Origin of the sequence: Streptococcus sp. SG2 (genome assembly GCF_030439925.1) — a bacterium.
Taxonomy (GTDB): domain Bacteria; phylum Bacillota; class Bacilli; order Lactobacillales; family Streptococcaceae; genus Streptococcus; species Streptococcus gordonii.
This window is the reverse complement of record NZ_JAQFJD010000003.1, coordinates 57,672-173,014: the sequence shown is the minus strand read 5'-3', so window position 1 is coordinate 173,014 and position 115,343 is coordinate 57,672. Positions and strand designations below refer to the sequence as shown.

At 40.4% G+C, this 115,343-nt stretch carries 107 protein-coding genes, 2 tRNA genes and 4 pseudogenes (2 of these 113 cut by a window edge); 79 read left to right on the top strand and 34 right to left on the bottom strand.

Annotation, left to right across the window (positions count from 1 at the left end; all coding sequences use genetic code 11):
• Positions 1–979, top strand: the 3' portion of a protein-coding gene (locus tag PCY09_RS07765; RefSeq protein ID WP_125397200.1) for a proline--tRNA ligase. 872 nt of this gene lie to the left of the window's left edge; the window shows 979 of its 1,851 coding nt (coding positions 873–1,851); the start codon falls outside the window, past its left edge; it ends in the stop codon at positions 977–979.
• Between the two features lie 90 nt (positions 980–1,069).
• Positions 1,070–1,450, top strand: a complete 381-nt coding sequence (locus PCY09_RS07760; protein ID WP_012130877.1) for a PH domain-containing protein — start codon at positions 1,070–1,072, stop codon at positions 1,448–1,450.
• Between the two features lie 102 nt (positions 1,451–1,552).
• On the opposite strand, the gene PCY09_RS07755 is transcribed toward PCY09_RS07760, so the two are convergent.
• Both PCY09_RS07755 and PCY09_RS07750 read right to left on the bottom strand, forming a co-directional pair.
• Positions 1,553–2,020, bottom strand: a complete 468-nt coding sequence (locus PCY09_RS07755; RefSeq protein ID WP_061594120.1) for a hypothetical protein — start codon at positions 2,018–2,020, stop codon at positions 1,553–1,555.
• 112 nt (positions 2,021–2,132) lie between these two features.
• A complete protein-coding gene (locus tag PCY09_RS07750) occupies positions 2,133–2,675 on the bottom strand; it encodes a DUF1307 domain-containing protein (RefSeq protein ID WP_125397199.1) in 543 nt (180 codons plus the stop codon).
• A gap of 166 nt (positions 2,676–2,841) precedes the next feature.
• Between PCY09_RS07750 and PCY09_RS07745 the strand changes: the two genes are divergently transcribed.
• From PCY09_RS07745 to PCY09_RS07720, 6 genes are all read left to right on the top strand, one after another.
• A complete protein-coding gene (locus PCY09_RS07745; RefSeq protein WP_125397198.1) occupies positions 2,842–7,230 on the top strand; it encodes a PolC-type DNA polymerase III in 4,389 nt (1,462 codons plus the stop codon).
• Between the two features lie 152 nt (positions 7,231–7,382).
• Positions 7,383–7,532 carry a hypothetical protein gene (locus PCY09_RS07740; protein ID WP_008809826.1) on the top strand — a complete coding sequence of 50 codons (150 nt, stop codon included), beginning with the start codon at positions 7,383–7,385 and terminating at the stop codon, positions 7,530–7,532.
• 173 nt (positions 7,533–7,705) lie between these two features.
• A complete protein-coding gene (locus tag PCY09_RS07735; protein WP_125397197.1) occupies positions 7,706–10,558 on the top strand; it encodes an AAA family ATPase in 2,853 nt (950 codons plus the stop codon).
• A 214-nt stretch (positions 10,559–10,772) separates the two neighbouring features.
• Entirely contained in the window at positions 10,773–12,014 is a 1,242-nt protein-coding gene (locus tag PCY09_RS07730) for an aminopeptidase (RefSeq protein ID WP_125397196.1), read from the top strand.
• Between the two features lies 1 nt (position 12,015).
• The gene (locus PCY09_RS07725; RefSeq protein WP_048809683.1) at positions 12,016–12,264 is read left to right on the top strand and encodes a hypothetical protein; all 249 of its coding nucleotides are present in this window, start codon (positions 12,016–12,018) and stop codon (positions 12,262–12,264) included.
• 3 nt (positions 12,265–12,267) lie between these two features.
• Complete coding sequence (locus tag PCY09_RS07720; RefSeq protein WP_045504405.1) at positions 12,268–12,498, top strand: GlsB/YeaQ/YmgE family stress response membrane protein; 231 nt, start codon at positions 12,268–12,270, stop codon at positions 12,496–12,498.
• Between the two features lie 259 nt (positions 12,499–12,757).
• Here PCY09_RS07720 and PCY09_RS07715 read toward each other — a convergent pair whose 3' ends face one another.
• The gene (locus PCY09_RS07715) at positions 12,758–13,369 is read right to left on the bottom strand and encodes a hypothetical protein (RefSeq protein ID WP_048777210.1); all 612 of its coding nucleotides are present in this window, start codon (positions 13,367–13,369) and stop codon (positions 12,758–12,760) included.
• Between the two features lie 164 nt (positions 13,370–13,533).
• Here PCY09_RS07715 and PCY09_RS07710 point away from each other — a divergent pair, with 164 nt between their 5' ends.
• Positions 13,534–13,782, top strand: coding sequence for a hypothetical protein (locus PCY09_RS07710; RefSeq protein WP_048777208.1), 249 nt, complete (start codon positions 13,534–13,536; stop codon positions 13,780–13,782).
• Positions 13,783–14,677: 895 nt separating this feature from the next.
• Positions 14,678–15,682, top strand: a pseudogene (locus PCY09_RS07705) (TIGR00341 family protein); the annotation flags it as partial.
• 307 nt (positions 15,683–15,989) lie between these two features.
• On the opposite strand, the gene PCY09_RS07700 reads toward PCY09_RS07705, so the two are convergent.
• The 5 genes from PCY09_RS07700 to PCY09_RS07680 form a co-directional block, all read right to left on the bottom strand.
• The gene (locus PCY09_RS07700; protein WP_008809820.1) at positions 15,990–16,193 is read right to left on the bottom strand and encodes a CsbD family protein; all 204 of its coding nucleotides are present in this window, start codon (positions 16,191–16,193) and stop codon (positions 15,990–15,992) included.
• Positions 16,194–16,276: 83 nt separating this feature from the next.
• Complete coding sequence (locus PCY09_RS07695; protein WP_096754980.1) at positions 16,277–16,867, bottom strand: Asp23/Gls24 family envelope stress response protein; 591 nt, start codon at positions 16,865–16,867, stop codon at positions 16,277–16,279.
• A gap of 17 nt (positions 16,868–16,884) precedes the next feature.
• Positions 16,885–17,055 carry a DUF2273 domain-containing protein gene (locus PCY09_RS07690; protein WP_002899156.1) on the bottom strand — a complete coding sequence of 57 codons (171 nt, stop codon included), beginning with the start codon at positions 17,053–17,055 and terminating at the stop codon, positions 16,885–16,887.
• Positions 17,056–17,066: 11 nt separating this feature from the next.
• A complete protein-coding gene (gene amaP / locus PCY09_RS07685) occupies positions 17,067–17,648 on the bottom strand; it encodes an alkaline shock response membrane anchor protein AmaP (protein ID WP_004192493.1) in 582 nt (193 codons plus the stop codon).
• 55 nt (positions 17,649–17,703) lie between these two features.
• On the bottom strand, positions 17,704–17,943 hold the full coding sequence (locus PCY09_RS07680; protein ID WP_045773459.1) for a GlsB/YeaQ/YmgE family stress response membrane protein: 240 nt from the start codon (positions 17,941–17,943) through the stop codon (positions 17,704–17,706).
• A gap of 271 nt (positions 17,944–18,214) precedes the next feature.
• Between PCY09_RS07680 and PCY09_RS07675 the strand changes: the two genes are divergently transcribed.
• Both PCY09_RS07675 and PCY09_RS07670 read left to right on the top strand, forming a co-directional pair.
• Entirely contained in the window at positions 18,215–19,696 is a 1,482-nt protein-coding gene (locus PCY09_RS07675) for a M protein trans-acting positive regulator PRD domain-containing protein (protein ID WP_096754981.1), read from the top strand.
• Between the two features lie 544 nt (positions 19,697–20,240).
• Positions 20,241–20,585, top strand: coding sequence for a lipopolysaccharide assembly protein LapA domain-containing protein (locus PCY09_RS07670; protein ID WP_004250751.1), 345 nt, complete (start codon positions 20,241–20,243; stop codon positions 20,583–20,585).
• 662 nt (positions 20,586–21,247) lie between these two features.
• Here PCY09_RS07670 and PCY09_RS07665 read toward each other — a convergent pair.
• Positions 21,248–22,392: pseudogene (locus tag PCY09_RS07665) on the bottom strand (low temperature requirement protein A).
• Between the two features lie 803 nt (positions 22,393–23,195).
• On the opposite strand from PCY09_RS07665, the gene PCY09_RS07660 reads away from it, so the two are divergent.
• Together PCY09_RS07660 and PCY09_RS07655 are read left to right on the top strand one after the other, a co-directional pair.
• Positions 23,196–24,485: a DUF308 domain-containing protein gene (locus PCY09_RS07660; protein WP_125397195.1), complete on the top strand. Its 1,290-nt coding sequence runs from the start codon at positions 23,196–23,198 to the stop codon at positions 24,483–24,485.
• 9 nt (positions 24,486–24,494) lie between these two features.
• Complete coding sequence (locus tag PCY09_RS07655; RefSeq protein ID WP_001055021.1) at positions 24,495–25,583, top strand: AI-2E family transporter; 1,089 nt, start codon at positions 24,495–24,497, stop codon at positions 25,581–25,583.
• Between the two features lie 140 nt (positions 25,584–25,723).
• Here PCY09_RS07655 and PCY09_RS07650 read toward each other — a convergent pair.
• From PCY09_RS07650 to PCY09_RS07635, 4 genes are all read right to left on the bottom strand, one after another.
• Positions 25,724–25,796, bottom strand: a tRNA-Lys gene (locus PCY09_RS07650).
• A 62-nt stretch (positions 25,797–25,858) separates the two neighbouring features.
• Positions 25,859–26,374, bottom strand: coding sequence for a DUF308 domain-containing protein (locus tag PCY09_RS07645; protein ID WP_000672740.1), 516 nt, complete (start codon positions 26,372–26,374; stop codon positions 25,859–25,861).
• A 352-nt stretch (positions 26,375–26,726) separates the two neighbouring features.
• Positions 26,727–26,799 (bottom strand) — tRNA-Lys (locus tag PCY09_RS07640).
• Positions 26,800–27,063: 264 nt separating this feature from the next.
• Complete coding sequence (locus PCY09_RS07635; RefSeq protein WP_084873430.1) at positions 27,064–28,335, bottom strand: replication-associated recombination protein A; 1,272 nt, start codon at positions 28,333–28,335, stop codon at positions 27,064–27,066.
• A gap of 115 nt (positions 28,336–28,450) precedes the next feature.
• On the opposite strand from PCY09_RS07635, the gene PCY09_RS07630 reads away from it, so the two are divergent.
• From PCY09_RS07630 to dtd, 11 genes are all read left to right on the top strand, one after another.
• Positions 28,451–28,921: a DUF3013 family protein gene (locus PCY09_RS07630; protein ID WP_023935667.1), complete on the top strand. Its 471-nt coding sequence runs from the start codon at positions 28,451–28,453 to the stop codon at positions 28,919–28,921.
• A gap of 18 nt (positions 28,922–28,939) precedes the next feature.
• Entirely contained in the window at positions 28,940–30,013 is a 1,074-nt protein-coding gene (locus PCY09_RS07625) for a site-2 protease family protein (RefSeq protein WP_125397194.1), read from the top strand.
• A 78-nt stretch (positions 30,014–30,091) separates the two neighbouring features.
• Positions 30,092–30,655 carry a hypothetical protein gene (locus PCY09_RS07620; RefSeq protein ID WP_227250316.1) on the top strand — a complete coding sequence of 188 codons (564 nt, stop codon included), beginning with the start codon at positions 30,092–30,094 and terminating at the stop codon, positions 30,653–30,655.
• 53 nt (positions 30,656–30,708) lie between these two features.
• A complete protein-coding gene (locus PCY09_RS07615) occupies positions 30,709–31,143 on the top strand; it encodes an NUDIX hydrolase (RefSeq protein ID WP_125397193.1) in 435 nt (144 codons plus the stop codon).
• A complete protein-coding gene (locus PCY09_RS07610; RefSeq protein ID WP_125397192.1) occupies positions 31,140–31,610 on the top strand; it encodes a GNAT family N-acetyltransferase in 471 nt (156 codons plus the stop codon). Before PCY09_RS07615 ends, PCY09_RS07610 begins: the two co-directional genes overlap by 4 nt.
• 143 nt (positions 31,611–31,753) lie before the next feature.
• Positions 31,754–32,707 (top strand): 50S ribosomal protein L11 methyltransferase, encoded by a 954-nt coding sequence (prmA, locus tag PCY09_RS07605; RefSeq protein WP_301556707.1) that lies wholly within the window; start codon positions 31,754–31,756, stop codon positions 32,705–32,707.
• Complete coding sequence (locus PCY09_RS07600; RefSeq protein WP_125397190.1) at positions 32,708–33,451, top strand: 16S rRNA (uracil(1498)-N(3))-methyltransferase; 744 nt, start codon at positions 32,708–32,710, stop codon at positions 33,449–33,451.
• Positions 33,452–33,498: 47 nt separating this feature from the next.
• On the top strand, positions 33,499–34,371 hold the full coding sequence (locus PCY09_RS07595; RefSeq protein WP_061596727.1) for an Rgg/GadR/MutR family transcriptional regulator: 873 nt from the start codon (positions 33,499–33,501) through the stop codon (positions 34,369–34,371).
• Positions 34,372–34,586: 215 nt separating this feature from the next.
• The gene (locus PCY09_RS07590) at positions 34,587–35,822 is read left to right on the top strand and encodes a hypothetical protein (RefSeq protein ID WP_060970770.1); all 1,236 of its coding nucleotides are present in this window, start codon (positions 34,587–34,589) and stop codon (positions 35,820–35,822) included.
• Positions 35,823–36,150: 328 nt separating this feature from the next.
• Positions 36,151–38,367, top strand: coding sequence for a bifunctional (p)ppGpp synthetase/guanosine-3',5'-bis(diphosphate) 3'-pyrophosphohydrolase (locus tag PCY09_RS07585; protein WP_008809805.1), 2,217 nt, complete (start codon positions 36,151–36,153; stop codon positions 38,365–38,367).
• A 67-nt stretch (positions 38,368–38,434) separates the two neighbouring features.
• A complete protein-coding gene (dtd, locus tag PCY09_RS07580) occupies positions 38,435–38,878 on the top strand; it encodes a D-aminoacyl-tRNA deacylase (protein WP_061601755.1) in 444 nt (147 codons plus the stop codon).
• A 93-nt stretch (positions 38,879–38,971) separates the two neighbouring features.
• On the opposite strand, the gene PCY09_RS07575 is transcribed toward dtd, so the two are convergent.
• Positions 38,972–39,769, bottom strand: coding sequence for a nucleotidyltransferase domain-containing protein (locus PCY09_RS07575; RefSeq protein ID WP_125369791.1), 798 nt, complete (start codon positions 39,767–39,769; stop codon positions 38,972–38,974).
• A 199-nt stretch (positions 39,770–39,968) separates the two neighbouring features.
• On the opposite strand from PCY09_RS07575, the gene PCY09_RS07570 reads away from it, so the two are divergent.
• Complete coding sequence (locus PCY09_RS07570) at positions 39,969–40,583, top strand: CPBP family intramembrane glutamic endopeptidase (RefSeq protein ID WP_125397211.1); 615 nt, start codon at positions 39,969–39,971, stop codon at positions 40,581–40,583.
• A 119-nt stretch (positions 40,584–40,702) separates the two neighbouring features.
• Here PCY09_RS07570 and PCY09_RS07565 read toward each other — a convergent pair whose 3' ends face one another.
• The 3 genes from PCY09_RS07565 to PCY09_RS07555 form a co-directional block, all read right to left on the bottom strand.
• On the bottom strand, positions 40,703–41,128 hold the full coding sequence (locus PCY09_RS07565) for an EVE domain-containing protein (RefSeq protein WP_125397189.1): 426 nt from the start codon (positions 41,126–41,128) through the stop codon (positions 40,703–40,705).
• A complete protein-coding gene (locus PCY09_RS07560) occupies positions 41,121–41,582 on the bottom strand; it encodes a MarR family winged helix-turn-helix transcriptional regulator (protein WP_125397188.1) in 462 nt (153 codons plus the stop codon). Before PCY09_RS07560 ends, PCY09_RS07565 begins: the two co-directional genes overlap by 8 nt.
• A gap of 90 nt (positions 41,583–41,672) precedes the next feature.
• Positions 41,673–42,320, bottom strand: a complete 648-nt coding sequence (locus tag PCY09_RS07555) for a metal-dependent transcriptional regulator (RefSeq protein ID WP_125397187.1) — start codon at positions 42,318–42,320, stop codon at positions 41,673–41,675.
• 191 nt (positions 42,321–42,511) lie between these two features.
• On the opposite strand from PCY09_RS07555, the gene PCY09_RS07550 reads away from it, so the two are divergent.
• Together PCY09_RS07550 and PCY09_RS07545 are read left to right on the top strand one after the other, a co-directional pair.
• A complete protein-coding gene (locus tag PCY09_RS07550) occupies positions 42,512–43,576 on the top strand; it encodes a DUF3114 domain-containing protein (RefSeq protein WP_125397186.1) in 1,065 nt (354 codons plus the stop codon).
• Between the two features lie 233 nt (positions 43,577–43,809).
• Positions 43,810–46,851 carry an AAA family ATPase gene (locus PCY09_RS07545; protein ID WP_125397185.1) on the top strand — a complete coding sequence of 1,014 codons (3,042 nt, stop codon included), beginning with the start codon at positions 43,810–43,812 and terminating at the stop codon, positions 46,849–46,851.
• A 64-nt stretch (positions 46,852–46,915) separates the two neighbouring features.
• On the opposite strand, the gene PCY09_RS07540 is transcribed toward PCY09_RS07545, so the two are convergent.
• From PCY09_RS07540 to PCY09_RS07500, 9 genes are all read right to left on the bottom strand, one after another.
• Positions 46,916–47,905: a formimidoylglutamase gene (locus tag PCY09_RS07540; protein ID WP_301556703.1), complete on the bottom strand. Its 990-nt coding sequence runs from the start codon at positions 47,903–47,905 to the stop codon at positions 46,916–46,918.
• A 107-nt stretch (positions 47,906–48,012) separates the two neighbouring features.
• Positions 48,013–48,516, bottom strand: a complete 504-nt coding sequence (locus tag PCY09_RS07535) for a hypothetical protein (RefSeq protein ID WP_125367540.1) — start codon at positions 48,514–48,516, stop codon at positions 48,013–48,015.
• 294 nt (positions 48,517–48,810) lie between these two features.
• The gene (gene hutH / locus PCY09_RS07530) at positions 48,811–50,352 is read right to left on the bottom strand and encodes a histidine ammonia-lyase (protein ID WP_185760624.1); all 1,542 of its coding nucleotides are present in this window, start codon (positions 50,350–50,352) and stop codon (positions 48,811–48,813) included.
• 5 nt (positions 50,353–50,357) lie between these two features.
• Positions 50,358–51,704: an APC family permease gene (locus PCY09_RS07525; RefSeq protein WP_125367542.1), complete on the bottom strand. Its 1,347-nt coding sequence runs from the start codon at positions 51,702–51,704 to the stop codon at positions 50,358–50,360.
• Positions 51,705–51,791: 87 nt separating this feature from the next.
• Entirely contained in the window at positions 51,792–52,391 is a 600-nt protein-coding gene (locus PCY09_RS07520) for a HutD family protein (RefSeq protein ID WP_125367543.1), read from the bottom strand.
• Between the two features lie 12 nt (positions 52,392–52,403).
• Positions 52,404–54,077, bottom strand: coding sequence for a formate--tetrahydrofolate ligase (locus tag PCY09_RS07515; protein WP_032915390.1), 1,674 nt, complete (start codon positions 54,075–54,077; stop codon positions 52,404–52,406).
• Between the two features lie 66 nt (positions 54,078–54,143).
• The gene (locus PCY09_RS07510; RefSeq protein WP_125367544.1) at positions 54,144–54,770 is read right to left on the bottom strand and encodes a cyclodeaminase/cyclohydrolase family protein; all 627 of its coding nucleotides are present in this window, start codon (positions 54,768–54,770) and stop codon (positions 54,144–54,146) included.
• 14 nt (positions 54,771–54,784) lie between these two features.
• Positions 54,785–55,684: a glutamate formimidoyltransferase gene (ftcD, locus tag PCY09_RS07505; protein WP_002903832.1), complete on the bottom strand. Its 900-nt coding sequence runs from the start codon at positions 55,682–55,684 to the stop codon at positions 54,785–54,787.
• Between the two features lie 114 nt (positions 55,685–55,798).
• Positions 55,799–57,829 (bottom strand): urocanate hydratase, encoded by a 2,031-nt coding sequence (locus PCY09_RS07500; protein ID WP_008809790.1) that lies wholly within the window; start codon positions 57,827–57,829, stop codon positions 55,799–55,801.
• 204 nt (positions 57,830–58,033) lie between these two features.
• On the opposite strand from PCY09_RS07500, the gene hutI reads away from it, so the two are divergent.
• Positions 58,034–59,299 carry an imidazolonepropionase gene (gene hutI / locus PCY09_RS07495; RefSeq protein ID WP_008809789.1) on the top strand — a complete coding sequence of 422 codons (1,266 nt, stop codon included), beginning with the start codon at positions 58,034–58,036 and terminating at the stop codon, positions 59,297–59,299.
• Positions 59,300–59,499: 200 nt separating this feature from the next.
• On the opposite strand, the gene tpx is transcribed toward hutI, so the two are convergent.
• The 4 genes from tpx to PCY09_RS07475 all read right to left on the bottom strand — a co-directional run bounded on the left by tpx (position 59,500) and on the right by PCY09_RS07475 (position 62,652).
• Complete coding sequence (gene tpx / locus PCY09_RS07490; protein ID WP_045773480.1) at positions 59,500–59,991, bottom strand: thiol peroxidase; 492 nt, start codon at positions 59,989–59,991, stop codon at positions 59,500–59,502.
• A 149-nt stretch (positions 59,992–60,140) separates the two neighbouring features.
• Positions 60,141–61,073: a metal ABC transporter substrate-binding lipoprotein/adhesin ScaA gene (gene scaA / locus PCY09_RS07485; RefSeq protein ID WP_045773481.1), complete on the bottom strand. Its 933-nt coding sequence runs from the start codon at positions 61,071–61,073 to the stop codon at positions 60,141–60,143.
• Positions 61,074–61,094: 21 nt separating this feature from the next.
• Positions 61,095–61,931, bottom strand: coding sequence for a metal ABC transporter permease (locus tag PCY09_RS07480; RefSeq protein WP_045504337.1), 837 nt, complete (start codon positions 61,929–61,931; stop codon positions 61,095–61,097).
• A 1-nt stretch (position 61,932) separates the two neighbouring features.
• The gene (locus PCY09_RS07475; RefSeq protein WP_125367545.1) at positions 61,933–62,652 is read right to left on the bottom strand and encodes a metal ABC transporter ATP-binding protein; all 720 of its coding nucleotides are present in this window, start codon (positions 62,650–62,652) and stop codon (positions 61,933–61,935) included.
• Positions 62,653–62,798: 146 nt separating this feature from the next.
• On the opposite strand from PCY09_RS07475, the gene PCY09_RS07470 reads away from it, so the two are divergent.
• From PCY09_RS07470 to PCY09_RS07455, 4 genes are all read left to right on the top strand, one after another.
• Positions 62,799–64,691 (top strand): M13-type metalloendopeptidase, encoded by a 1,893-nt coding sequence (locus tag PCY09_RS07470; RefSeq protein WP_125367546.1) that lies wholly within the window; start codon positions 62,799–62,801, stop codon positions 64,689–64,691.
• Positions 64,692–64,839: 148 nt separating this feature from the next.
• Positions 64,840–65,757 (top strand): XRE family transcriptional regulator, encoded by a 918-nt coding sequence (locus PCY09_RS07465; protein WP_125367547.1) that lies wholly within the window; start codon positions 64,840–64,842, stop codon positions 65,755–65,757.
• Between the two features lie 143 nt (positions 65,758–65,900).
• Positions 65,901–66,830, top strand: coding sequence for an ABC transporter ATP-binding protein (locus PCY09_RS07460; protein WP_125397184.1), 930 nt, complete (start codon positions 65,901–65,903; stop codon positions 66,828–66,830).
• The gene (locus PCY09_RS07455) at positions 66,823–67,701 is read left to right on the top strand and encodes an ABC transporter permease (RefSeq protein WP_061596753.1); all 879 of its coding nucleotides are present in this window, start codon (positions 66,823–66,825) and stop codon (positions 67,699–67,701) included. Before PCY09_RS07460 ends, PCY09_RS07455 begins: the two co-directional genes overlap by 8 nt.
• A gap of 74 nt (positions 67,702–67,775) precedes the next feature.
• On the opposite strand, the gene PCY09_RS07450 is transcribed toward PCY09_RS07455, so the two are convergent.
• A complete protein-coding gene (locus tag PCY09_RS07450) occupies positions 67,776–68,474 on the bottom strand; it encodes an ion transporter (RefSeq protein ID WP_012130830.1) in 699 nt (232 codons plus the stop codon).
• Between the two features lie 306 nt (positions 68,475–68,780).
• Positions 68,781–69,557, bottom strand: a complete 777-nt coding sequence (locus PCY09_RS07445; protein ID WP_061600870.1) for a glycyl-radical enzyme activating protein — start codon at positions 69,555–69,557, stop codon at positions 68,781–68,783.
• A gap of 124 nt (positions 69,558–69,681) precedes the next feature.
• On the opposite strand from PCY09_RS07445, the gene PCY09_RS07440 reads away from it, so the two are divergent.
• The 8 genes from PCY09_RS07440 (at position 69,682) to PCY09_RS07405 (ending at position 78,040) form a co-directional block, all read left to right on the top strand.
• A complete protein-coding gene (locus PCY09_RS07440) occupies positions 69,682–70,425 on the top strand; it encodes a DeoR/GlpR family DNA-binding transcription regulator (RefSeq protein WP_041789904.1) in 744 nt (247 codons plus the stop codon).
• Positions 70,426–70,442: 17 nt separating this feature from the next.
• On the top strand, positions 70,443–71,408 hold the full coding sequence (locus PCY09_RS07435) for a sugar-binding transcriptional regulator (protein ID WP_125397182.1): 966 nt from the start codon (positions 70,443–70,445) through the stop codon (positions 71,406–71,408).
• Between the two features lie 223 nt (positions 71,409–71,631).
• A complete protein-coding gene (locus PCY09_RS07430) occupies positions 71,632–71,955 on the top strand; it encodes a PTS lactose/cellobiose transporter subunit IIA (protein ID WP_061584957.1) in 324 nt (107 codons plus the stop codon).
• A gap of 20 nt (positions 71,956–71,975) precedes the next feature.
• Positions 71,976–72,302 carry a PTS sugar transporter subunit IIB gene (locus tag PCY09_RS07425; protein ID WP_041789902.1) on the top strand — a complete coding sequence of 109 codons (327 nt, stop codon included), beginning with the start codon at positions 71,976–71,978 and terminating at the stop codon, positions 72,300–72,302.
• 2 nt (positions 72,303–72,304) lie between these two features.
• Positions 72,305–73,606, top strand: a complete 1,302-nt coding sequence (locus tag PCY09_RS07420; protein WP_125397181.1) for a PTS sugar transporter subunit IIC — start codon at positions 72,305–72,307, stop codon at positions 73,604–73,606.
• Positions 73,607–73,775: 169 nt separating this feature from the next.
• Positions 73,776–76,217 (top strand): glycyl radical protein, encoded by a 2,442-nt coding sequence (locus PCY09_RS07415; protein ID WP_061582751.1) that lies wholly within the window; start codon positions 73,776–73,778, stop codon positions 76,215–76,217.
• Between the two features lie 14 nt (positions 76,218–76,231).
• Positions 76,232–76,900 carry a fructose-6-phosphate aldolase gene (locus PCY09_RS07410; RefSeq protein ID WP_125397180.1) on the top strand — a complete coding sequence of 223 codons (669 nt, stop codon included), beginning with the start codon at positions 76,232–76,234 and terminating at the stop codon, positions 76,898–76,900.
• Positions 76,901–76,945: 45 nt separating this feature from the next.
• Complete coding sequence (locus tag PCY09_RS07405; protein ID WP_045773489.1) at positions 76,946–78,040, top strand: glycerol dehydrogenase; 1,095 nt, start codon at positions 76,946–76,948, stop codon at positions 78,038–78,040.
• A 67-nt stretch (positions 78,041–78,107) separates the two neighbouring features.
• Here PCY09_RS07405 and PCY09_RS07400 read toward each other — a convergent pair whose 3' ends face one another.
• Complete coding sequence (locus tag PCY09_RS07400; RefSeq protein ID WP_048775486.1) at positions 78,108–78,671, bottom strand: isoprenylcysteine carboxylmethyltransferase family protein; 564 nt, start codon at positions 78,669–78,671, stop codon at positions 78,108–78,110.
• A gap of 164 nt (positions 78,672–78,835) precedes the next feature.
• On the opposite strand from PCY09_RS07400, the gene leuS reads away from it, so the two are divergent.
• The 27 genes and pseudogenes from leuS to PCY09_RS07265 all read left to right on the top strand — a co-directional run bounded on the left by leuS (position 78,836) and on the right by PCY09_RS07265 (position 98,070).
• Complete coding sequence (leuS, locus tag PCY09_RS07395; RefSeq protein ID WP_048775484.1) at positions 78,836–81,337, top strand: leucine--tRNA ligase; 2,502 nt, start codon at positions 78,836–78,838, stop codon at positions 81,335–81,337.
• A gap of 164 nt (positions 81,338–81,501) precedes the next feature.
• A complete protein-coding gene (locus PCY09_RS07390; RefSeq protein WP_045504297.1) occupies positions 81,502–81,774 on the top strand; it encodes a hypothetical protein in 273 nt (90 codons plus the stop codon).
• 1 nt (position 81,775) lies between these two features.
• Entirely contained in the window at positions 81,776–82,135 is a 360-nt protein-coding gene (locus PCY09_RS07385; RefSeq protein ID WP_125397179.1) for a cingulin, read from the top strand.
• Positions 82,126–84,138: an EndoU domain-containing protein gene (locus tag PCY09_RS07380; RefSeq protein WP_125397178.1), complete on the top strand. Its 2,013-nt coding sequence runs from the start codon at positions 82,126–82,128 to the stop codon at positions 84,136–84,138. The genes PCY09_RS07385 and PCY09_RS07380 overlap by 10 nt, the downstream gene beginning before the upstream one ends.
• Positions 84,139–84,162: 24 nt before the next feature.
• Positions 84,163–84,540: a hypothetical protein gene (locus PCY09_RS07375; protein ID WP_061593405.1), complete on the top strand. Its 378-nt coding sequence runs from the start codon at positions 84,163–84,165 to the stop codon at positions 84,538–84,540.
• Between the two features lie 139 nt (positions 84,541–84,679).
• Positions 84,680–84,856 (top strand): hypothetical protein, encoded by a 177-nt coding sequence (locus PCY09_RS07370; RefSeq protein ID WP_155719696.1) that lies wholly within the window; start codon positions 84,680–84,682, stop codon positions 84,854–84,856.
• A 24-nt stretch (positions 84,857–84,880) separates the two neighbouring features.
• Positions 84,881–85,198, top strand: a complete 318-nt coding sequence (locus PCY09_RS07365; RefSeq protein ID WP_002896313.1) for a hypothetical protein — start codon at positions 84,881–84,883, stop codon at positions 85,196–85,198.
• A gap of 139 nt (positions 85,199–85,337) precedes the next feature.
• Positions 85,338–85,715 carry a hypothetical protein gene (locus PCY09_RS07360; RefSeq protein ID WP_125397177.1) on the top strand — a complete coding sequence of 126 codons (378 nt, stop codon included), beginning with the start codon at positions 85,338–85,340 and terminating at the stop codon, positions 85,713–85,715.
• Positions 85,716–85,717: 2 nt separating this feature from the next.
• The gene (locus PCY09_RS07355) at positions 85,718–86,017 is read left to right on the top strand and encodes an ABC transporter (RefSeq protein WP_125397176.1); all 300 of its coding nucleotides are present in this window, start codon (positions 85,718–85,720) and stop codon (positions 86,015–86,017) included.
• Positions 86,018–86,090: 73 nt separating this feature from the next.
• A complete protein-coding gene (locus PCY09_RS07350) occupies positions 86,091–86,312 on the top strand; it encodes an EndoU domain-containing protein (RefSeq protein ID WP_071788383.1) in 222 nt (73 codons plus the stop codon).
• A gap of 12 nt (positions 86,313–86,324) precedes the next feature.
• The gene (locus tag PCY09_RS07345; protein WP_125397175.1) at positions 86,325–86,702 is read left to right on the top strand and encodes a hypothetical protein; all 378 of its coding nucleotides are present in this window, start codon (positions 86,325–86,327) and stop codon (positions 86,700–86,702) included.
• 225 nt (positions 86,703–86,927) lie between these two features.
• A complete protein-coding gene (locus PCY09_RS07340; protein ID WP_125397174.1) occupies positions 86,928–87,299 on the top strand; it encodes a hypothetical protein in 372 nt (123 codons plus the stop codon).
• The gene (locus PCY09_RS07335) at positions 87,292–87,606 is read left to right on the top strand and encodes an RNA 2'-phosphotransferase (protein WP_227250315.1); all 315 of its coding nucleotides are present in this window, start codon (positions 87,292–87,294) and stop codon (positions 87,604–87,606) included. The genes PCY09_RS07340 and PCY09_RS07335 overlap by 8 nt, the downstream gene beginning before the upstream one ends.
• Positions 87,607–87,711: 105 nt before the next feature.
• On the top strand, positions 87,712–88,128 hold the full coding sequence (locus tag PCY09_RS07330) for an immunity 70 family protein (RefSeq protein ID WP_125397173.1): 417 nt from the start codon (positions 87,712–87,714) through the stop codon (positions 88,126–88,128).
• A 204-nt stretch (positions 88,129–88,332) separates the two neighbouring features.
• Positions 88,333–88,737, top strand: a complete 405-nt coding sequence (locus tag PCY09_RS07325) for a barstar family protein (protein WP_125397172.1) — start codon at positions 88,333–88,335, stop codon at positions 88,735–88,737.
• A 49-nt stretch (positions 88,738–88,786) separates the two neighbouring features.
• The gene (locus tag PCY09_RS07320) at positions 88,787–89,365 is read left to right on the top strand and encodes a hypothetical protein (protein WP_227250314.1); all 579 of its coding nucleotides are present in this window, start codon (positions 88,787–88,789) and stop codon (positions 89,363–89,365) included.
• A 146-nt stretch (positions 89,366–89,511) separates the two neighbouring features.
• Positions 89,512–90,141: a hypothetical protein gene (locus tag PCY09_RS07315; protein ID WP_125397171.1), complete on the top strand. Its 630-nt coding sequence runs from the start codon at positions 89,512–89,514 to the stop codon at positions 90,139–90,141.
• Positions 90,138–90,743, top strand: a complete 606-nt coding sequence (locus PCY09_RS07310; protein ID WP_125397170.1) for a hypothetical protein — start codon at positions 90,138–90,140, stop codon at positions 90,741–90,743. The genes PCY09_RS07315 and PCY09_RS07310 overlap by 4 nt, the downstream gene beginning before the upstream one ends.
• Positions 90,740–91,372 (top strand): hypothetical protein, encoded by a 633-nt coding sequence (locus tag PCY09_RS07305; RefSeq protein WP_125397169.1) that lies wholly within the window; start codon positions 90,740–90,742, stop codon positions 91,370–91,372. Before PCY09_RS07310 ends, PCY09_RS07305 begins: the two co-directional genes overlap by 4 nt.
• Positions 91,369–91,998, top strand: a complete 630-nt coding sequence (locus PCY09_RS07300) for a hypothetical protein (protein WP_125397168.1) — start codon at positions 91,369–91,371, stop codon at positions 91,996–91,998. Before PCY09_RS07305 ends, PCY09_RS07300 begins: the two co-directional genes overlap by 4 nt.
• Positions 91,995–92,324: pseudogene (locus PCY09_RS07295) on the top strand (hypothetical protein); the annotation flags it as partial. The gene PCY09_RS07300 and the pseudogene PCY09_RS07295, both read left to right, overlap by 4 nt.
• Positions 92,324–92,722: pseudogene (locus tag PCY09_RS07290) on the top strand (helix-turn-helix domain-containing protein); the annotation flags it as partial. The pseudogenes PCY09_RS07295 and PCY09_RS07290, both read left to right, overlap by 1 nt.
• A 154-nt stretch (positions 92,723–92,876) precedes the next feature.
• Positions 92,877–93,593, top strand: a complete 717-nt coding sequence (locus PCY09_RS07285) for an ABC transporter ATP-binding protein (protein ID WP_002901579.1) — start codon at positions 92,877–92,879, stop codon at positions 93,591–93,593.
• A gap of 1 nt (position 93,594) precedes the next feature.
• Positions 93,595–94,677, top strand: a complete 1,083-nt coding sequence (locus tag PCY09_RS07280) for an ABC transporter permease (RefSeq protein WP_061601906.1) — start codon at positions 93,595–93,597, stop codon at positions 94,675–94,677.
• A 39-nt stretch (positions 94,678–94,716) separates the two neighbouring features.
• Complete coding sequence (locus PCY09_RS07275) at positions 94,717–95,340, top strand: TetR/AcrR family transcriptional regulator (RefSeq protein ID WP_061601905.1); 624 nt, start codon at positions 94,717–94,719, stop codon at positions 95,338–95,340.
• 169 nt (positions 95,341–95,509) lie between these two features.
• Entirely contained in the window at positions 95,510–96,199 is a 690-nt protein-coding gene (locus PCY09_RS07270) for a VIT family protein (protein ID WP_061585734.1), read from the top strand.
• Positions 96,200–96,363: 164 nt separating this feature from the next.
• Positions 96,364–98,070, top strand: a complete 1,707-nt coding sequence (locus PCY09_RS07265; RefSeq protein WP_061601903.1) for an alpha-L-fucosidase — start codon at positions 96,364–96,366, stop codon at positions 98,068–98,070.
• Positions 98,071–98,108: 38 nt separating this feature from the next.
• Here PCY09_RS07265 and PCY09_RS07260 read toward each other — a convergent pair whose 3' ends face one another.
• The gene (locus tag PCY09_RS07260; RefSeq protein ID WP_125397167.1) at positions 98,109–100,202 is read right to left on the bottom strand and encodes a GH92 family glycosyl hydrolase; all 2,094 of its coding nucleotides are present in this window, start codon (positions 100,200–100,202) and stop codon (positions 98,109–98,111) included.
• A 169-nt stretch (positions 100,203–100,371) separates the two neighbouring features.
• Between PCY09_RS07260 and PCY09_RS07255 the strand changes: the two genes are divergently transcribed.
• The 11 genes from PCY09_RS07255 to PCY09_RS07205 all read left to right on the top strand — a co-directional run.
• Positions 100,372–101,661 carry a glycoside hydrolase family 125 protein gene (locus PCY09_RS07255; RefSeq protein WP_045773509.1) on the top strand — a complete coding sequence of 430 codons (1,290 nt, stop codon included), beginning with the start codon at positions 100,372–100,374 and terminating at the stop codon, positions 101,659–101,661.
• A 1-nt stretch (position 101,662) separates the two neighbouring features.
• Positions 101,663–104,302: an alpha-mannosidase gene (locus PCY09_RS07250; protein ID WP_125397165.1), complete on the top strand. Its 2,640-nt coding sequence runs from the start codon at positions 101,663–101,665 to the stop codon at positions 104,300–104,302.
• 61 nt (positions 104,303–104,363) lie between these two features.
• Positions 104,364–105,242 carry an ROK family protein gene (locus tag PCY09_RS07245; RefSeq protein ID WP_046164621.1) on the top strand — a complete coding sequence of 293 codons (879 nt, stop codon included), beginning with the start codon at positions 104,364–104,366 and terminating at the stop codon, positions 105,240–105,242.
• Positions 105,227–107,110 (top strand): family 20 glycosylhydrolase, encoded by a 1,884-nt coding sequence (locus PCY09_RS07240; RefSeq protein ID WP_061601899.1) that lies wholly within the window; start codon positions 105,227–105,229, stop codon positions 107,108–107,110. Before PCY09_RS07245 ends, PCY09_RS07240 begins: the two co-directional genes overlap by 16 nt.
• A 167-nt stretch (positions 107,111–107,277) precedes the next feature.
• Positions 107,278–108,213, top strand: coding sequence for a sugar ABC transporter permease (locus PCY09_RS07235; protein WP_125397164.1), 936 nt, complete (start codon positions 107,278–107,280; stop codon positions 108,211–108,213).
• A gap of 13 nt (positions 108,214–108,226) precedes the next feature.
• Positions 108,227–109,162 carry a carbohydrate ABC transporter permease gene (locus tag PCY09_RS07230; protein ID WP_008809750.1) on the top strand — a complete coding sequence of 312 codons (936 nt, stop codon included), beginning with the start codon at positions 108,227–108,229 and terminating at the stop codon, positions 109,160–109,162.
• Between the two features lie 111 nt (positions 109,163–109,273).
• Entirely contained in the window at positions 109,274–110,734 is a 1,461-nt protein-coding gene (locus PCY09_RS07225; protein WP_012130800.1) for an ABC transporter substrate-binding protein, read from the top strand.
• A 152-nt stretch (positions 110,735–110,886) separates the two neighbouring features.
• A complete protein-coding gene (locus PCY09_RS07220; RefSeq protein ID WP_012130799.1) occupies positions 110,887–111,501 on the top strand; it encodes a YesL family protein in 615 nt (204 codons plus the stop codon).
• Entirely contained in the window at positions 111,498–113,132 is a 1,635-nt protein-coding gene (locus PCY09_RS07215; protein ID WP_125397163.1) for a sensor histidine kinase, read from the top strand. The genes PCY09_RS07220 and PCY09_RS07215 overlap by 4 nt, the downstream gene beginning before the upstream one ends.
• A 9-nt stretch (positions 113,133–113,141) precedes the next feature.
• Positions 113,142–114,425: a response regulator transcription factor gene (locus PCY09_RS07210; protein ID WP_301556702.1), complete on the top strand. Its 1,284-nt coding sequence runs from the start codon at positions 113,142–113,144 to the stop codon at positions 114,423–114,425.
• Positions 114,426–114,559: 134 nt separating this feature from the next.
• Positions 114,560–115,343, top strand: partial view of a glycoside hydrolase family 1 protein gene (locus PCY09_RS07205; RefSeq protein ID WP_227221471.1) — the 5' portion only. The gene runs 602 nt beyond the window's last position; only the first 784 of its 1,386 coding nucleotides appear in the window; the start codon lies at positions 114,560–114,562; its stop codon lies beyond the right edge, outside the window.

Sequence of the window (115,343 nt, the reverse complement as noted above, 5' to 3'; positions counted from 1 at the left end):
TCGTGTGGAAACACCAAACTGTAAGACTATTGATGAAGTTGCAGCCTTCCTAGAAGTTTCTGAGGAGCAAACCATCAAGACCTTGGTCTACATCGCAGATGAAAAGCCTGTAGTGGCTTTGCTTGTAGGAAACGACCAGCTCAATGAAGTCAAATTGAAAAACCACTTGGGAGCTGACTTCTTTGAAGCAGCAACAGAAGCAGAAGTCCAAGAATTGTTCGGAGCAAACTTTGGCTCTCTTGGTCCAGTTAATTTGCCAGAAAATGTGACCATCATCGCTGACCGTAAGGTTCAAGACTTGTCCAACGCTGTTGCTGGAGCTAATGAAGATGGCTATCACTTGACAGGGGTAAATCCTGGTCGTGACTTTACTGCTGAATATGTCGATATCCGTGAAGTTCGCGAAGGAGAGATTTCTCCGGACGGAAAAGGTGTTCTGAAGTTTGCTCGTGGGATTGAGATTGGACACATCTTTAAACTGGGGACTCGTTACTCTGACAGCATGAATGCAACAGTTCTAGATGAAAATGGCCGAGCAGTTCCCCTTGTGATGGGATGTTATGGTATCGGTGTGAGTCGTCTGCTTTCAGCCATCATGGAACAGCATGCCCGCCTCTTTGTTAACAAAACTCCTAAAGGTGAGTATCGTTATGCTTGGGGGATTAACTTCCCTAAAGAATTGGCGCCATTTGATGTTCATTTGATCCCGGTCAATGTCAAAGATGAAGAAAGCTTGGCTTTGACGGATAAGATTGAAGAAAGTTTAGTTGGAGCTGGCTATGAAGTCTTAGTCGACGACCGCAATGAGCGGGTCGGTGTTAAGTTTAGTGATAGCGACTTGATTGGTCTGCCAATCCGTGTAACCGTTGGTAAGAAAGCTGCTGAAGGCATTGTAGAAGTCAAAATTAAAGCAAGTGGCGATACCATTGAAGTCCATGCAGACAACTTGATCGAAACCTTGTCTATTTTAACAAAATAAGATAAACTGCCAGTTTTGCCTGGCAGTTTTCTTTTGCTTATTGGACTTGAAAATGCTATAGTAAGAAAAAATGAATCGGAGGACGAAATCATGGGATTATTTAGTGGTTTGCTGGGCAATGCTTCTCAAAAAGATATTGATAAAGTTGAAAGAGAACTAGAGAATATTCTAACACCAACTGAAAATGTGGAACTGGCCTTCAGTCTTATTCGAGATTTGATTGTGTTTACAGATGGGCGCTTGATTTTGGTTGATAAGCAAGGAATGACGGGCAAGAAAACGGCTTATAAGTCTTATCCATATCGCTCTATCAGTCGATTTTCAGTGGAAACGGCTGGCCACTTTGACCTTGATGCTGAGCTGAAAATCTGGGTATCCAGTGCTGAAGAACCAGCCGAAATCTTAACTTTCCGAAGTGATAAGAGTGTCATTGCTATTCAGAAGGCTTTGGCAGAAGCAGTATTAAGATAATAAAGGCGGTTTCAACCGCTTTTTTTGCAAACAAAAACTAACCACAGCCTAATAGCTTGGTTAGTTGATAGTTAAAGACTGTTAGTCTAGAGAAGTAGCAATCTAGTTGTCTTCACTAGGGAAAGATTCACCAAAATGCAGCTCAGAGTATGGGGTTTCAAAATTACCTCCGTCATAAGTTACCCTTACTGAAGTCATTCCGAAGTCAACGATTATTGGTTTTGCAGCAGTAATGAAGACGTAGCTATTACCGTTTTGTTTTATATCATAGAGTTTTACTGCTCCGTAAATGGAATCGGCAGAATAGCTATCTCCATTTTTAGTCGATTTGGTTATTTCAATGGTCTTCTTAGAAGGAGAGTAGGATAAATTATAGACTTCTTTTTTTCCGATGCCTTGAGTAATAAAAGTTTCGTGATCGTCACTTTTTGCTTGATAGTGAATAAAATTTTTATCAAAACTTTGCTGAGCGTTGTGCTTAACGAGAAATAAATTTACTCCCCATGCAGCTAAGCCTAAAATAATAAGAGAAGCGACACCAATAAGAACAGTTTTTTTAGTTAAGCGCATAAAAACTCCTTGAAATTTATATCAAAATAAAACAAAAGTTAATAACTTGTATTAGAAAATATACTAAAATTTATGAACAGGTATAAGTTTAAAAATTAATCAGAAAGCTTTTTTATTCTTCTTCGAGTCCTTGCCCCTTCAAATAATCAAAGACAACTTCTGGTTTATCTTGAAGTTTCCTGAAGAAAGTTTGACTACTTTCAGAGTCACTTGCTGACTGAATCAGTTGTTCTTGATCTATTTTTCTGAGGTCAAAGTCAAAAATGGCTATAGCGTTTTTCTTGTCTTCAGAAATTTTAAGATGAATCTTAAGTCCTTTTAGCTTTTCTTGATTTTCAATCATGGAACTTTTCTTAAGATCTTCACTATAGGATTTCTTTAATTCTTCAACACTCATTTTTTGACTTTCTTCAGGGATGGCCTGGCTGGAAATGAGTTGGAAAGATAGGATCTTGTCTTTAGTATAGAAAAGTTTGACTGAATTAGTATAATGCTCATCGATTTTTTTAGAAAAAGTTTTCGTCTTTGTCTTTTCTTCTTTGGTTTTACTTTGACTCTGACTTTGCTTGGGTGTATTTTCTTGCTTATTCTGACTGGTCGTGCTACAAGCAGTTAGGGTCAGTAGACAGATGCTAGCTAGTAAAATTTTCTTCACAGTTAAGACTCCTTTAGGTAAATGTTTTTTCTATTATATCATAACTTAGGACCAAGAAAAAAGTCTTGAAAATTATATGGGGAGCTGAGCATTGCTCGGTCCTTTTTCTGTCGAAAAAAGTGCTGATTTATGGTAAAATAAGGTCACTACTGTACGAGGAAATGTCATGTCAAACAAGTTTGAAATTTTAATGAATCAGCTAGATATGCCACTGGAGATGAGAAATTCAGAGGCCTTTTTGAATGCAGAAATCGAGAAGGTTTTGGTCCACAAGGTCAGTCGAGTCTGGGAATTTCATTTTTCTTTTGAGGATATTCTGCCTGTTGAGATTTTTAGGGAATTGCAGAATCGCTTAGCTCAAGAGTTTTCGAAGACAGGCAATCAAGCTATTTTTGAAATTCACTGTCAGGCGCCTCAGTTATCAGATGAGCTCTTGCAGGCTTATTACCAGCTGGCCTTTGAGGAAGGTCCATGTGCCAGCCATGGATTTAAGAGCCTTTATCAGGATTTGCAGGTTCATTTGGATGAGGACAAGTTGCTAATTGAAGGGCCCTCGACCATTGATACGGAACATTTTCGCAAGAATCACCTACCAAATCTCAGTCGCCAGCTAGTCAAGTATGGCTTTCCTCAGTTGACCTGTCAGGTTCAGCACAGCGATGAGTTAACCCAGCAACAGGCAGAGAATTTCCAGGCAGAGAATGACAAGATTGTTCAAGAAGCTAATGAAGAAGCTCTCAAAGCCATGGAATCTCTACAGCAAATGGCGCCACCGCCAGAGGAAAAACCAGCCTATGATTTCCAAGCTCGCAAGGCTGCGGCTAAACCAAAGCTAGATAAGGCAGAGATTACCCCTATGATTGAAGTTCAGACTGAGGAAAATCGTCTGGTCTTTGAGGGAATGGTCTTTGATCTGGAGCAGAAGGTTACTCGGACCGGCCGGGTCTTGCTCAATTTCAAGATGACAGACTATACTTCTAGCTTCGCCTTGCAGAAATGGATGAAAAACGAAGAAGAAGCCAAGAAGTTTGACATGATTAAGAAGGGGGCTTGGCTACGCGTACGGGGAAATGTCGAGATGAACAATTTCACCCGCGACCTGACGATGAATGTGCAGGATGTGCAGGAAGTCACCCACTATGAGCGCAAGGACTTGATGCCTGAGGGCCAGAAGCGGGTTGAATTTCACGCTCATACCAATATGTCTACTATGGATGCCCTGCCTGAGGTAGAGGAAATCGTTGCAACGGCTGCCAAGTGGGGCCACAAGGCTGTCGCCATTACTGACCATGGCAATGTGCAAAGCTTTCCCCATGGCTACAAGGCTGCCAAGAAAGCTGGTATCCAGCTGATTTACGGTATGGAGGCCAATATTGTAGAAGACAGGGTGCCCATCGTCTACAATGAAGTGGACATGGCGCTGAGCGATGCGACCTATGTAGTCTTTGACGTGGAAACGACGGGGCTTTCAGCCGTCTACAATGACTTGATTCAGGTCGCTGCCAGCAAGATGCACAAGGGCAATATCATCGCTGAGTTTGATGAGTTTATCAATCCTGGGCATCCTCTGTCGGCCTTTACTACGGACTTGACTGGGATTACAGATGAGCATGTCCGCAATGCCAAACCCCTGGAGCAGGTCCTGAAAGAATTTCAGGAGTTTTGCCAGGACAGTGTCCTCGTTGCCCATAATGCCACCTTTGATGTGGGCTTTATGAATGTCAACTATGAGCGTCATGGCCTGCCGAAAATCACTCAGCCAGTCATTGACACGCTGGAATTTGCTCGCAACCTCTATCCAGAGTACAAGCGTCATGGTCTGGGGCCTTTGACCAAGCGTTTCCAGATTGCTCTGGAGCACCATCACATGGCCAACTATGACGCGGAAGCGACGGGCCGCCTCCTCTTTATATTTATCAAGGATGTGGCTGAAAAGCATGGTGTGACCAATCTCAAGGATCTGAATACGGATCTTGTCGATGAGAATTCCTACAAGAAAGCTCGGGTCAAGCATGCGACCATTTATGTGAAAAATCAGACGGGACTAAAAAATATTTTCAAGTTAGTCAGTCTGTCCAATACTAAATATTTTGAAGGTGTCCCACGGATTCCACGGACCGTGCTGGATGCCCATCGTGAAGGCCTGATTCTGGGCTCAGCCTGCTCAGAAGGCGAAGTCTATGACGCTGTTGTCTCTCAGGGGGTGGATGCAGCTGTCGAAGTGGCCAAGTATTATGACTTTATCGAGGTCATGCCACCAGCTATCTATGAGCCACTGATTGCTAGGGAGCAGATCAAGGACCAGGAAGAACTGCAGACCATTATTCGCAATCTGATTGAAGTCGGAGATCGCTTGGGCAAGCCTGTCCTTGCGACGGGAAACGTCCACTATATCGAGCCGGAAGAAGAAATTTATCGTGAAATTATCGTACGGAGTCTCGGTCAGGGAGCCATGATTAACCGGACCATTGGTCACGGTGAAAATGCCCAGCCGGCTCCGCTTCCTAAGGCTCACTTCCGGACCACCAATGAGATGCTGGACGAATTTGCCTTCTTGGGCGAGGACTTAGCTAAGAAGCTAGTCATCACCAATCCGAATCAGCTGGCGGAGACCTTTGAGCCGGTAGAGGTGGTCAAGGGCGACCTCTATACACCTTTCATTGATAAGGCCGAGGAGACGGTTGCCGAGCTGACCTATCAAAAAGCCTTTGAGATTTATGGTAATCCGCTGCCTGATATCGTCGACTTACGGATCGAAAAAGAGCTGACTTCCATTTTGGGGAATGGCTTTGCCGTGATTTATCTGGCTTCGCAGATGCTGGTGCAACGCTCCAATGAGCGGGGCTATCTGGTAGGTTCGCGGGGGTCTGTCGGATCCAGCTTTGTCGCGACCATGATCGGGATTACCGAGGTTAATCCCCTGTCGCCCCACTATGTCTGTGGCAAATGTCAATACAGCGAGTTCATTACGGATGGCTCCTATGGTTCTGGATTTGATATGCCGGATAAGGACTGTCCAGAATGTGGCCACAAGCTGAGCAAGAACGGTCAGGATATTCCTTTCGAGACCTTCCTTGGATTTGACGGGGACAAGGTACCCGATATTGATTTGAACTTCTCCGGAGAGGATCAGCCGAGCGCCCACTTGGACGTGCGGGATATCTTTGGTGAGGAGTATGCCTTTCGGGCTGGTACCGTTGGTACCGTTGCAGCTAAGACGGCCTATGGATTTGTCAAGGGCTACGAGCGCGACTACGGGAAATTCTACCGAGACGCCGAAGTTGAGCGTCTGGCGCAGGGAGCGGCTGGAGTTAAACGGACGACTGGACAACACCCAGGCGGAATCGTTGTTATCCCTAACTATATGGATGTTTATGACTTTACACCGGTCCAATATCCAGCTGACGATGTGACGGCCGAGTGGCAGACTACCCACTTTAACTTCCATGATATCGATGAAAATGTCCTCAAGCTAGACGTTCTGGGGCACGATGATCCGACCATGATTCGGAAGCTTCAGGACTTGTCTGGTATTGATCCTACTGATATTCCTATGGATGATCCTGGTGTCATGGCCCTCTTTTCTGGGACAGACATTCTGGGAGTGACTCAGGAGCAGATCGGCACGCCGACTGGTATGCTGGGAATTCCGGAGTTTGGGACCAATTTTGTACGGGGAATGGTTGATGAGACCCATCCGACGACCTTTGCCGAGCTCTTACAGCTATCTGGTCTCTCTCATGGGACGGACGTTTGGTTGGGGAATGCTCAGGACTTGATCAAGCAAGGAATTGCTGACCTGTCCACTGTTATCGGCTGTCGGGACGACATCATGGTTTACCTCATGCACAAGGGCTTGGATCCTAAGATGGCCTTTACGATCATGGAGCGCGTGCGGAAGGGCCTCTGGCTGAAGATTTCTGAAGAAGAGCGCAATGGCTACATCGCAGCTATGAAGGAAAACAATGTGCCAGAATGGTACATCGAGTCCTGTGGAAAGATCAAGTACATGTTCCCCAAGGCCCATGCGGCAGCCTATGTTATGATGGCCCTGCGGGTGGCCTACTTCAAGGTGCATCATCCGATTTATTACTACTGTGCTTATTTCTCCATCCGGGCTAAGGCCTTTGATATTAAGACCATGAGTGGCGGACTTGATACCGTCAAGCGCCGGATGAGCGAAATCGCTGAAAAGCGCAAGAACAACGAAGCTTCCAATGTAGAAATTGACCTTTATACGACTTTGGAAATCGTCAATGAAATGCTGGAGCGAGGCTTCAAATTCGGAAAGCTAGATCTTTACAAGAGCCATGCGACCGAGTTTCTCATCGAAGGGGACACCCTTATCCCGCCATTCTCTGCTATGGACGGTCTGGGTGACAACGTTGCCCGCCAAGTGGTCAGAGCACGGGAAGAAGGCGAATTCCTCTCTAAGACAGAACTCCGCAAACGCGGTGGCCTCTCTAGCACCCTAGTCGAAAAAATGGACGATATGGGAATCCTGGGCAATATGCCAGAGGATAACCAGTTGAGTCTGTTTGATGAATTTTTCTAAAATAATTCAAAATGATTTTAAGTTGTCTATGAAACGTGGACTTAAGGCAAACTTGTTAGAAGAAGTTTTGAGTTTTCTGATTGTGGCTCTTCTAACTCATAGCCCGGAAGCGCAAAGATTGTATCTGGATCAGGAGTAAGAAAGGGGAAAAAATGAGGTTTAGTATTGTAGCAGAAGATAAACCAGCTCAAAAATCGTTTAGTTATCAATTAGAGCTAGACACGGATACGATTATAAAGGTGACCGGATTGGTTTGCTCCACTGTAGTTATGGTAACTCTCTTGTCTCTCTTTAAAGATTAGATCAAAACCTCTATTTCAAAAAAAGGAAATAGAGGTTTTTAAGTTTTATAACCGCTTCTAAATGTTTTCATTGAACCTGGATTGTGTTACAATTTTTAGTGTATAGAGTATAGTAAATGAGCTGATAAATCAGTGAGTTTTTATTGGTAATCAGAAGAAAAGAGGAGAAGAGTGTGGCGAAATATTTAGTAGGTCCTTACAACAATAGTTGGAATTTTATGGACGCTTATAACAAAGCTCAGAATGGGGACATCATCGAGTTTGAAGATGGATACGCTTTTCAATGGCCGACCAATCAGGAAATTGTCATTGATAAGGAGCTACATTTTGTAGGGCAAGTGGTTTCTAATCCAAATGGCAATGGCCAAATTTTTAAGAATACCATTGAGGCAGCTTTCAGATTTGTAGCAGGAGCAAAGGTCACCTTTGAAAATTTGTGTTTTAAAATCACGGGGAATTATTCTACCCTTCTTTTATGGAGTGGATCTGAAGTCACTTGCAAGCAGGTTTGTTTTGAAATTAGCACTCAAAACAATCAGAACTTTTTTCTATACGCAGACACGCATTCTAAACTAATTTTAACTGATATAGAAATGAAAGTTCCCGAAAAACACGATGCTTCAATCGGTATCGTGGCTTCTGAATTATCAATCAGTCATTCAAGGGTTTTGTCTAGAATCGATCTATCAGATGGAGCTAGGTTAACCTTAGAAACCGTCGACCTTGAAAAATATGACATTAATACGATCAGTGCGATTAACTCAGAAGTGACTCTCAAGAACTCTACAGTTAAAGGTGGGAATCTCGAAATGGACTATCCACCAGTTTGGTTAGATAATGTAGTCTGGAAATCTGAGAACTGCAAAATCGAATTGCCTAGTGGGACTGCGGTTTGCCTTAATAATAACGTTCAATTCAACTCTGATTCGGATTGCATTACGTCCTTAAATTCGTACGGAAGTATGCTTCGAGCTCATCAAGCCACTTTCACAGAATTTTTATGCATCTATGACCAATCGTTCGCTGCTTTGACAGGAGAGACTACTTTCCTTGCGGAAAATGCTCACAGAATTTCATTTGGGGCTTTTTCGGATAGTGTAGTGATGGCGGACCAGATGGTTTTCCATAAAATTGCTGATCCAAATATTCGACTTCAAAGTTCTGCCTATGTGCGGGCGGATGCTGTTACTTATGCGCAGGGAGATGCGCGTGATCTGATAACTGAGATTGAGGATAGTTGTGATTATCTTGTAGGCAGAGAAGTGGCTAAAGCTAATCCGCAAACACCTTCTTCAGGCTCTGCATCTGATGCAACTGTTCCAACTACTACAGCAACTGCTTCTGAACAGGAAACGAAACGTGATGCACTGGAAGAACTCAATAGCCTGATTGGTCTTGAAAAGGTCAAGCATGAGATCAAAAAAATGATCAACATGGTAGAATTTAACAAAAAGCGGATCGCAAATGGCAAGGCTCCTGAAAAGCAAACCCTACATGCAGCCTTTATGGGAAATCCTGGTACAGGGAAGACGACCGTTGCCCGTCTCTTGGGAGAAGTTCTCTTTGAGGCAGGTGTCCTTTCCGGTAAGGAATTTCGTTTTGTCGAAGCGACTGAGTCAGACTTAATCTCTTCTAATGTTGGAGGGACAGCTGAGCAGACCCAGGCTCTTCTTGAAAAATCTCGTGGTGGGATCCTCTTTATTGATGAAGCTTATAGCCTGGATAAAAAAGATAGTGATGTCGATTTTGGAATCGAAGCCATCAATACCATCCTCAAATTTATGGAGGACAATCGTGATGAGATCATGATTATCTTTGCCGGCTATACCAAAGAAATGGAGGAGTTCTTAAGGACTAATCCAGGCCTCCGTTCGCGTGTCCCTAATAACTTTATCTTTGAAGACTTCACAGGAGATGAAATTGTCCAACTGGGTGAAATGATCTTGAACAAGGGAGACTATAAACTAGAAGACCGCGATTACTATGCTCGTCACATCAAGCGGGCCTATGATGGGTCATTAGATAAGAGCAATGGTCGCTGGATCCGTAATCTAGATGAGCAATTGACCAAGACCATGGCAGACCGAGTAGTGGCCCAAGGTTCAGATGATATCGAGACCATCCTCAATATCGACATCGATGCTGTTCTCAATCAAGGCAAGTACCAGGCGGGGGCAGATAAGGAAGAAGATGGTATGGCAACTCTCAACCGCTTGGTTGGAATTGGAAAAGTGAAAGAGCAAGTTGAACAGTTTGTAGCCATGGCTGAGTTCAACCAAAAACGGGCAGAGCAAGGTGGTCTTGTGGAAGATACAACCCTGCACTCGCTCTTTCTTGGAAATCCTGGTACAGGGAAGACGACTGTTGCACGCATTTTGGGGAATATTCTCTTCCAAAAAGGCGTCATCAAGCAGAAGAAATTCATTGAAGTATCTAGAAGCAATCTGGTTGGTGGCTACCAAGGTCAAACAGCCTTGAAGACGCGTGAAGTCTTAGAAAGTGCGTTAGGTGGGGTCCTCTTCATTGATGAAGCCTACACGCTCTACACTGGTCAAAATGATGATTTCGGGAGGGAAGCCTTGGATGAAGTCCTCAAATTTATGGAGGATCACCGTCGAGATATCGTCATTATCTTCGCTGGTTATACTAGGGAGATGCATGACTTCTTGCAAGTCAATTCAGGATTGCAAAGTCGGATTCCAAATGTCTTTGACTTTGAGGACTATAATCCAGATGAGATTGTAGAGATTGGTCTCATGGGATTACGCAAGCAAGGCTACCAAGTCAACGAAGCTCTGTATGGGGAAATTGTGAAAGGAAATTATTTGCGTGCCAATGACCACAGTAACGGTCGCTGGGTTCGCAATCTCAACGAAAAACTTTTGCGACAAGTATCGACTCGTGTAACACGTGAAGGAAGTACAGACTACAATTCCATTTTGGATCAAGATTTGGAAGCCTTGAGGGAGAATGGAAATTCAGAACATCCTCATATGGTAGATGACCAAGGCTATGTCATTCCCTAATCCTCAGCTTTCAAAAATCCAAGCGCCTGAAACATTCTTGTTTCAGGCGTTTTTCTCACGGTAGAAAGTCTTGGTTTATGTTTAAATATTAATATTCTAGCAGAGAAAAAAGTATTCCAGACGGAAGGAAAGGCATTTTCTGTTGTAAGGATTCTGCAGGAGGCGTGTACTTATGGTATACTAGGAAGAGAATATTGCTTATTAAGGAGAAAAAATGGTTTTACCAAATTTTAAAGAAAACTTAGAAAAATACGCAAAATTGTTGGTGGCGAACGGCATCAACGTGCAACCTGGCCATACCTTGGCTTTGAACATCGATGTGGAGCAACGTGAATTGGCCCACTTGATTGTCAAGGAGGCCTATGCTCTGGGAGCTCATGAGGTTATCATCCAATGGGCGGATGATGTCACTAATCGCGAGAAATTCCTCCATGCGCCGATGGACCGCTTGGATAATATCCCTGACTATAAGGTGGCTGAGATGAACTATCTTCTAGAAAAGAAGGCCAGTCGTTTGGGTGTTCGTTCATCTGACCCAGGTGCTTTGAATGGTGTGGATGCTGAGAAATTATCAGCTTCTGCTAAGGCCTTGGGACTAGCTATGAAACCGATGCGAATCGCAACCCAATCCAATAAAGTCAGCTGGACAGTCGCTGCAGCAGCGGGTACTGAGTGGGCTAAGAAGGTCTTTCCAAATGCATCTAGCGATGAGGAAGCAGTAGATCTTCTCTGGGATCAGATTTTCAAAACCTGCCGTGTCTATGAGGATGATCCAGTTGCGGCTTGGAAGGCTCATGAAGAAAAACTCAGCTCAAAAGCGAAGATTTTAAATGAAGAGCAATTTTCTGCTCTCCACTACACAGCGCCGGGAACTGACTTGACATTGGGCTTGCCTAAGAACCATCACTGGGAGTCAGCTGGCAGTCTCAATGCCCAGGGCGAGTATTTCATTGCCAACATGCCGACAGAAGAGGTCTTTACAGCACCGGATTTCCGCCGGGCAGAAGGTTATGTGACCAGCACCAAACCTCTCAGCTATAATGGCAACATCATCAAAGGCATCAAGGTGACCTTCAAGGATGGCCAGATTGTGGACATTACTGCTGAAAAGGGAGACCAGGTTATGAAGGATCTTGTCTTTGAAAATGCTGGTGCGCGTGCTTTAGGTGAGTGTGCCTTGGTACCAGATCCCAGCCCGATTTCTCAGTCAGGTATCACCTTCTTCAATACACTTTTTGATGAAAATGCTTCTAACCACTTGGCTATCGGTGCAGCCTATGCGACTAGTGTAGTGGGCGGAGAGAATTTCTCCGAAGAAGAGTTGGAGGTGGCAGGTCTCAACCGCTCGGATGTCCATGTGGACTTTATGATTGGCTCTAATCAGATGGATATTGATGGTATCCGCGAAGATGGCAGCCGTGTAGCAATCTTTAGAAATGGAGACTGGGCAATTTAAGATGACAGGACTAATTTTTGTATTGATTTTCACTTTGCCAGCTTGTTTACTGACGACAGCTGTGGCAGTCATATTGACGCCGTTTGAGAAGCCCAAACAATGGAAATTAAAATTGTTGGTCAGCTTAATCGGTGCCCTGCTTGGCTTGGTTGTCTTTTTCCCTATCTTTAAAATTTTTGCTTCTTTTGTTGGTTCAGTGATTTCCTTGGCCATCCTTTGGTTGGTTCAACGATTTAAAAAGGAGGGTTAAGTCATGCTTGGAAGTATGTTAGTTGGTTTTATCATTGGTCTGATAGCTGCCGCAATTACCAATAGAGGCGAGCGGATGGGATGCATCGGCAAGATGATACTAGGCTTACTTGGAGCCTGGATAGGCCAAAGTCTTTTTGGGACCTGGGGGCCACTTCTCCATGACACAGCTGTAGTACCCTCTATCTTAGGTGCAGTGATTCTATTAGCAATTTTTTGGAGTCGAGACAGTTAAACTTTGATTCAAAAATCCCTTGAAATTATTTCTAGGGATTTTTTGGTAGATATGAAATGTAGTAGATTACTTTATAAGAACCTTAACAAAAATCCAAAAAGAAGCAGAGAAAAATTTGGGATAGTAGGTACAGGTACTTTCTACGAACAGATTTTTACAAGAACACATTAAAAAATAGAAGAAAGGATTTGACTTCCTTCCTTCTTTTTTGTTGCAGAGCTTACTGTCAATCGAACCGTGAAATAAATGCGTAGAGTGTTTAATCTTTCTTTTCTTTAACGTATGCTTTGATTTTATCTTTTAGTCGATTTTGAGCTTTTATATTTATTATATCTGTTACTTCATCACTATCATAAGGATCGATGAAATCTATGAGAGCTAAATCGTCTGACCATTGTTTAATATTAATAGGTTCGAAGAATTTTAAAAATAGAGCTTCGAGCATGAGACTATTGATTTCTTCTTGTGTAGGAATTGGTGGTTCATATTGTTTTTCTATATATTTCTTATATTCATCAAGATCATAGTTTTCCATTGATAGTGTTAGTTTTGTTTCAACTTCATCTATATGTTCTTTTATAATATTTAAATTATTTTCTTGTGTTTGTTCTATTTCTAGTCGTTCGTGTTCTGGCAGGAGTTTCAATAAGTATGGGCGAACTGCTTGATGTAGTTCGTATAATTGAGCGTTGGTGAATACTTTGGTTTTAGATCGATCAATTAATCTTGTTTCAGCTTTCTCCCAAATACCTAGTTCTTTTAATGTTCTAACGAACTTAGTTCTCATTTTCATCAGTGTTTTTTGATCTTTTTTTAAATTTAATTTTGTACATTGTTCATCTATAAATTGGGTTAGTGTTGTATATTGCATTTTGCTTTTCTCCTTATTTTTGTATATCGATATAGATAAATTATATATCGAAACCACATAAAAGTCAATCAAAACAACGAATCGATGAACAAAAAAGTCTTGACAAGATGTATTGTGTGCTGTATAATGTTAAATATAATAAACTAGAAAGTGAGGTGAAAAAAATGAACGTCCTTAGAATGACGAATATTGAGTTAATTAGAGAAAGAGATGTTCTTTCGGAAGCTCTAGAATCAACTATTGAAAATCGTAAAAACTCAGATAATAATGTACGTAAATACTATAAAATGAACGATTTATCCGAATCAAAAAAATGGGCAGATAAACGGGATGAATTTATTAAAGAAGCCCGTCGTTTGAGAAATCAACTGTTAACTGTGCTAAATGAACTTTCGAATCGAAGATTGAATTGATCATTCAAACATGATATAATAAAAACATCCAATGAATTAATAAAAATCCAAAACAACCATATAGAATTGCTTCGTTTACACCTGAATAAATAAGTTTTTAATGTCATATTTCTATCCTTACTTAAAAATTCCAAATATTTCTTCACCAATTATTTTTCTTTGATGCTTAAGCGCAATATAAGATAATAAAATTTCTATTTTCGTCTGGTTCTCCTTATATACGATATTTACACTATTCACTATTAGTGAGTTTTTTAAAAAGTATTATATCATAATGTACTAGACAAGAGGGAATTCTTAATAAATTTGATGAAGCAAGAAAAGTTTTATCATTACTCGCTACAAAATTTGATACAAAAGCAAATTGACATCAAAAAAGCCTTGATTTACAAGGCTTTTTCTTCTATATTTCTATGCTCCCTGCATGCATTTGGGAGGCTTTTTCATCTTGAAAATGATCAAAAATATTGAAATGTAAGTGATTTTCAGAAGATACTTTAAGTGATTTTAAATCTGATTATTTCAAAATGAGGCGAAAGTGAGGCATGAATAGAATGTTTATTTTTATCAGCGTGTTTTAGGTGGTTGCGTCTTTCTTATTCTAGATAGATTTTAAACAATTGTTTACTAATAGATTGGTTCCTTAAAGTTTGAAAAATTTTAGTGCGTATCGTTTGTGCTACATTATAATCGTTGAGCTTCTATAATTGGAGATTGGAAAAAGTTAAAATTTAGGATGGTATGGGCAATAAGTTAATAATAAATTTATCAAATTGTATGTTAAAATATTTACTAGTATAAACCACTTTCTATATTTTTTGTCAATATTGCAAATTTCATTCATTAATTAGAGTGGATTTATACTTTGGAAAACATTAATATGAGGAATGCTGTTTTGAGAAAAATTTTACAGGATGACAAGCTTTATTCTTTAACAGAATTTAGAAATAAGATTTATGATGATCTAGATTTAACAAGAAGTGATTTAGCTATTTTGTTATGCGCAATGTTGATTGCATCTATTGGACTAAATATGGATTCTACTCCAGTTATCATTGGTGCAATGTTAATTTCTCCGCTAATGACACCCATTCTTGGGATTGGTTTTTCGCTAGCGATATTGGATATGAATCTGCTCAGAAAGTCGTTTAAAATTTTGTTTATTCAAGTTTCGTTGAGTCTTATAGCATCGACAGTTTATTTTCTAATTTCTCCTATTTCTTATGCAAGTACAGAAATTATTGCTAGAACTTCTCCAACAATTTGGGATGTTGTTATAGCTTTTGTTGGAGGGTTGGCTGGAGTTATAGGGGCACGAAAAAAAGAAGCAAATAATATTGTACCTGGAGTGGCTATTGCAACGGCTCTTATGCCTCCTGTGTGCACTGTTGGTTATTCTATAGCAACAGGAAATTTTAAGTTCATGCTAGGTGCATCTTATTTATTTTTCATTAATTGTAGCTTTATCATGATTGCTACCTATATTGGCACAAGTTTAACTATGGTAAAAAATCGTTACATTAAACATAATCAAGAAGCTTATAAAATGAGAAAAATATTAATTCTAGTTTCGCTTATTCTTATTATTCCCAGTTTGGTTTCAGCAGCTACATTAGTTAGAGAAACACTAATTAATGAATCTATAAATAAATACTTATCTGATCAGTTTAAAGAGCAGACAGTACTAAAAAAGAACTTTATCAAAGAAAATAATACACTAAAGTTAACTATTTCAGGAAAACATCTTTCTGACGAGGAATTAAAAAACCTCATTAGTAAGCAAAATGACTATGGTTTGCAAAATATTTCAATTCAAATTTCACAATTATCCAATGATCGATTGACTGAAAAAGAAGTAGTAGAATTTATTATTCAATATAAGAATGATCAGGACTTCAAAAGATTGATAAGGAAAAGAGTGAAACGGAGACTAAAAATAAGTAATCAAATCACCGTTTGTTGCAAGAGAAATGAAAAAGAGGCTGGGATAAAAGTCCTAGCCTCTCAATTGTCTTTGGATTGTCGAGCATGACGCAGTGGTTGAGTGGGCTCTACTACGCTGATTCCATCAGCTTTTACAGCCCTACTCAACTGTGCGGAGGTGGGACGACGAAATCGAATTCTAACGAATTACCGATTTCTGTCCCACTCTCTTTTTACTATTATAAATTACAAAGATGTTTTGCAAGAGAAATTAACTCTTAGCTTTATTTGTCATCTTTATTAATCATATTTTTAACGCCTTCGATTGCGCCTTCGACAGCATCTTTGGCATCTTCAGCGACTTCTTTAACTTTAGAAACTACTTTTTCAGCAGCCCCTTCTTTTTCTGTTTTTTTATCACCAGTTAATTTTCCTAGTCCTTCTTTAACAGAACCTTTAGCTTGGTTGAATTTTTCTTCTGTAGACATAATCTTTACCTCCATTATGAGTTTTTAAGTATTTTATTTATAGAAAAGAAATAAAATAAAAATCTCTTTTCGTAGTTATAGTATTAATGAACGCGAGTTTTTTCCTTAGAAGTAGCTTCTTTAACAACATCTACCCCTTCACCAACTTTTTCTTGAACAGCTGAAAAACCACCGCTAAGTCCAGATTTTGCTTTTTCAAATTGCTCTGAAGCAAATTCGCCTGTTGATTCTGCAATATCTGTTACTCGGTCTTGAAGACTAACTGAATCAGCTTCATGCTGTTCTTTAGTTTTGATATCAACAACATTAACATTGACTTCAACAACTTCTAAGTCAGTCATCTTAGAAACTTCTTCCACAACAACTTTCTTGATTTCGTCGTATAATGCAGGAACATTCTTTTGATATTCAACTACTACATTCAAGTCAACAGCTACTTGTTCTTTACCAACTTCGACATTAACACCGTTAGTGACATTATCAGTGTTAATCAATTTATCTGCTAAGTTAGAGAAGAAGCCACCGTCAACAGCCAGCAAACCTGAAACTTTCTCTAAAGAAAGGCCAATAATTTTTTGAATGACCTTATCATCATAAGTCAATTCACCTTTTACTTCGTGAGCTGCTTGAGCAACTTCTTTTTTTGCAACATCTTTAACATCTTTATTTGACATGTTAAACTCCTTTATTCTTATTTAAATATATTTTTGTTTTGAATATAATATCCGATTCCTGCCCCTAGAGTAGCGCAAATCAAGACAAATAGAGTCTTAAAGAAGCCAAAGGATAGGATAAAACACGCTAGAATAATGCCTGCTAATCCAGACAAGATTGGATATTGATATTTTTTAAACCATTCCATTTTTTACTTCCTTACTTTACACGACTAGTAGTTTTTTTAGCCACTTCTTTTGGCTTGAAGTCTGAGACAGAGATTTTAAGCTTGACATTATGATTGATTCCGAAGAATTCTGTCAATCCAGACGCAATTTCTTCTTGAATCAACTGACTTCTCTTGATAATGTTTTCCGAAGGAACGATTGCCCCTTTAACGGACACCATGCATTTGTTTTTACGGCTATTTACTGAAACTGTAGGATCTTTAATTAAATCGTGATCTGTTACCAGACTACGAACAAATCCTTCAATCGCTGAATTTTTCAGCATCAGTTTCCCATCCGCATCAGCTAGCTGAATTTCTAAACGTCTCTTAGGATAAAAAACTATCACTAACATCAGTAGTAAGATTAAGCTTGCTAAAACCACAGTGCCCCAAAAGACATATCTAGAAAGATAGTATCCTACAAAAGGAATTTGCTTCCAAGTGAACAACTTCCAGGTAAATAGTTGAAGCCCCAGACCGCTAACTTTATGAAAATCTAGCAAAACAGGAATCAAAATCGTCAAGATTAAAATACATAGTATGAGAAAAAGTATTTTTCTTGATTTTGACATATTGAATCCTCACATCATTAAGTTTTAAATTGTATTCTGAAAGTAAAAAGACAATTTATGCCTTTTTACCTACAAAAAATGATACAACAGCTACTACAATAACTGCACCAATGATAGAAGGAAGCAAGGCCATACCAGCCAAACTAGGACCCCAAGTTCCCAAAAGTGATTGACCGACAGTTGAACCGATTAAACCTGCAACAATATTTGCAATAACACCCATAGAGCCACCTTTTTTAGTGATTGATCCAGCAATAAGACCAATAACACCTCCGACAATAATAGACCAAAGCATATCGATTCTCCTTTCTAAATTTACTAAATCAAAATTCAAATCTTTTGATTAATATGATTATATAATTTTCCAACTTTGAAACATAATAATTCAGCTTGGTTTTCTTTCCGTTTATCTGCACCATAGATACGCAAAGATAATAATTCCTTGTTCTACAGGCTTTTATCAGCGTTTTTAGATATATTTTAAAGTTGTTAAACAAGGTTAAATGCATAAAATATGGTATAATTGCCTGATAATAAAACACTATATAAAGAAAGATAATATTTTAATGCGAGAATTACTGTCTAAAAAAAGTCACAGACAATTAGAATTATTAGAAATACTATTTGAAAATAAGCGCTGGTTTCATATTTCTGAACTAGCGGAATTATTGCATTGTACAGAACGTTCTGTAAAAGATGACTTGTCCCATGTCAGGTCTTCTTTTCCTGACTTGATATTTCATTCCTCAACAAACGGCATCCGTATCATTAATACCGATGATAGTGATATTGAGATGGTCTATCATCATTTTTTTAAGCATTCAACTCATTTTTCAATTTTAGAATTTATCTTCTTTAATGAAGGAAGTGATGCTGATAGTATTTGCAAAGAGTTTTATATCAGTTCTTCCTCTCTTTATCGTATCATCAGTCATATTAATAAAATTATTAAGAAACAATATCGTTTTGAAATAAGCCTCAATCCAGTTCGAATCACTGGGAATGAGATCGATATCCGTTACTTTTTTGCCCAGTATTTTTCAGAGAAATATTATTTCCTTGAATGGCCATTTGAAGATTTTTCAGTAGAACCTTTGTGTAAGCTTTTAGAACTGGTCTATAAAGAAACTGCCTTTCCAGTCAATTTCGCAACTCAACGAATGTTAAAGTTGCTCCTTGTTACGAATTTATACCGAATAAAGTTTGGTCATTTCTTGGAAGTTGAGAAAAATTCTTTTAACAATCAATTGTTAGAATCTTTCATGCAGGCAGAAGGAATCGAAGACATTGTAGCGAGCTTTGATTCTGAATATCATATCTCTCTGAATAAAGAAGTGATCGGTCAACTATTTGTATCCTATTTTCAAAAAATGTTTTTCATAGATGAAGAAGTTTTCTTGAACTATGCAAAAACAGACAGCTATGTAAAAAAATCGTATCAGTTATTGGGAGATTTAGTGGATCAGGTATCAAGAGAGTATAATCTCCAAGTAGACAATAAGGACAATCTGATCTGGCATCTGCATAATACGGCACATCTGCATCGCCAGGAATTATCAACAGAGTTTATCCTATTTGATCAAAAAGGCAATACAATCAAGAACTTTCAAAATATTTTCCCTCGATTCGTTTCAGAGGTGAAGGAAGGGATTGAACACTATCTAGAGGCTTTGGATATGGATCGTAGTTCAATGAAGGTCAATCATTTGACCTATACTTTTATCACCCATAGCAAACACTTGGTGCTAAATCTTTTACAAAATCAACCTAAATTAAAGGTTTTGGTCATGAGTAATTTTGATCAGTATCATGCAAAATCAATAGCAGAGACACTTTCTTACTATTGTAGTAACAATTTTGAACTGGAAGTTTGGAGTGAATTAGAGTTATCACTTGAGTCTCTAAAAGAATCACCATACGACATCATTATTTCTAATTTTATTATTCCTCCTATTGAAAATAAGAGACTGATCTATTCCAATAATATTAATACAGTCGCACTCATCTCCTTACTTAATGCAATGATGTTTATTCGACTAGATGAGTAACTAAGAAGAATAAAAAAACGCTACATAGCGTTTTTTTGTTATGAGAAAAGAATTTCATCTATATTAGACTCAGAATATCCTAAAAATTTAAGCAAAAAAGCCTTGATTTTCAAGGCTTTCTTTTCTATATTTCTATGCCCCCTGCATGAATTTGTAAGAACTTTTCATATTGAAAATAAACAAAAATGTTGAAATATAGCTGATTTTAGGGAAATACTTTTAGGTATTTTCAATGTCAGGATTTAAAAATGGGGCAAAAGTGGGGCAAAAATAACGAATGACTCATATAGGTTTCCTATTTGGTTTGAAAACCTATAATACCTAATGATTATGCTATACTAGATATATAGTGTTGTTATAAATAAATGTCAGTGCGAGATCAAATCGGGATACTGTCAATAATTATGTGTAAATACTCAAGTAGAGTTACGGAGTGTTAATCAAATAATTATTGACAGTATCGAATTTTTCTGGTAGAATGGCTTCGGTTAATATCTAAATGTTGTGTAGTTTTCTATCAACATAGTCAGGAGAAAAGGAACTTATGCTAAAAAAATTTAATGAATTGTCACTGAAAGATAAGGCTTATCTAATTGGCGGTTTGATCTTATTAGTCATTGTGATCTGCTTTGGTCTGCTCAATCGTCAAACAGTAACTGTCAGTCTTGTCTTTACACAACTATCTGCTTCCTTGATTTTGGTGATTTTTACTTGTCTAGTAATCGGAATCATTGCTGGTAGTGTTATTGGTATTAGCTATCACCATAGCAAGACTCAAGATCTGAGAAGCCGCATTGCTGAAGCAGAAGCGACTATCAATATAAAAGACAAGGAGCTTGTCCAGTACGAGGAACAGGTGCAACAATTAAAACAGGAAGCCAAACAATAAGTGTAGAAATCAAAAAGTTCCAGAGTCAGGTGAGACTTTGGAACTTTTTTGGGATAAGAGTGTCCCGTCTTAACAGAGCAGGTGTTTATTAGCAAGGATGAAGTCGATAAACCGTTGGCTGGCTAAGGGAAGAATACTCCTATCTGTAAAAGCAATAGAAAAAGGTCGGCAAATAGGTGGTTTGGTACTGCGTTGGACAATATTATAATTGACTTTCCGACTCAGAAAGATGCAAAAGATTTTCAGTTATTTTTCATTACACAAGTTAATGAAAAATAAACATATGTGGCTTTCGTGTTAGATAAAGACCTTATTTTAATTTATTCTAACTATTCTCAGGATAACGACATGAATTTGTAAGAACTTTTCATATTGAAAATAAACAAAAATGTTGAAATATAGCTGATTTTAGGGAAATACTTTTAGGTATTTTCAATGTCAGGATTTAAAAATGGGGCAAAAGTGGGGCAAAAACAAATTAACGAAAAAAATATCGAGTTCGTGCATCAAGTAAATGATAAATTGCAAGAATAAGTGCAACATTTACTCGAACTCATCCTCTAGAGCTTCACTAGCAGTTCTGTAAGCTAAACATTTTCGTGGTCGGTGATTGATATCATATAAAGCCTTGGTTCCCAAAGCTTTTTTATGTTATAAACTCATTAAAATAACTCCCAGTTAGATTTGGAATGTTTTTTAGTCTGTGTCATATAAAAATAAATAGAATGAATGGCTATAGCTAGAGCTAAAATGGTTGTTATACTCACTACTATTATAGGATTAGAAGCAAAGATCAAAGAGAGAATAAAGGCAGCCAGATAGAGTGTCGCTTGGACACAGTAGTAACTTTTCGAATAGCGAAGATAGTGTTTGTTATAGGGCCCATTTACTAGGACAGCAGCTTGAAAGAGGCCAAATCCGATATAAGAGAAGCTGGTTGCAAAGAGACGATTAGCTTCAGGATTCTGAAGAAAACTCATCGATACAGTCATCATCATAAGTCCAATGAAAATAGGATAGTGACTGTAAATTAGAAATAGTCCCTTTTGATTAGATTTTTCATCAATAGCATGGTCGAATTGACCAAAATAAAACAAGAACAGAGAAATCATAATAATGAAATAAAGAACCGAATAAATCGAGAAATTCTCGATTGTAAAGAAGTTAGCTAGATTCGTAATCATCTCTCCAAACGTAATAATGACAAGAAGGGAGATGCGCTCGATTAAATGGGGGAGATTTACCTGGTAATGCTTATCTTTATTAAGCAAGATACTTGGCGTAATAAATGTTAGCAGAATACTAGCATAAAGGATATAGACTCCAATGTAAATAGGAAGAAGAGCTGCTAGATAGATTTCTAAACTTCGTAGACCTGTTATCCATAGAAAACCTTTGATACTTTCCCTATGAACATTATCGGTTGATTTTTTAAAAAACTCAACCAAATATTGAAAAAATAAGGTAAGGGTTAATGTACCAATAGCCCAACAGACATAATGAAAATATTGTTGCCAATCAGGTCCAATCATATTGGCTATAAAGAGTAAAAGTCCCATTTTGATAAATATGATTACCATGTTAAATAAAGAGTTCTTTCCATAGCGATTGGTATAATCGGTTTGAATCATCCAGGAATCGATGAGAACCAAAATAGCAATGAAAAAATCAAGGAAAGAATTCCAAGTCAAAATACCGTTATGAAGATGGTGAATTAAAGCAGTTACTTTTGAAATTGCAAAAACAAAAACTAAGTCATAAAAAGTTCTGAAAATTCTACACGTTTATGTTTAATAAGAGTTGTCATCTTAAGACCTTTCTATTTTAGAAGTACAATTTATTATAACAGAAAATGGTAATGAGAGAAAAGGATATGCTTAAATAACTTTATGTGGCGCTAATGAACTGCGCCACAAAAGTTAGGTTTTTTCTGTCCAACTTTTGAGGTCAGTACAGAAGGGCCGCTTTTTCTATCGTTTTTAGTGCTAAGACTACACAAAAAAGCCTAGTAAATCAAGGCTTTTTCCTGTTGTATTTAGATGCCCCCTACAGGGATTTGGAAAGGACTTTCATATTGAGAGCAATTAAAAATATTGAAATATAAGTGATTTTAGGTATTTTCAATGTCATGATTTAAAAATGGGACAAAAGTGGGGCAAAAACCATACAGATTCTAAACTGTATGGTTCTTTTTTTATCTAACCAAGAAAGGTTAAAACTTATTAAAACAAATGCAATCAACTGTTGAAAACTTTTTAGTCCGTGTAATATAAAAACAAGTAAAAAGTTGAACTATAGGGAATATTGTGTCATAATAGGTAATAGATGAATAATTAATAGATTGGAAATAATGCTTTCTTACCTTAACAAGTTGAATTGGTTATACATTTTTTCGTCGCAATTGTGTCTATCTCTCGAGTTTAGCTAGTTTTTATAAGCTCTGGTTTCTAATCAATATAACAAATTTTAGAAGTGCATAAGACAAGATGGTGACATTACTACAGTCATTTCTAGTCACCATATGTTGCTGGCACAGGCTGTTTGTAGTGTTGGCTATTTACTAGTCAGTTTAATCGGAGTGTTTAATTTTTATTGTTGAAAGGTTTTTATATGGCGAAAATTCTATCTTTAGGTCTGACAGGTAAGAAATTACTTGCTCAGGGGTTCTTGTTTGTTCTGCTAGGTCTCATCTTGATGGTCACGGGGACTTGGTTGCCAGTAAAGGTTATTCGACTGGTTCTGTTTTTAGCTTGGATAGCAACGGTCTTAGATTTAGTATTACGTATTTTCAAAAAAAGTCAGTCAACGGACACCTTGGGAGTTGCACTGGTTAAATTGTTAGTGCTGGGATATTTGCTAGGTTCTAATCTTGCGACTGATATACCGATTTATGTTCTGGCTCTTGTGATTGGAGTTTATCAGATTTTTCATGCTAGTATTAACCTTGTCACCTATGTTCTCTACCGCAAAAACAAAATTCGACCTCGTTTTCGTCTCTTACTAGATGGACTCGTACTAGTTTTTCTTGGTGGGACTAGTCTTTTGTCCTCTACAGGAAATTCTGTCTTTCAACTCTTTGTATTAGGGGCTTATTTTTTCCTTTATGGTGTGTCCAATATCCGTGATGGTTTCTTGTTTGAGGAGGAAATTGGGAAAAACCATCTCAAACGTCGTGTAAGAATGAGCTTACCTATTGTCCTAGCCGCTCTCATCCCTGCAAGTACTTTAGCAAAAATCAACAAATTCATGCAGGAAAATGCTGATGAGAGAGAGGATATCCATCTTGGAATGGTGAAGTCTGGTAAGACAGCGGAGCTTGAAATTTTTGTTCATACAGCTGAGACCTCTCTGTTTTCGGCAATTGGTCATGTGGATATCTGCTATCAAGGCCGTGTTATTTCTTATGGCAACTATGATCCGTCTTCTGAGACCTTATTTGGCATGGTAGGAGATGGTGTCTTATATTTCTGTGATCGTGACAAGTACATTGACCTATGTAAACGTGAGAGTCAAAAAACGCTTTTTGGTTATGGGATAGATTTGACGCCTGAAATGGAAAAAGCAGTTCAGAAAAAGTTGGCTGAATTGAAACAACTGACGATTCCATGGGAGCCAAGTGCAGATAAAATCATGACAGGTGATGGTAAGGAAGACTACACCTACGCTTATAAAATCAGACATGAGACAGATGGGGAACTTTATAAATTTATCAAATCTAAGTTTAAATCCTACTTTGTCTTATCTACAAACTGTGTGCTCTTGGCTGATACCATAGTCGGTCAGGCTGGCACCGATATCCTCTCACCCAAAGGATTTATCGCTCCAGGAACTTACCAAGCCTACCTTAATCGAGAGTTTGAAAAACCAAATAGTATAGTCGTATCTAAACATGTTTATTAAGAAGAATTTATGAACTTAGTAAAAAAATACACCCCGTTAATACTTTTTATAGGGCTGGTTGCTCTTGTAATTCTGAATGCATCGAGCTTTATATCAGGAGCAATCTCTCTCTTTGATGTAATATCAACCTTGATTTATGGTGCTGTTATTGCTTTTGTGCTTAATGTTCCTATGAAAAAAATTGAACAGTACTTAGTTAAATTGAAGGTAAAGGCAGAGTTGCGTCGTCCGATTGCCATGGTACTTGTTTTCCTAGCTCTTATCTTAATCGTGATTGCTCTTTTGGTTTTGGTGCTGCCAACCCTAGCCCAGACTATTAGTCAGCTGGGAACAGTCCTTTCAACAGTCCTTACTCAACTTGGGAAATTGCTAGGCAGCTCGGAATTTGTAACCAAAGACATGTTGTCAACTATCGTATCAGGCATACAGGGACAATCTAGTTCTATTAGCCAAGCTTTGATAGGTTTTTTATCAGGTCTGACTAGTAATATCGGCAATATTTTTTCAAGTTTGATGAATGCCTTTTTGATTATAGTCTTCACCTTTTCATTTTTATCCAGTAAGGAACATTTGGCAGCGATGACGAGTCGACTTCTAAAAGTTTTTCTTCCAGAGAAGGTGGTGATAAAGTTGACTTACATTGGACAAGTAGCACTAGAGACTTATGACCAATTTTTGATGAGTCAGCTGATTGAAGCAGTTATCATAGGAGTTATGATAGCGGTTGGTTACAGCGTGTTTGGGATACCCTATGGAGTAATGACAGGTATCTTTGCAGGAGTGCTATCGTTCATTCCTTATGTAGGGCCTATGATTGCTTGTGTTGTGGGAGCGATTTTTATCTTCACAGTGAGTCCTACTCAAGCCTTACTTTCTCTTCTTCTATATCAAGTTATACAGCTGATTGAAGGAAACCTTATTTATCCTAGAGTTGTAGGTCAGTCTATTGGTTTGCCAGCTATTTTCACGCTTGCGGCTGCTAGTATTGGAGGCAATCTCTTTGGCTTACTTGGGATGATATTCTTTACACCGATATTTGCTGTTATCTATCGATTGGTTAAGGAATTTGTCGTTGCAAAGGAAAATCAGCTAGATTAAGAAAAACTAAATTTAATAAGATATACTGAGAAGAGAGTGAGAGATTCTCTTCTCTTTTATTTTTAAATACTTTTCTACAAAAAGCTATTAGACGTTAAAAAAAGCCTTGGTTTCAAGGCTTATTTCTGTTGATTTAGATGTGCCCCCTGCAGGGCTCGAACCTGCGCCCCATAGCTTAAGAGTCTACTGCTCTACCAACTGAGCTAAGGAGGCAACAGAAAAAGCTGAGAATGTAACTTCCCAGCTATTTTAATATGCCCAAAATGGCAGCTAGATTATTTACGGAAGGCATCAAGGATATAGGTGAAACCAACAATTAAAAATGCAAAGGCAACGACATAAACGACAAAGACACTTGTAGCTACTGGATTGAACAAAATCACTAGACCTAGTAAAAATGCAAGCAACGCTATCCACATGATATGGTTGCCAATAATAGGGAAAATCAATCCCAGACGATTGCCTTTAAAGAAAACTATAATGGCTTCTACAATTAACCAAATTCCTAAAATAGTTGGAATGACAACTGGCAGCGTCACAAAGCCATAGGCAACGAGGTAAAGAGCTAAGAGAAGATTAACAATCCCTTGGAAAAGATGAGCTGGTGAGCGAAGCTCTTTTGGTACAGAGAAATAGCCTAAAATAGCTGCTATAGAAGAAACCAGTAAACCAAATGCAATCCACCAGCTGTAAGCAACAAGATTAGCTACTGGGTTTGTAAATAGGAAAAGTCCTAAAAGGACAAAAACAACTCCTGCAAGGAATAGCAGTAAACGATTAGAAAATTTCATTTCAATACCCCCTATATAGTATAGTATAGTTTGATAATAAAAATATTATACACCTTTTTAGAGGAAATATCAATAAACAAAATGGAAAATTTGGAAGTTTCAGTCTGATTTATGAAAAGAAAATCAGTTTTTATTATTTTGAAAATAAAAAGAGAAGATAAAATTTGTCTTCTCTACATGAAAATATTGTATGGCATCAAAGCAAAAGTAACTGGCTTTACACTATTTGTTAAGATGTAATTTGATTCAAAAAGAAAAGATAGATTTAAAAGTGGGGCAAATGATGAGGCAAATCAGTTATAGATAAGCAAAAAAGCCTTGGTTATCAAGGCTTTTTCCTGTTGTATGTAGATGCCCCCTACAGGGATCGAACCTGTGACCCACGGATTAAGAGTCCGCTGCTCTGCCAGCTGAGCTAAGGAGGCAAAGAAAAAAGCTGTATTGGTGCCGAAACTTCACGGTTTGTATTGAACCCGCGCAATTAAGCAGGTGGGCAACTCGCTCTAACTGAAGCTGTTTCCGTGTGAGACGGCCTACATGCTGTTAGAAGACTTTTGTTTCCCTAATAATACAAAAAATAGTCGGTCAACACTTAAGTGTGAAGTCGTACACCACAGCGTTTCTATGTTTATATGATACCACTTTTTCAAAAAAAATCAAGAGGAAAGTGCAATTTTTTGAAAAGGATTTCAGATTTTTCGCAAACGGTCGATAGCTTCCTTTCTTTGAGCCAAAGCCCGTTCATATTTACCAGTATCTTCTGCTTGGAAATAGTGATGACTACGAATTTTTTCTGGCAGATAGTCTTGCTTGACCCAATTTCCAGGATAGTTGTGTGGATAGAGATAGTCTTGGGCATTCCCCAGTTCCTTGCTTCCACTGTAGTGCCCATCACGCAGGTGCCGAGGAATAGGCAAATGCCCTGATGTTTTGAGGTCGGCAAGTGCCTTGTCCATAGCTACATAGGCTGAGTTGGATTTTGGAGAAAGGGCTAAATCAATCACGATATTGGCAATGAGAATGCGAGCTTCTGGGAAGCCAATCTTTTGAGCAGCATCTAGAGCAGTTACAGTATGAATCTGGGCTTCAGGATTTGCCAAACCGATATCTTCATAAGCGATAACGGTCAAGCGACGAGCGAGACTGGGCAGATCACCAGCCTCAATCAAGCGGGCCGCGTAGTGGAGACTGGCATCCACATCCGAGCCACGGATGGATTTTTGCAGGGCCGAAAGGACATCGTAGTGACCGTCCCCATCCTTATCCATGGTAATGTAACTCCGTTGCAGGCTATTTTCCATGATATCCAGTGTTATATGGCGGATACCCTTGTCATTTTCGGGAGTAGAGAGAACGGCTAAGTCTAGTGAATTAAAGGCAGAACGCAGGTCTCCATTTGTAGAGGTCGCGATGAAATCAAGGGCATCCTCATCTAGCTCAACTAGGAAGTCAAATCCCCTTTCAGGGTCGCTGATGGCAATTTGCAGGGCTTGTTTAACATCTTGATTGGACAAGGGTTCTAACTCAAAAATCTGAACACGGCTACGAATGGCTGGAGTGACAGAAAAGAAAGGATTTTCAGTCGTCGCCCCAATCATGATGACCAGACCACTTTCTAAGAGGGGAAGGAGAAAGTCTTGCTTGGTTTTATCTAGTCGGTGGATCTCGTCCAGTAGTAGGACCAATCCACCAGAGAATTTAGCCTCTTCAGCGATTTCTTGAAGTCGCTTCTTACTATCGACTGTCGCATTAAAGGTCCGAAAGGCATACTTGGTGGTCCCAGCGATGGCAGAGGCGATACTGGTCTTTCCGATTCCTGGAGGTCCGTAGAGAATCATGGAGGACAGACGATTGGCTTCCACCATGCGACGGATAATTTTTCCAGGTCCGATTAGATGCTCCTGACCGATGACCTGGTCGATGGTTTTGGGGCGCATGCGAAGCGCGAGATTGTCTGGCATAGCAGTCCTTTCTAACATGGATTTTCTGATGTATATGTGGTAAGATGGTAGTATCTATTTTAGCATATTTCCGAGCAATCGGGGCGATTAAAGAGTCGCATAGAAAGAGGACAAAATGGCAACATACGGATTTTTAGATGTTTTAGAGGAAGAATTGGACAAGAACTTTCCCTTTGACTTTGAGATTAGTTGGGACAAGCGCAACCATGCGGTAGAAGTGAGTTTTCTTTTGGAAGCACAAAACGCTGCAGGTGTGGAGATGGTGGACGAGGACGGAGAGGTATCATCAGACGATATCCTCTTTGAAGAAGCAGTCCTTTTCTACAATCCTGCCAAGTCAACAGTCAATGAGGAAGACTATTTGACAGTTATCCCTTACCTACCTAAAAAAGGTTTTTCTCGTGAGTTTCTAGCTTATTTTGCGCTATTCCTCAAAGACACTGCAGAGGTTGGGCTGGATGCGCTTATGGACTTTTTGGAAGACCCAGAAGCAGAAGAGTTCGTCATGGAATGGAACCAAGAAGTCTTTGAAGAAGGAAAAGTCGGCTTGGAAGAAGGAGAATTTTATCCTTATCCGAGGTATTAGAAACTAGCGAGGAAGTATATGAAGAAAATAGGTTTGTCTTTTATCTCTGGTCTGTCCTTCGTTTTTTTGATGCTAGGATTTGCTTTTGGGACAATTGCCTTTATAGAGTTAGACTTTTCGTTTGTCTTTGTTCCAGGTTACCTATTTACTTTCTTCAGCATCTATCTGATATTTATCCTTCATGAGCTGGGACACGCATTTTGCGGTTACCTGACAGGCTATCGACTGGTGGCTTTTGGATTAGGGAATTTTCTTCTGACCAAAAAGTCAGGCAAGTTTTCTCTTAGCCGAACTGCCGTTCTGAAAAATGTTGGTGCTCAGTATATTGGATTAAAAGAGGACGAAAGTGATCAAAGAATCATTCTGATGCTTTCAGGAGGTTTGCTGGTTCATCTCAGCTTGATATTATTGGCGATATTGTTTGGATTTTTGACAAAAAGCTGGTATTTTGCTGGTACTTGGATTTTTCTTAATTTGTCTTTCTTTCTAAACAACACTTTGCCAGTCGGCATCACCGATGGAGCAAAAATATGGGAATTGCGACAACACCCTGAAAATACCAAATACGCCTACATGGTGTTGAGGCATTCTGCCCAGACCCTGCTAGCTCCTCAAGGATATGATTTGAAAGACTTTATCATGCCTGTTGATGAGGATGCGAGAGGGAGTTTTGCAGAAAGTATTCAAACTCTTGAGGGAGTGGTTTTCATATTGGATGGTCATTTAGAGACAGCTAAAAAGCTATTTCAATCTTTACTAGAGAGAACAGAACACTCGCTGTCTGAAACTTTTTGCCAACTATGCCTTCTTCAAATCGCCTTGCTAGAAGGTGATGATGAGAAAGCGGAGGAATATGCAAGTATTCGAAGCGTTAAATCCTTTTTATCTCTAAAAATGGCAGATGTGCAGAGCATTCAAGCCTGGTATCAATTTAAGGTAAGGAACGACATGGCTCAAACTCGCAAGGCTATGAAGATTGCTAGACAGAAAATGAATAGCAGCCGAATGCTACGAAACGAGAAACAATACTATGAAAACTGGTTAGAGGAGCTGGAGAAGGAAATCCATGAAGAAAACTCTGTTGTAAGCTGACAAGCTAGGTTTGTTTCAATCGGCTTGATTGCTTGATATAAATGAGAAGGGGATCTAACTGGTGTTTCTGAAGAGGGGTTGAAGTCTAGAAAAGAGGTAAAAATGTTTCATATTTTCAAGCAGCTATTTAGGAAAATAAGCCCAAACTCGCAAGAGTATGGGATTTCTCTACCACGCAATCGATTTGAAAATTTAGATTTTGAGAGAGTGTTGAAGTGTGAAAGCCGCCGATTTTTTAATGAAGGGGGACTTTATGACGAGAGCGCAAAAATCATGGAACTTGAGTTTTCTGAAGGCTTTGGAGAATTTGAGTTTTTGATTTACTTTAAGACTGGTGAAGAGAAACAGTTTGAGCAGTTGATAGCTTCTTTAAACGACTTTGATAATGCCATCCAGTCCAGTTTGGAAAGGGAGTTTCAAAACTCCATTCCTCAGAACAAGAAAAAGTTGAACAATAGTCGAGAGAGGCGAGAGAAATATTTTTATTTTCATCCATGGATACTGAGTTGCGAGGAGGCTCCACCTAGTCTTCGCTATGTTGCAGATAATGTAAACGATGAGTTTACGGTTTATTTTAGTAAGAATCAGGGGAGATGGCAGGCATATTGGGATCTAGATTGTCAAAAATTGATTCAAGAATAGCTAAGTAGAATGCTAGCATAGAGCAGTTTGTTATCATAGGAAGAGACTTAATCATGGAATTATTGAATAAAAGAATGAATTTCACAGGCTGTAAAATTGCCCTCTTTTGTGAGGATAGGATTTTAACTATCTTACGCGATGACAAGCCCAGCATTCCTTGGCCCAATATGTGGGAGTTACCAGGTGGTGGCCGTGAGGGTGAGGAGACGCCTTTTGAATGCGTCCAAAGAGAAGTTTTTGAAGAGCTTGGTTTGAAGCTTAAAGAAGTGGATATTTTCTGGGCTAAGGAATATCAAGGAATGCTTGATCCTGACAAAACCTCTATTTTTATGGTGGGAACCATCACTCAGGAAGAATTTGCCAGCATTGTCTTTGGTGATGAGGGACAGGCTTATCAGATGATGGATGTGAGTCAGTTCTTATCAGATAAAAAGGTTATTCCGCAGCTGCAGGACAGGTTGAGCGATTATTTGGAGGTGCGATCATGATTTATATTGAGCGGGCAGGAGCTGAGGATTTAGAAACCATTATTACCATTCAGCGAGCGAGTTTTAAGGCCGTTTATGAGAAATATCAGGATCAATACGACCCCTATCTGGAGGAGCGTGAGCGGATTCGCTGGAAGCTGGTTGAGCGGCCCAATAGTTTTTATTATTTTGTCAAAGACGACGAGAAGATTCTGGGCTTTATTCGCTTGAATACAAATGATGAACAGACAGCAGGCTGGATTGGGACAGTGGCGATTTTGCCAGAGCACCAGAATAAAGGATATGGCTCCGAGGGGCTCGGTCTGATTGAGGAGAAATTCTCCACCATTAGGCAATGGGATTTGTGTACGGTTTTCCAGGATAAAGGCATGGTGGCTTTTTATGAGAAAAACGGCTATCATCAGACCCATACGGAGCCCGAAAAAGAGGGCATGGATATGGTCTATATGACGAAGACAATAAAATAAACAAAGAAAGGATCGTTCAGTTAAATTTCTAAACTGAACCCGCCCTAAACACTGTGGCAAAAAGATAAAGTTCTCTTAGACGCAAACGTCGTCAGAGGATTTCCTATTTTGGCTTTGTGTTTTACGGGCTTGGTATTTTAATGATGGACACTTGGCAGGAATTAACGATTGAAGTGAAGCGTGAGGCGGAGGAAGCAGCCTCTAATATTCTGATTGAGCTGGGCAGTCAGGGCGTGGCTATCGATGACAGCGCAGATTATCTGGGGCAGGTTGACCAGTATGGTGAGCTTTTTCCAGAAGTTGAGCAGAGTGAGCGGGTCAGGATTACGGGATACTATCCGGATTCAGTGGATATAGAGGCTGTTGCAGCCCAGGCCAATGAGCGTCTGGCTGAGCTGGATGGCTTTGGCTTGGAGACGGGAGGTATTCAGATGACTCGGCAGGAACTGGCTGAGGAAGACTGGGCAGACAACTGGAAAAAATACTTTGAACCAGCTCGCATCACTCATGATTTGACCATTGTGCCGTCTTGGACGGACTATGAGGCGACTATGGGAGAAAAGATTATCAAGCTAGATCCTGGTATGGCCTTTGGTACGGGGACTCACCCGACGACCAAGATGAGCCTCTTTGCTCTGGAGCAGGTCTTGCGGGGCGGAGAAACGGTGTTGGATGTGGGTACAGGCAGCGGTGTCCTCTCCATTGCCAGCTCTCTCTTGGGAGCTAAGGACATCTACGCCTATGATTTAGACGAGGTAGCGGTGCGCGTGGCTCAGGAAAATATTGAGCTCAATTCAGGTATGGAGAACATTCATGTAGCGCCGGGTAATCTTCTCCGAGGCGTAGAAATCGAGGCGGATGTTATTGTTGCCAATATCTTGGCCGATATTCTCATTCATTTGACTGAGGATGCTTATCGTCTGGTCAAAGATGAGGGTTATCTGATTATGAGTGGGATTATTTCTGAGAAGTGGGACATGGTGCGCGAGTCAGCAGAAGCAGCAGGATTTTTCCTGGAAACGCATATGATTCAGGGCGAATGGAATGCCTGTGTCTTTAAGAAAACGCAGGACATTTCAGGCGTGATAGGTGGTTAGATGCAGCAATATTTTATAAAAGGAAACCCTCAGTCTCCTCTGGTTGTCACGGATAAGGACACGGCCAAACATATGTTTTCGGTCATGCGGCTCAAAGAGGGCGACCAAGTCACACTGGTCTTTGATGATGGCATAAAACGACTGGCTCAGGTGTTGGACCCCAGTCAGCAGAGCTTGGAAATCTTGGAGGAGTTAGCGGATAATACCGAGTTGCCGGTTCAAGTGACCATTGCTTCAGGCTTTCCTAAGGGCGATAAGTTGGAATTCATCACCCAGAAGGTAACGGAGCTAGGAGCTTGTGCTATCTGGGCCTTTCCAGCGGACTGGTCGGTGGCCAAGTGGGATGGCAAAAAGCTGGCTAAAAAGAGTGAAAAACTAGAGAAAATTGCTCAGGGAGCTGCAGAGCAGAGCAAGCGCAATCTAATTCCAGAAGTTCGTCTCTTTGATAAAAAGGCAAACTTTCTTGCTCAGCTGGCTCAATTTGACACCATCGTTGTGGCCTATGAAGAATCGGCCAAAGAAGGAGAAACTGCGGCTCTAGTCCGAGCGCTGTCAGGCTTGGGAGCCGGAGCAAAAGTTCTCTTTATCTTCGGACCGGAGGGCGGTCTGTCTCCAGATGAAATAGATGCCTTTCATCAAGCAGGTGCTGTATCAGCAGGTCTAGGCCCACGTATCCTGCGGGCTGAAACAGCCCCGCTTTATGCCTTGACTGCAGTCAGTGTTTTGTTGGAATTGAACCAATAGTTGAGAGTCAGTGGTCAACCAATATAAGATTAGATAGGAGACGGAATATGTATACATATATGGGTGAAGTTTTTCGAGAAATACGCCAGGGACGGAATATTTCTTTAAAAAATGCGACTGGCGATGCTTTTTCCTACTCTATGTTAAGTCGCTTTGAAAATGGGGAATCCGATATCTCTGCTGCAAAATTACTGGTTGCTTTAGAGAATATTCACATGGAGTTGGAAGAATTTGTTTATTTGGTCCGCGGTTTTCAGCCTACCTCCTACGATATGCTACAAAAGCAGCTTTGGGAGGCACACGACCAGCAGAATATGACCAAGCTGGAAAAAATGTATCAGGACCAGATTGTTAAGTATCACCAGTCCCCTCAGAAAGCGACTTACTTCCTGAATGCCCTACTGATTAAGGCTCACATGATTCTCTTTGATGAAGGTGTGGAAATAACGAAAGAAGAAAGTGACTTTCTATCTGATTATTTATTTTCAGTTGAAATCTGGGGAGAGTATGAGCTAAGATTGTTTTCTGAAATGTCGGTTTTGCTCCCGCTTGATTTATACTATAGGTATACCAGAGAAATGCTGGTAAAAACAAGCCATTTGAAGGATTTAACATCCAATAGAAATTATATTCATACCATTTTACTGAATGGATTTTTTAAGGCGATTGATAAAAACAATCGATCCAAGGCAGCCTATTTTGATAAGCAGATTCAAGATTCCTTCTTTGGGGAAAATGAAGCTTATTTCCGTATCATCTATTTGTTTGCTTCGGGCCAGTTTGACTATATATCTGGGAAGAAAAGTCAAGGAAAAGAAAAAATGGAAGATGCTATCCGAACTCTGAAGCTACTGAACTGCAACCATAGTGCGGACTACTATACTAAGAATAGGGATAACTGGTTAAAAAAGTTTGAATAAATGCAAATAGCAAATAAACTTTAAAAAATTTTTATTACAGTGATTACTAGAAAATAGCGAGGTAGGAGCTTTCTGCCTCGTTTTTTATTGCGTAAATAATTTTAGTATATGCGGTTTGAAAATATGAAAACTTTAAGCTGGGGTTTTAGTATTAAGGTATACTAGTGTCTACAAATAGCAAAGGGGAAATCAAGCAATTTGAAAGGAATCAAAATATGAAAATTTTTCTTCGGCATAGTTTATACAGAGCTTTGACTATCTCTAGGCTGTTGAATTCCTTAGGCTCATACATTTACAACCTAGTCTTTGTCATCTATGCGGCGAGCCTTCCTTATAGCAATTTGGCAGTTTTTATAGCAAACATGATTACGATAGTTCCAACGGTTTTTACTTTCTGGATTGGAGTACGGGCAGATCGGTCAGTCAGAAAAGGCCAGACGATGATAGTAGTGGGAGTGATTCAGGCCGCTCTCTTCAGTTTGGTCTCTTTTATGATTCAAAATCAAACCTTTCTAGCTTTTTCAGCCATTTGTCTTATTAATATCGTTACAGATGTTCTGAGTGATTATGCGTCTGGCTTGAGAATGCCCATTCTTCAGCATAATTTAGACAAGGATGATTTATTTAAGGCCTATTCATTTACTCAATTTGTTTCTTACCTATCAAGTATCCTTGGTCAATCATTTGGCGTCTGGCTGTTGACGGTTTCTAATAATAACTTTCCCCTGGTCGCAACCATCAATGCCTTGTCTTTTCTCTTATCTTCCCTAGTTCTTTTAGGGTATCGTCATGCCTTGACTCACAAAGAGGTTCTTCCAGTGACGGAAAAGAATTCGCTATGGAAAAATTTCAAAAAAACCTACCAAGAAATGGAACTTGTCTTCAAAAATTCTGGCAATTCTTCATTTGTGGGCATACTGCTCTCCATTTTGGCTCTTAATTCTTTGGGCGGATCCATAGGCGCCATCTATAACTTCTACTTTTTGCATAATGCGGGGATACTTGGCCTAGGCTATGGTCAGTCGCTCCTTATTGTGGAAATCATCTTATTAGTCGGAGCTATTTTGGGCAGTCTGACACCCAATGATTATTTTTCAAAGCAGTCACTGTCTTTTCTGCTGATTATGAATAGTACTTCTTTTTTATTAACAGCTCTATCAAATCTTTTGGGACTGAATCCTTTTATTGGGCTGTCTTTTCTGGCTTTTTCGGCTTACATTATGGGAAAATCTGCTCCGAAATTGGATGCCTTGATTATGGAAAAGCTTCCGGCAGATATGCTAGCACAGGGTAATAACTTTCTGGGCTTGCTCTTTACTCTTTCTATTCCCTTAGGAACTTTCGGATTTTCTTCATTAGCTCTCTATCATATGTCGGCCTGCTGGATGGTATTTGTCCTAGTTTCTATTTTATCTCTTTACCTTACGGTGAACGATTTTAAAAAAGGGTGAAATTTTTATGAATCAACAAAAGCTCGGAAAATTGGAGTTTGCTGGACCTTGAAATCTAGAATGGGTGAGCTGCTTTGTCTGTCTAGAATTACGTCAATTCAGAAAAAGCCTATTCAAAATCTTGGGTGTAATGCTTTGATCTGGTCCTTCAGTGCCGTCAGTGTTTTGTCTGAACTAATGAACTAAAGGATGTTGTATCTCATCGGATGAGGTACAGCATTTTTGACTTCTGCTGTCTTTTTATTAAAACAAGCCAGGCTCTTTGCATAAGTGTTTTCTTATTACCTTAAAAATGATAAAATAATAGGCAAGAAATTGGAGAGAATGAATGCCAAAAGAAGTGAATTTAACGGGCGATCAGGTCGTCGCTTTAACAAGGAAATATTTAGCAGCTGAGGATGTGGCTTTTGTTCAGAAAGCTTTGGTATATGCAGTGGACTGTCATAGCGGGCAATTTCGCAAGTCGGGAGAACCCTATATTGTTCATCCTATTCAGGTAGCTGGGATTCTGGCCAAGCTTAAGCTTGACGCAGTCACAGTTGCCTGTGGTTTTTTGCATGATGTGGTAGAAGATACAGATGCTAGCCTAGATGATTTAGAGCGTGAGTTTGGTCCAGATGTCCGGACGATTGTAGACGGTGTGACCAAACTGGGGAAGGTCAAGTACAAATCCCACGAGGAGCAGCTTGCTGAGAATCACCGTAAGATGCTGATGGCCATGTCGGAGGATATTCGGGTTATCTTGGTTAAGTTGGCGGACCGCCTTCACAATATGCGGACGCTCAAGCACTTACGCAAGGATAAGCAGGAGCGGATTTCGCGCGAAACCATGGAGATCTATGCTCCCTTGGCTCACAGATTGGGGATTTCTAGCGTCAAGTGGGAGTTGGAGGACTTGTCTTTCCGCTATCTCAATGAAGTCGAGTTTTATAAGATTTCTCACATGATGAAGGAAAAACGCCGTGAAAGAGAAGCCTTGGTCGAAGAAGTCGTGAGTAAGATTGAGACCTATGCAGCTGAACGTCATCTACATGGGAAGATTTATGGGCGACCTAAGCATATCTACTCGATCTATCGTAAGATGCAGGACAAGAAAAAGCGATTTGATGAAATCTATGACTTGATTGCTATTCGTTGCATTTTGGAGACACCAAGTGATGTCTATGCTATGCTAGGCTATATCCATGAGCTCTGGAAACCAATGCCAGGCCGTTTTAAGGATTATATTGCCAACCGCAAAGCCAATGGTTACCAATCCATCCATACGACGGTTTATGGGCCTAAGGGACCGATTGAGTTTCAGATTCGGACCAAGGAAATGCACGAAGTCGCTGAATACGGGGTTGCAGCTCACTGGGCCTATAAGAAGGGCATCAAAGGCAAGGTTGATAGCAAAGAATCTGCAATCGGAATGAACTGGATTCAAGAATTGATGGAATTGCAGGCAGAGTCTGGCGATGCCAAAGAATTTGTGGATTCGGTCAAAGAAAACTATCTGGCTGAAGAAATCTATGTCTTTACGCCTGATGGCTCTGTGCGTGCCTTACCTAAGGATTCAGGGCCAATCGACTTTGCCTACGAGATTCATACCAAGGTCGGGGAAAGGGCAACAGGTGCCAAGGTCAATGGACGCATGGTTCCACTGACGACTAAGCTTAAGACAGGTGACCAGGTTGAGATTATCACCAGTGCTAATTCTTTTGGTCCCAGTCGAGACTGGATTGGTCTGGTTAAGACCAGTAAGGCTCGTAATAAAATTCGTCAATTCTTTAAAAACCAAGACAAGGAATTATCTATCTCTAAAGGTCGGGAACTTCTGCAGGCTCAATTCCAGGAAAATGGCTATGTCGCCAATAAGTACATGGACAAGAAGCATATGGAAGAGGTTCTGCAAAAGACCAGCTACAAGACAGAAGAAGCTCTGTTTGCGGCTATTGGTTTTGGTGAGATAGGAGCCATTTCGATTTTCAATCGTCTGACTGAAAAAGAGCGCCGTGAAGAGGAGCGGGCCAAGGCCAGAGCTGAAGCTGAGGAATTAGTCAAAGGTGGCGAGGTCAAGGTCGAAAACAAAGAAACCCTCAAGGTCAGACATGAGGGAGGTGTAGTCATTCAGGGGGCATCTGGTCTACTGATTCGGATTGCTAAATGTTGTAACCCTGTTCCGGGTGACCATATTGTTGGCTACATTACCAAGGGTCGTGGTGTGGCTATCCATCGCTTGGACTGTATGAACCTTAAGGCTCAGGAAAATTATGAGCAACGCCTGATCGATGTCGAGTGGGAAGAAAATAATACGACCAAAGAATATACAGCCCACATCGATATCTATGGATTAAATCGGACTGGCCTTCTCAATGATGTGCTGCAGGTTTTATCAAATACAACTAAAAACATCTCTACCGTTAATGCCCAGCCGACCAAGGATATGAAATTCGCCAATATCCACGTTTCTTTTGGTATTGCTAATCTATCTATGCTAACGACGGTGGTGGATAAGATTAAGAGCGTGCCGGAGGTCTACTCAGTTAAGCGGACCAATGGATAAGTATGCGGACTAAAGTTGCTGTGTAGGATAGAGGATATCCAGATGGAAAGGGAATAGAAGCAGAGAAATGAAAATTGTCATTCAACGTGTAAAACAAGCTCAGGTGTCGATCGAGAACCAAGTACACAACAAGATTTCGTCTGGCTTGCTTCTCTTGGTAGGAGTCGGGCCTGATGATGGTCCAGATGACTTGGACTATGCTGTTCGTAAAATCGTCAATATGCGGATTTTTTCCGATGATGAGGGCAAGATGAACCTGTCTGTTAAAGACATTGAAGGGGAGATTCTTTCTATTTCTCAGTTCACTCTACATGCGGATACTAAGAAGGGAAATCGGCCGGCTTTCGTCAAGGCGGCGCCACCCGAATTAGCCAGTCGTCTCTATGACGAATTTAATCAGCTACTGGCGCAAGAAGTACCAACCAAAACGGGTATTTTTGGAGCAGATATGCAGGTAGAGCTAATCAATGATGGCCCAGTGACTATTATTCTGGATACGAAGAATCGCTGAGAATAAATATGAAAAGGAGTTTGAACACTAGTGTTCAAACTCCTAATTTTTTTTGCTTCTGTAGCAATGAATGTATAATTTCCGACAACATTACTAAAAACCATCAATCATTTCTTGAGGAATGACTTCTTTGATGGTCGTCACTAGCTGATTGATAAGTTTCATTGCTTCAGCGGGCTCAGTGTAGAGTTTTTCAAAATAGGTCTGTATATTTTCTTCAAAATGCTGAGGTAATAGCGGGCAGTTGGTTTTTGCATACTCCAGCATTCTCTTTTCTCCAGGATGCGTCTGTTCGTTTAGGGCAAAGAGCAAGTCAAAATAGGAAGCAAAAAATTCACTGCTACGGTGATTGATGCTGAGCAGGTCCTGACGCTTGAGCGCTTTTTCAATTTGTTTGGAGAAAGCTGGCATGGCTTGATCGAGTAAGAGGAGCTGCTTCTTAATAATATTCTTTTTCAGCTCAGCTGGATAAGGTCGTCTGTACTTGTTCTGAAGTGTCTCATAGTGACCATTTCGGTCGTAGATGATTTTGCTGTGGAGCAGATTGTGCCACATACAGGTAGTATAGGCATTCTGAGCTTGGTGGTCTAGGACTACAGTCTGCAGGTCTTTATCGAAACTGTCCAGTGTACGGTAAATGAGCTCAATTTCGATGTCGCTCTTCAGCACACAGTCATCCTCGAGTTCCCAAAACTGATTGCCGATTTCCATGTAGGAACAGTACTTGCTGAGGATATTGCGTCGAGTCATGGGAGCAATGGAATCCGTCAAGTAGATATAGACATCATAGTCTGAGTCTTTGTCAAAATACTGTCCAGCACGAGATCCACCGAGAACGATAGCTTCCACTTGGTCTAGCTGGGCGAATTCTTTAAAAAGTTCTTGTGGCATGATTTTTCCTCACTGATTTTTGACATCATTTTAGCAAAATGTAAGTGGAATGGCAAGAAAATGGAAGCAGTAAAAATCTTGGGTTTTATACCTTTAAAATCTCTTTTTTCTTTAGAAACAATTTAGAATTACTTAATAAATAATTGAAGTTTGTTTTATATGATGATGGTAAAGAAAAGAGAGAAAGGAGTTTTTAATGATGGTAAATCTTATTCAACAAATGACGAATGCTCTGATTCAAATTGTTTTGTTTATGTTGCTTCCTTTTATTTGGTGGTTTGTGACGGCAAGAAGGAAAAGTTCATTTCTAGATTGGATAGGCTTTAAACCGCTAAAAGATACCGGCAATCATAAGATGTGGCTCTGGATATTTCTTGGTTTACTAAGCTTCACTATCTTTTCATATTTAGTACTGTATACTATTGTAAAAGATCTTAAAACTGCAACTTCAAGCTTTGCTGGCCTCAGCTTCCAAGCCTTGCCAGCTGTTCTGATTTATAGTCTTTTTCAAACTTCCCTGCCAGAAGAACTACTATTCAGAGGTTTTCTTTTAAAAAGATTCTCTGTCAGCTTGTCTTTTGGAATAGCCAATACCATACAAGCTGCTCTTTTTGGGCTCCTTCATGGTCTTATGTTTATAACAGAGGTTTCTTGGTTGCAAACCCTAGTCATTATTTTGTGTACTGGTGGCATTGCAGCTTATCTAGGTTTTGTCAATGAAAAGAAATCAGGCGGTTCTATTTTAGCCAGCTGGATCATGCATGCTTTAGCCAATGTGGTTACAGGTATGCTATCGGCTTTCTTGTTAATTTAATTGGCTAAGAATTTCACCACAAATCAAAAGTTCCGATTCATGAAATGAATCGGAACTTCATTTTTGAGAAAGAGCTGATACGGTCTTTTGAGGGAGAAGATAATCGAGTATAGCTGTTTCTAGTTATTTGCAGGACTATCGACTTTCATTTGATCAAAAACATAAAGGAAGAAGTCCTTCGAAACTTCGAAATGTCCGTATCTCAGCTGGGAGGCGTACTGACGCCACTGAGGATGCTGGCGGACTTGCTCAATGGGGCAGTCTTTGACTGGCTGATAGTAGCTGACATCTCGCCGAAATGGGAAGAAATCTTCGAACATCTCTACTTGGTAGGCAGTATCATCTAGGATCTTACCAACTGCTGTAAAGGCCTGCAGCTTTTCTTGATCATTCATCTGATATTTAGGGCTGTAGTAGAGAAGATAGTCTCCTTTTTTCATTCGGTTTAGTGGTGCTTTTTTTCCATGGCAGACTTGACAAAAACCACCTTCTACCCCTCTTAGTACATGTTCTTTTGATACGACGCCAATCCAAAATCTAGTCATTTGCGGTCTCCAGTTTGATTAAGAGCTGATTCAGTATTTCCGTTTTATCTTCTAATTTTCCAAAGAATGCCTGATCAATGCCTTCAACTAGAGGAAGGGCTTGATTGACTTTTTGTAGCCCCTGTTCTGTCAGGAGTATGATGTTGGCACGGCTGTCCTTGGGATGGACTTCCCGCAGGATTAAGTCTTTTTTAACCAAGAGGCGGATGATTTGGGATACGGTCATGACATCCATGTCAGAAAAGCGGGCGATATCGGTTTGACTTACCCATTCTTGCTGACGCAGGAGCGCTGCAAGAGTAGTCAAAACGACAAACTGAGGATGGGTCAGATCAATTGTTTTCAGTTGGCTTTTAATCAGCCCATGCCACTTGTGGTAGGCACGGATAAAGAGTAGACCGGTCGACTGTTGGGAATCATTTTTATAAATTGAATTAAAATCAAGTTGCTTCATTTTTATACCACTTCCAATATAATAAGTGTACTTATTATATAACTTTTCTATTTTCTTGTCAAAAAAAGCCCTTTGAATTTCAAAGAGCTTTTAAATCTTTTCTACATAAATCTGTTGGGCAATAGGTTGAGCTAGTTGGATTTCTTGCCCATCCACTTCAAGAGAATAGAGGTGGCTAAAGTCATCGTAGCCTAGAAAACGAATTGTTTTGCCTACTTGAAGGCCATTTCTTTCCAGATAGGTCAAGAGTTCGAAGTTATCATGAACACGGGCCAGTATATAATCGCCTTTTTCTTTTGCCTTTTCTAAAGTAAGTTTATGTTTTTCAACTAGGAGTTCTCCCTTAGCTGGAATGGTTCCTCCATGGGGGCAAGCTTTGGGATAATCCAACAACTGGTCCAGCCTTTCAACAAAGTGGTCGGAAACAGTGTGTTCTAAAACCTCGGCTTCCTCATGGATTTCCTCTGTGGTATAGCCCAGATGGTGCACTAGAAAAACTTCAATTAGCCGGTGTTTACGATAGAGGTCTGAAACTAATTTTAGACCCAAATCGGTTAAGAGGTAACCAGCTTTTTTGTCCTTGATGAGTAATTCTTCAGCTAGTAACTTCTTCATCATCTCTGTTACGGCTGGTGGAGAGACTTGCATGAGTTGAGCGATTTCTTTATTAGTGATTTTATTGTGTCTGGTTCCAAGTTCATAGAGACATTTCAGATAATCTTCTTTATTAGGTGTCATGTTGTACCTCGAGTTTTCTTATTATTAGTATAGCAAAAAATGGGGCAAGAATACAGTCAAGTGGTCCTTAGGTAGAAAAAGGAACGACTTTAGAAAAAATTCTGGTATCCTATAGAAAGGCAGTCTTCTAGTTTGACGGAAGAAATAAAAAATGCATATAATAGATAAAAAAGACGGGAAGGAACTTGCCAGTGGCAAATAAAGTAGAGAATCAAAAAAAGTGGCTGGAAGAGCTGGGCTGGTCACATGAGGCAGTGGAAGAGATCTGCCGAAATATTGGGAAAGCAAATGTTCAAGTTCCTTGGCAAGAAGCTAAACTTTTTGGTAGTGAGCTTTTTAAAGAGTTGTGGAAGTTGGATAGTCGCCATGCTTCTCCTCTCCAAGCTCAGAAATTACTGGGGATTGCTCTAGCCTGTGTGGAAATGCCCAAGGAGTTAGAAGGGGAGTCGGATGAAGTAGTTTCGCTTCTAGAGAAGTTCAGTCCGGATTTGGCCCCTCATGATAGTTTTTGGGGGACTTTTGCTAAAACGGTACAGACGGCCTTTCCAGCGGATGATTTCAGTCAGACAGATGGCAATCAGGAATTAAAAAGTCAGGTCCATCAATTTCGCTATCTGATTTCCAGTCAACAAGCCCAGTGGGTCCGAGAGCATTTTAGGGCAGAGGGGATGACAGATGCAGAAGCCTTGGCCAGCTATTTTAAGTCTCAGCCAAGTATGCCTTATAGTTTCAATGAGTCCTCTCGTTTGCATAATAAAGCTTATATAGATAAGCTTTCAAGCCAGGTGTTTTATCCAGATGATCAAAAAAGCCAAGTTAATATCAAAATTTTACTTGATTTCCATACAGAATTTATTTTAGATCAGCAAGGTCGCTTCCTCAATATTCTAGACCCAGAAGGGACTAGCCAAAATGGCCTTGTTAATGGTGCTAGCTTTAACTATGGAAACCGCAATCGGCCAGGCAATCGGGCTTCCCATACTCGCTATGATGTTAAAACACCTGCCGTTTGGGACCCTCTTTTCCGCAGAAAAGCGATGGCTAATGGAGGCAAAAAATTTAAGGCACCACAAAATAATCGTGGATCAATGGGGTATCTCTCAGCTAAAAGTGTCTATGTTCCAGGGAAAGAGAGTATTCAAAAGGAAGTCAAAAAGGAACTTGCCCGTTTTAAAAGCCTCTTAAATCGACCAGCCTTCTTTGTCCGTTGCTGGGCTTGGCTACGCCAGTTTTGGAAAAATATTTTTAAGTCATAAGGACCAAACGCTAGAAAATTTTATAGTGGGATAAAGGAGAGCTATTTTCAAAAGAAAATTCTTTGTTCAATCAATAAGGATAAGGCATCTTAAATTGACTTGTCTGGAAAGGGGCAATCCTTCTCAATTGTCCCTCTTAAAAGAAGTCTACCAAAGCTTGGTAGTCTTCCTTACTTGCGAAACTTTCTATTTTTGTTTATAGTAGTTTTATAAGCTTTCTTGGAGGCGTTTGCATGAACAAAAAACTTTTGAGCTTGAAACTATTGGGAAGCCCCAGTGTTTTTCTTGATCAGGAGGAAGTTTTCTTCCCTTTTTCTAAAATAAATGCCTTGATTTACTACCTTCATGTTAATGGAGCGGTTAATCGAGAAGAAATTGCAGGAATCCTCTGGGAAAATAAGGATAATCAGACTGCTAAAAAAAATCTGCGCAATACCATCTACCAAGCCAATAAACTCTTAGGAGGAGATTGGATTATTGCGCCCAACAGGACAGTTTTGTCTCTTAATCCCACCTTCAAAATTGAAAGTGATGTGGAGAATTTTATAGCTCAGCCAGCAGAGCATTTGTCTCTCTATCAAGGCGATTTTTTGCAGGGATTCTATCTCAAGGATAGCGAAGCATTTGATTATTGGGTTTCCAAAATGCGGAACCAGTATGAGCAACTTTATGTCCAAGCTTGCTACCATCAGCTTGAAAAAGAAAAGGACCGGCTGAATCTAGAAGAAGCCGAGCAAAATCTGCGTCGTTTGATTAGCTTGGATGAGTTTGATGAAAAGAATTATCACCTGCTCATGAAGTTCTACCGAGATAATGATCGTCCAGGTAAAGTTATTGAGACTTACTATAAACTAGTGAATCTCTTGGATAAGGAACTGGGAATCAGTCCCAATGAGTCTATTCAACAGCTTTATCACGAAGTTCTTGCTAAAGACCGGAGTGAAAGAAAAACCAAACAGTTTCTTCGGAATACGGACCATTTCTTTGGTCGAGTAAGTGAAATTCAGCGTTTGGAGTCTTATTTTTCTAAGATTTTAGGAGAACAGGAGGCGCGTGCCCTAGTTTTAGTGGGGGGCACTGGCATAGGGAAGCGGACAGTGACTCGTCAGGTGCTAGCCAATCAGACCAAGTACTTTCAAATTGTTATGGCCGAGTGTTTTAAGGAAGAAATGGAGTCTGAGCTTCAGCCTTGGCGTGGTCTACTGGATGGTTTGGGTGATTTGGTCATCCAGCATCAGATTCTTACAATTAGTCAGTGGCAAGTTATTTTGGAAAGTTATTTTCCAATCTTAACAGGAGGAATTTCTGGAGTTGAGTTAGATGCAGACAAATTAGCTCAGTTTGTAGTCGATATTCTGCAGAAAATTTCCAAGAAGAAGGCTCTGGTAATTTTAATTGAGGATTGTCACTGGATGGATGCAGCTAGTACTGCAGTCTTGGAACAGGTCATGAACCATATGTATGATTACCCAGTAGCCTTTGTGCTGACCAAACACCTCAGCACTCCTTCTTATTTGGAACATTTTTTCAGTCATTTGCTGGTTCGTGATAAGATTGATTTTATTGAGCTACAGCCCCTCAATTTTCAAGATAGTGTAGCTTATCTACAAGCTCAAAAGGGCATAGAAGCTCTTTCTGAGGAAAAAGTCAAAGACATTTATCGAGTTAGCCAGGGGATTCCATTCTTCCTGTCAGAATATGCTGAGCAACTCTTGAGAGGAGAAAAGTTTCAGCCATTGACGCCGGCTATTAAGGCTAAGCTGTCTTTGAAACTGGATCATCTAAGTAGTGGGGAAGAGGAGCTACTGGACTATTTAGCTTGCTTCAGAGAACCTGCGTCACTTTCCTTTTTGACCAAGTTACTTGCTTTACCTGTGGAAGACCTGGTTGAAATTATTGAGGCTTTGAGACAAAAGCGACTCTTAATTGAGGTGGAAGAGGAGGACAAACTGGTAGTGAATTTTAGCCAGGAACTCCTGCAAATCTATGCTTATGAGCGTCTGTCAATAGCCAAGCGCCGGATGTTGCATCATCAGATTGCCCAGAGTATGGAAGAATGCTTGGGAGACCCCCTTTATCATTCCCAGTTGCTCGATGAAATTGCCTATCATTATAAGATGTCTAAGCAACCGATCAAGTCTTTAGAGTACGAGTTGCATTATTTGGAAGCTACTTTACAGTTTCACCATGAGCTCTTTCCAATTTACTCACGGGAGTTTGGTTTTATTGAAAAGACTGAGGATAACAACCAGGCTGCTGTTCTGGAGCAATTTGATCGAATTCGTCAGGAAATAAAGGACTTAGAAAGCAAACATCAAAACCATAAGGATTTTCAATTGCTGGTGCTCCGCTTCCTCTATCTGGAAGGGCGCTATGCTATTCGGACAGGAAATTACCAGCAGGGGATGGACAATATCCAGCAGGTGATTGCTTCGGCCAAGGAACTACAACAAATGGAGTTCCTTCTGGAAGGTTATCGGCAGATGATCTATTACTGTATTCAGACGGAGAATATTCCTGAGATGCGCTATTATACGGAGCGTGCTCTGGATGCTTCAGTCCAGGCCAATAATCACGAGGCCATTGCTGTCAATCTTCGTCTGAAGGGGCTATATCATCTCATGATCGGAGATGAAGAACAGTCGCTTCACCATCTCTATCAGTCTATTGATTGTTTTAGCCTAACAGACTCGCTTCGCTCCAAATATTCGATTCAGATTGCAGCGGCTTTAGATTATCTGGCAGAGATTGAGCAGATTCGTGGGAATTTTACAACAGCCTTGGCCCACCAGAAAGAAGCAATTGATCTAACAGAAAACAAAATAGCAGAGCCATCAATATTTGCCTTCTATATTGGATTAGGCATGACCTATTATCAGCTGAAAGATTATGAGCAGGCAGAGGCGATCCTTTTGAAAGTTAAAAAAGCTATGGAATCTCTTAGTTTTCCTTGGAAGGAGACTCAGTTGGAAGTCTATCTAGGATTGATTAGTTGTGAAAAAGGAGACTATCAGCCAGTCTTGGATCTGCTGAGAAAGAAAGAAGAATTGATTAGCCGATATGGCAACCCGCGAGACAAGGGCTTAATTTACTACCTGATGGCAGTGATTAAGTATCAACTTCAGGTAGGAGATTTGAAAGAAAGTAGTTTTGAAGAGCTACTGACTCGGGATTTTGATTATTACTATGATACGGCTAAAAGCCATCTTAATTTCTATCGGGACCGCCATCAGTTAAAAGAACTGGAAAACTTGCACTTGAGACTGTCTCAATAATCAAATGCAAAATAAAAGGGGATGAAAATGAATTTCATCCTCTCTTTTTATTCTGATAAAAAGATTAATCATGTATTTGAGCCCAGACCTGGGTCAGATAAAAGATAAAGCTGGCAGCTAGGTTGGCTGTATGGTTGTCAATATCGTGGGGTGGAGAAACTTCTACCACGTCAAAACCAATTAGTTTTCCTGAAGCAGCGATATGCTGGAAGACCAGAACGGCTAAATTTGGATCTACGCCCAGCGACTGAATAGCACTGACACCAGGAGCGGCACCAGCAGCAAAGCAGTCAATATCAATGGTCAAATAGACTTGTTCCTTGTCTGCAAGAAAGGCATCGACAACCTTGCAGACTTCCTTGTGGCCCATTTGGTAGATATCTAGTCCAGTCAGGAACTGGATGGCTTTAGACTTGGCTACAAAATCAAAGAGAAAGAGGTTATTATTGTGTTCTTGGATACCTAAAATGAGATAATTAAAGATTTGTTTCTGAGCTAAAGTTTCGTCAAACATCTGGCGAAATCCAGTACCGGAATTGGGACCAGTCTGGTCATAAGGACGAAGATCAAAATGGGCATCCATATTGATGACGGCTAATTCTTGCTCGGGTTTTAGTGAAGACTTGAGTCCGAGATAGTTTCCGTAGGCTGTTTCGTGTCCACCTCCCAGTACGATGGGGCGAAGATTGAGCTCCCGCAGGCGCTTGACAGCTTTTGCTAGACTGCTTTGGAGTTGTTCAAGAGACCGATTGGGACCATCGATATCACCGACGTCAAAGACACGGACGTTTCGACCTAGATGCCAAGGCAGTTTGGCCAACTGAGTACGGATAGATTGTGGTCCTTCAACTGCCCCAACCCGACCGTGGTTGATATAGACTCCTTTGTCGCTCTTGAAACCAATTAGGGCAAAGTTGACTCCCTCAAAAGGTTTTAAGTTTGGGTCATTTAAATTTAAGAATTCGATAACCATACCCCATTTTGCAGCGTATAAATTATCTTCGACCCCCCGTTGATAATAGCTGTTATCTAATTGATAATAATCTTCTAACATAATCTTTTCCTTTTCCATAACGATACTTGCGATTTTATTATAAGAGTTTCCACTAGGCCTGTCAATGACTTTCTGCGGGGAAAGGAGCTTAGTGGAGAGGGAATTGTTTACAAGAAAGCCACTATAATGGCGAGAATCAATGCAGTCCATATAGCATAGCGTATCTTAGCGTTGGACCGGTAGCCCTCTCTAACCTTTGGCCTTTTCGAAAAGAGATAAGCAATATAGGCTGCAATTGAAAGAAAATAAGCATATGGTGTCCATCCAGAGCTAAGAATTCGGCCATTTTCAACCGTTGGTACAAGCAGAATTAAAGCTGTAAGCATGCACCAAACAGGTAAAAGAGTGCTCTCTTTGCTATTGCAAATATGGAGCATCAGTTGTGCTAAAAAGCCGACGGAATAAAGGATAAAAACAGCGATGCACAGATAAAAAAGCGCAATGAGAAAACTATCGTCCTGTTTAACAATAGGCTTGCCTATTAGGAGATTTAAAAAAGTAAATAAAATGGTTTTTAACATATGCCAAATGAGGTAGGCCATTGCTGGTAAAATGATTAAGACAAGTGGATGTAGAATTGCAAAATAGTCTACTTTAGAGGCTTTTTTCATTGTTACTTTTCTCCTTAATCAAACTCTTTCTGGCTTCTAAGATTGCCCTTGAAATTTTCATTTTATTTGGCCTTGCTTAATGGCACTAGCGACTTTATTATAAGAGTTTCTACTAAGGCTGTCAATGACTTTTAGCTGAAAAAGAAAGCCCTGCTGAACAAGCGCGGGCTTCTTTTATTCGCTTTTCTGACTCAAAGAAGATCCAAATTTGACAAGGTAAGTCACTGCTGATAGGACCGAAGTTCATCAAAAGAGCTTTAGACCTTCAAAAATCAATTTCAAAGAGTATCAGATTTAGAATTGAATGCTTAAGTCCACAGCGTTTTCAACTGCTGCTAGGAATTCATCACTTTCAATCAGCTCAGAGGCCTTGTTGAGCTCTTCATAGATTTCGATGTCCTTATCAAATTCGATAAAGCGGACATGCTGACGGAAGAGGTCGTAGGCTGGTTTGGTTCCCTTACCAAGTTCATGGTTTTCTGGTTTCAGATCCAGAGCTTGGCAGGCTGCCATGATTTCTGTTGCCACGATGCGGCGGGAATTCTTGAGAATCTCAGCTGCCTTGCGTGCTGCAGTAGTTCCCATGCTGACAAAGTCTTCTTGGTTTTCACAAGATGGGATAGAGTCTACGCTGGCTGGATGAGCCAGAACCTTGTTTTCAGATGCAAGCGAAGCACAAGCATATTGGGTAATCATAAAGCCAGAGTTGAGTCCTGGGTGTTTGACCAAGAAGGATGGTAGCTTGCTCAGTTGGCTGTTAACTAGACGTTCTACACGGCGCTCGGATACATTTCCGATTTCAGAAATAGCGATACCGAGGAAGTCGAATGGCTGAGCCATTGGTTCACCGTGGAAGTTACCGCCTGAGATAACATGGCCTTCTTTGGTGATGATAGGGTTGTCTGTAACGGAGTTGATTTCAATCTCAACTTTGGTTTTGACATAAGCGATAGAGTCCTTGCTAGCGCCATGAATCTGCGGGATACAACGCAGTGTGTATGGGTCTTGGACCCGTTGTTGAGTAGCTACGGTCGTATTGCCACTGCCTTCTAGAAGGTTGCGGATATTGCGGGCTGTAGCTAGCTGACCGCTCTGAGGTCGAATGGTATGTAAGTCTTCTTCGAAAGGACTGGTAATACCATTGTGGACTTCCATAGAAAGAGCGCCAGCGACATCTGATAATTTAAGCAATTGAATGGCATCATAGGTAGCCAGAGCTCCGATACCTGTTAGGACAGTCGTACCGTTAATCAGTGCCAGCCCTTCCTTGGCTGCTAGAGCAATTTTTTCGATGCCGGCCTTGTCCAAAGCTTCTTGTCCAGAGAGCAATTGGCCTCGATAGTATGCGTGGCCCAGTCCTAGCATAGGAAGAACCATGTGAGCCAATGGAGCTAAATCACCAGAAGCGCCCAAAGAGCCTTTTTCTGGAATAAATGGCACGACGCCTTTATTGAGCAGTTCCAGAAGCTTTTCGACAGTAGACAGACGAATACCAGAGTAGCCTTTTACCAGAGAATTAATCCGGATTAACATGATAGCACGGACTGCGTCTTCTGGTAGGGGATCACCAAAGCCTGAAGCGTGGGTACGGATCAGATTTTCCTGTAGTTGAGTCGTATCTTCTGGTGAGATACTAACGTTACAAAGAGATCCAAATCCAGTTGTAACACCGTAGACTACCCGTTTTTCGCGGACAATGTCGTCTACGATTTTGCGGGAAGCTTCTACAGCTTTCTTAGCTTCTTGGTCGATTTCACAGGTGGCTCCATGACGAGCTACCGCGATCACATCTTCTAAAGTAAGGTGTTCGCCATCCAAATTGATTACATGTGTCATAAGATTCATTCTCCTTCTTGTTCAAGAACTTTATTTTTACAAATCAGTACTATATAGATAAAGTAAACTGCACTGGCGATAAGGACACCGATGAGGCCGTAGACATAGTTCATTGGGTTTTCACCCCAAATCATGACAAGGCTGACTAGAACCGCCAAAATTGGAATTACTGGACCAAATGGAACTCGGAAAACTACTTTCTTGTCTGGATATTTCTTTCTTAATACTAGTACAGCTAGAGCAGTTGGAATGTATTGGAAGAAGCGGAAGACCACACTGAGAGCTGCTAATTCTTCAAATTTACCAGAGAAGAGCAGGGCGATGGCCAGGATTCCTGAAATAACAATGGCAACTATAGGGGCATTTTTAGAGTTGGTTTCTGCTATTTTTTTAGGAAGCAGGCCTTCATTTGCGATAGCTGCACCATAACGCGGAACCATGACGGACTCCCCGATATTAAGACCAGTGATAGAGATGAGTGCTCCAATGGAAATAATCCAAGCACCAGCAGGGCCAATCATCTCCACAAAGGCGTCTTGTACAGAAGCATCTGTTTGCAAGATACGGCTGCCTAACATGGCGATAGTTCCTGCGATAATGAGCATGTAGAGAACAGATACAATACTGATAGAGCCCAAGATAGCCCGAGGTACATTCTTTTCTGGGTTGCGCATTTCACCAGCAACGATAGACATGGTTTCAAAGCCGATAAATCCGTAGAAGATATAAATGGCTGTACTTGAGATAGCTTTCATGACATCTACTTTAGGATCTAGTTGTAGAAACGGAGTGAAGTTTCCTTTATCAATTCCCGATTTAATAAAGAAAATTGCGCATAAACTAAAGGCAACGATTGGAATGAGTTTAGCTACAGTAGCAGTCAAGGTGAATATTTTTGAAGTCTTAAGACCAGATATATTCATCAAGCTGAGCAAAATAATCAGGCTCACACTGAGCAAAAGTTCATAAGGTTCAAAGGCCTTAAAAGTAATGACAAAAAGTCTTGCAAATGCTGCAGCCATAGCGGACCAAGCGATGATGGTAACCGCCCAACCCAGAAAGCCTACGTTAAATCCGACAAAGTTACCAAATGCTTCCTTGGCATATTGGAAGGCTCCACCATTTTTATTGAAATAACCTGCAGTTTCTGCCAAGCAGACTGCTAGCAGAATAACAAGGAGAGCAGTCCCTAACATGACAGCTAGAGAAGCAGGTCCAAGTCCTTTATAAATTTTTTGCGGTAGAAGGAAGATACCAGAGCCGATAACGGCATTAATACCATAAAGAGTTGCACCGGCAAAGCTGAATTTCGCTTTTTCCTGCTCTTGTGTGTTGAGTTTGTTTGCATCCATAATAATGTTTCTCCTTTAGAGATATGAGGATCCCTTCCAAGTAAAGATAGGGTGGTGGCAGACCAATCTTGGAGCATCACTGTATCTTTACTTAGCGGGGATGTGGTTTAAACCAGCCCAAATGGCAAGAGGAGAGCATTTAGATTGGTTACATGAAAACATTATATGCAGCTCAGTTTCCTGAGTCTCTTTTTCCACTATCAGAAGATTTCCTTCCTCTATATCAAGTGATGGAAAGTTATCTCCAATCACTGTTAGATTTGTCAAAGCATAGATAAATTGAATTTCGTCATCTCGGCTAAGCTCTTGCCCATTTGAGATGGCAATCATCTGTCCCTGATAGTGGTCGCTGTAGATTAAGTTAAAGTCGGTACAAGTCCCGCGACTTGTGATAGAATCACTCCCTTCGAAGAAATAGGGGGTAAAGGGAGCTAGAACCGTTTCCTCTTGTCGACTAGCATTGAGCAGGTGCAGAGGATGGTCTAGGCTCATAAGAATACGGTGAAAGCCACTCAAGTCAGAAAACACACTTTCAGCTGCTTCCACTGTTGCTGTTGAGAGCCGATAGTCAAATTCCCGCCGGCCGTAGTGGCCGGTGGGCGGGGAAAGATAAAGCTGTTTTGTCTTTCCTCCCGACCAATTGGAAACTTGAAAATCGTTTGATTTTAGAAGAGTTATATTTGTCATTTTTGGTATTTACTAGAACAAACCGCTGATATTGCCATCTTTGTCAACATCAATCTTTTCGCTGGCCGGCACTTTAGGCAGTCCTGGCATAGTCATGATTGCACCAGTCAAAGCAACGATAAAGCCTGCACCAGCAGAAACTTTGAGCTGGCTGATAGTCACAACAAAGTCTTTAGGAGCCCCTAGCTTTTTAGCATCGTCTGAGAAGGAGTACTGAGTCTTGGCCATACAGATAGGATAGTTGGAGAAGCCCAGCTCTTCTAGTTGTTTGAGCTCGCGTTTAGCGGCAGGAGTCAGGCGAACGCCCTTGCCTCCATAGACCTTGGTAACGATCTTGTTCAGTTTGGTTTCAATGGAGTCCTCTTCATTATATACAAATTGGAAGTGATTGTCTCCTTCGGCCAGTTCAACGACTTTTTCAGCCAACTCTTTACCGCCGGCCCCGCCATTTGCCCAGACGTCAGAAATAACGACGTCAACGCCACGTTTTTGACAGGCGTCATAAACTGCTTGCAATTCTGCTTCGGTGTCCAGCGGGAATTTATTGATGGCAACGACTGCTGGCAATCCATAAACATCTTGAATGTTTTCCAGATGTTTTTCTAAGTTTGGCAGGCCGTCTACAACAGCTTGGACATTTTCTTCGGCCAGGTCGCTCTTAGCTACACCGCCGTGCATCTTGAGAGCGCGGATAGTAGCTACCAGAACTACAGCCGATGGACGAAGGCCAGATGTACGACACTTAATATCGATGAATTTTTCAGCACCCAGGTCAGCACCGAAACCAGCTTCTGTAACTGCATAGTCGGCATATTTGAGAGCCAGCTTGGTAGCTAGGACACTGTTACAGCCGTGAGCAATGTTGGCAAAAGGTCCACCGTGAATCAAGGCTGGCGTGTGTTCCAGAGTTTGAACCAAGTTTGGATGGATAGCGTCTTTGAGCACAGCAGCCATAGCGCCACCAGCTTTCAAATCCTTGGCAGTTACTGGCTTACCTTCAAAGCTGTAGCCAATGATGATTTTTTCCAAACGGTTCTTGAGGTCAGTGATATTTTCTGACAGACAGAGAATAGCCATAACCTCAGAAGCAACTGTAATGTCAAAACCGTCTTCACGCGGAACACCGTTGACTTTACCTTGCAAGCCGTCTACGATGTGGCGCAGTTGCCGGTCATTCATATCCACTGCCCGCTTCCAAGTGATGCGGCGAGAGTCAATGCCTAAGGCATTGCCATGATGGATGTGGTTATCAATGAGGGCTGCCAGCAGGTTGTTGGCAACACCGATGGCATGAAAGTCACCAGTGAAGTGGAGGTTGATATCCTCCATGGGTACAACCTGAGCGTGCCCACCGCCAGCAGCTCCGCCCTTGATACCAAAGACAGGTCCGAGTGAAGGCTCCCGCAGAGCGATAACGGCTTTTTTACCGATAGCAGCTAGAGCATCAACCAATCCGACAGAAGTTGTGGTCTTACCTTCTCCGGCTGGTGTCGGAGAAATAGCTGTCACGAGAATCAGTTTACCGTCTGGCTTGTCTTTTAAGGCTTCTAGTTGGCCGGCACTGATTTTTGCCTTGTAATTTCCATAAAGAGATAGGGCGTCTTCAGCAATTCCTAGCTTTTCTGCCACCTCTTTGATGGGTTTCATTTGAACCGAATTAGCAATTTCAATATCTGATAAAACCATATTGTTACCTCTTGAGAAGAGGAAGCCCATTCATGGGAAAGAGCGAACTCCTCTTCCGTTTATCTATTAGACAACTTTCAAAATTTCTTGATAAATTTCATCGGCTAGAGCGCAGCCTTTTTGCAGGATATCTTCACCCTTGCTGTGGTAGTCTGCGACGAATGCTTCATCCTTAACACCTGACAGGTTGATGAGGACATTGAGCCAAGCTCCTTGCAAACCAGCCTTAAGGTTGAGAGCTGCGACTCCCAGGTCGCTGGCAGCATTGGTATTGGACTTGCCAACAGCCTTTTGAGTTGTTTGCAGGGCAGCCAAGATGTCTTCCATCATGCCATAAGGTGACTTGGTCGCTTCCTTGAGGGCTTGTTGCATCGCTTCTCGACGGGCAGCCTTATCTTCCTCTGTTTCCTTAGGCATATCAAAGACGGCGGAGACTAGATTGAAGGCTTCAGTGTCCTTGTCAATAGCTGCGAGCAGCCTTTCTTGGAGTCGAGCACTTTCTGCGTGCACTTGAGCAATTTCTGCTTCAAATTCTGCGTATTTTTTCTTACCAAGGGTTAATTCGCAGACCATCTTAGTCAGGGAAATACCGTTCGCTGCTGAAAGAGCAGCGGCAGAGCCACCTCCTGGTGCAGGAGCATCTGAGCCTAGGACTTGGGCAAATTCTGTCAAACTTAAATCTACTAATTTCATAGGTTTCTGTCCTCCTAGCCCAGCAAATGGTTTTCCAGAACTTGCTTACCGTAGTCAAAGTCTTCGATTTGCAGATAGTATTCTGCTGCGTCAATCAAAGCCTTGGCTGGAGCCAAACCGATGACTTCTGAGCCGAGGATTCCAACTCCGTAGCGCTTAGCTTCAAAGCGAACAGTTTCAAAAACACGATAGAGTGGGAATTTTTCCAGATTGACCATGTTGATAGAAACCTGAGCAATGTTGCGGTCTTCCAGCATAACACCGATTGCTTTACAGTACTTGTAACCACCGCTTGATCCACGGATGATTTTGGCAATATTGTTGGCAATTTCTAGATTGTCTGTATCTAAGTTGATGTTGTAGGCGATGAGCGGCATTCTAGCACCAACAGCAGTGACACCAGCAGTTGGGTGAATCTTTCTTTCACCATAGTCAGGAGCCCAGTCAGGTTCCAAGAGTTTTTCTGGCATGCCTTCAAATTGTCCTTTACGAACCTTAGCCAAGTTCTTACGCTCTGGACGAGTCGCTGCATCTTCATAGAGGAAGATAGGAATACCGAGCTCACGGTTGATCCGCTCAGATACGGTCTTCGCAATTTCTACGCATTCCTCACTTGTGATGTCCTTGATCGGTACAAAAGGCAGGACATCAGTTGCGCCCATACGAGGGTGTTCACCCTGGTGCTTGGTCAAGTCAATATTCTCAGAAGCGTATTTAACCAAACGGAAAGCAACTTCCTGAATGTTTTGATCATCACCGACCAAGGTAAAGACGCTGCGGTTGTGGCTGGCATCAGAAGAGTGGTCCAAAAGTGTTACGCCTGGCACGCTCTTAGCAACTTCCACTAGACCGTCAATGACCGCTTGGTTGCGGCCTTCAGAAAAGTTAGGAATGCATTCAACAATTTTTGCCATAAGATATTACCTCGTGTTATATGTTATTAAAATTACAAAGTGAATAAAGTAGAGCTTCCAGCTTAGCTAGGAGAGAGGCCTAGCTAAGCTTAGAAGTTGGGGGACAAGTTTTTCCTATTCGAACAATTTCTTAACAGATTCTTTGACCAAATCTTCGTCAGTTAAGTATGGAATAGTGATGTGGTCAGTTCCTTGGTGGAGACGGTTGTATTCGATAGCTGTCTCAATAGCATGCTCATTACGTGCCCAGTTACGACGAGCAACTCCTCCGATTGTATCCCAAGCGATAGCAGATTTGATGATTTCATCAATGCGTTCGCTGCCGTCTAGAACCAAGCCAAAACCTCCGTTGATCGCTTTACCGATACCAGTTCCGCCACCGTTGTGGAGAGCTACTAGACTCATACCGCGAGCTGCGTTACCAGCGTAACATTGCACGGCCATGTCGCAGGTAACGTTAGATCCATCTTTAATATTGGAAGTTTCACGGAATGGAGAGTCAGTACCAGATACGTCGTGGTGATCACGGCCGATCATGACAGGACCAATCTTACCTTCGCGTACTAATTCATTGAACTTGAGGGCGATATTGACGCGTCCCATACAGTCTTGGTAGAGGATCCGAGCCTGAGTTCCAACAACCAACTGGTTCTTTTCTGCATCGCGGATCCAGTTGTAGTTGTCGCGATCTTGGTAGCGACGGTTAGGGTCGATCACTTCCATAGCTGCATGGTCAGTAGCGACCAGGTCTTCGTGTTTACCGCTCAGACATACCCAACGGAAAGGACCATAACCATAGTCAAAGAGCATTGGCCCCATGATATCTTCTACATAAGATGGCCAGATAAAGCCGTCTTTATCGTCAAAGCCATTCTTAGAAATTTCCTTGATGCCAGAGTCATAGACTGCTTTCATAAAGGCATTACCGTAGTCAAAGAAGTAGGTACCGTTGCTAGTCAGGGTCTTGATCGCTTTGAAGTGACGTTCCAAGGTTTGGTCAACCAGCTTAGCAAAGCTTTCCTTGTCTTCAGCTAGGAGGCGAGTCCGTTCTTCAAAGCTGATACCAGCTGGACAGTAGCCACCGTCGTAGACATTGTGGCAAGAAGTTTGGTCAGATAGTAGGTCTACATGGATATTGTTCTCGTTGACGTATTCCAAGAGGTCTACAATGTTACCATGATAGGCGATAGAAGTTGATTCACCAGCTTCCAGAGCTTTCTGAGCTAGCTCGATTGCTTCTTTTGGACTTTCGGCTAATTGACTAATCCAGCCTTGGGAGTGACGAGTTTCAATCCGAGATTGGTCTACTTCAGCTACGATTGCCACAGCTTTAGCAATTTCGGCCGCTTTCCCTTGAGCTCCACTCATACCGCCCAGACCAGAAGAGATAAAGAGTTTGCCAGTTAGGTCACCGTCATCAGCTACACCCAGTTTCAAACGTCCAGCATTGAGGAGGGTGTTGAAAGTACCGTGGACGATACCTTGAGGACCGATGTACATCCAGCCGCCGGCTGTCATTTGACCATAGTTGGTGACACCCATTTCTTCTGCAATTTCCCAGTCTTTCATATTGTCGTATTCACCGACTAAGAGACCATTGGTGATGATGACACGAGGAGCTTCTGGTTTAGATTTGAAGAGACCAACAGGGTGACCAGATTCTACAACCAAAGTTTGATGGTCGGTCATCACTTCCAGATATTTTTTAATCAAATTATACTGCATCCAGTTAGCGCAGACAGATCCAGTTTCCCCGTAAGTAACCAATTCATAAGGATAGAGGGCGATTTCAAAGCTCAAGTTGTTGTCAATCATGACCTGCATAGCCTTAGCTGCGGTACAGTTTCCTTTATACTCGTCAATTGGTTTGCCATAGATACGTTCTTTTGGACGCCAGCGGTAGCCATAAATCCGTCCGCGAGTTTTTAACTCTTCTAAAAATTCTGGAATCACTTCTTCGTGGAATTTTTTTGGAATATAGCGAAGAGCATTTTTTAGAGCGATTTCTGTTTGCGCCTGAGTGAGACGGAAGCCCCGGTCAGGTGCACGTCGGATGCCTTCTTGGAAAACCGTTTTTTCAGGCAAGACATCATCTAATTTGACGGTCATTGCTGCTGCAATTTCATTTTCACTAAAGTATGACATGAAGATTCCTCCTTATTAAGTCAAGTATAAAATATGTTTCGACCTTATTTTATAAGACCCCCGTCCATAAAAAGTCAAGAAAAGAACATAAAATAGAAAAAAAGAATTTTTCCTATTTTTTAAAAGCTTTTGACTATAATTTGACGATAGTGTATTATGATGAAAAGCAAGTAAAAATGTTAGAAATAAAATGGAGGAAGAAACATGACTGCTGATTTACTATTAACTCACTTTAATCAAGTCTTTTGTCCTAACGATCTTGGGCATCCCCTTTTCGGAGCGGAGATGAAGGAAGCTCGAGTCTTAGAAGACGGCTACATTGCAGTCAAAGACGGCAAAATCTTAGCTGTAGGCAGCGGAGAACCAGATGCTAGTCTGATTGGACCGGATACTAAGATCCAGTCTTATGAGGGTAAGATTGCTACGCCCGGCTTAATCGACTGTCACACTCACTTGGTCTACGGTGGCAGCCGGGAGCATGAATTTGCTAAGAAATTAGCCGGTGTTCCTTATCTGGAAATTCTTGCTCAAGGTGGCGGAATTCTCAGTACAGTTCGAGCAACGCGAGAAGCTTCTTTTGAAAATCTGTACGATAAATCTAAGAAGTTATTGGACTATATGTTGCTTCATGGGGTGACAACGGTTGAGGCCAAGAGTGGCTATGGTTTGGACTGGGAAACAGAGAAGCGTCAGCTAGATGTTGTTGGAGCTTTGGACCGTGACCATGATATTGACCTAGTTTCAACCTTTATGGCTGCCCACGCCGTTCCACCAGAATATAAAGGACGTTCTCAGGAATATCTGGAACTCATCGTTGAGGAAATGCTGCCTCGGGTAAAAGCAGAAAATCTAGCTGAGTTCTGTGATATTTTCTGTGAAAAAGGCGTCTTTACAGCTGACGAGTCACGCTACCTGCTTTCTAAAGCTAAGGAAATGGGCTTCAAACTTCGTATCCATGCTGATGAAATCGAGTCTATCGGCGGGGTGGATGTAGCGGCTGAGCTAGGAGCAACCAGTGCGGAACACTTGATGATGGCGACTGATGATGGCATTCGCAAGATGGCAGAAGCCAAGGTTATCGGCAATCTCCTGCCAGCGACTACCTTCAGTCTGATGGAAGATACCTATGCACCAGCCCGCAAGATGCTGGAAGCTGGTATGGCCATCACTCTGACTACCGACAGCAATCCAGGCTCCTGCCCAACAGCTAACCTGCAGTTCGTCATGCAACTGGGTTGCTTTATGATGCGTCTGACGCCAGTGGAAGTTCTCAACGCTGTAACCATCAATGCGGCCTACTCAGTTAACCGTCAAGATAAGATTGGTAGCTTTGATACTGGCAAGCAAGCTGACATTACCATCCTAGATGCTAAGAATATTGACTATCCACTTTATTTCTTTGCGACTAACCTGACCCACCAGGTCTACAAGGCAGGAAAACTAGTTGTCGATCAAGGAAGAATCGTCTAGCCTCTCTACAAACGAATCGTATTTTTCAGACTCTCTCTGGTGACAGGGAGAGTTTTTTTGTAGTGTGTCAGATCTTAAGAAGCTTTGTTTCGTAAGTGAGAAAAGAAATAATCTTAGGATCAGTTCTAACAAAAGTTTCAGACTCTCTTTTTTTCAAAATTAGACATAAAAAGACCACTCAGTTTGAGTGGTCGTGAGGATTATAAGTTTTTCACTGCTGCAATCGCTGCATCATAGTCAGGTTCAGTGTTGATATTATCGACATATTCAGCGTAGGTCACAGTGTTGTTCTCATCCAAGACAAGAACTGCGCGGGCCAAAAGGTGCCATTCATTGATGAGGACAGCGTAGTCGCGACCGAAAGAATGGTCGAAGTAGTCAGATAGCATAACAGCATTCTCAATGCCTTCAGCAGCGCACCACTTGCCTTGTGCAAATGGCAAATCAACTGAAATTGTGATAACAACAGTATTGTCTAAGTCAGAGAGTTCTTGGTTGAAGCGGCGAGTCTGAGTTGAGCAGACACCAGTATCGATAGATGGGATGATGCTCAGGACTTTCTTTTTGCCAGCAAAGTCAGCCAGAGTTTTCTTTGATAGATCCGTTGCAGTCAGGCTAAAATCATGGGCTGTGTCGCCGACTTGCAATTGTTTTCCAGTAAAGGTTACAGGATTTCCGAGAAAAGTTGTCATAAAAGTCTCCATTCATGTTTGATAGCTTCATTGTACTCCGAAAAAGTATTTTTTTCGAATAATTTGACTGGAAATTTGAGAGCGCCTACATTTCAGCCCAATTTTTTCTTTGCATAAAAAGGTTAGGAAGCAATCCTAACCTTTTGTTATTATTTGGCCAATCCTTCAGAAATTTTATCCAGATTGTATTTCATCATGCTGTAGTAGCTGTCTCCATCTTCGCCTTTTTCAGCGATTGAGTCAGTGAAGATTTTGGCGTAGATTGGGATATTTGTGTCTTTAGAAACAGTCTTCATCGGACGGTCGTCTACACTTGATTCGACAAAGAGAGATGGGACTTTGGTCTTGCGCAGTTTTTCAACTAAGCTTTTAATTTGGTCTGGAGTCCCTTCTTCTTCGGTGTTGATTTCCCAGATGTAGGCTGATGGCACATTGTAGGCCTTAGAGAAGTATTTGAAGCAGCCTTCACTTGTCACAATCATTTTCTTTTCTTCTGGAATGTTGTTGAATTTCTCTTTGGCTTCCTTGTCCAAAGCAGTTAGCTTCTCTACATAAGCTTTGAGATTTTTCTCGTAAGTAGCCTTATTGTCAGGGTCTTTTTCAATCAAGCGTTTGGCAATATTTTGCGCATAGATGATACCATTTTCCAAGTTTAGCCAAGCATGAGGATCTTCTTTTCCTTTTTCATTTTGGCCTTCTAGGTAAATGACATCAACGCCTTCACTGACAGCATAGTAGTCCTTGTTTTCTTTCTTCTGGGCATTTTCTACCAATTTAGTGAACCAAGCATTACCACCTGTTTCAAGGTTGATACCGTTGTAGAAAATAAGATCAGCCTTAGAAGTCTTTTTGACATCTTCAGGCAGAGGTTCGTATTCGTGCGGATCTTGACCGACAGGGACAATACTGTGCAGATTGATTTTATCGCCAGCGATATTTTTTGTTATATCTGCGATAATTGAATTGGTTGCAACGACATTTAGCTTGGAAGAGCTAGAGTCAGAACTGCTTTTTTGACTAGAGCAGGCCACTAGCCCTACAATAGCCACTAAAAGCAAAACTAAATAACGACATTTTTTCATTGGAAATCCTCCATAAATATATTATTTTACTTTTCTTTTTAAATACCGCTGTTTTGGTGCGATAAAAAATGAAACCAAAAAGATCAGGGCAGAGGTTAGAACGATACTAGAACCTGCTGCAACATTAAAACTATAACCGATGAAGAGGCCTAAAACAGATGCACCAGCCCCCAAGGCAGATGACAATAAAATCATGGTCTTGAGACTCTTGGCATAGAGATAGGCTGTCGCAGCTGGTGTAATCAGCATGGCCACAATCAGAATCGTTCCGACACTTTGCATAGCTGTGACAGAAACCAAAGTCAAGAGAATCATCAGCAAATAGTGGTAAAAATTAACCTTCATTCCCATAGCTTGGGCCAAAAGCGGGTCAAAGGACGTCAGCAAAAGTTGCTTGAAGAAAATACTAATGACCAGCAGCACCAAAATACCCACGCCAATACTAATCCACATATCAAGGTCTTGTACCGCCAAGATATTCCCAAAGAGGATATGGAAGAGGTCGGTCGAACTCTTGGCAACGCTAATCAAAATGATCCCCAGAGCCAGGAAGGAAGAAAAAGTAATTCCGATAGCCGTGTCACTTTTGATAATAGAATTGCCCTTGATATAAGTGATAATAATGGAAGCTAGTAAGCCAAAGGTAATGGCACCGATGAAGAAATTAATCCCCAAAATAAAAGACAGGGCCACACCGGGCAGCACCGCGTGAGAGATGGCATCCCCCATGAGTGACATGCCCCGCAGAATGATAAAGCAGCCAACGGCACCGGCCACCACTCCAATCACAATGGCTGTAATCAAAGCATTTTGCAGGAAATGAAAGTCATGTAAGCCTTGAATAAATTCCTGAATCATCCTAGGCACCTCCATTCATAAAGAGCTGAGAGCCGTAGGTCTGCTGCATATTTTCTTTGGTGAAGGTACTCTCGGTTGATCCGAAAGCGACGACTCTTTTGTTAAGTAGCAAGACCTGATCAAAATAAGCGACCACCTTGCTCAAGTCATGGTGGACAATCAAAATCGTCTTCCCGTCTTTTCTTAGCTGACGGAGTGTTTTCATAATAATCTCTTCACTGACAGAATCAATACCGACAAAGGGCTCATCAAGGAAAATATAATCCGCTTCTTGGACTAGGCAGCGCGCAATCAAGACCCGTTGGAATTGACCGCCAGACAGTTGACTGATTTGACGTTCAGCAAAATCCTCTAAACCAACGATTTTTAGAGCCTGGTTGACCTTGTCCCAGTCAGAAGTTTTTAATCTTTGGAAAAGCTTTATCTTAGGATAAAGCCCAAGAGAAACACACTCTTTTACCTTGATAGGAAAGTTATAGTCAATATTGATTTTTTGTTCTACATAGGCTATTCGCTTTAGTTCTTTGTCTAGGGGCTGACCATCCAGTAAAGCTTGGCCTTGGTGGTCGACAATTCCAAGTAATCCTTTAATAAGGGTGGATTTTCCAGCCCCGTTTGGGCCGATAATTCCTGTAATAGTAGGGCCTTTTATAGTTACGTTTGCCTTATCTAATGCCAGCTGGCCCTGATAGCTGACACTTAGGTTTTGTATCTCAATCATGTATATCACCTCTACGTTATTAATATACCTTAACACAAAAATTAAGTCAAGTTAATTTTGTTGAATTTAGGAAATATTTAACAAAGATTTGAAAATCAAAGCTATTTTTGATAAGGTTATATCAAAAGTATGAAAGTGAGAAAAAAATGACACGACTGCAAGATGATTTTTATGATGCAATAAATGGCGAATGGGCTAAGACAGCTGTTATTCCTGACGATAAACCAGTTACAGGTGGCTTTATGGACTTAGCTGAGGAAATTGAAGACCTCATGCTCTCTACGACCGACAAATGGTTGGCTGGCGATGGAGTACCAGATGATGCTATTCTGCAGAACTTCGTTGCTTACCATCGCCTAGCAGCGGATTATGACAAGCGGGAAGCAGCAGGGACTGAGCCTGCGCGTGCTTATATTGATGAGATTCGCAACCTAGCGTCTTTTGAAGAATATGCTTCTAAGATTGCAGACTTCGAGCTGGCTGGCAAGCCGACTTATTTTCCTTTTGGTGTGGCGCCTGACTTTATGGACGCTCGGATCAATGTTCTCTGGGCGGATGGACCAGGCACTATTTTGCCAGATACGACCTACTACGCGGAAGACCATCCTCAGAAGGCAGAGCTGCTTGCAAAATGGCGCAAGGCCCAGGAAGACTTGCTAGCAAAATTTGATTTTACTGAAGAGGAAATCAAGGATCTTTTAGACAAGGTTTTGGACTTGGATGCTGTTTTTGCCCAGTATGTTCTCTCTAATGAGGAGAGCTCTGAGTATGCTAAGCTCTACCATCCTTATAAGTGGGACGATTTCAAGGCCTTGGTGCCGGAATTGCCTTTGACAGATATCTTCACCAAGTTAATCGGTCAAGAACCCGACCAAGTCATTGTGCCTGAGGAACGCTTCTGGAAAGCAGCCAAGGATATCTATACAGCTACTAACTGGGATAAACTTCACGCTTTGCTAATCCTCTCTGCGGTTCGCAATACAACCCCATATCTAACGGATGACATCCGTGTTTTAGCAGGTGCTTATCAACGTGCTCTATCGGGAACTCCTCAAGCCCAGGACAAGAAAAAAGCTGCTTATTACCTAGCTCAGGGACCTTTTAATCAAGCGATCGGTCTTTGGTATGCAGGTCAAAAGTTCTCACCAGAAGCCAAGGCTGATGTAGAGCAGAAAGTAGCGACCATGATTGAAGTTTACAAAAACCGCCTAGCTCAGAATGACTGGTTAACACCAGAAACTCGTGACAAGGCCATTGTCAAACTTAATGTCATCAAGCCTTATATTGGTTATCCAGACGAGTTACCTGAGCGTTATTCTCGCAAGATCGTGGATGAAAAGCTGACGCTCTTTGAAAATGCTCAGAAGCTGAGCCAGATTGATATTGCTTATAGCTGGAGCAAATGGAATCAACCGGTAGATTACAAGGAATGGGGCATGCCAGCCCACATGGTCAATGCCTACTATAATCCGCAGAAAAACCTGATTGTCTTTCCAGCGGCTATCCTGCAGGCGCCTTTCTACGACCTGCACCAATCCTCATCAGCCAATTACGGTGGTATTGGAGCGGTCATTGCCCATGAGATTTCTCATGCTTTTGATACCAACGGTGCTTCCTTTGATGAAAATGGTAGCCTAAACAACTGGTGGACGGAGCACGACTACCAAGCCTTCACCGAGCGGACTCAAAAGGTCATTGATCAGTTTGAAGGACAGGATTCCTATGGTGCTAAGGTCAATGGCAAGTTGACCGTTTCAGAAAACGTGGCAGATTTGGGCGGTATTGCAGCAGCCCTAGAAGCAGCAAAGAAAGAAGCTGATTTCTCTGCTGAGGAATTCTTCACCAACTTTGCCCGCATTTGGCGGATGAAGGGACGCGAAGAGTATATGAAGCTCTTGGCAAGCGTCGATGTCCATGCTCCAGCCAAGCTTCGGACCAATGTGCAGCTGCCAAACTTTGAAGACTTCTTTACGACCTTTGATGTGAAAGAAGGAGATGGCATGTGGCGGAGCCCAGAAGAGCGTGTGATTATTTGGTAACAAACAAGTCATAAGACGACATAATGACCTGACTAAAGGAGCTTAAGATAAAGTTCTTTGGTCAGGTTTTTATTTGTAGCTACAGAGATAAATTTTGATGATCAAATTATGCTATAATAGGAAATATCTGGAAGAAGGAGATCCTGATGTGGAATTCAAGGAAGAGCTAGGACAGAAAATTCAATCTCTAAGAGAAGAAAAAGGCTTGAGTCGTCAGGCCATTTGTGGGGAAGAAGACATTTTGACAACACGGCAATTACAGCGAATTGAAAAAGGCCAGTCTCTGCCTACCATAGCAACAGCTCTCTATATTGCTGAGCAACTGGAGGTATCACTGGATAGACTAGCAAATAGAGAGCGATTCGAATTGCCATCAGGCTATCTTGAATTGAAGTATCGCTTGGAAAAGCTTTATCACTATGGCGATGGAGAACGTCTTCAACAGAGAGAAGAGCTGATCGAGGAAATCTATCGGAAGTATTTCGATCAGCTCCCTGAGGAAGAACAACTTTATCTTCAGATTAAGCAGGCCAAGAACGATATGATTTTAACGGAAAATATTGCCTATGATCAAGGCTTAATAGATGAATATCTGGATCAGGCTTTGGCCAAAGAAAAATTGACGGAAATGGATCTAGAAATCATTGATTTACGCCTGTTGGCTCTTGGTTTGAAAGATTTTGATAAGAAGGAGTTTACTTGTTTGCTAAACAAGTTACTTGTGGCAGTAGCTGATTATCCGACCAATGGATTGGAAAAAATTCAGGCCAGAATCATTTTTGCGGCGGGGGTCTTGTCTCACTATCAAGAATATGACCGACTACCCGAAATATTAAGAGTCCTAGAAGAGCTGATGTTGAGGCGAAACGACTTTCAAGATCGTGTCTTTAGCTATGCGCTTCAGTGGAAAATCGCCCTCTTCTTAGAAAACAATCTCGAAAAAGCTGAGGACAACTATCAAAAGGTAAAGTTAATGCTAGAGCTATTGCCAGAAGATGTCCTTAAGGAGAATATGAGACTGGACTGGGAGCAGGATATAAGACGTTTTAGTAAAATTGATGAGTAAGAAACCAAACTCTGTGAGTCTAGGAACTCATAGAGTTTTTTAAATAGGACATGAATGTCCTCACACTTCGGTTAAATGATCTCTTATAATAGTGGGAGTAGAAAAAAGAAGTTACTTCTTCTTGAGGAAGGAATTTGGGAAAAATGGAAATTAGATTAAAAAATATTAAGAAAAACTATGGCTCCTTTGAAGCCTTAAAGGGAATTGATTTAGTTTTGGAAGAAGGGAAGTTCTATGGACTTCTTGGGCCCAATGGTGCTGGTAAAACGACTCTCTTTAATCTCCTTATTCAAAATTTCAAACAAAGCTCAGGAGATATTAGCTGGGAAGTTGACGGACATCCTCTATCCACAAAAGATTTTTATCGCCATATCGGAATCGTTTTTCAAAGCAATCGTTTGGATGAAAATTTAACAGTAGAGGAAAATTTGGTATCTAGAGGTGCCTTGTATGGCTTATCTAAGACCAAGGTCTTGAAGAGGATGAAGGATTTACAAAACTATCTAGATGTTGCATCTATTAAAAATAAAAAATACGGGAGCTTGTCAGGAGGGCAGAAACGTAAAGTAGATATTGCCCGTGCTCTGCTACCTCGACCATCACTTTTATTGCTGGATGAGCCAACCACTGGTCTAGATCCGCAATCTCGACATGATTTATGGGATGCCATTCATCAGTTGAATAAGAAAGATAATATGACGGTAGTTCTCATTACTCACTATTTAGAAGAGATGGCTGGATGTGACATTCTTCATGTTTTAATTTCTGGTAATCTTTATTACTCAGGAGATATTGCCACTTTTATTGAAAAGCATTCGACAACTAACTTGAATTTGCTTTTAAAAGAAGGTCAGTCTGTAACGTCACTGTCGGTATCGCAATTTATGAACAAATGTCAAGTTTTGTCAGAAAGAGAGATTATTTTTAAAGATGTTTCTGTTGAAGAAATGATGGAAATTATTTCTGAAAACCAAGATAAGTCTATCATTGAAGCATTTAATGTGGAATATTCAAACTTGGAAGCAGCTTATTTGAATTTATTAAAAGAAACAGGAGGAGAAATGAATGTTTGAGCTAATTTCTAGAAATAGGAAAGTATACACGCGAGATCGTTTGGCGTTTTTCATGTCATTCTTGTCAGTTATTATTTTAATTTTAGTCTATCAAGTCTTTCTAGGCCAAATCCAGATTGATGCCATTAAGGAAGCATTAGGTAGTGACACTGCCTCAAGCGATACGATTAAGATGGTAAACTATTGGTTGATATCAGGTTTGACGACGATTATTTCTATGACCAGTACTTTAGGAGCGTTTGGAGTAATGGTCTCAGATAAAGAAAAGAAACTGAGTGAAGATTTCAAGGTTAGTCCCATTTCTAATTTCAAGGTTGAATTATCCTATGCTATTTTTGCAATCCTATTTGGGATGATCCTCACCATGTTCTCTTGTGTCTTTGCGATTGGGATTTTCAACGGTTTTAGTTCCCTTCTAGATTATTCAGCCATGGACTATCTAAAGATTTTTGGAATTGTTAGCTTATCAACAGTCTTGTCAGCTGCTATTATTCTTCCTATATTAGCCTTTATTCGAACAAGTTCAGCTTTTACCACTTTAAGTACAATCGTCGGTACCTTTATCGGATTTATTTCAGGAGTTTATCTTTCTATCGGTTCAGTTGGGGAAACTTTGCAGCAGGTTATGACTTGGTTTCCTATGACACAAGTGAATGCACTTTTAAAACAAGTTTTGATGAAAGACTCAATTGCTAAAGTATTTGATAGTGCCCCAAGCTCGGTGGTAAATGAATACAAGGAATCTTATGGAGTAGTATTGCAGAATGCTAGTGGGGATCATCTTTCTAATCAATTCATGCTAGTTTATATTTCACTTATTATTGTTGCTCTATTAATACTCCACTTTTTTATTAAAAAGGTTAAGAAATGAAAGAAACCTCAGCTAAAGTTATAGAAAAGTGAATGCATATATAAAAAACCTGTTTAGGTATTCCTAAACAGGTTTTATAGTTCTTTGATTTCTTTCATATAGCCAGCTGTAATGATACCAGCGGGGAGTGCAACAATTGCAATTCCTAAAAATGAAGAGATCATTGTAATGATTTTTCCGGTAGTTGATATCGCGTAAATGTCCCCATAGCCAACCGTAGTCAGGGAAATCGTTGCCCAATAAAGGGCATCAAAAAAGGTAGGGAAAGTACTAGGCTCTACGTTGAAAATGACAAGGGCGGAAACAAAGATATATCCAAGTGCTAAAACCCCTACAATAATCAGACTGTCTTTCTGTTTTTTTAAGACATTTGTCAAGATCTGAATATTCTTGGAATAGCGGAAAAATTTAAAGATACGCAAGGTACGAAGCATCCGTAAAATTTTAAACAGACGCAGACTGTCATTTAATAAAAAGAGTGATGGCAGTATGCAGAGCAAATCAGCCATAGCTAAGAAAGTAAAAGGATAGAGTAGGAAAGAAATCCTTCCTTTCTGTAATTTATAATCGGCAGTGACGAACCTGAGCACATAGTCAATGATAAAAATAATCGTTGTTATAAGATCGAGCCAAATGAAGATTCCTGAATGACTTTTTGAAGTTAGAGGAATTAAGCTGACAATAATGGCCAAGATCATGAAAATATCGTAGGCTTCTTCAATAAAGCTTTCCTGCTGATGGGGCTCAATAATCTGAAACAAAGTCTTTCTCATAATCATAGCTCTCCCTTATTCATATGAATTTAATTTTAATTCTATCTGTTTTTAAAGATAAGTCAAGGTAAATCAACAAAGATTTTCCCCATTCTCCATTTTTAGCGTCTTTCAAAATCCTTTGAGAAAGTTACTATAAAAATAAAATCCAAGCTGAAGAAATAGCAAAGTAGAGGTTTTCTTCAAACTTGGATTCAGCGAATAAATTTAGAAGCCTTTGATTAAGGATAAAAATCAGTTCAAGATGTGAGGTATAATCAGAGAAGGTTTATAATATAAAAAATAGTTAGGAAAAGGAATTTTTGCTTAGAAATAACAATTGATGTTATGGTTTAGAAAAACCTGCTGATAATCGTATAAATCCTCTGGATGTAGGGCTTTAGTACCCTCCATTTCATACCGCCGTCCTAGTAGTTTATACTTGTTTTCTCCAAATTGATGGAAAGGTAACAGTTGGACTTGATCGATGGATAATTCATTGAAAAGAGTTGCAAACTGTTCCGCATCTTCTAGAGAGTTATTAAAGTCAGGAATTACTGGAATTCGCAGGACAATTGTCTTTTGATGAGTAAATGCGTAATGTATATTCTTAATAATCAACTCATTTTTAACACCAGTAATCTTACGGTGATTGACTGAGTTATAGTGCTTCAAATCGGTATAAATGAAATCAACATATTGGATGAGATCAACAAATTTTTCGTGTTCTACAAAAGCCGTTGTTTCTATTGTGGTATGAATACCTTTCTCCTTAGCTGCTTTAAGGATAGCTTTTGCAAATTCAAATTGAGCAAAAATTTCCCCGCCAGATAAGGTCAATCCACCGCCGGATTCTTCATAAAAATCACGGTCTTTTAAGACTTCATCTATAATCTCAATAACACTTCTTTCTTCTCCCATAGTGATGTTTTTTTGGGTAGTAGCATCAAGCATAGGCTCAGGTTGCATCCTCTGTGATTCTGGGTTTGAACACCAAGGGCAGCGTAGTGGGCAACCCTTTAGGAAAACTGTTGTTCGGATTCCGGGGCCATCATGAATACTGAAATGTTGGATATTGAAAATAATTCCTTTTGTTGTTTCCATACGCAACCCTCCTTTTAATACAACTATTATAACTTATTTACGCAACAAATGCAATTACGAACGAAACTATTTTTTATTTTATTTTTATAAAATCTTTTGTTAAAATATAGGTGAGGTAATGAAAATGGAACGTTTAGATAAAATTGTGAAATTAGTCTCTGAATATGAAAAGATTGATGTTAATACACTTTCTGAGAAGCTACAAGTTTCTAAAGTAACGATTAGGAAAGACTTAGATAAATTGGAATTAAAAGGTTTATTGCGTCGTGAACATGGGTATGCTGTCTTGAATAGTGGGGACGACCTTAATGTCAGATTGTCTTTTAATTACGATACAAAGCGAAGAATTGCCCAGAAAACCGCTGAACTAATTAGTGATAATGAAACAATTTTGATTGAATCAGGATCTACTTGTGCCCTTTTAGCAGAAGAAATTTGCCGTAGCAAGAGGAATGTAAAAATCGTTACCAATTCCTACTTTATAGCTGACTATGTTAGGAATTATGATTCGTGCAAAATCATTCTTTTAGGTGGAGAATTCCAAAAAGACTCTCAAGTGACTGTTGGTCCGCTTCTTAAAGAAATGATCCACTACTTTCATGTTAAATATGCTTTTGTAGGAACAGATGGCTATGATGAAGAACTTGGGTTTACAGGGAAAGATTTGATGCGTAGTGAAGTCGTTCAATATATGTCTGAAGTGGCCGACCAAGTTGTAATTCTTACTGATTCAAGTAAATTTGGGAAAAAAGGGATTGTTAAGCGTTTCGGACTTAAGCAGGTGTCTCAAGTTGTAACAGATACCGGAATTTCAAATGTCGCTGTTGAGCAATTAGAAAAGGCAAGTATTAGAGTTGTTAAAGTTTAGGCTTGAAGGAGCGGATGATGAGAAATGAAAGAAAAAAGCTTCTGGCTAAATTAGCCTATCTTTATTACATAGAAGAGAAGAGCCAGGCAGAAATTGCAGCAGAAACAGGAATCTATCGCACAACTGTTAGTCGAATGCTGGCTGAAGCAAAGAAAAAAGGGATTGTCAAGATTGAAATAAATAATTTCGATACTCGCTTGTTTCAGTTAGAAAAGTATGTCAAAGAGAAATATAGATTAAAAGGTATAGATATAGTTGCGAATGTGCCTGATGAATCAACTGCTGAATTAGAAGAAAGGCTAGGTCAAAGTGCAGCAAATCTACTTCGAGCTCTATTAGATGATCATATGAATGTAGGCTTTTCGTGGGGAAAAAGTCTCAGCCTGTTGGTAGAACATTTAAATCCACGACATTTGAAAGATATTCATTTTGTTCCACTAGCTGGTGGTCCCAGTCACATCCATGCCCGATATCATGTCAATACTCTGATTTATAACATGGCAAGCAAATGTCATGGAGATTGTAACTTTATCAATGCGACCATTATTCAGGAAAAGGAAAATTTAGCAAAAGGAATTTTATCATCAAAATATTTTGAAGATCTCAAAAAGAGTTGGCAGGATTTGGATATTGCTGTCGTAGGAATCGGTGGTTTTGCAGATGAGAACAATCGTCAGTGGTTGGATATGTTAACAGAACGAGATTTTTCTGTTTTAAAAAGTGAAGAAGAGGTCGGAGAAATTTGTTGCCGTTTTTTCGATAAAAATGGAGAACCTGTATATGAAGAATTACAGGAAAGGACTATCGCTATTTCTCTATCTGAGCTTAAAAAAATACCGCATGCTTTGGGATTTGCCTATGGGTCTGCCAAGGCAACAGCTATCCTATCAGTTTTACGGGCAGGATATATTAATCATTTAGTAACAGATGAAGAAACAATATTAAAGGTGTTATCCTTAGATGGGGATAATAGTTTTACCTAGTAGGTTAAAGAAAAAAGAATAGTAAAAAAGAAAGAATTTGGTTCTTTCTTTTTTTTGCAGCAATACGCACAAATGTGCAAAAATATTTAAATAAGAGTAAATGTGCTATAAATTATTGACGAATATGTTTAAAGGTGATAGATTTAAGTTACAAACATAATAAAAGCGATTTCATATGAAACAAATAAACGTTGTTAAAAGTTGACTGGAAAAGGAGCAAATTATGGAAGTTATTGTTGCAGATCAAATTATCATGGGACTTATTTTAGATGCCGGTGATGCCAAGCAACATATTTATCAGGCTTTATCACTAGCTAAAGATGGAAAGTTTTTAGAGTGTGATGAACAAGTTGAGTTGGCAGACAAGTCGTTGCTTGAGGCTCACAATTTACAGACTCAATTTTTAGCACAGGAAGCAGGGGGGACAAAAACAGAAATCACAGCACTATTTGTCCATTCTCAAGATCATTTGATGACCAGTATTACAGAGATTAATCTCATTAAGGAAATCATTGATTTGAGAAAAGAACTACAAGAAAAAGCTTAACTTATTAGGAGGATATAATGATGGTCAAAATTGGTTTGTTTTGTGCAGCAGGTTTTTCAACAGGAATGTTAGTCAATAATATGAAAATAGCTGCAACCGAAAAAGGGATAGAGGCTGAGATTGAGGCATACTCACAGGCTAAGCTGGCTGATTATGCTGCGGACTTGGATATCGCTTTATTAGGACCTCAGGTTGCTTATACTCTAGACAAATCGAAAGCTATCTGCGACAGTTGCCATACTCCAATTGCAGTGATACCGATGGCTGATTATGGTATGTTAGATGGCAAAAAAGTATTAGATCTCGCTTTGAGTTTGTTAGATAAGTATCAAGATCAAGGAGCTTAGTTATGTCTAAGATAAATACACAAAAAATAATTGCACCCATAATGAAGTTTGTTAATATGCGTGGAATTATCGCATTAAAAGATGGTATGTTGGCAATTCTGCCTCTTACTGTTGTTGGAAGCCTATTCTTGATTGTAGGTCAATTACCGTTTGAAGGACTAAATCAAGCTATTGCTGGTGTGTTTGGGTCAGACTGGACTGAACCATTTATGCAGGTTTATTCAGGAACCTTTGCTATTATGGGGCTGATTTCTTGTTTTTCAATCGGTTATTCTTATGCCAAGAACAGTGGTGTAGAGCCCCTTCCTGCAGGTGTACTGGCTTTATCTTCCTTCTTTATCCTTTTGAAGTCCTCCTATGTTCCTGAGAAAGGCGAGGCGATTGCAGATGCGATTGGCAAGGTTTGGTTTGGAGGGCAAGGAATAATAGGAGCAATTCTAATTGGTCTAGCGGCTGGTAGCATCTATACTGTTTTCATTAAAAAACATATTGTCATTAAAATGCCAGAGCAAGTTCCACAAGCGATTGCTAAGCAGTTTGAAGCTATGATTCCAGCTTTCGTTATTTTCTTACTTTCCATGATAGTTTATATAGTTGCCAAGCTAGCGACAGGTGGTGGTACCTTTATTGAGATGATTTATGATGTTATTCAGGTTCCTCTACAAGGCCTTACGGGTTCTCTTTATGGAGCTATTGGTATTGCATTCTTCATTTCTTTTCTGTGGTGGTTTGGTGTTCATGGGCAATCCGTTGTCAATGGCGTCGTAACAGCCTTACTATTGTCTAACCTGGATGCAAATAAGGCTTTACTTGCTGCTGATAAGTTGTCCGTTAGTCAGGGCGCTCATATTGTGACCCAGCAATTTTTGGATAGCTTCCTTATCTTATCGGGATCTGGTATCACTTTTGGAGTAGTCGTAGCGATGCTTTTTGCTGCTAAGTCTAAGCAGTATAAGGCTCTGGGAAAAGTTGCTGCTTTTCCGGCTATCTTCAATGTCAATGAACCCGTTGTCTTTGGTTTTCCGATTGTAATGAATCCGGTCATGTTCTTACCCTTTGTTTTGGTTCCAGTTTTAGCTGCTTTAATTGTATACATGGCGATTGCAGTTGGATTTATGCAACCATTCGCAGGTGTGACTTTGCCTTGGAGTACACCGGCTATCATTTCAGGTTTTATGGTTGCTGGTTGGCAAGGAGCAGTCATTCAAATTGTCATTCTAGCCATGTCCGCCTTTGTTTACTTCCCATTTGTGAAGTTTCAGGATAAGATTGCCTACAATAACGAATTGAAAAATGAAGAGTAATCTGATTTTGATGAATAAAAAACACAAAAGTTTCTTAGCTCAGATGGCACAAATGTGCAAATAATCTTTAATTTAATTATAGCCTATAAATGATTGAATTCTTGGATATTGCATGTTACAATACTTACGAAAGAAATAAAAATAATTTCATAAGAAAGGATGCAGCAAAATGATCCAAGTAAAAGAAGTAGAAAGAACAACAATAAAAACAGACTATTTTGGTAGTTTGACAGAGAGAATGAATAAATATCGTGAAGATGTTTTAAATAAAAAGCCCTACATTGATGCAGAGCGCGCTGTCCTGGCTACCAAAGCTTACGATGAGCATAAGGAAAAGCCAAATGTGTTGAAACGTGCTTACATGCTCAAAGAGATTTTGGAAAATATGACGCTTTACATCGAAGATGAAACGATGATTGTCGGTAATCAGGCTTCATCTAATAAAGATGCGCCTATTTTCCCAGAGTATACTTTAGAGTTTGTACTTAATGAACTAGATCTTTTTGAGAAACGGGATGGAGACGTATTCTACATCACGGAAGAAACCAAAGAGCAGCTCCGTGGTATTGCTCCTTTCTGGGAAAATAATAACCTCCGTGCTAGAGCTGGCGCTTTACTTCCAGAGGAAGTTCAGGTTTATATGGAAACCGGCTTCTTTGGCATGGAAGGAAAGATGAACTCTGGGGATGCCCACTTGGCGGTCAACTATCAAAAACTCTTGGCTTATGGACTGAAAGGTTTTGAAGAAAAAGCTCGCGCAGCTAAGGAAGCTTTGGATTTGACCGACCCGGCTAGTATTGACAAATACCATTTTTATGATTCGATTTTCATCGTAGTCAATGCGGTGAAAGCTTATGCGGAGCGTTTTGTAGCCTTAGCCAAACAACTGGCTGAAAAAGCAGAGCCTAAGCGTCGTCAGGAGCTATTAGAAATCGCTAGAATCTGTTCTAAAGTGCCATATGAGCCAGCATCAACCTTTGCTGAAGCTGTTCAGTCTGTCTGGTTTATCCAGTGTATTCTTCAGATTGAGTCCAACGGACATTCACTCTCTTATGGACGCTTTGACCAGTACATGTATCCTTATGTCAAGGCAGACTTGGAAGCTGGACGTGAGACAGAAGCTAGCATTGTAGAACGCTTAACCAATCTCTGGATTAAGACGATCACTATTAATAAAGTGCGTAGTCAGGCTCATACATTCTCATCTGCGGGTAGTCCCCTTTATCAAAATGTGACAATCGGGGGCCAAACGAGAGATAAGAGAGATGCAGTCAACCCACTTTCCTACCTCGTGTTGAAATCTGTAGCCCAAACTCATCTTCCTCAGCCGAATCTGACCGTTCGCTATCATGCCGGCTTGGATGCTCGCTTTATGAATGAGTGTATCGAAGTCATGAAGCTTGGTTTCGGTATGCCGGCTTTCAATAATGATGAAATCATCATTCCGTCCTTTATCGCAAAAGGCGTTTTAGAAGAAGATGCTTACGACTACAGCGCTATCGGCTGTGTGGAAACCGCTGTGCCTGGTAAATGGGGATACCGTTGTACAGGTATGAGCTACATGAACTTCCCTAAGGTACTCCTGATTACTATGAACGATGGGATTGATCCAGCATCTGGCAAGCGCTTTGCACCAAGCTTCGGTCACTTTAAAGATATGAAGAGCTTTGCTGAGCTGCAAACTGCTTGGGACAAGACCTTGCGCCATTTGACCCGCATGAGTGTCATCGTGGAAAATTCTATCGACCTGTCTCTTGAGAGAGAAGTACCGGATATTCTCTGCTCAGCTTTGACAGATGATTGTATCGGACGCGGTAAGCATTTGAAAGAGGGTGGAGCTGTCTATGACTATATTTCTGGTCTTCAAGTCGGTATTGCCAATCTATCAGACTCACTGGCGGCTATCAAGAAGCTGGTCTTTGAGGAAGGCAGGCTGACTCCAGCTGAACTATGGCATGCACTTGAAACGGACTATGCAGGTGAGCGTGGTAAAGAAATCCAAGAGATGCTGATTCATGATGCACCGAAATATGGTAATGATGATGATTACGCAGATAAGCTAGTGACAGATGCTTATGATATTTATGTGGATGAAATCGCTAAGTATCCAAATACTCGTTATGGCCGTGGTCCAATTGGCGGTATCCGCTACTCAGGAACATCTTCTATTTCAGCCAATGTCGGTCAAGGTCGTGGTACTTTGGCGACGCCAGATGGCCGCAATGCCGGAACACCGCTTGCTGAAGGATGCTCACCATCTCACAATATGGATAAGAACGGTCCAACCTCTGTATTGAAATCCGTTTCTAAATTGCCGACGGATGAAATCGTTGGTGGCGTTCTGCTTAATCAAAAAGTAAATCCTCAGACTTTGTCTAAAGAGGAAGATAAACTGAAACTAATTGCCTTGCTTCGTACATTCTTTAACCGTCTGCATGGCTATCATATCCAATACAATGTCGTTTCTAGGGAAACCTTGATTGATGCGCAGAAGCATCCTGAAAAGCACCGCGATTTGATTGTTCGCGTTGCAGGCTACTCTGCTTTCTTCAATGTGCTTTCCAAGGCGACACAAGATGATATTATCGGACGTACGGAGCACACATTGTAAAAGAGGTCCAATTTATGGAATTCATGCTTGATACCTTAAATTTAGAGGAGATAAAAAAATGGTCGGAAGTCCTCCCCTTGGCGGGAGTGACTTCTAATCCGACCATCGCAAAAAAAGAAGGAAAAATAGATTTCTTTGAACGGATTCGCTCTGTTCGAGAAATTATAGGAGAAGGCCCGTCTATTCATGTGCAGGTTGTTGCCAAGGATTATGAGGGCATCTTGAAAGATGCTGCTGAAATTCGAAAAAGATGTGGTGATGCTGTCTACATTAAAGTTCCGGTCACACCAGATGGGTTAGCGGCTATCAAAACTCTCAAGGCAGAAGGTTATAAGATTACAGCGACAGCTATTTATACAACCTTTCAAGGTCTCTTAGCCATTGAAGCGGGGGCTGACTATCTTGCTCCTTACTATAACCGCATGGAAAATCTCAATATTGATTCAGATGCTGTCATTAGCCAGCTGGCTAAGGCTATTGAGCGAGATCATTCCGCCAGTAAAATATTGGCGGCCTCCTTTAAAAATGTTGCCCAAGTCAATCGAGCTTTTGCTGATGGTGCCCAAGCTGTTACAGCAGGTCCGGATGTTTTTGCAGCAGCCTTTGCTATGCCGTCCATTGCTAAGGCGGTAGACGACTTTGCAACAGATTGGTCTGACATTCATAGTCAGGAGTATGTTTAACAAAGAATAAATTGTTTACCCATAACAAATTGAAAGAGGTGCCTTATGAGAATATTTGCAAGTCCGTCTCGTTATATTCAAGGAGAAAATGCTCTGTTTGAGAATGCCAAGCAGATATTGAAGTTGGGGAATCGCCCAGTTCTTCTCTGTGATGATGTGGTATATGGTATTGTTGGTGAAGCTTTCTCGAAATATTTAACACGTTATGGATTCCATGTTTTTAGAGTTGCATTTAATGGAGAAGCCTCCGATAATGAGATTAATCGAGTAGTTTCTCTAGCAGAAAAAGATGGGGCTGATTTGGTGATTGGTCTCGGCGGTGGTAAGACCATTGATAGTGCGAAAGCTATTGCAGACCTGTTAGAAGTGCCAGTAGTTATTGCGCCGACCATTGCTTCTACAGATGCACCAACCTCTGCTTTATCAGTTATTTACACTGATGAGGGAGCATTTGAGAAATATATTTTTTACAGTAAGAATCCAGATTTAGTTTTAGTTGACTCAGCTGTCATTGCTAAAGCTCCTAAACGTTTATTAGCCTCTGGAATTGCAGATGGCTTAGCAACTTGGGTTGAAGCTAGAGCGGTTATGCAGGCTAATGGTGTTACCATGTTGGGGGACAGGCAGACTTTAGCAGGAAATGCAATTGCGAAGAAATGTGAAGAGATTTTGTTTGCAGATGGCTTGCAGGCTATCGCAGCCTGTGAAGCACAAGTTGTCACGCCTGCTTTAGAGAATATCATTGAAGCAAATACATTACTTAGTGGATTAGGCTTCGAGAGTGCTGGTTTGGCAGCAGCCCATGCTATTCACAATGGTTTTACAGCTCTTTCAGGCGATATTCACCACTTGACCCACGGCGAAAAGGTTGCCTATGGAACCTTGACCCAGCTCTTCCTTGAAAATCGGCCGAAAGAGGAATTGGAGAAATATATCCGTTTCTATCAAAGAATTGGTATGCCGACAAGTTTAGAAGAAATGCATTTAGAAAATGTTAGCTATGAGGATCTACTGAAAGTTGGAAAACAGGCGACGATTGAGGGTGAAACAATTCATCAGATGCCGTTTGCTATTTCTGCTTCTGATGTGGCACAAGCTATCCTAGCAGTCGACCGATATGTCAAGGATTTGGATAAATAAAAGCAAAATAGAAAACAAGCCACCTTTCAACCATAAGGCTGACGAGGCGGCTTGTTTTTTAATGAGATTACCAGATATAAGGGAAAACTCGGTATCTAACCTTTTGGCAATATGTTTCGTAATTTTTTCCAAAGTGGTTACCTAAGGCTTTTTCTTCTACTTTAAGTCGAATGCCATATCCTACTACTAGTAAAATAAGACAGATAATGATTGTAAAAGGATTTAGTGAAGTGATTGATAGGCCAAGGATAGACAAGATACTGCCAGTATAGGCAGGATTTCTCACAATAGCATAAGGGCCATGGTCTACTAATTGTTGATTATCAGTTGTTTGAACGGCCAGTGTGAAGTTTTTTCCGAGATAATTGACTGCATAGATTCGCAATACGAACCCTGCTAGGGAGATGAGGATTCCAACATAGGTCAAAAAAGGTGGCAATTGAGCTATAGAAGGTAGAAGTTGTTCATTCATTAATAGAAGACAACAAACAACACTACCAATAATGATGTAGCGACTTCCTTTGTCTGCAGAATCATTTACATTGTTTGACTTAGTTTTATTTTTAATCCACATTTCTGTGCTAATAAAAATAACAAAGAAAACATAAGTGAAAATAGTTTGTAAATTCATGATTATTCCTCCGGTCAGAATTATACACCTTTTAATTTTGGAGGTCAATCAAAGATTAACGCTTTAGAAATGGCTTATAGTTTTTATCGGTGAAAACTGGATTCCATCTTTCAAAATCCTTTGAAAATGGTATAATAGTAACATCACAAAAGTTGGAGATAAATATGAGTACTTACAATCATAGAGAAATCGAGCCTAAGTGGCAAAAATACTGGGCAGAGCACCATACATTTAAGACAGGTACGGACAAGGACAAGCCTAACTTTTATGCGCTGGACATGTTTCCTTACCCATCAGGAGCGGGGCTCCATGTAGGGCATCCAGAGGGCTACACAGCGACAGATATCCTTAGCCGCTACAAGCGAGCTCAGGGCTATAACGTCCTTCATCCTATGGGCTGGGATGCCTTTGGTTTGCCAGCTGAGCAATATGCCATGGATACAGGCAATGACCCGGCTGACTTTACAGCGGAAAACATTGCCAACTTCAAGCGTCAAATCAATGCTCTGGGCTTCTCTTATGACTGGGATCGGGAGGTCAATACTACTGACCCTAACTATTACAAGTGGACTCAGTGGATTTTCACCAAACTTTACGAAAAAGGTCTGGCTTATGAAGCAGAAGTACCAGTAAACTGGGTGGAAGAGCTGGGAACGGCTATCGCTAATGAGGAAGTTCTGCCAGATGGCACTTCTGAGCGCGGTGGTTATCCAGTTGTCCGCAAGCCCATGCGTCAGTGGATGCTGAAAATCACGGTCTACGCAGAGCGTTTGCTCAATGACTTGGAGGAACTGGACTGGCCTGAGTCTATCAAGGATATGCAGCGCAACTGGATTGGTAAGTCAACCGGTGCCAATGTAACCTTCAAAATTAAGGATACAGATAAGGACTTTACTGTCTTTACGACTCGTCCGGACACCCTTTTTGGTGCAACCTATGCTGTTTTGGCTCCAGAGCATGCTCTCGTTGATGCCATTACAAGTGCCGAACAAGCCCAAGCAGTAGCAGACTACAAACATGCAGCCAGCCTCAAATCTGACCTGGCTCGGACTGATCTAGCTAAGGAGAAGACCGGTGTCTGGACAGGAGCTTATGCTATCAATCCTGTCAATGGCAAGGAAATCCCAATCTGGATTGCCGACTATGTGCTTGCAAGCTATGGAACAGGGGCTATCATGGCCGTTCCTGCCCACGATGAGCGCGACTGGGAGTTTGCTAAGCAGTTTGATTTAGAGATTATTCCGGTTCTAGAGGGGGGCAATGTTGCTGACGCTGCTTACACAGAAGACGGTCCGCATATTAACTCTGGCTTCTTAGATGGCTTGGACAAGGCTACCGCTATTGAAAAGATGGTTGCTTGGCTGGAAGCAGAAGGTGTCGGAAACGAAAAAGTCACCTATCGCCTGCGCGATTGGCTCTTTAGCCGTCAGCGCTACTGGGGTGAGCCGATTCCAATTATTCATTGGGAAGACGGGACTTCAACGGCTGTTCCAGAAAGTGAATTGCCGCTTGTCTTGCCTGTAACCAAGGATATCCGCCCATCTGGTACCGGTGAAAGCCCTCTGGCTAATCTGACTGACTGGCTAGAAGTGACTCGGGAAGATGGTGTTAAAGGACGCCGTGAAACCAACACTATGCCTCAATGGGCTGGTTCTAGCTGGTATTACCTGCGTTATATTGACCCGCACAACAATGAGAAATTAGCAGACGAAGACCTGCTCAAGGCTTGGCTTCCAGTTGACATTTACATCGGTGGTGCAGAGCACGCCGTGCTTCACCTCCTCTACGCTCGCTTCTGGCACAAGTTCCTCTATGATCTTGGAGTGGTACCGACCAAAGAGCCTTTCCAAAAACTCTTTAACCAAGGAATGATTTTGGGGACTAGCTACCGTGATCACCGTGGAGCACTTGTGGCGACTGACAAGGTGGAAAAACGTGATGGTTCATTCTTCAACATCGAAACGGGAGAAGAATTAGAGCAAGCACCTGCTAAGATGTCTAAATCTCTGAAGAATGTAGTCAACCCAGACGATGTAGTAGAGCAATATGGTGCTGATACCCTTCGTGTCTATGAAATGTTCATGGGGCCACTGGATGCGTCCATTGCTTGGAGCGAGGAAGGTCTGGAAGGCAGCCGCAAGTTCCTTGATCGTGTTTACCGTTTGATGACAAGCAAAGAAATCGTTGCGGAAAATAGCGGAGCTCTTGACAAGGTATACAACGAAACAGTCAAGTCTGTCACAGAGCAGCTTGAGGAGCTCAAGTTTAACACGGCCATTGCCCAGCTCATGATCTTTGTCAATGCAGCCAACAAGGAAGAAAAACTCTATGTCGAATACGCCAAAGGCTTTATCCAATTGCTGGCGCCTTTCGCACCACACTTGGCTGAAGAACTCTGGCAGTCACTAGCTCAAACTGGCGAGAGTATCTCCTACGTAGCTTGGCCAACTTATGATGAAAGCAAGCTTGTCGAAGCAGAGGTCGAAATCGTAGTTCAAATCAAGGGTAAAGTTCGTGCTAAGCTAGTCGTAGCTAAGGACTTGAGCCGTGAGGAATTGCAGGAAATCGCTTTAGCAGATGAGAAAATCAAGTCTGAAATCGCCGACAAAGAAGTCGTGAAAGTGATTAGTGTACCGAATAAACTTGTTAATATCGTTGTGAAATAAACTTCTTAACCTCAGAATGTCGTTTCTGAGGTTATTTTTTTATCGTTCACTTTTATTAAGGTTAACAGCTGTAGAAATTTGTCGAACTGGTACCTGACCACGCTTCTTCTTTCACTTTGGATGTGGTATAATAGCTGAAAAAATTGAGTAAAGGAAAGAAGCTAATGGGAAAAATACAGTCAAGTACAATTTCGGCATCAGATGCAATCAGTGAGTTAGTTGATCTTGATACAAGTAATGCGCAAAATCAACAAGTTGAATTTTCCTATACGACTGGAATTGCTGGGATGGAGGCTGGTCGTCAGGCCTGCAATCAAATGTTGCAGGCTGTCAGTGATTTCAGCTCAGCTGTTCTAATCCAGGCCAATAAAATTCCAGAGATTGCTGCTAAAATAGAAAAACGCGACATAGAAGAAGCCAAGCGCTGGGAAAGTTAAGATGAAAACTGATAAAAGTGAAAAAGAACGTCAGGAACTCCATGAGAAAATTTTACAAGTAGAGCAAAAAGAAGATGAATTTATGCTTCTCAAACGTCAATATGAGAATTCTCTGGGGAATTTTGCAACAGATTTTCAGTATTTAACAACTCAAATGGAAAATCTGCTTTATGAACACCCGCAAAATGCTACTGCTCTCAGTCGTGATTTAGCGGATACTCAGTCTCTTAACCAACAGGTCAAGAATTATGTGGATGTTCAGATGGATGAACTGGAAAAGGTCAGTCGTCAAACAAGAAATGCTATGGAAGAAGAGCGAGAAAAACTGATTAAAGAAAGGAATAGTCTGCCGTGGGAGTAAAATATAGTGCAACGGATTCTGCCCAGCTGATCCAAGCAATGGGCAATAATTTGCAAATCGCTAATCAAGTCACAGATCGGCTGTCAAGTGGTTGTGATCACTTGGTTGCTTCTCTAGAATCAGGTGAACTTCAAGGTGCAGCTTATACAGCTGGTAAAGGCCTATTTACTGAGATTATCATCCCTGCTATAAAGAAGCTACAAGAGGCTATTGATGATATTCAGGGAGAGCTTGCTTCCTATAAAAGTGCTGATTCCGAGGTGGCTGGATATGGTGAATTGGACTTGGATCTACTGAAGGAACAGCTGAAAATAAAAAAAGAGCAGCTAGAAAAGGTAGAAAAGCAGATTGCAGATAATCAAGATTTTTTTCGTAATGCAGGAGCTTTGCTGACAGGTAAGCTGGGAGACCTTTTATCTCAGACATCTGCTTTAATGGAAGTTGAAACTCAACTAAATATCGGTATTCGAGAAATTCAAGAAAAAATAGATAAACTAGAATGGTTTGTGGCTCAGGTGTCTCAGTATTTCTCAGATAGCCTGCAGGTCTTGGGCTTAGCTATTCAGGGGGCAAGTCAGCTCAGCCAGATATTGCTGGATAGCGATGGTAATTATTCAACTGAAGGCTTGAATATGAGTTGGGTAGAAGAAATCAAAAAGGCAAAGATTCAGACTATTTCAAAGAGTGATTATCGAACACCGCAAGAACAGGCCATAGACAAGGCTGTCAAAGATATGAAGTTATCCGGTGCTGCTGAAATCTATTACCGAAGTAAGCTCGCAGAGAAGCTGCAGGACAAACCACGTTCGGAATGGAAGAAGATTATTTCAAACTTTAATAAAGATCTTAAGACAGAAAAAGGGGACAATCTACTGGATATTTTTAATATGACCCGAGCTGAGCTTGAGGAAAAGTATGGTGACAAGATTCAGGCCTATGAACATTTTTTAAACACGGGATATACTGATGTATCTATTGCAACTATGAGTCAGGATGCTCTTAAATTGATTATGGCGAGATATGACCAAGTAAAAAGTGATCATCTAGGCTTGAGTCCCACAGAATTAGCTAAGGTTGATCCAGCTTTTAAGAAAAAAATAGATGGTATGAGCCAAGAGGAGATAGAAAAAGAATTTCCTGAGCTCAAAAACGCCATTTCCCAAGCTCATGTGAAACCATTTGGAAGTTTAGGCATGTCAGAGACTGAATGGGCCAATCATCGCTATGTGACAGACCGTTATTTTTTAATGGACAGTCAGAAATTACTTAGCTGGCGCGACCCTAATTATATGGCGAAGTTTAATCATTACATCCTTGAAGAAGGGATCAATCCAATTACACTTGAGCCAGCAACAGCCGAAGAAATCCAAACAGCTGAATGGTATAATCACATCCATCCTATCACTGAAACACTTAGCTGGGGAACTGCCTTGTATTCTGCTTATGTGGGGTATAACCAGTATTACAATAAACCTTATACAACAATCCCCGAAGCTTTTGGCAAAGGGAAAGACTGGATTAAAGGGAAAATTCCAAGTGTGGGGAGTCAGCCGGTGGTTGAGATTAAAACCTACAGTATGGATGATTTAGCGAATCTTAAGCACACAGAGAACTTTACTGAGAAATCTAAGATTCACATTTTTGAAGGTGATTTAAATAGGAGAGGACAAGCAGGTGGCTATCATTATGATATGGTAGAAGGGACTTCTGGAAATATTATCGAAGGTACGAAAGGACCCGCCTTAAATGATGCTGGGGTTTATGAAGCGAAAGTTGAAGTAAATGGAATTCTTAAGAAAGCTAATGGAGGGAACTCAACTTTCTTCCCTGACCATATGAGCCCTCAGGAGGTTGTAGATGCCATTAATGAGGCATATGAAGCAAGGGTATTTGACACTAACTCAAGAAACATTTATGAAGGTATAAGTAAGAATGGAATGAAAATTACGATGTATTTAGACTCTGAGAAAAAGATTATTTCAGCTTTTCCTAGCAGTAAATAAATAGAAAGATATAGGACGTAACAAATGTTAAAAAGACAATATGGAATATTTAAATATCCTGACGGTGATATTAGATTATCGATAAAATTCTTGGATGAAAACTATCAAACTTTAGGCGAGTTTTTTATCATTGAGGTTAATACTTTTTACCCTCACATTTATAAAGAATTAGAGGCAGTTGTTACTGGTCAAAAAGAAGAGTCAGACTTTGGCGGTAATATGCTGAATATCGATATAGGCAAAGAAGAAACAGAAGTATACTATCAAATGGATGATGAAAGTCTTGGGGAACCTTGCTTTATTTCAACTGATGAACTATATAAATTAGTTATTGAGTGGAAAGAAATGGAAGAAAAAATGTACAGAGGGGAAGATATTTTTCCTGTGATTTTAGAAGATTGAACTAGTATAAAGAATCCAATATAGATTCATAAAACTATTACACGGCTTGGGTTTACTCAGGTCGTGTAATTATTCAAAAGAAATCTCTGTCTCAAAAAATATCTAAGGTTAATCCAGCTTTTAAGAAAAAATAGATGGAATGAGCCAAGAGGAGATAGAAAAAGAATTTCCTGAGCTCAAAAATGCCATTTCCCAAGCTCATGTGAAACCATTTGGCAGTTTAGGCATGTCAGAGACTGAGAGGACTAATCATAGCTATGCAATTGACCGTTACTTCCTGACGGACAGCCATAACAGAAATGCCGGATGCTCGTAATATAAATATCAAAGGAGAAAAGTAATGAGTCGACTTCAAGAAGTAAAAAAAGTGACTAAAGAGTGGCTATCAGAAAACATTAATATTCTAAAACAAGAAAATATTAGTCTAGAAGTTTTAATTGATAATGAAAATTGCTTGAGAATATTATTAGAAACAAAAGATAAAATGGGAGAAATACTAGTTGAAGAGCCAAGCTTTGCTCCTTATAAAAATTTCAAATTTGAAATTGCTCAAATAATTGATAATCAAGCTCAGATAGTAAATGCATGGTACGACAATGAAAATACAAATATTGAAGACTATAAAGTTATATTAGATAATGGAATGGTTCTTATGTAAGAACTGTTTTCACAGAATATGTTGATATTTAAATTATATAGATTACGATATATTTAGACTCTGATGAAAAGATTATTTCAGCTTTTCCTAGCAAATAATAGATAAAAGATTGACTGATAAGATGAGAAAGAGGAGAAAAATGATAAAAAGAGCATACGATATATCCAAATATCAAAATAATAGCATTAGCTTAATGATAAGTTTTTTTGATCCCTATTATCAAACTTTATGTGAATTTTTTGATACAGAAGTCCATAATTTTTACACCCATATTCAAAAAGAATTAGAGGCGGTTGTTACTGGTCAAAAAGAAAAGTCAGACTTTGGCGGTAATATGCTGAATATTGATATAGGCAAAGAAGAAACAGAAGTGTATTATCAAATGGATGATGAAAGTCTTGGTGAACCCTGTTTTATTTCAACTGATGAACTGTATAAACTAGTCATTGAGTGGAAAGAAATGGAAGATAAAATGTACAGAGGGGAAGATGTTTTTCCGCTAATGATAGAGGATTGAAGATGGATAAACAGATTAATGTTAAGAATGCAATTGACAACTTATTACTAATAATTAAAAAATATCAATTGGAAGGTATTAGACCTCAGGTGGAAACTTTGAAGTATTTAAGAGAAATTTTAAATAATGACGAAATACAAAGTACAAGAGAAAAGTTGAACCTACATATATCTTTGTTTCCACCACATGGGGGCTTGTCAGATCTTTACTATTGGCATAATGATTTTCAGATAAGAAAGAAAGTGAATGATGATATATCTATTTTGGAGAAAATAATTGCTGATTATTTATTGGAACGATAAATAATTAAGATAAGAGATAGAATAAAAATAAATTTAGCTGTTTTCACTCTCACAACAGGGACATACTTACCAATTGTGTAGACAGAAAGCTAACGGAGGGAAATCAACCTTCTTCCCTGACCATATGAGCCCTCAGGAGTTTGTAGATACTATTAATGAGGCATATAGTAATAAGATTTATCAAGAAGGTTCAAGAGGTGTTTATGTCGGCAATAGTAAGGAAGGAATTAAAATTAGAATGGTTCTTACTGATGATGGAAAAATTATTACAGCTTATCCAACTGTTTCAGAGTAGAAAGGTTTGTAGATGTTAAGAAGAGAATATAAATTATATAAAAGTGTTGAGAACAGAAATGCACTTACGGTTCTCTATAATAGAGAAGATTATGAAATTATAACAACCTTTATGATTACAGAAGTCACGGATTTTTATCTGGATGTTCGAGAAGCTTTGGAGAGTGTAATTTCTGGGAATATGGAAGAATATGCTTTTGATGGTAATTTGTTAGGGATTGAAATTGGAAAAGAAATAACAGAAGTTTACTTCCAATTTGAGGAAGAAATATTAGGTGGTCCATGCTTTATTCCTACAAATGAGCTTTATAAACTGGTTTTAGAGTGGAAAGAAATGGAAGAAAAAATGCACAGAGGGGAAGATATTTTTCCTGTTATTTTAGAAGACTGATATAGTATAAAGAATTTAGGGTAGGATGCTTTCCTTGACCTTTTCGTTTCGTAGATTTGTTGAGAAACACGGTCCTAACTTTGAGCAAAAACGTTTTGAATATGACTCTTAATAGAACAGGAAATTCTTTATATGAATCTTTACTTGATGGGCAATTAAAGCGTAATAAACTAACTTCTGAAGGTATATCAGAAGTTAGACCTAGCACACGAAAAGGAAATTAAAATGAATATCACAAAAAAATATATCTTACCAATGTTTTCTTCAAATTTAGTAAACGATCCAATTATTGAAATCAAAGGTATGCAAGTTTCTATTACAATATCAGGTTATGATGATGATGAGAATTTCAGCGAAGTTAAATTTAAATTCTATTCGGTAATTGAGTTTACTAAAACTTCCCCTGTTTTTGGAATTATTAATGGTTCTTATGATACTCTTGTAGAGGTGCAAAGTTCTGAAAGATTGATTGAGTTAGAAACAATTAACAACCGTGAATACTCATTTTGGTCCCCTAAGCACTATGCTCTTTATTTGGATGGATATGGATTTTTCCAAATATTTGCTAAAAAATTTGAGGTAGAGAGACTTGTTTGATTATCAAAAACTGAGCAGAGAAATTTCATATATTTTAAGACATAATCCTCAAAAATACAATTTAACGTTGGATAAAGAGGGGTGGGCAGTTATTAATGATTTATTACAAAAATTAAATGCTAGATCTGAATGGAATGGTCTTTCTAAGAAAGACTTAGAGAAAATGATTGCTTCTTCTAATAAAAAAAGACATGAAATTCAGTCTGACAAGATTCGAGCCTTTTACGGTCATTCACTAAAAGAAAAGGTACAAAAAAATCCTTTCCAGCCACCTAAGGTACCGAACAAACAGTTGTTATTGATGTAAGAGGTCAAGAGTATAATTTAGAAATACTCCTAGATATTAAAAATAAGATCATAGAAAAATCAGGCTATAATGCTGAAATTCTATTCAAGAGAGGGTGAGAGACCTATGACAATTGGTTTAAAAGTAGATTTATATTGGTATTCTATTGGAACAGGAGATTTTCTCCACTCGTTTTTTTCAACAATTTGTGTTCGTTTAGAAAATAATGTTTGGGGGAGCAGATTCCCTATTTTGATGAATGAGTTATATAGTGGAAAGCTAGAGCCACACAAGTTGGAGGAGGCTTTGCGTGAATTGGAGACCATCCAAAAGGAATTAGAAAGAATTAATCCTAAACAAGTTGTTTGGGATAATGAAGACAGAAGTAAAATGCCTCCATGGGGTGACAATATCAGTCCAGATATCAAAGATCTATCAGATTATTTTGTGACAAGTAGTGGAAAGAATCTAATTTCTGTGATAAAAAGAGCTTTGTTGGATGCTATAGATGAACGAGTTGAACTTGAAATAAAGAGTTTATGAAATGTCATGACTGATTAGAATTAAATATTTTATGAAGAATCCAATATCGATTCATAAAACTATTACACGGCTTGGGATTACTCAGGTCGTGTAATTCTTCAAAATAGACCTCTATCTCAAAAACTAGCTAAGGTTGATCCTGCTTTCAAGAAAAGAATAGACCATTATAAAACATTTAAAAAAATAGAATAGAGGTTTGAAATCGTGAAAAACAAAATTCATTACATTACAAAGTTTAAATTGCAAGACCTGTTACCTTTCAGCGGCTTTGTAGCAATTTTTGATGGGAAGCAGATCCAAAACAAAGAAGAGTTATTCCGTTTTCTTGAAAAAACTGTCGGCCTTCCTGATGCGAATAATTGGTCATCTATTACGGATTGGCTGACAGACTTATCATGGTTAGAATCTGAAGAATACACTTTTGTTTTTGAAAATTATGATGGTTTCTTAAAAGATGACTTAATGTCCAAAGATTTATTTTTAGAAATTTTGGAAGAAGATGTTCTTCCTTGGTGGGAAAGTGATGTTGAAAAACATGTTGTTGGCGGTAAGGCCAAGAGTTTTCAAGTTTACATAGTGGAGAATTCAAAAATGGGAAAAATTTTTTAGGGAGTTGCCTTAAGGTAACAAATTTGATGATCCATATAGCGGTCTATTCATGTCAGAAACTGAGAGGGCTAATCGCAGCTATGCAATTGACCATTACTTCCTAATGGACAGTCAGAAATTACTTAGTTGGCGTGATCCTAATTACACGGCGAAGTTTAATTATTACATCCTTGAAGAAGGGATCAATCCGATTACACTTGAGCCTGCGACAGCAGAAGAAATCCAAATAGCTGAATGGTATAATCGCATCCATCCTATCACTGAAACACTTAGCTGGGGAACAGCCTTGTATTCTGCTTATGTGGGGTATAACCAGTATTACAATAAACCTTATACAACAATCCCCGAAGCTTTTGGAAAGGGAAAAGATTGGATTAAAGGGAAGATTCCAAGCGTAGGGAGTCAGTCGGTGATGCCGAATGCTGAAATGAACACTAGAGTTTTTACTGAAAAAACTGTTCCAGATTTTGTAACTCGAAACGATAACAATTTCTATGATACTCGAAATTATAAAGGAAACCCTAAAGCTTATATTGAACTGCCCCCCAAAGTCAGATTTTGCTGTCTAACTTTTGGGGGTAGTTCAATTTCGTTTCTGAGGTTATTTTTTATCGTTCACTTTTATTAAGGCTAACCGCTGTGGAAGTTTATAGAACCGGTATCAGAATTCCCTGCTCATGCTTCTTCTTTCGCCTTGGATGTGGTATAATGACTGAAAAAATGGTGTAAAAGGAAAGAATATGTACTTGTATATAAAGGAGTTATCTCAGATTTATGAGACTATATATCAAAAGTGATTTTAAGAAAAAAATAACATTTATTACTAGAGAGCTAGTTTGGAAGATGTGGTTTAAGGAACGGAATGGCAAGAAAATAAGTTTCTCCAATGTTGGAGATGATGAGATGTTGCAGGATGATTTTTACTTTGGTGTTCGGTTACACAAATGGTCTTCAGTTGACGAAAGATGGGATAAGGCTCCTTTTATAATTCCTAGTAACCCTTGGTTGTCTTTGGAATATGAGAGTATAACACTTGAATTTGAAAAAACTTTCATTACAGAGTGGAGAGAACGTGGAGATTATCTACGTATCGCAACATCTCATATAGATGTTTTAACAGTAGATAAACGTGCCTTATACATTATGGCAGTCGAGGTTGCGGGTGCAATTGATGGGCAGATTAGCGAGGATGACAAAGAGACATGGTTGGATGTAGAGACTTTTAAGGAGCTACATAAGGATGTTCTTTCACTGACTTATGATGAAGCGGTTGAAATTAGTTTGGAAGAATTAAAGACAATGATACCAGTAAGAGATCCTCTATGGGAAGAGGAAGAACAGCTTCGCGAAGAATATATCAAAATCCATGGTGAACGAGTTTATGACGATGAGGAAGACGAGTGAGACTATATCTTAAAGGCAACTACGAAACTAGTATATACCAAAACTGTATGGAATATCCTTGGAAAATGTGGTTCAAAGAACGCAAGGGAGTGAAAGTTGGTTTTTCTTATGCATTTAATGAAAATTTTTATTTGAGTTTAACTCTAGATAAATTTTCTTCAAATGATGAGCGTTGGGGAATGGCTGATTTTAGAATAGGAAAAGACTCTTGGGCGACTTTTAAGCGTGAAAATTTAAATTTAAATTTTGAAAATTCTTATGAAAGTGATGGGCGAGAAAAAGGAGACTGTCTTCGAATAATCACGACTCATAAGGATATTCTAACGGTTGACAAGCGAGCGCTCTATATCATGGCGATTGAGGTAGCATCTGTCATTGACGGTCAAATCAGCGAAGACGACAAAGAAACATGGCTGAGTATTGAAGAATTTAAAACGAAACATGCAGACCTGCTGAATTTGACCTACGACGAAGCAGTCGATATTAGTTTAGAAGAGATAAAGGTTATGAAAGCCATTGACGAGCCACTCTGGGAAGAATTGGATAGGAAGCGCGAGGAGTATATCCGAATTCATGGAGAAGTGGAGTTGGACGACGAGTGAGACTATATATCAAAGGCGATTACACCAAAGAAATTCCGTTTGATTATTTAGAACTAGCGAAGAGAATGTGGTTTGAAAGTTATCAAGGAGAAGGTATCCCTCTCTCCTATTCTGGTTTCCGTCAAATCAGAGATGGGAATGATTTGGCCATTCATCTAAAACTAGATAAACAGGATTATGACGAACGTTGGTTGCATATTCCGATACAAGAAGGGATAAAATACCGTTTTTATTCACAAATTGATGAAGACCTAAATTTGGAATTTGAGAATGCTTATGTAACAGATTTTCGAGAAAATGGAGACTGTCTGCGTCTCGCTTCTACCCATCTTGAACTGCTCACTCTTGATAAACGTGCATTCTATATTATGGCGCTAGAGATTGCTACAATCTTTAATGGACAAATTAGCGAAGATGATAAGAAAACATGGCTAACAATCGAGGAATTCGAGGAAAAACACCAAGATATCTTATCTCTGACCTTTGATGAAGCAAATGAGATGAGTTTGGAAGAAATTCAAACGATTGACGCTATTGACGATCCTATTTGGGAAGAATTGGATAGTAAGCGCGAGGAGTATATCAAAATCCATGGAGAAGTGGAGTTAGACGAAGAGGAAGACGATTGAGAATTTATATTAAAGGCGATTACACCAAAGAAATTCCATTTGATTATTTAGAACTAGCGAAGAGAATGTGGTTTGATACTAAGGATGGTAAGCGAGTAGATTTTTCTTATTTTGGAAATACTCGCCCATTTAAAACAGACCCAACTATTCACTTAAAATTAAATAAGTGGATGCATGATAATAGATGGAATAATATTCAGTTGAAAGAAGGGATTACCAACAAATTTGGGAGTCATGTATATGAAAATCTTGAATTAGATTACGAAGATAATCCAGCAACAGACTATCGAGAAAAAGGAGACTGTCTACGTTTAGCTTCTACCCACCTTGATCTTCTAACTGTTGATAAACGTGCCTTCTACATTATGGCGATTGAAATTGCGACTGCGATTGATGGTCTGATTAGCGAAGATGATAAAGAGAGCTGGTTAAGTGTGGAGGAATTTAAAAAACGGCATGAAGATATCCTTTCGATGAGTTATGAACAGGCTAATGAGATGAGCCTTGAAGAAATTCCGTTTATGGATGATGTTCGAGATCCAGTTTGGGAAGAAGACGACCGCAGGAATGAAGAATACATCAAAATCCATGGAGAAGTGGAGTTAGACGAAGAGGACGACGAGTGAGACTATATATCAAAGGCGATTACACCAAAGAAATTCCATTTGATTACTTAGAACTAGCTAAGAAAATGTGGTTTGAAAATTATCAAGGAGAAGGTATCCCTCTCTCCTATTCTGGTTTTCTTCAAATCAGAGATAGGAATGATATAGCCATTCATCTAAAACTAGATAAACAGGATTATGATGAACGTTGGTTGCATGTTCCGATACAAGAAGGGCTAAAATATCGTTTTTATTCACAAATTGATGAATATTTGAATTTAGATTATGAAGATGCTTATGTAACAGATTTTCGCGAAAATGGAGACTGTTTGCGTTTGGCTTCTACACAGCCAATAATGTCATGTTGGAGTATCTGGAGCCTCAGCTCAAAAAGCGCTTGGCAGAAGCCGTGACTAGTGAAAGTTTTACCGGTATCGTTTAGCAAAAACTCTACCAGGCCATCCCAAGTGGTGCCTTTGGTATAGAGGATATTGCAGTGACTCTCGGTATCAGTAGCCGAACCTTGCAACGAAATCTGACGGCAGAAGGCACTAAGTTTAACCAAGAATTGCAAAATGTGCAGAAGATTCTAGCCTTTGGTTACTTCAAGAATACTGACATGACAACGGATGATGTAGCCTATTTGCTGGGCTATTCGGAAGTATCTTCCTTCTCACGAGCCTTTAAAAAGTGGACAGGAAAGACCATTTCAGAGTATCGAGAAGAGATTCAGAAACACTCCTAAAATCAGAGATATCGATTATAAGCATCAGATAATATCATCTGGTGTTTTTATTTTTTAAAGAATTTCAACTTTTTTCTTGACAAGTGAGTAAACACTCACTATAATAGCTCTTGTGATTTAAAAAGTGAGTATACACTCACCTAGGAGGAAGTAAATGAAAACATTACTACATTTACAAGATTTAGTAAAATCTTTTGACCATCAAATAGTTCTGAATCATGTCAGCTTTGAATTGCAGACAGGAGAAATTATAGGATTAATTGGTCCGTCTGGTGCTGGTAAATCAACTATGATTAAGACTACATTAGGAATGGAAAAGGCTGATGGAGGCGTAGCTTTAGTGTTAAATCACACTATGCCCAATCGCCATATTTTAGGAGATATTGGTTATATGGCCCAGTCAGATGCCTTATATGAGGCTTTGTCAGGTCAAGAAAATCTAGAATTTTTTGGTCAGCTAAAAGGGCTATCCAAAAGAGATCTGACAGCTGAAATTTCCCATGTGGCTCAAGTTGTGGATTTGACAGAGCATTTGAATAAAACGGTATCCGGTTATTCTGGAGGAATGAAACGGCGTTTATCTCTGGCCATCGCACTTCTGGGGAATCCTCAGCTCTTGATTTTGGACGAACCGACAGTTGGAATCGACCCTTCTCTTCGAAAGAAAATCTGGAAAGAATTATTCGCGCTTAGAGATAATGGGGTTGGGATATTAGTTACTACCCATGTTATGGATGAAGCAGAGTTGACGGATAAGGTCGGTTTATTATTAGGCGGAAAAATCATTGCTTTTGATACACCGCAACACTTAAAAGAAAGTTATCAAGTTTCAAGTATTGAAGAAGTATTTTTAAAAGCAGAAGGTGAGTAAAATGAGAACAATAGCGATTGCAAAAAAAGTCATCAAAGAATTGCTTCGTGACAAACGAACCTTGGCTATGATGTTTGTAGCACCAGTATTTATTATGTGGTTGATGAACCTCATGTTTTCAGCTAGTACAACCGTGAATGTCAAGTTGGCAACACAAGATCTACCAACTGGTTTGGTAACGAAAATGGATGAGCTCGATCATGTGGACGTCGAGATTTATCAAGGCTTAGATCAAGCCAAAGAAGCGCTAGTAAATGAAAAAGTCGATGCTGTGATTTCTTATAAAGACGGTGAGTATCAGGTCGACTACGCAAACACAGATGCCTCCAAGACATCTATGATACGACAAGTGTTACGAACAAGTATCGTCAATGAAGGCACCGATCAGTTATTATCTCGTGTCAAACAAGCTCTTCCACAATTGAAATTAGATGCAAAGGCGCCTGAAATCAAAGAATCTTACCAATATGGAGATAAAAATACTGGATTCTTTGCACGTATGATTCCAATTTTAATTGGCTTTGTGGTCTTCTTCTTTGTCTTTTTGATTTCTGGTATGGCGCTTTTGAAAGAACGCACCAGTGGAACACTAGAACGTTTGTTAGCAACACCAGTGAAACGATCTGAAATCGTCTATGGCTATATGTTGTCTTACGGTATTATTGCGATTTTTCAAACGGCAGTTGTCGTCTTAGCAGCAATTTGGCTACTAGATGTAGAAGTTGTAGGAAGTATTTTAAATGTTATAATAGTTAATGTGGTACTGGCTCTTGTAGCACTGGCATTTGGAATTCTCTTGTCTACTCTAGCAAAATCAGAATTCCAAATGATGCAATTTATTCCTCTCGTGATTATGCCCCAACTTTTTTTCTCAGGAATTATTCCATTGTCATCCATGGGAGAATGGGCTCCAACTGTGGGGAAATTTTTGCCATTAACCTATTCTGGTGATGCAATAAGCCAGATTATTCTTTACGGGCACAATCTTGGTGATATTTTGTCAAATCTTAGTGTTTTAATGGTTTTCTTGATCATTTTAACAATTCTTAATATTGTTGGATTGCGTCGTTATCGTAAAGTTTAGAAATCAACATAAATAATGCTAAAAAGGTGTGAAGATTAGATGGATAAGACTGTTTTTGAATCGTTTGAAGATTACTTAGAAGAAGCGAATTACCCTCAAGGAAAGAAAAAAATCATGCAGGCAGCAGTGGATCTCATATCAACCAGGAGTTACCATGGGACCTCAACTCTTCACATAGCTGAGCGTGCTGGACTAAGCCAGGCAACTTTGTTTAAGTATTTTAAGACGAAGGATGATCTACTGACGGCTATTTTACATCCTGTAGTCCCAGGCATTTTCGGTAGTTTTTTTGAGGAACTCTTAGCTTTTGAAACGACAGAAGAGAGGGTTCGTTATCTCGTCCATGATCGTATGAGCTATCTCAAAAAAAATCGTGCTTTGATGAAAATCATTCTGCAGGAGAGTTTTTCAAATAAAAAACTAAAAAATGAACAGATTTTTATCTGGAATGCTATTCAAGATAAACTTCGAGTACTTCATAAGGAATTGCTAGCAGATTCACGTGTAAATCCAGAGTTAACGATTCCTCAAATGGTTCGTATTTGTGTTGGTCCATTGTTGGCTTACTTCGCTCAGCTTTATATCGTTAGTGACAACGGAGAAATAAAGGAAGAAGACATAGACTTATTAGAAAAACAGATTTTAGGTGGTTTGTGGAGATGATGCTTGCATTGTATTAATGAAGTTTAAGATTTATCTTTGAGGAATATTTTTATTAATCTATTCTTTCTCTTAAATAGTAGAACTTTTCTCATTTTCCTATTTTTCCTTGTATTAGTTTGAAGCTTTATTTATAATGATTATAAATAAGAAATAAGGGAGAATAATATAAATGGAAGAGCATAAAATTGATAAGAACTTTAGTGGTCGGCTGAATATCTTGCGAGCTGGGGTTTTAGGAGCAAATGACGGTATTATTTCTATCGCAGGAGTAGTAATCGGGGTGGCCAGTGCGACGGACAATGTTTGGATTATCTTTCTGTCTGGTTTGGCAGCTGTCTTTGCCGGGGCCTTTTCTATGGCAGGCGGGGAGTATGTGTCTGTTTCTACTCAAAAAGATACAGAGGAGGCTGCTGTTGCCAGAGAGCGGGAGCTTTTAGAGAAGAATCCAGATATTGCAAGGCAGTCTCTCTATGCTGCCTATGTCCAAAATGGTGAGTGTGAGACTTCTGCTCAGCTTATGACCAACCGGGCCTTTCTACAAGATCCGCTGGAGGCCCTAGTGGCGGAAAAGTATGGCATCGAGATCGAGGAGTTCACTAATCCTTGGCATGCGGCCATCTCTAGTTTTTTAGCTTTTGCAGTTGGTGCGCTTTTTCCTATGATTACCATTATCCTGCTTCCTGCCCATATCCGTATCTGGTCAACGGTTGTGATTGTGGCCTTGGCGCTTTTGGGAACGGGCTATACCAGTGCTAGGTTAGGCAAAGCACCGATCAAAAATGCTATGCTTCGAAACCTCGTGATTGGTCTTCTAACCATGGCGGTCACTTATCTGGTCGGACAGATTTTTGCGATTTAATTTGAGATAAAAATTAAAACGAGCTTCCCTCTTCAACAAATTATAGAATAAAGAGTGGCTTTTTAGGAAGTTATATGGAAGGTGTTGTTAGCGCCTTCTTTTTTTGTTATAGTGGTGCTAGCAAAGAGATTTACTAGAAAAGAAAGAGGCGGATAGATATATTTATGAAAAAAATGGACGAAATCGCAGATCTTGCTCCCTTACCTTCAGCAGCCCAGCTGGCTTATCATCGAGATGAGTTGGCGGCTTTTATTCATTTTGGTATCAATACTTTTTATGAGCAGGAATGGGGCAATGGTCAGGAAGATCCTCGTCTTTTTAATCCAACGAAACTGGATACAGATCAGTGGATTAGGATTTTGAAAGAGTCTGGATTTAAAAGAGTAGTTGTCCTAGTCAAGCACCATGATGGTTTTGTCCTTTATCCGAGTCGCTACACAGACTATACGGTGGCAGCTAGTCCCTGGAGGGATGGGAAGGGTGATCTATTAGCAGAAATTTCTCGCTCAGCTAGCAGGTATGATATGGATCTGGGCCTTTACTTGTCTCCTTGGGATGCTCACAGTCCGCTCTATCATATCGAGACTCAAGAAGCCTATAATGAATACTATCAGAAACAACTGGAAGAAATTTTGAGTAATCCGCTTTATGGCAATAAAGGGAAATTTGTAGAAATCTGGATGGATGGGGCGCGTGGTGAAGGTGCCCAAAAGCTTACCTATGATTTCGAATCTTGGTTTGAGACCATTCGTCAATACCAAAAAGACGCTCTGATCTTTTCGACAGAAGCGACTGAACTGCGATGGATAGGAAATGAAAGAGGTCGGGCTGGAGATCCCTTGTGGCAGAAAATTCGACCTGAAAAACTAAGTGAGAATACTCCGTCAGCCTACCTCTGCCAGGGTGATCCGCAAGGGACACAGTATTCCTTAGGAGAAGCTGATGTATCCTTGCGCTCGGGCTGGTTTTATCATGCTAGTCAGCAACCCAAATCTTTGGCTGATTTGCTGGATATCTATATGGATTCCATTGGACGAGGGACACCTCTCTTACTCAACGTCCCGCCAACTAAGGAAGGGCTATTAGCGGAAGAAGATGTCCAGCGCTTGCAGGAATTTCACCGGGTCATTTCAGATTTATATACGGATAATCTAGCCTACCAGGCCAAGGTGAGCTGTAGTAATGAAAAAGAAGGCTTTCCATCTAGTCATCTGACAGATGGACTGGAAGATACTTTCTGGGCGCCAGCTTTAGACGAGTCAGCCTATGTCTTAGAAATTGACTTGGGTCAGACGCGTAGCTTTAATCTCGTTGAAATTCGAGAACCCATTGCTAAAGGTCAACGAATCGCAGGCTTTACCTTAGAAGTGAAGCAAGAGAATGGCTGGACTGTCTTTGCTTGTGGTCAGACCATTGGTTACAAGCGCCTACTCTTAGGACAAATGGTTGAGGCTCGCTATTTAAGATTGACCCTGACGGATTTTCAAGCTCTTCCTCTTTTGAACAAGTTTGCAGTCTATAAGACACCGACTGTGCTGGAAAAGAAAAATACAATTGCTGGTTTAGAATTTTCAAAAATAAGCTCTCCTCTTGTCGGAGGGCAAAATCCTTCAATCAGTCTCAGACGTTTGGACAAAGTGGAGGATAGAGAGAAAATTCAGATAGTCACAGAGCCCGGTACTGGAACGCATGGGACGGCTTATCTAGATCAGGTTTGGGAAATCACATTTGACTCTGGCGAGCAGACGAAAGAAATCACCCTATCGACTTTAGCTTTTACAGGTCAGGAAGACTTAGATTTTTATCTTTGTGCTAACCGAGAGGACGGTCGTCAAAATCGGGTCAAAATCATGGTCAAGCCAAGCTCATAATAAAAACGCGGAACTTTTGTTCTGCGTTTTTTTGTTTATTATTCTTTTGAAGAATTTGGTAGCCAAGATAAGTGGAAGTTTAGGCGCTTAGCGGCTAGTAGTTCTTCATGGGAAATGTGTTGCAGTGCCTGTCCATCTAACTCGGCCTTAGTCACAAACTGGAAGTGAGGATAGTTGTCATGAGCATAAATGTCTAGCCATGTTTGACTTTGTGGTAGATACAGGCGTAGATGATTGAAGAGGGGAATACCTAGGTCGTAAAATGGTTTTCCAGGACAGGTCGGATAGAGCCCGATGGCGCTCCAGATGTACCAAGCAGAGAGGCTACCATTGTCTTCGTCACCAGGGAAAGCTTGCCAGCCAGGTCGAAAACCATGCTCTCTCAGGCTTTTAATAAGTAGACTTGTATAGTCCGGTTTGTCGCTGTAGCGGAAGAGATAGGGGATGTGAAAGCTGGGCTGATTTGAAATGGCTAGTTGAGCAAAATGCGCTGTCGCCATTTCACTCATTTCGTGGATTTCATAGCCGTAGCCTGTTACGTCATAGGAAGGCTGGTCCTGACAGAGCTTGGTTAGATAGTCGGTGAAGGCTGTTTGCCCTCCCATTAGTTCTTTCAAGCCTTCAATGTCATGGAAGACACTGAGTGTATTTTGAATAGCTGAGCATTCTGCATAATCTCGACCCCAAGTGTATGGAGAAAAGTCTGGCCGGAATTGTCCGTTTCGGTCTTTGGCTCTCATATAGCCCGTTTCTGGATCGAATAGATGCTGGTAATTAAGAGACTGCTGTAAGTATCGCTGAGCAACTGGTTCTTGTTGGAGTTTATTGGCAAGGCTAGCAATGCAAAAATCACTATAGCTATAATCTAGGGTATGGCTGACGCTTTCATGGTAGTCAAATGGCAGGTATCCTAGAGTTTGATAGTCCGAAGCCCCTTGCCTGCCGTATCGTTTAGAAGGGTCTTCCTTCTCTGCCGTCTCTAACATGGCTTGGAAAAGATCTTTTTCTAAATCAGGTATGAGATTTTTAGCGGCAGCATCTGCAATGACACCGTCTATCAAGGTACCTGGCATCATGCCCCGTTCATCAGGAGCAAGCCACTTTGGTAAAAATCCTGTTTCTTTGTAGAAATTCAGAAAGCCTTCTAGAAAGTCATGATAGGTATCTGGAGCCATAAGGGCTAATAGAGGAAAGCTAGTACGAAATCCATCCCAAAAACCGATATTGGTAAAGAGTTTCCCTGGCTGAACAGTCTGGTGGGTAAAATCCCAATGGATTTCTTGACCTTCTGCATCAAGCTCATAAAAGGTTTGAGGAAAGAGAAAGAGCCGGTAGAGAGCTTGGTCAAACATCCGACGGTCTATTTTGCCTTGGTCTACAATATCAAAACGATGGAGAAAGGCTTCCCAGTCCTTCTTTGTTTCTTCTTTGATTTTGTCAAAGGAAGACTGGGGTAGATTGATCAGGGCTTGTTCTTCTGATATAAAAGATGTGGCTAAGGAAAATTGCAGTTGGCCTTGCTCGAAGTCTAGGACAAGGTCTTGGTCTAAGAAACTCTGTTTTTTGATAGGCTGGTCAAAGCGCAAGCAGACATGCATGACTAAGGGCTGCTTGGCTGGCTTGGTTTCTTCCTTGAGACTGCCTAAGAGAGTGTAGGCATCTACTTGCTGGAAAACCATCTTTGCTTCACTATGGAGAATGAGACTGATAGGCTGCTCTCTCTGGTTGGTCAGCCGGAAACGAGCTCCGTAGCGACTAGGAGTCAGCTCAGTGCTGATCTGGTAGCGGTTGGAGTTGATTTTTAAATAATAAGGTTGGAAGATACTCTCGTCTGGTCGATAAGAAGACTGGCGGTGGTAAATATCTGAATACTGTATCTTTTCTGAGACAGGAGTTATGAGAAGCCACGAGTAGTCACCAATCCAAGGACTGGGTTGGTGGGTTAGACGGATGCCTTGGAAAATAGGTGAGTCTGGATTAAAAAACCAAGATCCGTCTGTATGGCTACTTTGAGGTACAAAGTAGTTCATACCAAATGGTGCCCCTGTATAGGGTAGGGTATTGCCATGTGAAATGCTATGGGAATTGTCCGTTCCATAACGGGTGTCAATTGTTTCTAGTATTGGTTTCATATAAAATCTCCTTGCAATGAGGCCTGTTTTTTCTAGATTATAACATGAAAAACATTCCAATGGATAAGGCAAAAATATAATATCGAAAGGCCTTTAGTTTGTGTATATATTTTGAAAACGGTTTAGCCTATACTAGAGGATGTAAAGGACTATGAAAAAGGAGAAAATAATGGTTTATTCAAAAGAAATCGTCGGGAAATGGCTGGAGTCTGTTGCCCAGTTAGCCCACGAACATCCAGCTTGGGTATCCGTTTTTGAGCGTTGTTATACAGACACTTTAGATAATACAGTAGAAATATTAGAAGATGGTTCAACCTTTGTTTTGACGGGAGATATTCCAGCTATGTGGCTACGAGATTCGACAGCTCAGCTCAAACCCTATCTCTTTGTAGCTAAGGAAGATCCGAAAACACGCAAAACAATTGCTGGTCTGGTCAAACGTCAGATGACACTGATTTTAAAAGATCCCTATGCCAACGCTTTTAATATCGCGGATAACTGGAAGGGGCATCATGAGACAGACCATACAGACTTGTCTGGTTGGATTTGGGAGCGCAAGTATGAAGTGGATTCACTCTGCTATCCTCTGCAACTGGCTTATCTCTTATGGAAAGAGACTGGTGAGACGAGTCATCTAGATGCTACTTTTGTGGCGGGTGTCAGAGAAATTCTTCGGGTTTGGACGGTAGAACAAGATCACAGTCGCTCTTCCTATCGTTTTGTACGTGATACGGACCGCAAGGAAGATACACTAGTTAATAAAGGGCAAGGGCCTGACTTTGCCGTGACAGGGATGACTTGGTCAGCCTTTCGTCCGAGTGATGATGCTTGTATCTACAGCTATTTAGTGCCGTCGAATATGTTTGCAACGGTTGTCTTAGGCTATGTGACAGAAATCTTTGAAACATTGAATCTGGATGGCGCTGAGGAGATTGTTCCGCATGCACAGCGTCTGCAAAGAGAAATCAAAGACGGAATTGAAAACTACGCCTATACCAAAAATGCCAAAGGTGAAAAGATTTACGCTTTTGAGGTAGATGGTTTGGGGAATGCCAGCATTATGGATGATCCCAATGTACCGAGTCTATTGGCGGCGCCATACCTGGGCTTTTGCTCGATAGATGACGAAGTCTACCAAGCGACACGCCGCACGATTCTTAGCCCTGAAAATCCTTACTATTATGAAGGAGAGCGAGCTGCAGGAATCGGAAGTTCACACACCTTTTATCGTTATATCTGGCCGATTGCCTTGGCAATTCAAGGTTTGACCACGCATGATAAAGATGAAAAACGCCGGATATTAGACCTCTTGGTAGATTGTGACGGAGGGACAGGTGTCATGCACGAAAGCTTCCATGTAGATGATCCGACTAAGTATTCTCGTGAATGGTTCAGCTGGGCTAATATGATGTTCTGCGAATTAGTATTAGACTATTACGATTTAAAAATAGAGGTATAAAATGGAAAATATTACTGTACATATTATTTCTCACAGCCACTGGGATCGAGAATGGTATCTCCCTTTTGAGTCCCACCGGATGCAGCTGGTAGAGTTATTTGACAACCTTTTTGATCTTTTTGAAAACGATCCTGACTTTAAAAGTTTCCATCTAGACGGACAGACCATTGTCCTGGATGATTATCTAGAAATCCGTCCTGAAAACCGGGACAAGCTGCAGCGCTACATTGATGAAGGTAAATTAAAGATCGGTCCTTTCTATATCTTGCAGGATGACTATCTGATTTCCAGCGAAGCAAATGTCCGCAATACCTTGATTGGTCAGCAGGAGTGCAAGAAGTGGGGCAAGTCTACTCAGATTGGTTATTTCCCAGATACTTTTGGGAATATGGGGCAAGCGCCTCAGCTTTTGCAGCAATCTGGTATTCAAGTAGCTGCTTTCGGTCGAGGAGTGAAGCCAATCGGATTTGACAACCAAGTCTTAGAGGATGAGCAATTCACTTCTCAGTACTCTGAAATGTACTGGCAAGGTGCCGATGGCAGTAAGGTTTTAGGTATCCTTTTTGCCAACTGGTATAGCAATGGAAATGAAATTCCAGCAGATCCAAAAGAAGCTAAGATTTTTTGGGAGCAAAAGTTAGCAGACGTGAAGAGCTACGCCTCTACAAACCAATGGCTGATGATGAACGGCTGTGACCACCAGCCAGTTCAGCGCAATCTCAGCCAAGCTATCCGAGTAGCCAATGAGCTTTATCCAGATATTAACTTTGTGCATAGTTCTTTTGATGACTATATGCAGGCTGTGGAAGCAGCTCTTCCTGAGGAATTGTCTACAGTTCAGGGCGAATTGACCAGTCAAGAAACAGACGGTTGGTACACTCTGGCTAATACTTCCTCAGCTCGTATCTATCTAAAACAAGCTTTCCAAGAAAACAGCAACTTGCTAGAGCAGGTGGTTGAGCCACTAACTGTTATTACAGGCGGTCACAATCACAAAGATCAGCTGACTTATGCTTGGAAGACTCTCTTGCAAAATGCTCCGCACGATAGTATTTGTGGCTGTAGTGTAGACGAAGTTCACCGTGAAATGGAGACCCGCTTTGCCAAAGTTAATCAAGTGGGAGAATTCGTCAAAGGCAACCTGCTAGAAGAATGGAAACGCAAATTAGATAGCCATCAAGCTGAGAGTGACCTGCTCTTCACTGTTGTCAATACTGGGCTCCATGATAAGGTCGATACTGTTTCTGTAGATGTGACCTTTGCGACTTGTGATTTCAAGGAAGCGCATCCGACAGAAGCCTACCGGAGAATGGCGGAGCTGACGATTCCAGACTTGATTGTTAAAGATTTGGATGGTCGTCCTGTCGAAGCCAAAATCGAAGATTTGGGAGCTCATTTCCAATATGATCTTCCGAAAGATCGTTTCCGTCAGGCTTATATTGCTCGTCAGTTGCGCGTAACTTTGCCGGTTCACCTGGCTGCTTTGTCTTGGAAAACCTTCCAATTGCTTCCTGGTGCAAAAGAAGAGCATGAAGGCCTCTACCGCAATGGCGTGATTGATACTCCGTTTGTGACTGTTAGCTTTGATGAAGACTTGACCGTTTACGATAAGTCAACTCATGAAGCCTATGAAGATTTCCTCCGATTTGAAGATCGTGGCGATATTGGAAATGAGTATATCTACTTCCAGCCAAAAAATACAGAACCGATCTATGCAAAACTGGCTGGCGTTAAGGTTTTGGAAAATAATGCCCGCTATACTAAAGTAGAGTTGAGCCATGAATTGACCTTGCCAGTAAGCGCTGATGATGTGCTTGAGCAAGAGCAAAAAGGCATCGTAGAATTTATGACTCGCTCAGCAGGTCGTTCGTCAGAAGTGACAACCATGATCTTAACAACTGAGTTGACAGTCTTTGTGGACAGTCCGCAGCTGCGCTTTAAGACTCGCTTTTCAAATACTGCTAAGGATCACCGCATCCGTGTTCTTTTCAGAACCCACAACAGCAGTAAAACCAACGATTCAGACAGCATTTATGAAGTAGTTCGTCGTAATAATCAACCAGCTGCTTCATGGGAAAATCCAGAAAATCCACAGCACCAGCAAGCTTTTGTCAGTCTTTATGATGACCAAAAAGCAGTAACAGTAGCTAATAAAGGTCTAAATGAATATGAGATTTTAGGCGATGATACGATTGCCGTAACTATTCTACGGGCGACAGGTGAGCTGGGCGACTGGGGCTACTTCCCAACACCAGAAGCCCAGTGCTTGCGTGACTTCCAAGTTGAGTACACTGTGGAATGTCATCAACCGCAAGAGCGCTTTAGCGCTTATGGTCGGGCGAAAGCCTTCCAAACTCCGTTGACAGCTCTGCAAATTTCCAAACAAGAAGGCAGTGTCGCAGCAACTGGACAAGCCCTAGATCATCCAGCTCTCAGTATGCCTGAAATCTGTCCAACGGCCTTGAAAGTGGCTGAAGACGAGTCAGGAATCATCCTTCGTTACTATAATATGACCCAAGAAGAGCAGGAAGTGACTACTTCTTCCCAAACGCTAGTTAACCTTTTAGAAGAAGTAGTGCCTGAAAAGTCCGGAGTCCTAGGACCACAGGAAATCCGAACAGAGCTTTTGAAGCGTGGTTAAACTGAGAGTCAGATATTTTATCTCAGTCTTAAAATTTACAAAACAATAAAAGGAGAAAAGCATGGTCATTGCAACAGTCGATATAGGTGGAACAGGTATCAAGTTTGCGGCTATGTCTAAAGAAGGGGAAATACTGGAAAAGCAAGAGCTTGCAACGCCTGACAATTTAGGTGACTTGCTGGCTTGGTTGGATTCTTGCCTTTCTAAGAGAGCTTACCAGGGCATTGCCATGAGTGTGCCTGGGGCAGTTGATCGAGCAACAGGTATTATTGGTGGGATTAGCGCAGTGCCTTATATTCACGGCTTTTCATGGTATGATAAGCTAGCCTCTTATGATCTACCGATTCATTTAGAAAATGATGCCAACTGCGTTGGTTTAAGCGAGCTGCTAGCTCACCCAGAGCTAGAAAATGCAGCCTGCGTGGTCGTTGGCACTGGTATTGGTGGCGCCATGATTCTCAATGGCAGATTGCACCGTGGCAAACACCATCTGGGTGGAGAATTTGGTTATATGCTCTTGTCTGAACCAGCTGAGACGCTAGGGAATTGGTCACTTCTTGCTTCGACAGGTAGTCTTGTTCGCTCTGTTCAAGCTAGTACCGGCTCGCAAGACTGGAATGGTAAGAAGATCTATGACACTGCAGCTGCAGGAGATGAAACTTGTCAAGCTGCAATTGAGCAGATGAACCGAAATCTTGCCAAGGGGCTGCTCAATATCCAATATTTATTTGATCCGGATGTGATAAGTCTGGGTGGCTCTATCAGCCAAAATCCTGACTTTATTCAAGGTGTCCGCTCAGCGATTGCTTATTATGTTGATCGCTATGAAGAATATTCGGTTGTACCAGAGATTCTGGCCTGTACCTACCAAGGAGAGGCTAATCTATATGGTGCTTTAGTAAACTGGTTACAGGAGGAAGGCCAATGGCCACATTCTTAGGATTATCTAGTAAACAAGAAAAAGCTCTTGCTCGCTTAGAAGACTATTTGAACTTGGGCGAGATTGAAGTCAGTCTTGTCACTGATTCAGCTACATCGATCAAGGTTGAAGGACGTCAGGGGCGTTATCAAGTTAGTTTTAAGCAACCTCATCAGCTCTATCGAGCTTTGGTGCTTTTATCTTCTGCGCTTGGATCAGGTCAAGACGAAGTGCAGATTGAGGAAGAAGCAGCCTATGAGGATTTGGCCTATATGGCTGACTGTTCCCGCAATGCCGTCTTAAACCTAAACGCAGCTAAGCAGATGATTGAGGTCTTGGCTTTGATGGGGTATTCCACCTTTGAACTTTATATGGAAGACACCTACGAGATAGAAAATCAGCCTTATTTTGGCTATTTCAGAGGACGCTACACCGTTGCAGAATTGCAAGAGATTGAAGATTATGCAGCAGATTTTGATATAGCCTTTGTTCCTTGTATTCAGACCTTGGCTCACTTGTCAGCTTTTGTCAAATGGGGTGTCAAGGAAGTGCAAGAACTGCGAGATGTTGAGGATATTTTACTGATTGGTGAAGAAAAAGTTTATGACCTAATCGAAGGTATGTTCCAGACCATGGCCCATCTGCGTACACGCAAGATTAATATCGGCATGGACGAAGCCCACTTGGTCGGTCTCGGACGTTATTTGATTCAACATGGTTTCCAAAATCGCAGTCTTCTCATGTGCCAACACCTTGAGCGAGTCTTGGATATTGCAGATAAGTATGGCTTCCACTGTCAGATGTGGAGCGATATGTTCTTCAAACTCATGTCTGCAGATGGTCAGTACGACCGTGATGTGGAAATTCCAGAAGAAACCCGAGTTTATCTGGATCGCCTTAAAGAGCGAGTGACCTTGGTTTATTGGGATTATTATCAGGATAGCGAGGAGAAATACAATCGTAACTTCCAAAATCATCATAAAATCAGCCAAGATATTGCCTTTGCAGGCGGTGCTTGGAAGTGGATTGGCTTTACACCTCATAATCATTTCAGTCGCTTGGTAGCTATCGAAGCCAATAAGGCTTGTCGGAAAAATCAAGTCAAGGAAGTGATTGTGACAGGCTGGGGAGATAATGGTGGAGAATCTTCTCAATTCTCAATCTTACCTGCTCTGCAGATTTGGGCGGAACTAGCTTATCGAAATGACTTGAAGAAAGTTTCAGAACACTTTTTAGTGAGTACAGGGCTTGACTTTGATGATTTTATGAAAATAGATTTGGCCAATCTTTTGCCAGGTTTACCAGAAAATCTTAGTGGTATCAATCCAAATCGCTATGTCTTTTATCAAGATATCCTCTGTCCTTTGCTGGAACGCCATATTCGACCAGAAGAAGACAAACAGCATTTTGAAGCATCTGCTCAACAGTTAAAAGAAGTTAGGCAAACAGCGGGCGATTATGCCTATCTTTTTGAGACCCAGAGCCAGTTAAATGCACTCTTAGCCTTGAAGATTTCCGTAACATATGGCATTCAGAAAGCCTACCGTGAAGGGGATAAGGAAGGTTTGGCAGACTTGGCCGAAAAAGATTTGCCTCAGCTTTACCAAATGGTTGAAGACTTTTCAGAGCAATTCAGTCGTCAATGGCAGCAGGAAAATAAGATTTTTGGCTTGGACACAATTGACATCCGTTTTGGAGGTTTACTCAAACGGATCAAACGAGCACAAGAACGTCTGCAGCAATATACTTGCGGTAACATCGAGAAGGTTGAAGAATTAGAACAAGAAATCTTGCCTTTTAATGATTTCTATAAGGACCATGGTTTGACAGCGACAACGGCCAACCAATGGCACTTGATTGCAACGGCCTCAACGATTTATACGACTTAGCAAAAAGCCGACCTTTTGGGGGTCGGCTTTTTCATCTCATTTTTATCTATAAATTGGATAAATAATTTGTATAGTTTTTTCTATAATTTGGAGTTTAAAATTATTTTTAAAAAAGCATATAATAGAAATGTGAAAACGGTGTCAACTAAATAGAAAGGGAGATTTGCATGAAAAAGTTGATAAAAACATTAAAAGAAAATTTCGTTTTCTTGCTCATGGTTCTGCCAGGAGTTATTTGGTTGATTTTATTCTTCTACATTCCGGTTTTCGGAAACGTAGTTGCCTTTCAGGATTTCCATATTCACCCTGATGGTTTCATTGCCAGTATCTTAAATAGTAAATGGGTGGGATGGGATAACTTCAAATTCCTATTTAGTTCGAGGGACGCATTTATTATTACCCGTAATACCCTGCTCTACAACTTTGGATTTATCATTCTAGGTTTGATTGCTGCGGTGGCGATTGCGATTATCTTTAGTGAAATGCGATCTAAGAAGTTAGTGAAAGTTTACCAAACTTCGATGCTCTTCCCTTATTTCTTGTCTTGGGTTATTATCAGTTACTTTGTAGATGCTTTCTTAAACATTGATAAAGGACTGATTAATCACTTGCTTCAAGGTTTTGGAAAGGAAGCCATTAACTTCTATACAACTTTAGGAATTTGGCCGGCTCTTTTGCTCTTCTTGGGTATTTGGAAGGGGCTTGGATATAGTAGTGTTATCTACTATGCAACCATTATGGGGATTGACCCGACCTACTATGAAGCTGCAACAGTGGATGGTGCTACTAAGTGGCAACGCATTCGCCACATTACCTTGCCTCAGCTGACACCTCTGATTACGGTCTTGACCATTCTAGCAGTCGGAAATATCTTCCGCGCGGATTTCGGTCTCTTCTATACAGTAACCCGTAACGGAGGAGGAGGATCTCTCTATAGCGTTACCAACGTTTTGGACGTATATGTCTACAACGGACTTTCAGGAACTGGGGACATCACAATGGCCGCAGCCGCAGGATTGTACCAATCCGTTGTCGGTTTAATACTCGTTTTAGTATCTAACTTGATTGTTCGTCGCATAGATAAAGATTCTGCGCTATTCTAGAAAGGAGGAACCAATGAAAAAATCGGAAAAAATCAAAAAAGAAAAAATCGATAACGTTGGTATCCATGCCTTCAGTAAGCCAGCTAACTTATTTTTCAGTATTTTAATTGGGATTATTGCCCTATCTTGTATCTTACCATTTATCTTCGTTATTATGATCTCTATTACAAATGAGTCTGTGATAGCGACAAATGGTTTCAGCTTCTGGCCTTCTAAATTTGGCTTTGACGGTTACCTTTTCCTAGTACAGTTTAAGGACAAAATTTTAAACTCCCTTTTTATCACTCTATTTGTGACAGCAGTCGGTACCAGCGTCAATGTCTTCATGACAACGACATACGCATATGCAATTTCTAGAAGAACATTTAAATACAAACGCTTCTTTACAGTATTTGCTTTGATTACCATGCTCTTTAATGCAGGTATGATTCCAGGTTACATCGTGGTAACTCAGTTGCTACGAATCGGAGATACCATTGCGGCCTTAATTATACCAATGTTGCTTTCTCCATTTAACATTATCTTGATGCGTACCTTCTTTAAACGGACGATTCCAGAGGCAATTCTTGAATCAGCTAAGATTGATGGTGCAAGTGAAACACGGATTTTCTTCCAAATTTGTTTACCACTTGCTCTACCAGGTATTGCAACAATCAGTCTCTTCACAGCTCTAGCTTATTGGAATGACTGGTTCAATGCCTTGCTTTATATCAAAAATCCAGATTTCTATCCTTTGCAATACTTGCTGATGCAAATCCAATCAAATATGGACTACATCGCAAAATCATCAGGTCTGTCATCACAAGTTGTTGGGGCAGCCAGTGGACTGCCTAAAGAAACTGGTCGTATGGCCATGGTGGTTGTGGCAACCTTGCCAATTGCAATGCTCTACCCATTCTTCCAACGTTATTTCGTAAAAGGTTTAACGATTGGTGGGGTCAAGGAATAAAAGTCCTAAAACTGCCTGTCAAGTTTGGTCTTCCTTGAAGCAAGCTTCGTAACTGAGCTTATCAGTTCATTAAATTGTTTATCAAAAAATAAAAATAAAGGAGTTTTTCTTATGAAAAAGTGGCAAAAAGTCGCACTCTTCTCAGCCAGCGCACTCTTGATTACAGCTTTGGCTGCCTGCGGTAGCAGTAAATCATCTAGTTCAGAAAATGGTCCAACAACCATTAAGATGTACCAAATTGGTGATAAACCAGACAACTTGGACAAATTGTTGGAAAATGCTAACAAGATCTTGGAAAAGAAAGTTAATGCTAAATTAGAAATGCAATACCTTGGTTGGGGTGACTACAGCAAGAAAATGTCTGTAATTACTTCATCTGGTGAAAACTATGATATCGCTTTTGCTGATAACTATGTTGTAACTGCTCAAAAAGGTGCATATGCTGACTTGACAGACCTTTATAAGAAAGAAGGGAAAGAACTTTACAAAGCTCTCGACCCCGCTTACATCAAAGGTAACACTGTAAATGGTAAGATCTATGCTGTTCCAGTAGCGGCTAACGTTGCATCATCACAAAACTTTGCCTTCAACGGACCTCTTTTGGAAAAATATGGAATTGACATTTCAAACGTGAATTCATATGAAACACTTGAACCTGTTTTGAAAGCAATCAAAGAAAAAGATCCAAACGTTGTACCATTTGCAATTGGTAAAAACTTCATTCCATCAGAAAACTTTGACTATCCAGTAGCAAACGGTCTTCCATTTGTTATCGACATGGAAGGCGATACTACTAAGATCGTCAACCGTTATGAAGTTCCTCGCTTTGTAGAACACTTGAAGACTCTTCACAAATTCTACAATGCTGGATATATTCCTAAAGACGTAGCAACAAGTGATACCACTTACGAACACAACAGCGATACATGGCTTGTTCGTGAAGAAACAGTAGGTCCTGCTGACTATGGTAACAGCTTGCTTTCACGTGTAGCAAACCGTAAGATCGAAATCAAACCAATTACTAAATTCATCAAGAAAAACCAAACAACTCAAGTTGCTAACTTTGTCATCTCAAACAACTCTAAGAACAAAGAAAAAGCAATGCAAGTGTTGAACGAATTGAACACTAACCCAGAACTTCTTAATGGACTTGTTTATGGACCAGAAGGAGAAAACTGGGAAAAAGTTAAAGGTTCAGAAAACCGTGTAAAAGTCTTGGATGGCTATAACGGAAACACTCACATGTCTGGATGGAACACTGGTAACAACTGGATCCTTTACATCAACGAAAATGTAACTGATCAACAAATTGAAGATTCTAAGAAAGAATTGGCTGAAGCAAAAGAATCACCAGCTCTTGGATTTATCTTCAACACAGAACCAGTTAAATCTGATATCACAGCTGTTACAAACACAATGCAACAATTTGATACAGCTATTAACACTGGTACAGTAGACCCAGAAAAAGCTATTCCAGAATTGATGGAAAAACTTAAATCTGAAGGTGCTTACGACAGAGTACTGAAAGAAATGCAAAAACAATACGATGAATTTTTGGCTGCTAAAAAATAAGCCGAGGTAAACATTGAGGTTGGGACGTAGATCCCGACCTCCTTGTTTTTTTCTTGTTCGATTGTTCAATTTTGAAAAGAGCAAGGAACTAAAATATGGTATAATTTGTTCATATGAACTTTAGATTGAAGATGAAATAGAAGAGGTAGGATATGGGAAAATTTATTGAATTTGTTTTTCAAAAAATTTATATGGCAATGCTGGCATCGGGGATTTTTTTAGTCCTGACTCTTTGTGGAGGCGTCTTGTTTGGCCTAGCACCTGCTAGTACGGTTTTAATGACTCTTTTTGCCCAGTATCGTTATGATTATAAAGCTTATAAGTGGCAAGAAGCTTGGTCCTTATTTAAAGAAAATTTCCTTCGTTCTAACCAGGTTTTTTATACCCTACTTTCAATTGAGGCAGTTTTCTTGTATGGCCTCTATCTTCTTGTTCAGCTTCCTCAGTCTATTTTAACTGTGATTATCAGTATTTTAAACCTGCTTTTAGCTCTTCTATTGCCACTAGCTTACGCGGTTTATTTGAAATTGCAAGTTTATTTCGAGTTATCTTATATTAATTCGATTAAGCTTTCCTTTATTGGCATGTTTTTGAATGTAGGTGCAATGTTTAAGATTGCATTTGGAACGGCCATGATTATGGCAATCTTTTATTACATGCCTGCCTTGGTTTTCTTTGTCTTTCTGGGTGCTTGGCATTTCTTTATCAGTGATTTATTAGAACCAGTCTATCAGTTGATTGCTTCTAGATTAGTGGACCAACCATGAAAAAATTTTGGTTAAATTCCTTGCTAAGAGTCTATGCGATGACCATGTTTGTCATTGTCGGTTTTGTAGCTTTGTTAATCTCTTATGCCAGTTGGCAGTCCAAGGTTCAAGAAGTAACAGAAACTTCCCAGCGTATTTCAACAAGACTGGTTGATGAAGTTGAATCCTACTATCAGCGTGGTGTTCAAATCACTAAAAGCCTTGTAGGAAACCAGGCCAAGTTAGAAGGTGTCTATAATTATTTCACCATGTCGCCATCTGAGTACATTTATTGGCGTTTAAATAATGGCCTTCTTGGGATCGTTGAAGTTTCGCTACACGAGAATGTTGCCGATATTTATCTGCAGAATGATTTTGTGGCTGGTTTTGATATTGCATTGCAGGATTATAAGACAGTCTTTGTTTCAACTCGTCAAAAACAAGGAGGAATGCAAGTTGAAGCTAGTAAATATAAGCCAGCTAAGAATGCTTTTCCAATTCCTATTTATGACAGTGTCACCAGCAACCATATCGGGGTCGTTTATCTAACGATTGATTCCCAAGTTTTTGAACAAACGATTGACAATATTCGAAATACAACCCCTGTACTGGTAAAAATAACTTCGCCATTTCAAAAAAATATGCTGACATTTGGGGAAGGGAAAAGTAAGAATTGGCTGGTCAAGGAGACACCTCATGGCTATGGTGTTCAAGTGGCTGTCCCAGAACATTATGTTTTAGAGAGAAGTTTAGTAAATGCCATTGCCATAGTGGCTATTAGTGCAATTCTAACAGGAAGTCTTTATCTGATTCTGCAACGAGTATTCCGCAACTATCAGCGCCAAGTTATTGATTTGGTGGATACGATCCAAGCGATAGGACAAGGAGACAGTCACTTAAGGATTGAGACTGCAACCAAGGAGCAGGAATTGCTTTTGATTGCTGATAACACCAACACCATGTTGGATAATCTCGACCGCAATATTCATGACATCTACCAGCTACAGCTGAGTCAAAAAGATGCCAATATGCGGGCTTTGCAGGCCCAAATCAATCCGCATTTTATGTATAACACTCTGGAGTTTATCCGTATGTATGCGGTTATGAAGAGTCAAGAAGAACTTGCGGATATTATTTATGAATTTAGTAGCTTGCTGAGAAACAATATTTCTGATGAGACGCAGGTGACCCTGGAAAGCGAATTGGAGTTCTGTCGTAAGTATAGTTATCTCTGTATGGTGCGCCATCCAAACTCGGTTGCTTATGGCTTTACCATTGCTGAGGAGCTTAAAGGAATGATTATTCCTAAGTTTACTATCCAGCCTTTGGTGGAGAACTATTTCGTCCACGGTGTAGACTATCGCAGAAAGGATAATGTAATCAGTGTCAAAGTCTTGAAAAAATCTGATGCAGTTCAAATCATTGTTCAAGACAATGGCCGTGGAATAAAGGTTGACAAGCTTGCAGAAATCCAGCAAATTTTAGCCAAGCGTCGATTGGAAAATTCGGAAAATAAGGAGAAAAGGACCTCGATTGGGATTATCAATATCCACGAACGTTTCTTGCTTTTCTTTGGAGATCGCTATAGCATTGCTGTAGAGTCGGGAGAAAATAGGGGCGTTCGCTATATTATAGAGATCAAGGATGAATAAGAAAACACCATGCATAAAGTATTACTAGTTGATGATGAATACATGATTACCGAAGGTCTGAAAGTTCTCATCCCTTTTGAAAAATGGAATATGGAGGTTGTGGCAACAGCCAATGATGCTGAAGAAGCGCTAGACTATGTTAAAAACAATCCTGTTGATTTGGTCATCACCGATGTCAATATGCCAGGTATGAATGGTCTAGAAATGATTGCCCAGATGAAAGAAAGCCTGCCTAAACTCGCCTTTATCATCTTGTCAGGCTATCAGGAGTTTGAATATGTCAAAAAGGCCCTAAATTTGCAGGTGGCTGATTATTTGGTCAAACCTGTCAATAAGGTTGAGCTTGCAGCTATTTTAGAGAAACTTTCCCAGCAATTTGACCAATCTTCTCACCATCAAATGGAAGCAATTTTCCAAGATGGTCTATCAGAGGAGGATTTGACTAGACTGTTAGAAAAGGAAGGAACAATTTGGCTAGGAGCTAGCCGAGTACCTCAAGGTATTGCTTCTACTTCGTATTCCGTATCTGGTCAGACCTTATATCTTTTCCTATCACGTACGAAAGAAGAGAGCCTCTACCAGATAGAGCTGGTGTCTCCTTACAAAGAAAATTTGCAACAATTCAAATTCAATCTTGAGAAAGTTGTCTTTTATGGGACGGTTGGTCTGCAACAGGCAGATCCCCTTTTCCAATACTACGAACCCATGTATCGTGTGATTATTCAGGGGAATATCAATCAGATTTTGGATGAGTTAGACTTGCTAAAAGGTGTCGTCTTGAGCCACACACCAAGGATATCGATTACCAAACAGCTCTTTATTCAATTTATAATGGATGTTTATCATTTGTTCGAGCATTTGAAACCAGATGATATGACCAGCATTATCAAGGAAATTGAAGGCATGACGTCCTTTGAGGACCTGCTAGACTATATCAAGCAAAAGCTAACTCATTTATTTGCTCAGTATCGTATGAATGAAAATGTTGCCAGTGTTCTAGAAGTCATTGGTCGCGATTATCAAAAGGATCTGTCTTTAAAGGATATCAGTAAAGACCTCTTTATCAATCCGGTCTACCTAGGACAGTTGATTAAGCGTGAGACCAATTCGACCTTTGCTGAGCTTCTGAATAAGCAGAGGATTAAGGCAGCCCAACAGTTGCTTTTGTCAACCAATGACAGTATTGAAGATGTCTGTTATGCAGTGGGCTACAGCAATGTTGGATATTTTTACAAGGTGTTTAGAAAACTCTGTGGCAAGTCGCCAAAGGCCTACCGCCAGCAAGTAGACTAATGAATCAGATAAAGCTAGAGATCTATTTAGAATTTTTCTCTTTAAAAAGCAGAAAAATTGGAATAAATAGGTCCTGTTTTTATACCATCAGAAAGAGTATAATGAAGGTGACTTTTATAAAGTGAGGTAACCATATGCTTACATTTCCAAAAGACTTTGTTTGGGGTTCTTCCACATCTGGTCCGCAAACTGAAGGTCGCGTGCCTGGTGACGGCAAGGGTGACAATCTCTGGGATTACTGGTACCAAGTGGAGCCCAATCGTTACTACAATGAAATCGGTCCAGAACAAACATCTACTTTTTATCAACATTGGGAGCAAGATATTGATCTTCTAGTCGAGACAGGTCATACAGCCTTCCGAACTTCTATCCAGTGGTCACGGATTTTCCCACAAGGCCGAGGCGAAGTTAATCCTCAAGGAGTGGCTTTCTACCGTCAGGTATTTGAAGCCATTAAGGCTAAGGGAATCCGTCTTTTAGTCAATCTCTACCACTTTGACCTGCCTTTTGCCCTTCAAGAAGATGGCGATGGTTGGGAAAATAAGGCAACCATCAAGGCCTATGAGGACTATGCTCGCTTCTGTTTTGAGACTTACGGAGACTTGGTGGACCAATGGATTACCTTTAATGAACCTATCGTTCCGGTGGAGTTTGGCTATTTTTATGATGCCCATTATCCTCACAAGGTGGATGCAAAAGCAGCAGTTCAGGTTGCTTATCACACACAACTAGCGAGTACCCTTGCAGTCAAGGCTTGTCATGAAATCTTGCCTGACTCTAAGATTGGGATTGTCCTAAACTTGACGCCAGCTTATCCACGTAGCCAGCATCCTGCTGATTTCAAGGCTGCGCATATTGCGGACCTTTTCCAAGCCCAATCTTTCTTAGATCCATCTGTTTTAGGGACTTATCCAGATG

What these genes read in the sequence shown, in the direction of transcription:
- PCY09_RS07760 (WP_012130877.1), top strand. Translation starts at nt 1,070, where the DNA reads ATGGGATTATTTAGTGGTTTGCTGGGCAATGCTTCTCAAAAAGATATT.
- PCY09_RS07755 (WP_061594120.1), bottom strand. Translation starts at nt 2,020, where the DNA reads ATGCGCTTAACTAAAAAAACTGTTCTTATTGGTGTCGCTTCTCTTATT.
- PCY09_RS07745 (WP_125397198.1), top strand. Translation starts at nt 2,842, where the DNA reads ATGTCAAACAAGTTTGAAATTTTAATGAATCAGCTAGATATGCCACTG.
- PCY09_RS07740 (WP_008809826.1), top strand. Translation starts at nt 7,383, where the DNA reads ATGAGGTTTAGTATTGTAGCAGAAGATAAACCAGCTCAAAAATCGTTT.
- PCY09_RS07730 (WP_125397196.1), top strand. Translation starts at nt 10,773, where the DNA reads ATGGTTTTACCAAATTTTAAAGAAAACTTAGAAAAATACGCAAAATTG.
- PCY09_RS07725 (WP_048809683.1), top strand. Translation starts at nt 12,016, where the DNA reads ATGACAGGACTAATTTTTGTATTGATTTTCACTTTGCCAGCTTGTTTA.
- PCY09_RS07720 (WP_045504405.1), top strand. Translation starts at nt 12,268, where the DNA reads ATGCTTGGAAGTATGTTAGTTGGTTTTATCATTGGTCTGATAGCTGCC.
- PCY09_RS07715 (WP_048777210.1), bottom strand. Translation starts at nt 13,369, where the DNA reads ATGCAATATACAACACTAACCCAATTTATAGATGAACAATGTACAAAA.
- PCY09_RS07710 (WP_048777208.1), top strand. Translation starts at nt 13,534, where the DNA reads ATGAACGTCCTTAGAATGACGAATATTGAGTTAATTAGAGAAAGAGAT.
- PCY09_RS07700 (WP_008809820.1), bottom strand. Translation starts at nt 16,193, where the DNA reads ATGTCTACAGAAGAAAAATTCAACCAAGCTAAAGGTTCTGTTAAAGAA.
- PCY09_RS07695 (WP_096754980.1), bottom strand. Translation starts at nt 16,867, where the DNA reads ATGTCAAATAAAGATGTTAAAGATGTTGCAAAAAAAGAAGTTGCTCAA.
- PCY09_RS07690 (WP_002899156.1), bottom strand. Translation starts at nt 17,055, where the DNA reads ATGGAATGGTTTAAAAAATATCAATATCCAATCTTGTCTGGATTAGCA.
- amaP (WP_004192493.1), bottom strand. Translation starts at nt 17,648, where the DNA reads ATGTCAAAATCAAGAAAAATACTTTTTCTCATACTATGTATTTTAATC.
- PCY09_RS07680 (WP_045773459.1), bottom strand. Translation starts at nt 17,943, where the DNA reads ATGCTTTGGTCTATTATTGTCGGAGGTGTTATTGGTCTTATTGCTGGA.
- PCY09_RS07675 (WP_096754981.1), top strand. Translation starts at nt 18,215, where the DNA reads ATGCGAGAATTACTGTCTAAAAAAAGTCACAGACAATTAGAATTATTA.
- PCY09_RS07670 (WP_004250751.1), top strand. Translation starts at nt 20,241, where the DNA reads ATGCTAAAAAAATTTAATGAATTGTCACTGAAAGATAAGGCTTATCTA.
- PCY09_RS07660 (WP_125397195.1), top strand. Translation starts at nt 23,196, where the DNA reads ATGGCGAAAATTCTATCTTTAGGTCTGACAGGTAAGAAATTACTTGCT.
- PCY09_RS07655 (WP_001055021.1), top strand. Translation starts at nt 24,495, where the DNA reads ATGAACTTAGTAAAAAAATACACCCCGTTAATACTTTTTATAGGGCTG.
- PCY09_RS07645 (WP_000672740.1), bottom strand. Translation starts at nt 26,374, where the DNA reads ATGAAATTTTCTAATCGTTTACTGCTATTCCTTGCAGGAGTTGTTTTT.
- PCY09_RS07635 (WP_084873430.1), bottom strand. Translation starts at nt 28,335, where the DNA reads ATGCCAGACAATCTCGCGCTTCGCATGCGCCCCAAAACCATCGACCAG.
- PCY09_RS07630 (WP_023935667.1), top strand. Translation starts at nt 28,451, where the DNA reads ATGGCAACATACGGATTTTTAGATGTTTTAGAGGAAGAATTGGACAAG.
- PCY09_RS07625 (WP_125397194.1), top strand. Translation starts at nt 28,940, where the DNA reads ATGAAGAAAATAGGTTTGTCTTTTATCTCTGGTCTGTCCTTCGTTTTT.
- PCY09_RS07615 (WP_125397193.1), top strand. Translation starts at nt 30,709, where the DNA reads ATGGAATTATTGAATAAAAGAATGAATTTCACAGGCTGTAAAATTGCC.
- PCY09_RS07610 (WP_125397192.1), top strand. Translation starts at nt 31,140, where the DNA reads ATGATTTATATTGAGCGGGCAGGAGCTGAGGATTTAGAAACCATTATT.
- prmA (WP_301556707.1), top strand. Translation starts at nt 31,754, where the DNA reads ATGGACACTTGGCAGGAATTAACGATTGAAGTGAAGCGTGAGGCGGAG.
- PCY09_RS07600 (WP_125397190.1), top strand. Translation starts at nt 32,708, where the DNA reads ATGCAGCAATATTTTATAAAAGGAAACCCTCAGTCTCCTCTGGTTGTC.
- PCY09_RS07595 (WP_061596727.1), top strand. Translation starts at nt 33,499, where the DNA reads ATGTATACATATATGGGTGAAGTTTTTCGAGAAATACGCCAGGGACGG.
- PCY09_RS07590 (WP_060970770.1), top strand. Translation starts at nt 34,587, where the DNA reads ATGAAAATTTTTCTTCGGCATAGTTTATACAGAGCTTTGACTATCTCT.
- PCY09_RS07585 (WP_008809805.1), top strand. Translation starts at nt 36,151, where the DNA reads ATGCCAAAAGAAGTGAATTTAACGGGCGATCAGGTCGTCGCTTTAACA.
- dtd (WP_061601755.1), top strand. Translation starts at nt 38,435, where the DNA reads ATGAAAATTGTCATTCAACGTGTAAAACAAGCTCAGGTGTCGATCGAG.
- PCY09_RS07575 (WP_125369791.1), bottom strand. Translation starts at nt 39,769, where the DNA reads ATGCCACAAGAACTTTTTAAAGAATTCGCCCAGCTAGACCAAGTGGAA.
- PCY09_RS07570 (WP_125397211.1), top strand. Translation starts at nt 39,969, where the DNA reads ATGGTAAATCTTATTCAACAAATGACGAATGCTCTGATTCAAATTGTT.
- PCY09_RS07565 (WP_125397189.1), bottom strand. Translation starts at nt 41,128, where the DNA reads ATGACTAGATTTTGGATTGGCGTCGTATCAAAAGAACATGTACTAAGA.
- PCY09_RS07560 (WP_125397188.1), bottom strand. Translation starts at nt 41,582, where the DNA reads ATGAAGCAACTTGATTTTAATTCAATTTATAAAAATGATTCCCAACAG.
- PCY09_RS07555 (WP_125397187.1), bottom strand. Translation starts at nt 42,320, where the DNA reads ATGACACCTAATAAAGAAGATTATCTGAAATGTCTCTATGAACTTGGA.
- PCY09_RS07545 (WP_125397185.1), top strand. Translation starts at nt 43,810, where the DNA reads ATGAACAAAAAACTTTTGAGCTTGAAACTATTGGGAAGCCCCAGTGTT.
- PCY09_RS07540 (WP_301556703.1), bottom strand. Translation starts at nt 47,905, where the DNA reads ATGTTAGAAGATTATTATCAATTAGATAACAGCTATTATCAACGGGGG.
- PCY09_RS07535 (WP_125367540.1), bottom strand. Translation starts at nt 48,516, where the DNA reads ATGAAAAAAGCCTCTAAAGTAGACTATTTTGCAATTCTACATCCACTT.
- hutH (WP_185760624.1), bottom strand. Translation starts at nt 50,352, where the DNA reads ATGACACATGTAATCAATTTGGATGGCGAACACCTTACTTTAGAAGAT.
- PCY09_RS07525 (WP_125367542.1), bottom strand. Translation starts at nt 51,704, where the DNA reads ATGGATGCAAACAAACTCAACACACAAGAGCAGGAAAAAGCGAAATTC.
- PCY09_RS07520 (WP_125367543.1), bottom strand. Translation starts at nt 52,391, where the DNA reads ATGACAAATATAACTCTTCTAAAATCAAACGATTTTCAAGTTTCCAAT.
- PCY09_RS07515 (WP_032915390.1), bottom strand. Translation starts at nt 54,077, where the DNA reads ATGGTTTTATCAGATATTGAAATTGCTAATTCGGTTCAAATGAAACCC.
- PCY09_RS07510 (WP_125367544.1), bottom strand. Translation starts at nt 54,770, where the DNA reads ATGAAATTAGTAGATTTAAGTTTGACAGAATTTGCCCAAGTCCTAGGC.
- ftcD (WP_002903832.1), bottom strand. Translation starts at nt 55,684, where the DNA reads ATGGCAAAAATTGTTGAATGCATTCCTAACTTTTCTGAAGGCCGCAAC.
- PCY09_RS07500 (WP_008809790.1), bottom strand. Translation starts at nt 57,829, where the DNA reads ATGTCATACTTTAGTGAAAATGAAATTGCAGCAGCAATGACCGTCAAA.
- hutI (WP_008809789.1), top strand. Translation starts at nt 58,034, where the DNA reads ATGACTGCTGATTTACTATTAACTCACTTTAATCAAGTCTTTTGTCCT.
- tpx (WP_045773480.1), bottom strand. Translation starts at nt 59,991, where the DNA reads ATGACAACTTTTCTCGGAAATCCTGTAACCTTTACTGGAAAACAATTG.
- scaA (WP_045773481.1), bottom strand. Translation starts at nt 61,073, where the DNA reads ATGAAAAAATGTCGTTATTTAGTTTTGCTTTTAGTGGCTATTGTAGGG.
- PCY09_RS07480 (WP_045504337.1), bottom strand. Translation starts at nt 61,931, where the DNA reads ATGATTCAGGAATTTATTCAAGGCTTACATGACTTTCATTTCCTGCAA.
- PCY09_RS07475 (WP_125367545.1), bottom strand. Translation starts at nt 62,652, where the DNA reads ATGATTGAGATACAAAACCTAAGTGTCAGCTATCAGGGCCAGCTGGCA.
- PCY09_RS07470 (WP_125367546.1), top strand. Translation starts at nt 62,799, where the DNA reads ATGACACGACTGCAAGATGATTTTTATGATGCAATAAATGGCGAATGG.
- PCY09_RS07460 (WP_125397184.1), top strand. Translation starts at nt 65,901, where the DNA reads ATGGAAATTAGATTAAAAAATATTAAGAAAAACTATGGCTCCTTTGAA.
- PCY09_RS07455 (WP_061596753.1), top strand. Translation starts at nt 66,823, where the DNA reads ATGTTTGAGCTAATTTCTAGAAATAGGAAAGTATACACGCGAGATCGT.
- PCY09_RS07450 (WP_012130830.1), bottom strand. Translation starts at nt 68,474, where the DNA reads ATGAGAAAGACTTTGTTTCAGATTATTGAGCCCCATCAGCAGGAAAGC.
- PCY09_RS07445 (WP_061600870.1), bottom strand. Translation starts at nt 69,557, where the DNA reads ATGGAAACAACAAAAGGAATTATTTTCAATATCCAACATTTCAGTATT.
- PCY09_RS07440 (WP_041789904.1), top strand. Translation starts at nt 69,682, where the DNA reads ATGGAACGTTTAGATAAAATTGTGAAATTAGTCTCTGAATATGAAAAG.
- PCY09_RS07435 (WP_125397182.1), top strand. Translation starts at nt 70,443, where the DNA reads ATGAGAAATGAAAGAAAAAAGCTTCTGGCTAAATTAGCCTATCTTTAT.
- PCY09_RS07430 (WP_061584957.1), top strand. Translation starts at nt 71,632, where the DNA reads ATGGAAGTTATTGTTGCAGATCAAATTATCATGGGACTTATTTTAGAT.
- PCY09_RS07425 (WP_041789902.1), top strand. Translation starts at nt 71,976, where the DNA reads ATGGTCAAAATTGGTTTGTTTTGTGCAGCAGGTTTTTCAACAGGAATG.
- PCY09_RS07420 (WP_125397181.1), top strand. Translation starts at nt 72,305, where the DNA reads ATGTCTAAGATAAATACACAAAAAATAATTGCACCCATAATGAAGTTT.
- PCY09_RS07415 (WP_061582751.1), top strand. Translation starts at nt 73,776, where the DNA reads ATGATCCAAGTAAAAGAAGTAGAAAGAACAACAATAAAAACAGACTAT.
- PCY09_RS07410 (WP_125397180.1), top strand. Translation starts at nt 76,232, where the DNA reads ATGGAATTCATGCTTGATACCTTAAATTTAGAGGAGATAAAAAAATGG.
- PCY09_RS07405 (WP_045773489.1), top strand. Translation starts at nt 76,946, where the DNA reads ATGAGAATATTTGCAAGTCCGTCTCGTTATATTCAAGGAGAAAATGCT.
- PCY09_RS07400 (WP_048775486.1), bottom strand. Translation starts at nt 78,671, where the DNA reads ATGAATTTACAAACTATTTTCACTTATGTTTTCTTTGTTATTTTTATT.
- leuS (WP_048775484.1), top strand. Translation starts at nt 78,836, where the DNA reads ATGAGTACTTACAATCATAGAGAAATCGAGCCTAAGTGGCAAAAATAC.
- PCY09_RS07390 (WP_045504297.1), top strand. Translation starts at nt 81,502, where the DNA reads ATGGGAAAAATACAGTCAAGTACAATTTCGGCATCAGATGCAATCAGT.
- PCY09_RS07385 (WP_125397179.1), top strand. Translation starts at nt 81,776, where the DNA reads ATGAAAACTGATAAAAGTGAAAAAGAACGTCAGGAACTCCATGAGAAA.
- PCY09_RS07375 (WP_061593405.1), top strand. Translation starts at nt 84,163, where the DNA reads ATGTTAAAAAGACAATATGGAATATTTAAATATCCTGACGGTGATATT.
- PCY09_RS07370 (WP_155719696.1), top strand. Translation starts at nt 84,680, where the DNA reads ATGAGCCAAGAGGAGATAGAAAAAGAATTTCCTGAGCTCAAAAATGCC.
- PCY09_RS07365 (WP_002896313.1), top strand. Translation starts at nt 84,881, where the DNA reads ATGAGTCGACTTCAAGAAGTAAAAAAAGTGACTAAAGAGTGGCTATCA.
- PCY09_RS07360 (WP_125397177.1), top strand. Translation starts at nt 85,338, where the DNA reads ATGATAAAAAGAGCATACGATATATCCAAATATCAAAATAATAGCATT.
- PCY09_RS07355 (WP_125397176.1), top strand. Translation starts at nt 85,718, where the DNA reads ATGGATAAACAGATTAATGTTAAGAATGCAATTGACAACTTATTACTA.
- PCY09_RS07345 (WP_125397175.1), top strand. Translation starts at nt 86,325, where the DNA reads ATGTTAAGAAGAGAATATAAATTATATAAAAGTGTTGAGAACAGAAAT.
- PCY09_RS07340 (WP_125397174.1), top strand. Translation starts at nt 86,928, where the DNA reads ATGAATATCACAAAAAAATATATCTTACCAATGTTTTCTTCAAATTTA.
- PCY09_RS07330 (WP_125397173.1), top strand. Translation starts at nt 87,712, where the DNA reads ATGACAATTGGTTTAAAAGTAGATTTATATTGGTATTCTATTGGAACA.
- PCY09_RS07320 (WP_227250314.1), top strand. Translation starts at nt 88,787, where the DNA reads ATGTCAGAAACTGAGAGGGCTAATCGCAGCTATGCAATTGACCATTAC.
- PCY09_RS07315 (WP_125397171.1), top strand. Translation starts at nt 89,512, where the DNA reads ATGAGACTATATATCAAAAGTGATTTTAAGAAAAAAATAACATTTATT.
- PCY09_RS07285 (WP_002901579.1), top strand. Translation starts at nt 92,877, where the DNA reads ATGAAAACATTACTACATTTACAAGATTTAGTAAAATCTTTTGACCAT.
- PCY09_RS07280 (WP_061601906.1), top strand. Translation starts at nt 93,595, where the DNA reads ATGAGAACAATAGCGATTGCAAAAAAAGTCATCAAAGAATTGCTTCGT.
- PCY09_RS07275 (WP_061601905.1), top strand. Translation starts at nt 94,717, where the DNA reads ATGGATAAGACTGTTTTTGAATCGTTTGAAGATTACTTAGAAGAAGCG.
- PCY09_RS07270 (WP_061585734.1), top strand. Translation starts at nt 95,510, where the DNA reads ATGGAAGAGCATAAAATTGATAAGAACTTTAGTGGTCGGCTGAATATC.
- PCY09_RS07265 (WP_061601903.1), top strand. Translation starts at nt 96,364, where the DNA reads ATGAAAAAAATGGACGAAATCGCAGATCTTGCTCCCTTACCTTCAGCA.
- PCY09_RS07260 (WP_125397167.1), bottom strand. Translation starts at nt 100,202, where the DNA reads ATGAAACCAATACTAGAAACAATTGACACCCGTTATGGAACGGACAAT.
- PCY09_RS07255 (WP_045773509.1), top strand. Translation starts at nt 100,372, where the DNA reads ATGGTTTATTCAAAAGAAATCGTCGGGAAATGGCTGGAGTCTGTTGCC.
- PCY09_RS07250 (WP_125397165.1), top strand. Translation starts at nt 101,663, where the DNA reads ATGGAAAATATTACTGTACATATTATTTCTCACAGCCACTGGGATCGA.
- PCY09_RS07245 (WP_046164621.1), top strand. Translation starts at nt 104,364, where the DNA reads ATGGTCATTGCAACAGTCGATATAGGTGGAACAGGTATCAAGTTTGCG.
- PCY09_RS07240 (WP_061601899.1), top strand. Translation starts at nt 105,227, where the DNA reads ATGGCCACATTCTTAGGATTATCTAGTAAACAAGAAAAAGCTCTTGCT.
- PCY09_RS07235 (WP_125397164.1), top strand. Translation starts at nt 107,278, where the DNA reads ATGAAAAAGTTGATAAAAACATTAAAAGAAAATTTCGTTTTCTTGCTC.
- PCY09_RS07230 (WP_008809750.1), top strand. Translation starts at nt 108,227, where the DNA reads ATGAAAAAATCGGAAAAAATCAAAAAAGAAAAAATCGATAACGTTGGT.
- PCY09_RS07225 (WP_012130800.1), top strand. Translation starts at nt 109,274, where the DNA reads ATGAAAAAGTGGCAAAAAGTCGCACTCTTCTCAGCCAGCGCACTCTTG.
- PCY09_RS07220 (WP_012130799.1), top strand. Translation starts at nt 110,887, where the DNA reads ATGGGAAAATTTATTGAATTTGTTTTTCAAAAAATTTATATGGCAATG.
- PCY09_RS07215 (WP_125397163.1), top strand. Translation starts at nt 111,498, where the DNA reads ATGAAAAAATTTTGGTTAAATTCCTTGCTAAGAGTCTATGCGATGACC.
- PCY09_RS07210 (WP_301556702.1), top strand. Translation starts at nt 113,142, where the DNA reads ATGCATAAAGTATTACTAGTTGATGATGAATACATGATTACCGAAGGT.